The sequence below is a fragment of the Amycolatopsis melonis genome (assembly GCF_040064235.1).
GTDB classification, from domain to species: Bacteria; Actinomycetota; Actinomycetes; order Mycobacteriales; family Pseudonocardiaceae; genus Amycolatopsis; species Amycolatopsis melonis.
Genome location: NZ_JBDZYD010000006.1, coordinates 56,929 through 169,364 on the forward strand (window position 1 = coordinate 56,929; position 112,436 = coordinate 169,364).

102 protein-coding genes, 2 pseudogenes and 1 riboswitch (2 of these 105 only partly in view) are annotated in these 112,436 nt (G+C 70.3%); of the genes and pseudogenes, 60 read left to right on the top strand and 44 right to left on the bottom strand.

Annotated elements, in window-relative coordinates; all coding sequences use genetic code 11:
• Positions 1 to 350, top strand: the 3' portion of a protein-coding gene (locus ABJI51_RS17165; protein WP_348952000.1) for a carotenoid oxygenase family protein. It extends 1,090 nt beyond the left edge of the window; the window shows 350 of its 1,440 coding nt (coding positions 1,091-1,440); its start codon lies beyond the left edge, outside the window; its stop codon occupies positions 348 to 350.
• 3 nt (positions 351 to 353) lie between these two features.
• Here the strand turns inward: ABJI51_RS17165 and fdhD are convergent, their stop codons facing one another.
• A complete protein-coding gene (gene fdhD / locus ABJI51_RS17170) occupies positions 354 to 1,178 on the bottom strand; it encodes a formate dehydrogenase accessory sulfurtransferase FdhD (protein ID WP_348952002.1) in 825 nt (274 codons plus the stop codon).
• A gap of 102 nt (positions 1,179 to 1,280) precedes the next feature.
• Here fdhD and ABJI51_RS17175 point away from each other — a divergent pair, with 102 nt between their 5' ends.
• From ABJI51_RS17175 to ABJI51_RS17195, 5 genes are all read left to right on the top strand, one after another.
• Positions 1,281 to 2,636 carry an L-lactate MFS transporter gene (locus ABJI51_RS17175; RefSeq protein WP_348952004.1) on the top strand — a complete coding sequence of 452 codons (1,356 nt, stop codon included), beginning with the start codon at positions 1,281 to 1,283 and terminating at the stop codon, positions 2,634 to 2,636.
• The gene (locus ABJI51_RS17180; RefSeq protein WP_348952006.1) at positions 2,633 to 2,755 is read left to right on the top strand and encodes an MFS transporter small subunit; all 123 of its coding nucleotides are present in this window, start codon (positions 2,633 to 2,635) and stop codon (positions 2,753 to 2,755) included. Before ABJI51_RS17175 ends, ABJI51_RS17180 begins: the two co-directional genes overlap by 4 nt.
• Positions 2,756 to 2,831: 76 nt before the next feature.
• Positions 2,832 to 3,581: an SDR family NAD(P)-dependent oxidoreductase gene (locus ABJI51_RS17185; protein WP_348952008.1), complete on the top strand. Its 750-nt coding sequence runs from the start codon at positions 2,832 to 2,834 to the stop codon at positions 3,579 to 3,581.
• A gap of 48 nt (positions 3,582 to 3,629) precedes the next feature.
• Positions 3,630 to 5,036: an LCP family protein gene (locus tag ABJI51_RS17190; protein WP_348952010.1), complete on the top strand. Its 1,407-nt coding sequence runs from the start codon at positions 3,630 to 3,632 to the stop codon at positions 5,034 to 5,036.
• A gap of 204 nt (positions 5,037 to 5,240) precedes the next feature.
• Positions 5,241 to 5,852: a hypothetical protein gene (locus ABJI51_RS17195; RefSeq protein WP_348952012.1), complete on the top strand. Its 612-nt coding sequence runs from the start codon at positions 5,241 to 5,243 to the stop codon at positions 5,850 to 5,852.
• On the opposite strand, the gene ABJI51_RS17200 is transcribed toward ABJI51_RS17195, so the two are convergent.
• From ABJI51_RS17200 to ABJI51_RS17220, 5 genes are all read right to left on the bottom strand, one after another.
• Positions 5,840 to 8,149 carry an FdhF/YdeP family oxidoreductase gene (locus tag ABJI51_RS17200; protein WP_348952014.1) on the bottom strand — a complete coding sequence of 770 codons (2,310 nt, stop codon included), beginning with the start codon at positions 8,147 to 8,149 and terminating at the stop codon, positions 5,840 to 5,842. The genes ABJI51_RS17195 and ABJI51_RS17200 overlap by 13 nt on opposite strands.
• A 61-nt stretch (positions 8,150 to 8,210) precedes the next feature.
• Complete coding sequence (locus ABJI51_RS17205; RefSeq protein ID WP_348952016.1) at positions 8,211 to 9,512, bottom strand: MFS transporter; 1,302 nt, start codon at positions 9,510 to 9,512, stop codon at positions 8,211 to 8,213.
• Between the two features lie 65 nt (positions 9,513 to 9,577).
• Positions 9,578 to 10,015: a MarR family winged helix-turn-helix transcriptional regulator gene (locus tag ABJI51_RS17210; protein ID WP_348952017.1), complete on the bottom strand. Its 438-nt coding sequence runs from the start codon at positions 10,013 to 10,015 to the stop codon at positions 9,578 to 9,580.
• A gap of 48 nt (positions 10,016 to 10,063) precedes the next feature.
• Positions 10,064 to 11,080 (bottom strand): hypothetical protein, encoded by a 1,017-nt coding sequence (locus ABJI51_RS17215; RefSeq protein WP_348952019.1) that lies wholly within the window; start codon positions 11,078 to 11,080, stop codon positions 10,064 to 10,066.
• Positions 11,081 to 11,138: 58 nt separating this feature from the next.
• Positions 11,139 to 11,432 (bottom strand): hypothetical protein, encoded by a 294-nt coding sequence (locus tag ABJI51_RS17220; RefSeq protein WP_348952021.1) that lies wholly within the window; start codon positions 11,430 to 11,432, stop codon positions 11,139 to 11,141.
• Positions 11,433 to 11,489: 57 nt separating this feature from the next.
• Here ABJI51_RS17220 and ABJI51_RS17225 point away from each other — a divergent pair, with 57 nt between their 5' ends.
• Positions 11,490 to 14,111 (top strand): valine--tRNA ligase, encoded by a 2,622-nt coding sequence (locus ABJI51_RS17225; RefSeq protein WP_348952023.1) that lies wholly within the window; start codon positions 11,490 to 11,492, stop codon positions 14,109 to 14,111.
• 51 nt (positions 14,112 to 14,162) lie between these two features.
• On the opposite strand, the gene ABJI51_RS17230 is transcribed toward ABJI51_RS17225, so the two are convergent.
• Positions 14,163 to 15,056: a LysR family transcriptional regulator gene (locus ABJI51_RS17230; RefSeq protein WP_431605623.1), complete on the bottom strand. Its 894-nt coding sequence runs from the start codon at positions 15,054 to 15,056 to the stop codon at positions 14,163 to 14,165.
• A 70-nt stretch (positions 15,057 to 15,126) separates the two neighbouring features.
• On the opposite strand from ABJI51_RS17230, the gene ABJI51_RS17235 reads away from it, so the two are divergent.
• Together ABJI51_RS17235 and ABJI51_RS17240 are read left to right on the top strand one after the other, a co-directional pair.
• Positions 15,127 to 15,891, top strand: coding sequence for an alpha/beta fold hydrolase (locus ABJI51_RS17235; RefSeq protein WP_348952025.1), 765 nt, complete (start codon positions 15,127 to 15,129; stop codon positions 15,889 to 15,891).
• A gap of 11 nt (positions 15,892 to 15,902) precedes the next feature.
• Complete coding sequence (locus tag ABJI51_RS17240; RefSeq protein WP_348952027.1) at positions 15,903 to 16,700, top strand: alpha/beta fold hydrolase; 798 nt, start codon at positions 15,903 to 15,905, stop codon at positions 16,698 to 16,700.
• Positions 16,701 to 17,059: 359 nt separating this feature from the next.
• Here the strand turns inward: ABJI51_RS17240 and ABJI51_RS17245 are convergent, their stop codons facing one another.
• A complete protein-coding gene (locus ABJI51_RS17245; protein ID WP_348952028.1) occupies positions 17,060 to 17,932 on the bottom strand; it encodes an SGNH/GDSL hydrolase family protein in 873 nt (290 codons plus the stop codon).
• Between the two features lie 70 nt (positions 17,933 to 18,002).
• Positions 18,003 to 18,638: a class I SAM-dependent methyltransferase gene (locus tag ABJI51_RS17250; protein WP_348952029.1), complete on the bottom strand. Its 636-nt coding sequence runs from the start codon at positions 18,636 to 18,638 to the stop codon at positions 18,003 to 18,005.
• Positions 18,639 to 18,712: 74 nt separating this feature from the next.
• Between ABJI51_RS17250 and folC the strand changes: the two genes are divergently transcribed.
• Together folC and ABJI51_RS17260 are read left to right on the top strand one after the other, a co-directional pair.
• Entirely contained in the window at positions 18,713 to 20,368 is a 1,656-nt protein-coding gene (gene folC, locus ABJI51_RS17255) for a bifunctional tetrahydrofolate synthase/dihydrofolate synthase (protein WP_348952031.1), read from the top strand.
• A 32-nt stretch (positions 20,369 to 20,400) separates the two neighbouring features.
• A complete protein-coding gene (locus ABJI51_RS17260; RefSeq protein WP_348952425.1) occupies positions 20,401 to 20,757 on the top strand; it encodes a DUF4233 domain-containing protein in 357 nt (118 codons plus the stop codon).
• 3 nt (positions 20,758 to 20,760) lie between these two features.
• Here ABJI51_RS17260 and ABJI51_RS17265 read toward each other — a convergent pair whose 3' ends face one another.
• A complete protein-coding gene (locus ABJI51_RS17265) occupies positions 20,761 to 21,657 on the bottom strand; it encodes an SDR family oxidoreductase (RefSeq protein WP_348952032.1) in 897 nt (298 codons plus the stop codon).
• Between the two features lie 84 nt (positions 21,658 to 21,741).
• Between ABJI51_RS17265 and ABJI51_RS17270 the strand changes: the two genes are divergently transcribed.
• On the top strand, positions 21,742 to 22,308 hold the full coding sequence (locus tag ABJI51_RS17270) for a TetR family transcriptional regulator (RefSeq protein WP_348952034.1): 567 nt from the start codon (positions 21,742 to 21,744) through the stop codon (positions 22,306 to 22,308).
• Between the two features lie 346 nt (positions 22,309 to 22,654).
• Here ABJI51_RS17270 and ABJI51_RS17275 read toward each other — a convergent pair whose 3' ends face one another.
• The gene (locus ABJI51_RS17275) at positions 22,655 to 25,012 is read right to left on the bottom strand and encodes a penicillin acylase family protein (protein WP_348952036.1); all 2,358 of its coding nucleotides are present in this window, start codon (positions 25,010 to 25,012) and stop codon (positions 22,655 to 22,657) included.
• Positions 25,013 to 25,136: 124 nt separating this feature from the next.
• On the opposite strand from ABJI51_RS17275, the pseudogene ABJI51_RS17280 reads away from it, so the two are divergent.
• A pseudogene (locus ABJI51_RS17280) lies at positions 25,137 to 25,904 on the top strand (alkaline phosphatase D family protein); the annotation flags it as partial.
• A 1,588-nt stretch (positions 25,905 to 27,492) separates the two neighbouring features.
• On the top strand, positions 27,493 to 27,897 hold the full coding sequence (locus tag ABJI51_RS17285) for a hypothetical protein (RefSeq protein WP_348952038.1): 405 nt from the start codon (positions 27,493 to 27,495) through the stop codon (positions 27,895 to 27,897).
• 31 nt (positions 27,898 to 27,928) lie between these two features.
• Here ABJI51_RS17285 and ABJI51_RS17290 read toward each other — a convergent pair whose 3' ends face one another.
• Together ABJI51_RS17290 and ABJI51_RS17295 are read right to left on the bottom strand one after the other, a co-directional pair.
• Positions 27,929 to 28,801 carry a helix-turn-helix domain-containing protein gene (locus ABJI51_RS17290; protein WP_348952040.1) on the bottom strand — a complete coding sequence of 291 codons (873 nt, stop codon included), beginning with the start codon at positions 28,799 to 28,801 and terminating at the stop codon, positions 27,929 to 27,931.
• 855 nt (positions 28,802 to 29,656) lie between these two features.
• The gene (locus ABJI51_RS17295; protein ID WP_348952042.1) at positions 29,657 to 30,055 is read right to left on the bottom strand and encodes an Imm1 family immunity protein; all 399 of its coding nucleotides are present in this window, start codon (positions 30,053 to 30,055) and stop codon (positions 29,657 to 29,659) included.
• Between the two features lie 284 nt (positions 30,056 to 30,339).
• On the opposite strand from ABJI51_RS17295, the gene ABJI51_RS17300 reads away from it, so the two are divergent.
• The 8 genes from ABJI51_RS17300 to ABJI51_RS17335 all read left to right on the top strand — a co-directional run bounded on the left by ABJI51_RS17300 (position 30,340) and on the right by ABJI51_RS17335 (position 41,220).
• On the top strand, positions 30,340 to 31,836 hold the full coding sequence (locus ABJI51_RS17300) for an NsdA family TPR-like regulatory protein (RefSeq protein ID WP_348952044.1): 1,497 nt from the start codon (positions 30,340 to 30,342) through the stop codon (positions 31,834 to 31,836).
• 398 nt (positions 31,837 to 32,234) lie between these two features.
• Entirely contained in the window at positions 32,235 to 32,567 is a 333-nt protein-coding gene (locus ABJI51_RS17305; protein WP_348952046.1) for a WhiB family transcriptional regulator, read from the top strand.
• The gene (locus ABJI51_RS17310) at positions 32,564 to 32,902 is read left to right on the top strand and encodes a hypothetical protein (protein ID WP_348952047.1); all 339 of its coding nucleotides are present in this window, start codon (positions 32,564 to 32,566) and stop codon (positions 32,900 to 32,902) included. Before ABJI51_RS17305 ends, ABJI51_RS17310 begins: the two co-directional genes overlap by 4 nt.
• Positions 32,899 to 33,777 carry a hypothetical protein gene (locus ABJI51_RS17315; protein WP_348952049.1) on the top strand — a complete coding sequence of 293 codons (879 nt, stop codon included), beginning with the start codon at positions 32,899 to 32,901 and terminating at the stop codon, positions 33,775 to 33,777. The genes ABJI51_RS17310 and ABJI51_RS17315 overlap by 4 nt, the downstream gene beginning before the upstream one ends.
• Positions 33,774 to 36,155: an FtsK/SpoIIIE domain-containing protein gene (locus ABJI51_RS17320; RefSeq protein ID WP_348952051.1), complete on the top strand. Its 2,382-nt coding sequence runs from the start codon at positions 33,774 to 33,776 to the stop codon at positions 36,153 to 36,155. The genes ABJI51_RS17315 and ABJI51_RS17320 overlap by 4 nt, the downstream gene beginning before the upstream one ends.
• Before the next feature lie 572 nt (positions 36,156 to 36,727).
• Positions 36,728 to 37,852: a Swt1 family HEPN domain-containing protein gene (locus tag ABJI51_RS17325; RefSeq protein ID WP_348952053.1), complete on the top strand. Its 1,125-nt coding sequence runs from the start codon at positions 36,728 to 36,730 to the stop codon at positions 37,850 to 37,852.
• A 272-nt stretch (positions 37,853 to 38,124) separates the two neighbouring features.
• On the top strand, positions 38,125 to 39,651 hold the full coding sequence (locus tag ABJI51_RS17330; RefSeq protein WP_348952055.1) for an RNA-directed DNA polymerase: 1,527 nt from the start codon (positions 38,125 to 38,127) through the stop codon (positions 39,649 to 39,651).
• Between the two features lie 621 nt (positions 39,652 to 40,272).
• On the top strand, positions 40,273 to 41,220 hold the full coding sequence (locus ABJI51_RS17335; protein WP_348952057.1) for a hypothetical protein: 948 nt from the start codon (positions 40,273 to 40,275) through the stop codon (positions 41,218 to 41,220).
• Between the two features lie 68 nt (positions 41,221 to 41,288).
• Here ABJI51_RS17335 and ABJI51_RS17340 read toward each other — a convergent pair whose 3' ends face one another.
• Positions 41,289 to 42,872, bottom strand: a complete 1,584-nt coding sequence (locus ABJI51_RS17340; RefSeq protein WP_348952059.1) for a recombinase family protein — start codon at positions 42,870 to 42,872, stop codon at positions 41,289 to 41,291.
• A gap of 52 nt (positions 42,873 to 42,924) precedes the next feature.
• Between ABJI51_RS17340 and ABJI51_RS17345 the strand changes: the two are divergent.
• From ABJI51_RS17345 to ABJI51_RS17375, 7 genes and pseudogenes are all read left to right on the top strand, one after another.
• Positions 42,925 to 43,728 (top strand): annotated as a pseudogene (locus ABJI51_RS17345) (alkaline phosphatase D family protein); the annotation flags it as partial.
• A 115-nt stretch (positions 43,729 to 43,843) separates the two neighbouring features.
• Complete coding sequence (ndk, locus tag ABJI51_RS17350) at positions 43,844 to 44,254, top strand: nucleoside-diphosphate kinase (protein ID WP_348952061.1); 411 nt, start codon at positions 43,844 to 43,846, stop codon at positions 44,252 to 44,254.
• Positions 44,255 to 44,307: 53 nt separating this feature from the next.
• Positions 44,308 to 45,021, top strand: coding sequence for a maleylpyruvate isomerase family mycothiol-dependent enzyme (locus ABJI51_RS17355; protein WP_348952063.1), 714 nt, complete (start codon positions 44,308 to 44,310; stop codon positions 45,019 to 45,021).
• 105 nt (positions 45,022 to 45,126) lie between these two features.
• Positions 45,127 to 48,417: a phosphodiester glycosidase family protein gene (locus tag ABJI51_RS17360; protein WP_348952064.1), complete on the top strand. Its 3,291-nt coding sequence runs from the start codon at positions 45,127 to 45,129 to the stop codon at positions 48,415 to 48,417.
• Between the two features lie 30 nt (positions 48,418 to 48,447).
• Positions 48,448 to 49,404, top strand: coding sequence for an ABC transporter ATP-binding protein (locus tag ABJI51_RS17365; RefSeq protein WP_348952065.1), 957 nt, complete (start codon positions 48,448 to 48,450; stop codon positions 49,402 to 49,404).
• Positions 49,405 to 49,513: 109 nt separating this feature from the next.
• Positions 49,514 to 50,320 (top strand): ABC transporter permease, encoded by an 807-nt coding sequence (locus tag ABJI51_RS17370; RefSeq protein ID WP_348952066.1) that lies wholly within the window; start codon positions 49,514 to 49,516, stop codon positions 50,318 to 50,320.
• Positions 50,320 to 51,150, top strand: coding sequence for an ABC transporter permease (locus tag ABJI51_RS17375; RefSeq protein WP_348952067.1), 831 nt, complete (start codon positions 50,320 to 50,322; stop codon positions 51,148 to 51,150). Before ABJI51_RS17370 ends, ABJI51_RS17375 begins: the two co-directional genes overlap by 1 nt.
• A gap of 153 nt (positions 51,151 to 51,303) precedes the next feature.
• Here ABJI51_RS17375 and ABJI51_RS17380 read toward each other — a convergent pair whose 3' ends face one another.
• Complete coding sequence (locus tag ABJI51_RS17380; protein ID WP_348952068.1) at positions 51,304 to 52,734, bottom strand: S8 family peptidase; 1,431 nt, start codon at positions 52,732 to 52,734, stop codon at positions 51,304 to 51,306.
• Between the two features lie 548 nt (positions 52,735 to 53,282).
• Between ABJI51_RS17380 and ABJI51_RS17385 the strand changes: the two genes are divergently transcribed.
• From ABJI51_RS17385 to ABJI51_RS17410, 6 genes are all read left to right on the top strand, one after another.
• On the top strand, positions 53,283 to 56,213 hold the full coding sequence (locus ABJI51_RS17385; protein ID WP_348952069.1) for a translation initiation factor IF-2 N-terminal domain-containing protein: 2,931 nt from the start codon (positions 53,283 to 53,285) through the stop codon (positions 56,211 to 56,213).
• 179 nt (positions 56,214 to 56,392) lie between these two features.
• On the top strand, positions 56,393 to 56,707 hold the full coding sequence (gene rplU, locus ABJI51_RS17390) for a 50S ribosomal protein L21 (RefSeq protein WP_125315034.1): 315 nt from the start codon (positions 56,393 to 56,395) through the stop codon (positions 56,705 to 56,707).
• A 39-nt stretch (positions 56,708 to 56,746) separates the two neighbouring features.
• Complete coding sequence (rpmA, locus tag ABJI51_RS17395; protein WP_348952070.1) at positions 56,747 to 57,004, top strand: 50S ribosomal protein L27; 258 nt, start codon at positions 56,747 to 56,749, stop codon at positions 57,002 to 57,004.
• Between the two features lie 108 nt (positions 57,005 to 57,112).
• Entirely contained in the window at positions 57,113 to 58,564 is a 1,452-nt protein-coding gene (gene obgE / locus ABJI51_RS17400; protein WP_348952071.1) for a GTPase ObgE, read from the top strand.
• Entirely contained in the window at positions 58,561 to 59,670 is a 1,110-nt protein-coding gene (gene proB, locus ABJI51_RS17405; protein ID WP_348952072.1) for a glutamate 5-kinase, read from the top strand. The genes obgE and proB overlap by 4 nt, the downstream gene beginning before the upstream one ends.
• A gap of 148 nt (positions 59,671 to 59,818) precedes the next feature.
• Positions 59,819 to 60,103 (top strand): hypothetical protein, encoded by a 285-nt coding sequence (locus ABJI51_RS17410; RefSeq protein ID WP_348952073.1) that lies wholly within the window; start codon positions 59,819 to 59,821, stop codon positions 60,101 to 60,103.
• 132 nt (positions 60,104 to 60,235) lie between these two features.
• Here the strand turns inward: ABJI51_RS17410 and ABJI51_RS17415 are convergent, their stop codons facing one another.
• Entirely contained in the window at positions 60,236 to 60,949 is a 714-nt protein-coding gene (locus ABJI51_RS17415) for an SDR family oxidoreductase (RefSeq protein ID WP_348952074.1), read from the bottom strand.
• Between the two features lie 60 nt (positions 60,950 to 61,009).
• Here ABJI51_RS17415 and ABJI51_RS17420 point away from each other — a divergent pair, with 60 nt between their 5' ends.
• A complete protein-coding gene (locus ABJI51_RS17420; protein WP_348952075.1) occupies positions 61,010 to 61,585 on the top strand; it encodes a TetR/AcrR family transcriptional regulator in 576 nt (191 codons plus the stop codon).
• Here the strand turns inward: ABJI51_RS17420 and argS are convergent.
• On the bottom strand, positions 61,582 to 63,303 hold the full coding sequence (gene argS, locus ABJI51_RS17425) for an arginine--tRNA ligase (protein WP_348952076.1): 1,722 nt from the start codon (positions 63,301 to 63,303) through the stop codon (positions 61,582 to 61,584). The two genes, ABJI51_RS17420 and argS, sit on opposite strands and share 4 nt — an antisense overlap.
• A 115-nt stretch (positions 63,304 to 63,418) precedes the next feature.
• Positions 63,419 to 65,530 (bottom strand): RecQ family ATP-dependent DNA helicase, encoded by a 2,112-nt coding sequence (locus ABJI51_RS17430; RefSeq protein WP_348952077.1) that lies wholly within the window; start codon positions 65,528 to 65,530, stop codon positions 63,419 to 63,421.
• Between the two features lie 197 nt (positions 65,531 to 65,727).
• On the opposite strand from ABJI51_RS17430, the gene nadD reads away from it, so the two are divergent.
• From nadD to ABJI51_RS17465, 7 genes are all read left to right on the top strand, one after another.
• Positions 65,728 to 66,297 carry a nicotinate-nucleotide adenylyltransferase gene (gene nadD / locus ABJI51_RS17435; protein ID WP_431605632.1) on the top strand — a complete coding sequence of 190 codons (570 nt, stop codon included), beginning with the start codon at positions 65,728 to 65,730 and terminating at the stop codon, positions 66,295 to 66,297.
• Between the two features lie 59 nt (positions 66,298 to 66,356).
• The gene (gene rsfS, locus ABJI51_RS17440) at positions 66,357 to 66,752 is read left to right on the top strand and encodes a ribosome silencing factor (protein ID WP_348952079.1); all 396 of its coding nucleotides are present in this window, start codon (positions 66,357 to 66,359) and stop codon (positions 66,750 to 66,752) included.
• Entirely contained in the window at positions 66,749 to 67,363 is a 615-nt protein-coding gene (locus ABJI51_RS17445) for a histidine phosphatase family protein (protein ID WP_348952080.1), read from the top strand. The genes rsfS and ABJI51_RS17445 overlap by 4 nt, the downstream gene beginning before the upstream one ends.
• Positions 67,364 to 67,366: 3 nt before the next feature.
• Positions 67,367 to 68,095, top strand: coding sequence for a diglucosylglycerate octanoyltransferase (octT, locus tag ABJI51_RS17450; RefSeq protein ID WP_348952081.1), 729 nt, complete (start codon positions 67,367 to 67,369; stop codon positions 68,093 to 68,095).
• Positions 68,096 to 68,100: 5 nt separating this feature from the next.
• Positions 68,101 to 68,958, top strand: coding sequence for a DegV family protein (locus ABJI51_RS17455; protein WP_348952082.1), 858 nt, complete (start codon positions 68,101 to 68,103; stop codon positions 68,956 to 68,958).
• Between the two features lie 147 nt (positions 68,959 to 69,105).
• Positions 69,106 to 69,819: a ComEA family DNA-binding protein gene (locus tag ABJI51_RS17460; RefSeq protein WP_348952083.1), complete on the top strand. Its 714-nt coding sequence runs from the start codon at positions 69,106 to 69,108 to the stop codon at positions 69,817 to 69,819.
• Positions 69,816 to 72,188 (top strand): ComEC/Rec2 family competence protein, encoded by a 2,373-nt coding sequence (locus ABJI51_RS17465; protein ID WP_348952084.1) that lies wholly within the window; start codon positions 69,816 to 69,818, stop codon positions 72,186 to 72,188. Before ABJI51_RS17460 ends, ABJI51_RS17465 begins: the two co-directional genes overlap by 4 nt.
• A 29-nt stretch (positions 72,189 to 72,217) precedes the next feature.
• Here ABJI51_RS17465 and thrC read toward each other — a convergent pair whose 3' ends face one another.
• Positions 72,218 to 73,483, bottom strand: a complete 1,266-nt coding sequence (thrC, locus tag ABJI51_RS17470; RefSeq protein ID WP_348952085.1) for a threonine synthase — start codon at positions 73,481 to 73,483, stop codon at positions 72,218 to 72,220.
• Positions 73,484 to 73,496: 13 nt separating this feature from the next.
• A riboswitch (SAM riboswitch) is annotated at positions 73,497 to 73,630 on the bottom strand.
• Between the two features lie 146 nt (positions 73,631 to 73,776).
• Here thrC and holA point away from each other — a divergent pair.
• A complete protein-coding gene (gene holA, locus ABJI51_RS17475; protein ID WP_348952086.1) occupies positions 73,777 to 74,757 on the top strand; it encodes a DNA polymerase III subunit delta in 981 nt (326 codons plus the stop codon).
• Between the two features lie 57 nt (positions 74,758 to 74,814).
• On the opposite strand, the gene rpsT is transcribed toward holA, so the two are convergent.
• Positions 74,815 to 75,075 (bottom strand): 30S ribosomal protein S20, encoded by a 261-nt coding sequence (rpsT, locus tag ABJI51_RS17480; protein ID WP_013228460.1) that lies wholly within the window; start codon positions 75,073 to 75,075, stop codon positions 74,815 to 74,817.
• Positions 75,076 to 75,402: 327 nt separating this feature from the next.
• On the opposite strand from rpsT, the gene ABJI51_RS17485 reads away from it, so the two are divergent.
• Both ABJI51_RS17485 and ABJI51_RS17490 read left to right on the top strand, forming a co-directional pair.
• On the top strand, positions 75,403 to 76,266 hold the full coding sequence (locus ABJI51_RS17485; protein ID WP_348952087.1) for a DMT family transporter: 864 nt from the start codon (positions 75,403 to 75,405) through the stop codon (positions 76,264 to 76,266).
• A gap of 23 nt (positions 76,267 to 76,289) precedes the next feature.
• The gene (locus ABJI51_RS17490) at positions 76,290 to 76,664 is read left to right on the top strand and encodes a VOC family protein (protein ID WP_348952088.1); all 375 of its coding nucleotides are present in this window, start codon (positions 76,290 to 76,292) and stop codon (positions 76,662 to 76,664) included.
• Here ABJI51_RS17490 and ABJI51_RS17495 read toward each other — a convergent pair.
• Complete coding sequence (locus ABJI51_RS17495) at positions 76,661 to 77,281, bottom strand: class I SAM-dependent methyltransferase (protein WP_348952089.1); 621 nt, start codon at positions 77,279 to 77,281, stop codon at positions 76,661 to 76,663. The two genes, ABJI51_RS17490 and ABJI51_RS17495, sit on opposite strands and share 4 nt — an antisense overlap.
• A gap of 67 nt (positions 77,282 to 77,348) precedes the next feature.
• On the opposite strand from ABJI51_RS17495, the gene lepA reads away from it, so the two are divergent.
• Together lepA and ABJI51_RS17505 are read left to right on the top strand one after the other, a co-directional pair.
• The gene (lepA, locus tag ABJI51_RS17500) at positions 77,349 to 79,238 is read left to right on the top strand and encodes a translation elongation factor 4 (protein ID WP_348952090.1); all 1,890 of its coding nucleotides are present in this window, start codon (positions 77,349 to 77,351) and stop codon (positions 79,236 to 79,238) included.
• Between the two features lie 131 nt (positions 79,239 to 79,369).
• A complete protein-coding gene (locus ABJI51_RS17505; RefSeq protein WP_348952091.1) occupies positions 79,370 to 79,939 on the top strand; it encodes a Uma2 family endonuclease in 570 nt (189 codons plus the stop codon).
• Positions 79,940 to 80,172: 233 nt separating this feature from the next.
• On the opposite strand, the gene ABJI51_RS17510 is transcribed toward ABJI51_RS17505, so the two are convergent.
• The 4 genes from ABJI51_RS17510 to ABJI51_RS17525 all read right to left on the bottom strand — a co-directional run bounded on the left by ABJI51_RS17510 (position 80,173) and on the right by ABJI51_RS17525 (position 83,625).
• Complete coding sequence (locus ABJI51_RS17510) at positions 80,173 to 80,754, bottom strand: PH domain-containing protein (RefSeq protein ID WP_348952092.1); 582 nt, start codon at positions 80,752 to 80,754, stop codon at positions 80,173 to 80,175.
• 25 nt (positions 80,755 to 80,779) lie between these two features.
• On the bottom strand, positions 80,780 to 81,226 hold the full coding sequence (locus tag ABJI51_RS17515) for a pyridoxamine 5'-phosphate oxidase family protein (protein ID WP_348952093.1): 447 nt from the start codon (positions 81,224 to 81,226) through the stop codon (positions 80,780 to 80,782).
• 40 nt (positions 81,227 to 81,266) lie between these two features.
• A complete protein-coding gene (locus tag ABJI51_RS17520) occupies positions 81,267 to 81,692 on the bottom strand; it encodes an HIT family protein (protein WP_348952094.1) in 426 nt (141 codons plus the stop codon).
• A gap of 166 nt (positions 81,693 to 81,858) precedes the next feature.
• Positions 81,859 to 83,625, bottom strand: coding sequence for a beta-N-acetylhexosaminidase (locus tag ABJI51_RS17525; RefSeq protein ID WP_348952095.1), 1,767 nt, complete (start codon positions 83,623 to 83,625; stop codon positions 81,859 to 81,861).
• A gap of 119 nt (positions 83,626 to 83,744) precedes the next feature.
• Here ABJI51_RS17525 and ABJI51_RS17530 point away from each other — a divergent pair, with 119 nt between their 5' ends.
• Positions 83,745 to 84,794 carry an NAD(P)H-dependent flavin oxidoreductase gene (locus ABJI51_RS17530; protein ID WP_348952096.1) on the top strand — a complete coding sequence of 350 codons (1,050 nt, stop codon included), beginning with the start codon at positions 83,745 to 83,747 and terminating at the stop codon, positions 84,792 to 84,794.
• On the opposite strand, the gene ABJI51_RS17535 is transcribed toward ABJI51_RS17530, so the two are convergent.
• The 3 genes from ABJI51_RS17535 to ABJI51_RS17545 form a co-directional block, all read right to left on the bottom strand.
• The gene (locus ABJI51_RS17535) at positions 84,791 to 86,230 is read right to left on the bottom strand and encodes an amino acid permease (protein WP_348952097.1); all 1,440 of its coding nucleotides are present in this window, start codon (positions 86,228 to 86,230) and stop codon (positions 84,791 to 84,793) included. The genes ABJI51_RS17530 and ABJI51_RS17535 overlap by 4 nt on opposite strands.
• A 93-nt stretch (positions 86,231 to 86,323) precedes the next feature.
• A complete protein-coding gene (locus ABJI51_RS17540) occupies positions 86,324 to 87,352 on the bottom strand; it encodes an alpha/beta fold hydrolase (RefSeq protein ID WP_348952098.1) in 1,029 nt (342 codons plus the stop codon).
• Positions 87,353 to 87,500: 148 nt separating this feature from the next.
• Positions 87,501 to 88,466, bottom strand: coding sequence for a quinone oxidoreductase family protein (locus ABJI51_RS17545; protein ID WP_348952099.1), 966 nt, complete (start codon positions 88,464 to 88,466; stop codon positions 87,501 to 87,503).
• A gap of 59 nt (positions 88,467 to 88,525) precedes the next feature.
• Between ABJI51_RS17545 and ABJI51_RS17550 the strand changes: the two genes are divergently transcribed.
• From ABJI51_RS17550 to ABJI51_RS17560, 3 genes are read left to right on the top strand one after another with little or no spacing between them, the layout of a single operon-like run.
• On the top strand, positions 88,526 to 88,729 hold the full coding sequence (locus ABJI51_RS17550) for a hypothetical protein (protein ID WP_348952100.1): 204 nt from the start codon (positions 88,526 to 88,528) through the stop codon (positions 88,727 to 88,729).
• 11 nt (positions 88,730 to 88,740) lie between these two features.
• On the top strand, positions 88,741 to 89,199 hold the full coding sequence (locus ABJI51_RS17555; protein ID WP_348952101.1) for a guanyl-specific ribonuclease: 459 nt from the start codon (positions 88,741 to 88,743) through the stop codon (positions 89,197 to 89,199).
• Positions 89,196 to 89,555 (top strand): barstar family protein, encoded by a 360-nt coding sequence (locus ABJI51_RS17560; RefSeq protein WP_348952102.1) that lies wholly within the window; start codon positions 89,196 to 89,198, stop codon positions 89,553 to 89,555. Before ABJI51_RS17555 ends, ABJI51_RS17560 begins: the two co-directional genes overlap by 4 nt.
• Here ABJI51_RS17560 and ABJI51_RS17565 read toward each other — a convergent pair.
• Positions 89,530 to 90,507, bottom strand: coding sequence for an Lrp/AsnC family transcriptional regulator (locus ABJI51_RS17565; protein ID WP_348952103.1), 978 nt, complete (start codon positions 90,505 to 90,507; stop codon positions 89,530 to 89,532). The genes ABJI51_RS17560 and ABJI51_RS17565 overlap by 26 nt on opposite strands.
• A gap of 102 nt (positions 90,508 to 90,609) precedes the next feature.
• Between ABJI51_RS17565 and ABJI51_RS17570 the strand changes: the two genes are divergently transcribed.
• Positions 90,610 to 91,920, top strand: coding sequence for an MFS transporter (locus tag ABJI51_RS17570; protein ID WP_348952104.1), 1,311 nt, complete (start codon positions 90,610 to 90,612; stop codon positions 91,918 to 91,920).
• Between the two features lie 7 nt (positions 91,921 to 91,927).
• On the opposite strand, the gene ABJI51_RS17575 is transcribed toward ABJI51_RS17570, so the two are convergent.
• The gene (locus ABJI51_RS17575; RefSeq protein ID WP_348952105.1) at positions 91,928 to 92,701 is read right to left on the bottom strand and encodes an enoyl-CoA hydratase family protein; all 774 of its coding nucleotides are present in this window, start codon (positions 92,699 to 92,701) and stop codon (positions 91,928 to 91,930) included.
• A gap of 38 nt (positions 92,702 to 92,739) precedes the next feature.
• The gene (locus ABJI51_RS17580) at positions 92,740 to 93,243 is read right to left on the bottom strand and encodes a DUF3291 domain-containing protein (RefSeq protein WP_348952106.1); all 504 of its coding nucleotides are present in this window, start codon (positions 93,241 to 93,243) and stop codon (positions 92,740 to 92,742) included.
• Between the two features lie 143 nt (positions 93,244 to 93,386).
• Between ABJI51_RS17580 and ABJI51_RS17585 the strand changes: the two genes are divergently transcribed.
• Entirely contained in the window at positions 93,387 to 94,802 is a 1,416-nt protein-coding gene (locus ABJI51_RS17585; RefSeq protein ID WP_348952107.1) for an RICIN domain-containing protein, read from the top strand.
• A 125-nt stretch (positions 94,803 to 94,927) separates the two neighbouring features.
• On the opposite strand, the gene ABJI51_RS17590 is transcribed toward ABJI51_RS17585, so the two are convergent.
• The 7 genes from ABJI51_RS17590 to ABJI51_RS43580 all read right to left on the bottom strand — a co-directional run bounded on the left by ABJI51_RS17590 (position 94,928) and on the right by ABJI51_RS43580 (position 100,689).
• On the bottom strand, positions 94,928 to 95,671 hold the full coding sequence (locus ABJI51_RS17590; RefSeq protein ID WP_348952108.1) for a sirohydrochlorin chelatase: 744 nt from the start codon (positions 95,669 to 95,671) through the stop codon (positions 94,928 to 94,930).
• Positions 95,668 to 96,930 (bottom strand): sulfate adenylyltransferase subunit 1, encoded by a 1,263-nt coding sequence (locus ABJI51_RS17595; protein WP_348952109.1) that lies wholly within the window; start codon positions 96,928 to 96,930, stop codon positions 95,668 to 95,670. The genes ABJI51_RS17590 and ABJI51_RS17595 overlap by 4 nt, the downstream gene beginning before the upstream one ends.
• On the bottom strand, positions 96,930 to 97,850 hold the full coding sequence (gene cysD, locus ABJI51_RS17600) for a sulfate adenylyltransferase subunit CysD (protein WP_072477477.1): 921 nt from the start codon (positions 97,848 to 97,850) through the stop codon (positions 96,930 to 96,932). Before cysD ends, ABJI51_RS17595 begins: the two co-directional genes overlap by 1 nt.
• 11 nt (positions 97,851 to 97,861) lie before the next feature.
• Positions 97,862 to 98,557, bottom strand: coding sequence for a phosphoadenylyl-sulfate reductase (locus tag ABJI51_RS17605; RefSeq protein ID WP_348952110.1), 696 nt, complete (start codon positions 98,555 to 98,557; stop codon positions 97,862 to 97,864).
• On the bottom strand, positions 98,554 to 98,703 hold the full coding sequence (locus tag ABJI51_RS17610) for an Insertion element protein (RefSeq protein WP_348952111.1): 150 nt from the start codon (positions 98,701 to 98,703) through the stop codon (positions 98,554 to 98,556). The genes ABJI51_RS17605 and ABJI51_RS17610 overlap by 4 nt, the downstream gene beginning before the upstream one ends.
• Positions 98,700 to 100,394, bottom strand: a complete 1,695-nt coding sequence (locus tag ABJI51_RS17615; protein ID WP_348952112.1) for a nitrite/sulfite reductase — start codon at positions 100,392 to 100,394, stop codon at positions 98,700 to 98,702. Before ABJI51_RS17615 ends, ABJI51_RS17610 begins: the two co-directional genes overlap by 4 nt.
• A 106-nt stretch (positions 100,395 to 100,500) precedes the next feature.
• Entirely contained in the window at positions 100,501 to 100,689 is a 189-nt protein-coding gene (locus ABJI51_RS43580) for a putative leader peptide (protein WP_431605624.1), read from the bottom strand.
• 60 nt (positions 100,690 to 100,749) lie between these two features.
• Between ABJI51_RS43580 and ABJI51_RS17620 the strand changes: the two genes are divergently transcribed.
• The 3 genes from ABJI51_RS17620 to ABJI51_RS17630 all read left to right on the top strand — a co-directional run bounded on the left by ABJI51_RS17620 (position 100,750) and on the right by ABJI51_RS17630 (position 103,428).
• Positions 100,750 to 101,166, top strand: coding sequence for a VOC family protein (locus ABJI51_RS17620; protein ID WP_348952113.1), 417 nt, complete (start codon positions 100,750 to 100,752; stop codon positions 101,164 to 101,166).
• A 61-nt stretch (positions 101,167 to 101,227) separates the two neighbouring features.
• Positions 101,228 to 102,445, top strand: a complete 1,218-nt coding sequence (gene hemW / locus ABJI51_RS17625; RefSeq protein WP_348952114.1) for a radical SAM family heme chaperone HemW — start codon at positions 101,228 to 101,230, stop codon at positions 102,443 to 102,445.
• A 62-nt stretch (positions 102,446 to 102,507) separates the two neighbouring features.
• Positions 102,508 to 103,428 (top strand): NADP-dependent oxidoreductase, encoded by a 921-nt coding sequence (locus ABJI51_RS17630; protein WP_348952115.1) that lies wholly within the window; start codon positions 102,508 to 102,510, stop codon positions 103,426 to 103,428.
• On the opposite strand, the gene ABJI51_RS17635 is transcribed toward ABJI51_RS17630, so the two are convergent.
• On the bottom strand, positions 103,425 to 104,072 hold the full coding sequence (locus ABJI51_RS17635; protein WP_431605633.1) for a TetR/AcrR family transcriptional regulator: 648 nt from the start codon (positions 104,070 to 104,072) through the stop codon (positions 103,425 to 103,427). The two genes, ABJI51_RS17630 and ABJI51_RS17635, sit on opposite strands and share 4 nt — an antisense overlap.
• A gap of 146 nt (positions 104,073 to 104,218) precedes the next feature.
• Between ABJI51_RS17635 and ABJI51_RS17640 the strand changes: the two genes are divergently transcribed.
• From ABJI51_RS17640 to ABJI51_RS17650, 3 genes are all read left to right on the top strand, one after another.
• Entirely contained in the window at positions 104,219 to 104,629 is a 411-nt protein-coding gene (locus ABJI51_RS17640; protein WP_348952426.1) for an SgcJ/EcaC family oxidoreductase, read from the top strand.
• 118 nt (positions 104,630 to 104,747) lie between these two features.
• On the top strand, positions 104,748 to 105,560 hold the full coding sequence (locus ABJI51_RS17645) for a siderophore-interacting protein (protein ID WP_348952117.1): 813 nt from the start codon (positions 104,748 to 104,750) through the stop codon (positions 105,558 to 105,560).
• Positions 105,561 to 105,657: 97 nt separating this feature from the next.
• Positions 105,658 to 106,920, top strand: a complete 1,263-nt coding sequence (locus tag ABJI51_RS17650) for a styrene monooxygenase/indole monooxygenase family protein (protein ID WP_348952118.1) — start codon at positions 105,658 to 105,660, stop codon at positions 106,918 to 106,920.
• Here ABJI51_RS17650 and ABJI51_RS17655 read toward each other — a convergent pair.
• From ABJI51_RS17655 to ABJI51_RS17675, 5 genes are all read right to left on the bottom strand, one after another.
• Positions 106,866 to 108,296, bottom strand: coding sequence for an alpha/beta fold hydrolase (locus ABJI51_RS17655; protein WP_348952119.1), 1,431 nt, complete (start codon positions 108,294 to 108,296; stop codon positions 106,866 to 106,868). The two genes, ABJI51_RS17650 and ABJI51_RS17655, sit on opposite strands and share 55 nt — an antisense overlap.
• A 257-nt stretch (positions 108,297 to 108,553) precedes the next feature.
• The gene (locus ABJI51_RS17660; protein WP_348952120.1) at positions 108,554 to 109,552 is read right to left on the bottom strand and encodes a TIGR03842 family LLM class F420-dependent oxidoreductase; all 999 of its coding nucleotides are present in this window, start codon (positions 109,550 to 109,552) and stop codon (positions 108,554 to 108,556) included.
• Positions 109,553 to 109,559: 7 nt separating this feature from the next.
• The gene (gene hydA / locus ABJI51_RS17665; RefSeq protein ID WP_348952121.1) at positions 109,560 to 110,942 is read right to left on the bottom strand and encodes a dihydropyrimidinase; all 1,383 of its coding nucleotides are present in this window, start codon (positions 110,940 to 110,942) and stop codon (positions 109,560 to 109,562) included.
• Complete coding sequence (locus tag ABJI51_RS17670) at positions 110,942 to 111,724, bottom strand: nitrilase-related carbon-nitrogen hydrolase (RefSeq protein WP_348952427.1); 783 nt, start codon at positions 111,722 to 111,724, stop codon at positions 110,942 to 110,944. The genes hydA and ABJI51_RS17670 overlap by 1 nt, the downstream gene beginning before the upstream one ends.
• A gap of 10 nt (positions 111,725 to 111,734) precedes the next feature.
• Positions 111,735 to 112,436 carry the final stretch of an NCS1 family nucleobase:cation symporter-1 gene (locus tag ABJI51_RS17675; protein WP_348952122.1) on the bottom strand. Its footprint extends 852 nt past the window's final position, so only the last 702 of its 1,554 coding nucleotides appear in the window; its start codon lies beyond the right edge, outside the window — the gene reads right to left on this strand; its stop codon occupies positions 111,735 to 111,737.

Genomic DNA, 112,436 nt, shown 5'->3' on the forward strand with positions numbered 1-112,436 from the left:
CGCGCGTGGACGAGCGGCTCGTGGGACGCCGCCACCGCTACGGCTACGCGATGTCCGCCGACGGCGGCGCGCAGCCGGGCGGCTCGGTGTTCAAGCACGACTTCCACACCGGCACGCGTGCCGAGCGCGCGTTCGGCGACGGGCGGCAGCCGGGCGAGTTCGTGTTCGTGCCGAGCCACGACGACGCGGCCGAGGACGAAGGCGTCCTGATGGGCTTCGTGTTCGACCCGGCGACCCAGCGCAGCGACCTGACGATCCTCGACGCGGAGACGCTCGACACCGTGGCGGCGATCCACCTGCCCGACCGCGTGCCGAACGGCTTCCACGGCAACTGGGTCGCCTCGGCCTGAGGGTCAGGTCAGGATGCGGTGGTCGCCGGTGTAGAGGTTCATCGAGTCGCCGCGCAGGAAGCCGACCAGCGTCATGCCGTTCTCCTCGGCCAGCTCCACCGCCAGCGACGACGGGGCGGACACCGCCGCCAGCAGCCCGATCCCGGCCATCGCCGCCTTCTGCACCAGCTCGAACGACGCGCGCCCGGACACCAGCAGGCCGTGGCCGGGCGCGGGGATGCGGTTCTCCAGTACCGCCCAGCCGAGCACCTTGTCGACCGCGTTGTGCCGTCCGACGTCCTCGCGGACGACGTCGATCTCGCCGTCGGGCGTGAACAGCGCCGCCGCGTGCAGGCCGCCGGTGCTGGCGAACACCTTCTGGCGGGCACGCAACGCGTCCGGCAGGGCGGCCAGCGTCTCGCTCTTCACCGTGAACGCCGCCGAAGCGGGGGAGAAGCGGGTGCGCAGCTTGACCGCGTCGAGCGCGGCCTTGCCGCACACCCCGCAGGAGGAGGTGGTGTAGAAGTTGCGCTCGACGCCGGTGTCCGGCGCCGGCACGCCGTCGGCCAGCGCGAGGTCGAGCACGTTGTAGGTGTTGCGGCCCTGGTCGTCGACGCCGTCGCAGTAGCGGGCGACGGCGACGTCCTCGCGGCCGCCGATCACGCCCTCCGACAGCAGGAAGCCGTGCGCCAGCTCGACGTCGTGCCCCGGCGTGCGCATGGTGACGGCCAGCGCCCGGCCTCCGACCCGCAGCTCCAGGGGTTCTTCGGCCGCCAGCGCGTCGGGGCGGCGCCGGTCCCCGGTCGCGGAGATCCGCCGCACCGGCCTGCGCACGGTCACCCTGCCCATCCGTACACCTTTCTCGGCCCCTAAGTTTGACACCGGTATGGTGCAACGTCGGGTATTTGGTAATACATTCCCTCCATCATCCCCAGAGTACGGAGGGATCCGATGGCTCTCGGCTTCCTGGACCGTTCCCGGACCGTCGCGCCCCCCGGCTGGACGCGCTGGCTGGTGCCGCCGGCGGCCCTGTCGGTGCACCTGTCGATCGGCCAGGCCTACGCGTGGAGCGTGTTCAAGACCCCGCTCGAGAAAACGCTCCATCTGAACGGCACGCAGAGCTCGCTGCCGTTCCAGCTCGGCATCGTCATGCTCGGGCTGTCCGCGGCCTTCGGCGGGACGCTCGTCGAGCGCAACGGCCCCCGCTGGGCGATGTTCGTGTCGATGTGCTGCTTCGCCAGCGGGTTCCTCGTCTCCGCGCTCGGCGTGGCGACCGGGCAGTTCTGGCTCGTGGTGCTCGGCTACGGCGGGATCGGCGGCGTCGGGCTGGGCATCGGCTACATCTCGCCGGTCTCGACGCTCATCAAGTGGTTCCCCGACCGGCCGGGCATGGCCACCGGGATCGCGATCATGGGCTTCGGCGGCGGCGCGCTGATCGCGTCGCCGTGGTCGTCGTCGATGCTCGGCACCGCGCCGACGACGGGCACGATCGCGACGGCGTTCCTGGTGCACGGCGTGGCCTACGCGGTCTTCATGTCGCTGGGCTGGCTGCTGGTGCGCGTCCCGGCCGACGGCTGGCGGCCGGACGGCTGGGAACCGAAGACCGACCACGGCAAGGCGATGATCAGCACGGCGAACGTCTCGGCCGCCAACGCGATCAGGACACCGCAGTTCTGGTGCCTGTGGGTGGTCCTGTGCTTCAACGTCACCGCGGGCATCGGCATCCTGGAGAAGGCGTCGCCGATGATCCAGGACTTCTTCCGGAACACGCCGACCCCGGTGGGCGTGCCGGCGGCGGCGGGCTTCGTCGCGCTGCTGTCACTGTGCAATATGCTCGGCCGGTTCGTCTGGTCGTCCACATCGGACCTGGTGGGGCGCAAGAACATCTACCGCACGTACCTCGGTGCCGGCGCGCTGCTGTACCTGGTGATCGCGCTGACGCAGAACTCGTCCAAGCTGGTGTTCATCCTGTGCGCCATGGTGATCCTGTCGTTCTACGGCGGTGGTTTCGCGACGGTCCCGGCGTACCTCAAGGACCTCTTCGGCACCTACCAGGTGGGCGCGATCCACGGCAGGCTGCTGACGGCGTGGTCGGTGGCGGGCGTGCTCGGCCCGCTGATCGTCAACCGCATCGCCGACGGCGAGAAGGCGGCGGGCAAGTCCGGCCCGGACCTGTACACGATGTCCTTCGCCATCATGATCGGCCTGCTGGTGATCGGCTTCGTGGCCAACGAGCTGGTCCGCCCGGTCAAGGAGAAGTACCACGAGCCCGCCGCGACGGGCACGGCCGTGAGGAGCGAGGCGTGACGGAGCCGACGAAACCCGCGCGGGTGCCGCTGCTCGTGCTGGCCTGGGCGTGGGTGGTGCTGCCGTTCGGTTATGGCGTGTACCAGCTGTTCCTGAAGCTGGTGCAGCTCTTCGGCTGAAGCGCGGCGACGACCGCGGGACCACGCCGGCTGCCGGTCGTGCGATCATGAGGTCCACGCCGGCGGAAGGAGTGCGGTGAGCGGCGTTCTCGTCACCGGGGCGTCCCGGGGGATCGGCCGGGCCGTGGCGCTGGCCTTCGCGGCCCGTGGCCATCGGATCGCCGTCCACTATGGACACCGGGCCGCGGACGCGGAGGAGACGCTGGCCGCGCTGCCCGGCGACGGGCACGTGCTGGTCGGCGGTGATCTCGCCGATCCCGAAGCGGCGCAGCGGATCGCCGACGCGGCCGAAGCGGGCCTGGGCGGGGTCGACATTCTGGTCAACAACGCCGCCGTCGCGACGTCGGCCGAGACGGCCCACCCCGTCGCGTCGGTGTCCTATGTGGACTGGCAGCGGATCTGGCGGCGCACCCTCGACGTCAACCTCGTCGGCGCGGCGAACGTGAGCTACTGCGTGGCCCGGCACCTGATCGAGCGCGGCGCGCCGGGCCGGATCGTCAACATCGGCTCGCGCGGGGCGTTCCGGGGCGAGCCCGACCACCCCGCGTACGGGGCGAGCAAGGCCGCCCTGCACGCGCTCGGCCAGTCGCTCGCCGTCTCGCTGGCGCCCCACGGCATTGCCGTGACGTCGGTGGCGCCCGGCTTCACCGCCACCGAGCGCGTGGCGGACCGGATCGACGACGCCCTGCGCGCGCAGAGCCCGTTCGGCCGGGTCGGCACGCCCGAGGAGGTCGCCGCGGCCGTCGTCTACCTGGCCTCCGCCGAGGCGGCCTGGGCGTCCGGGACGATCCTCGACCTCAACGGCGCCTCGCACCTGCGGATGTGACCTGTCTCACCCGTGCAGCAGAACGGGGTCCGCGGACGTCGGTAGGGCGTGCATCCTCTGGGGAAGATCGTCGTCGCCGGCCTGGCCATGGTCGTCTTCTGCGGCACGGCGTACGGCTACGTGAACCTCCAATCCCTCGACGAGGTCACGCGCGACAGCGTGATCGACGACGACCCGGCGACCAAGCCGGGGGAGCAGCCCGCGGACGGCTCGCTCGACATCCTGCTGGTCGGCCGGGACTCCCGGAGTGACCAGCAGGGCAGGCCGCTGTCCCCGGACATGCTGCGCGAGCTGCGGGTCGGCGCCAACGGCGACGACCTCACCGACACCCTGATCGTGCTGCGGATCCCCAACGGCACGAAGGAGGTGAAGGCCTTCTCCATCCCGCGGGACAGCTACGTGGACATGCCCGGCGGGAAGGGCAAGATCAACGCCGCGTTCGGGCGGGCCCAGGCGGGCGAGGCTCGACGGCTGCGCTCCGCGGGCGAGACCGACAAGGCGAAGATCGAGCAGGCCGCGCTCACCGCCGGGCGGCGGGCGACGCGCCAGGCGGTCGAGAACCTCACCGGGGTGAAGATCGACCACTTCGCCGAGGTCAACCTGCTCAGCTTCTACGAGATCAGCAAGGCCGTCGGCGGCGTCGACGTCTGCCTGAAGGCCGCCACCAAGGACAAGAACTCCGGCGCGGACTTCCCGGCGGGCCCGCAGCGCATCTCGGGTGCCGACGCCCTCGCCTTCGTCCGGCAGCGCGACGGCCTCCCGGGCACCGACCTCGCCCGCGTCCGGCGGCAGCAGGTGTTCCTCGCCGGGCTGGCGCGGCAGGTGCTGTCCGCGGGCACGCTGGCCGACCCGGGGAAGCTGTCGGACCTCATCGAAGCCGTGAAGCACTCGGTGGTGCTGGACGCTTCGTGGAACCTCCTCGACTTCGTCGCCCAGATGCGCGGGGTCAGCGGCGGCGGCATCCAGTTCGCGACGATCCCGGTGGTGAACGTGGACTACCGGTACGACCGGGACAACCCGCGGGCGACGGCGGTGCAGGTCGACCCGGCCGCGGTGAAGGCCTTCGCGGCGAGCCTGATCGGGACGGCGGCCACGCCGCCCGCCGCCCCGGCGGTCACCGTCGACGTCGCCAACGCCGGTTCCCGGGAGGGGCTCGCCGGCCGGGTGGCCGACTTCCTGGCGGGGAAGGGCTTCACCGCGAAGTCGGCGGGCAACGCCGGCGCGCGGCGGACGTCGGTGGTCCGCTTCGGCGCGGACCTCGCCGACCGCGGCGCCGAGGTGGCGAAGCTGCTGGGCGGCCTGACGACGCAGGTGTCCGCGCAGGTGCCCGCCGGGCACATCGAGGTGGTGCTCGGGACGGTGTACTCCGGGCCCGGCGTGTCGGGCGGCGGCGGTGCTCCGGCGGCGGGCGGGGGCGATCCGATCACTTCCGACGGGGTCACCTGCGTGGACTGATCTTTTCCGGCTTTCCCCGCATTTCCTGAATTGCACACCGGACCACGGTGGACCAACCCGGTCACTGGTCTTGACGCTGCGGCCCTGGTGAGGCAGGGTGCGGTGACCGTCGACGGCCGCGGCCGCGCGACGGCCGGAAATGATCACCCGATCGGTGGTCGGCCGGAAAGTCGATTTCGGGAAAAGCGGAAAGTCCGGAAACCTATGCGCAGCAGCGTCGCCCACGGGTGGGTGCTTGCCGTCCTCGCTTCAGCCGTTCTCTGCGCCGGGTGCCAGTCGGCGTCCGCCGCGGTGCACTACCCCGCCGCGATCGACGCGTGCCGCCTGCCAGGGCCGAACGCCGCGGCCCAGCTCGCCCCGGGCACCGTGGAGGTCCCGGCCGCCTCGGTGAAGGCCCCCGAGGCGAAAGTGGTGCCCTCCGACCGCGGCGCCGACGACAACGAGGTCACCACGTGCAAGCGCGTCTTCGCCCGCGACCTCGGCGGCGGCAAGCCCAACCTGCAGGACTACCGGCTGGTGACGATCGCCGTCGCCCGGTTCACCGACGCCGACCCGGGCACCGCGGCGGCCAAGGCCACGCAGCTGATGACCGACGCGCTCGGCGACCACTCGGGCGTCCGCCTCGTCACCGGTGTCGGCGACGAGGCGGGCTTCTCCGAGAAGTGGGCGGCCGTGCGCACCGGCAACGTGGTGCTGGGCCTGGCGATCGACGACGGCGGCACCGAGGCCGCGATGATCCCGCCCGCGACCGTGGACAACGTGCAGGCGGTGGTCACGGACATGGCGAACACCCTGCGGGCGGACTACAAGGGCTGAGGTTCGAGCCGGACCACGATGGCCTTGGACACCGGGGTGTTCGACTTGTCGGCCACCGAGTCCAGCGGCACCAGCGCGTTCGCCTCGGGGAAGTACGCGGCGGCACAGCCGCGAGCCGTCGGATACGCGACGACCCGGAACGCCGGGGCGCGCCGGTCGCCGTCGCGCCACTCGGAAACCAGGTCGACCAGCGCGCCGTCGGCCACGCCCAGTGCGGCGAGGTCGGCCGGGTTGACCAGCACCACCCGGCGGGCGTTCTCGATGCCGCGGTAGCGGTCGGACAGGCCGTAGATCGTGGTGTTGTACTGGTCGTGGCTGCGCATCGTCTGCAGCAGCAGCCGTCCCTCCGGCACCTTCGGGTACTCCAGCTCCGACACCGTGAAGTTGCCCTTGCCGTTGGCGGTGCCGGTGAACTCGCGGGAGTCGCGGGGCGCGTGCGGCAGCACGAAGCCGTCCGGCTCGCGGACGCGGCGGTTGTAGTCCGCGCAGCCCGGGACGACGCGGGAGATGCGGTCGCGGATCAGGTCGTAGTCGGCCTCGAACGACCGCCACGGCACGGCGTGGTCCGGGCCGAGCAGCTTCTCCGCCAGCCGGCAGAGGATCGCCACCTCCGAGAGCAGGTGCTCGCTCGCCGGTTCCAGCCGCCCGCGGGAGGCGTGGACCTGCGACATCGAGTCCTCGACCGTGACGAACTGCTCGCCGCTCGCCTGGACGTCGCGCTCGGTGCGGCCGAGCGTCGGCAGGATCAGCGCGGTGCGCCCGGGCACGACGTGCGAGCGGTTGAGCTTCGTCGACACGTGCACGGTCAGCGCACACGAGGCCAGCGCCTTCTCGGTCAGCTCCGAGTCCGGCGTCGCCGACGCGAAGTTGCCGCCGACGGCGAAGAACACCTTGCCGCGGCCGTCGCGCATCGCGCGGATCGAGTCGACGGTGTCGAAGCCGTGCTCGCGCGGGACGTCGATGCCGAACTCGGCGGCGAGGGCGTCGAGGAAGGACTGCGGCATCTTCTCCCAGATGCCCATCGTCCGGTCGCCCTGGACGTTCGAGTGGCCGCGCACCGGGCACAGGCCGGCGCCGGGCCTGCCGATCATCCCGCGCATCAGGGCGAGGTTGGCGATCTCGGAGATCGTCGGCACCGCGTGCTTGTGCTGGGTGAGCCCCATCGCCCAGCAGTAGATGGTGCGCTGCGAGGAGGCGATCATCCGCGCGACGCGCTCGATCTGCTCGCGCGGCAGCCCGGTCGCGCGTTCGACCTCCGGCCAGTCGAGTTCCCGCAGGTGTTTCGCGTATTCGTCGAAGCCTTCGGTCGAGCGCTGCACGAAGGCGCGGTCGACGATGGCGCCGGGTGCCTCGTCCTCCCAGGCCAGCAGCAGGTGCCCGACGGCCTGGAACAACGCGAGGTCGCCGCCGAGGCGGATCTGCGCGAACTCGTCGGCCAGCGGCGTGCCCTTGCCGACGACCCCGCGGACGTTCTGCGGGTTCTTGAACCGCATCAGCCCGGCCTCGGGCAGCGGGTTCACCGCGATGATCTTCGCGCCGTTCTTCTTGGCTTCTTCCAGCGCCGAAAGCATCCGCGGGTGGTTCGTGCCGGGGTTCTGCCCGACGACGACGATGAGGTCGGCCTTGTGGATGTCGGCCAGGCTCACCGAGCCCTTGCCGACCCCGGTGGTCGCCGACAGCGCGGCGCCGGAGGACTCGTGGCACATGTTGGAGCAGTCCGGCAGGTTGTTGGTGCCGAAGGACCGCACGAGCAGCTGGTAGAGGAACGCGGCCTCGTTGCTGGTGCGGCCGGAGGTGTAGAAGATCGCCTCGTTGGGGTCGGTCAGCGCCTTCAGCTCGCCGGCGACCAGCTCGAAGGCGTCGTCCCAGGAGATGGGTTCGTAGTGCGTTGCGCCTTCGCGTAGCACGAATGGCTCGGTGATCCGGCCCTGCTGGCCCAGCCAGTAGTCGGTCCTGGTCTTCAGGTCCGCGATCGGGTGCGCGGCGAAGAACTCCCGGCCGACGCGCCGTTTCGTCGCTTCTTCGGCGACGGCCTTGGCGCCGTTCTCGCAGAACTCGGCGAGCTTGCGCTTCTCTCCGTCGGCCTCGCGCGGTTCGGGCCACGCGCAGCCGGGGCAGTCGAAGCCCTCGCGCTGGTTCAGCAGCCGCAGCGCCTTGACGGTCCGCCCGGTGCCCATCTGCTCGACGCTGCGCGCGAGCGACACGGCAACACCGGGTATCCCGGCCGCCCAGCCCTTCGGCTTGCCCACCTCGAGGCGGCTCTCGTCCACGTCCTGCGCCGGCGCTTCACGGGTCATGTGTTCATCGTGCGCCTCGAAGCCGCCGCGCGCTAAGCAGGGGGTGGGTTTTCCGGTGGGATCAGGCTTTCGCGGCGCCCAGCCGTCGGTCGAAGACGGTCACCACCAGCAGCAGCCCGCTGACGGCCACCAGCGCGACGGCCAGCCGGTGCAGGCCCGCCGAATCCGCGTGTGCCCCGTAGCAGAGCGCGATGAGCGTCGACGCCACGATCGCGCCGAGGTACTGGGCGGTGCGGAACAGCCCGCTGGCCGTCCCGATCTGCCCGGCCGGGGCTTCGCGGTAGAGCGTCGTCTGGTTCGCGACGCTGGTCAGGCCCTGTGCCAGGCCGAACAACGCCGCGAGCGCCAGCAGCGCACCGGTCCACGTCCCGTCGTGCACCGTCAGCAGCAACGCCGAACCGCCTGCCAGCGCCACGGCCACCGTCACCAGCCGCGCCTTGATCCCCGATGCCCGTCCGGAGAATGCCGCAGCGCAGACCGCGGTGGCCGACATCGGCAGCAGCATCAGCCCGGCGGTCTCCTCCGGCAGCTGCCGCGCGGTCTCCAGCCACTGCACGTAGCCGAACATGACCGCGTAGATCGCCATGAAGCTCAGCGACTGCCGCAGGTAGGTGCGCAGGATCGCACCGTTGGCGGCGAGCATCCGCAGATCCAGGAACGGGGCCTCGCGCCGCAGCTCGGTCAGCGTGAACGCGAGCCCGCAGGCCACGACGACGGCGAGCAGCCACAGCTGTGCTCCTGGGTGCATCAGGAAGACCAGCAGCGCGAGCAGTGTCGCGGAGAACAGCGCGATGCCGAGCACGTCGATCGGCTTCGCCGTGCGCGCGCCGCGGTCGTCCTTCGGCACCCACCGCAGCGCGAGCACCAGCGACAGGCCGGCGAGCGGGATGTTCACCGCGAAGATCGCGGGCCAGCCGAAGAGGCCGATCAGCACGCCGCCGAGCGTCGGGCCGATCACCATCACCGTCTGGGATGCCATGGACAGCACGGAAAGCACGCGCGCGGGCACGCCCTGCCCGGTCGCCTCGGCGTGCCGGCGCAGCACGGCCATCGCCGCCGGGAACCCGGCGCACGTGCCCAGCCCGAGCACCACCCGCACCCCGGTGAGCCAGCCGACCGAGACCGGGATCATGCCCGCGATCCCGGCCACGATCACCAAGGCCGCGCCGCCGAGCAGGACGCGCCGGGCGCCGTGGCGGTCGACCAGCAGGCCCACCACCGGCTGCCCGACCGCGGTGGCGAGGTACAGCGCCGAGATCAGCCAGGCGGTCTGCCCGGGCCCGGCGCCGAAGCTCTGCCCGATCGGCACGAGCGCGACGGCGATGAGCGTGGAGTTGATCGGGTTGAGCACTGCGCCGGCCACCAGCGGGGTGACCAGGCGGGCGCCGAACTTCGCGGGGGCGGTGGCGGTGGTCGTGAGGAACTCCTTCAGTGCTGGGCCACGCGCTGCAGCAGCGGCAGCGCGCGCGTGACGACGTCCAGCTCGGCGGGCGACAGCTCGTCCAGCAGCGCCTGGGCCAGCCACTCTTCGCGGTGCTGCAGGATGCCGCGCACGGTGTCGCGCCCGGCGCCGGACAGGCTGATCACCACGCGGCGCCGGTCGGCCGGATCGGGGGTGCGGGCGAGGTACCCCAGCTCGTCGAGGACGCCGAGGGTGGCGGCCATCGACTGCTGCCGCACGTGCTCGGCGGCGGCCAGCTCACCCTGCGTGGCGGGGCCGTCCCGGTAGAGCCGGTTGAGCACCGCGGACTGCGACGGCGTCAGGATCCCGGCGTTGTCGACCTGGCGCAGCCGCCGGTGCAGCTGCCCGACAACCCCGCGGAGCCAGCCGGCGGTCTCGGCCACGTGCGCAGGTACTTCGCCCATGTACACAGTTTAGCTGTTCAGTCCAAGCTGTGCTTCCTGGCAGGCAGGTCACTTCCGCGTGCAGGTGTCTTCCTCCGGCACCGGCAGGTTCGGGTCGTAGGCGCCGGGCAGCTCCTTGTCGTCGCCGGGCAGCCCCGCGGTGGACGGGTTGCTGTATCCCGGCGCGAGGAACCCCTTGTCGAGCGCGGCGCACCCGATGGACTGGTAGAAGCTGTTGCCGCCGTCGGGCCACAGGCCGCGGCTGCCCGGGGCGAAGCTCTTGCCCGCCCGGACGACGTACTGCTCGTCCGAGCGCAGGAAGCTGACGATCTCCCCGGGGCCGTCCAGCTCCTGGGGCCGCGGGTGGTCGAAGGCGTAGGCGATGACGAACTTGACGTCGATCGCCAGCTCGCCGGGCTTCTCGCCCGGGTGCGCGCGCATCGAGCCGAGCGTCCGCGGCCCCTGGTCCAGCAGGTGATAGCCCTCGGCCAGCTCGGTGACGTACGCCGACCGGCCCGGCGTCTTGCCGTCCGCGCTCGGCTCGGTGGTCAGTGCCGGGCCGACGAACGCCTGCGCGTCCTTCGCGAACAGGCCGAGGAACGCCTGGGTGTCGTGCTTCTCGAGCACCGCGGGGTCGAGCCGTCCGGCGGTGATCGCCTGCTTGACCTGGGCGTAGGCGGCCGCGACCTCGTCGGCCTTGAACGTCCCGACGGCGGCCGGGGCGGGGGAGGTGATCCCGTCGATGCCCTTCTTCCAGACGTCCGCAGGCGTCCCCGCGTAGGCGTGGTCCAGGTGGACCGGGGCGGAGCGGGAGACCGAGGTCGGGTTCACCGTGGCGGGCACGACGTCGGAGCTGCTGCCGACGTGCTCGGCGGAGCGCTGCCCGATGCCGATGACGATCGCCGTCGTCACGGCCAGGACCAGCACGAAAGCGGCGAGCCCCCACTGGCGCGCCCGGCCGTTGCGCGGCCTGCGCGCCCGTCTGCGGTCCTTCTTCGCGCCCAGCCACGCGTCGGTCTGGGCGTGCTTGCGCCACTCCGGATCCGCCAGGTCCGGATGCGAGTCGAGCAGGTTTTCCTCGTCCACGATGTCCCCCTCGGTGCCGACGCCTGATCATCGACCGCGGGGGACGGGCGTTACCGGCCTAGCCGAAGTAGGCGAACTCGTTGACGCCGACGCCCTGGAGCTGGTGCACGATGATGGCCGCCGCGACCAGGCCGATCACGACGAGCAGGGCCAGCACACCGGGCCAGCGGCTCTGCCCCGGCCGGGCGTAGCCGCCCGCGGCGCGCTCGCGTTTCCGGCGCTTCTTCAGGTCCTTCTTCGCGCCCAGCCAGGCGTCGCGCTCCGCGTACTTCTGCCAGTCCGGGTTCATCAGGTCCGGGTGCGTCTCCAGGCGCCGGTCGTCCGGATCCTGCGGCTGCTGAGGCTGTGCCATCCGAGAGTGCCTTCCCCCTGGGTGACCCGCCGTGACGGGTTCGTAGACTTGTCCATTGTGACCGAGAACGCTCCGCAGCAGACCACCGACCTTCCGGGTGCCTGGGACCCGGCCGCCGAGGAAGCACCGATGTACGACCGCTGGGTAGCGGCCGGGTACTTCACGGCCGACGCCTCGTCGGGGAAGCCGCCGTTCTCGATCGTACTGCCGCCGCCGAACGTCACCGGTTCGCTGCACATGGGCCACGCGCTCAACCACACCCTGATGGACGCGATGAGCCGCCGCCGTCGCATGCAGGGCTACGAGGTGCTGTGGCTGCCGGGCATGGACCACGCGGGCATCGCGACGCAGAACGTCGTCGAGCGCCAGCTGGCCGGCGAGGGGCTTTCGCGCCACGACCTGGGCCGGGAGAAGTTCGTCGAGCGCGTCTGGGAGTGGAAGGCCGAGTACGGCGGCAAGATCCTCGGCCAGATGAAGCGGCTCGGCGACGGCGTCGACTGGTCGCGTGAGCGCTTCACCATGGACGAGAACCTGTCCAAGGCCGTCCAGACGGTGTTCAAGAACCTCTACGACGAGGGCCTCATCTACCGCGCCGAGCGGATCATCAACTGGTGCCCGCGCTGCCAGACGGCGCTGTCGGACATCGAGGTCGACCACAACGACGACGACGGCGAGCTGGTGTCGATCCGCTACGGCGACGGCGACAACGCCATCGTGGTGGCCACCACCCGCGCGGAGACGATGCTGGGCGACACCGCGGTCGCCGTCCACCCGGACGACGAGCGGTACGCGCACCTGGTCGGCACCGAGGTCGAGCTGCCGCTGACCGGCCGCCGCATCCCGATCGTGGCCGACAAGCACGTCGACCCCGAGTTCGGCACCGGCGCGGTCAAGGTCACCCCGGCGCACGACCCGAACGACTTCGAGATCGGCCGCCGTCATGACCTGCCGATGCTGACGATCATGAACGAGCGCGCGGAGATCACCGCCGCGGGCCCGTTCGAGGGTCTCGACCGGTTCGAGGCGCGCCCGGCGATCGTCGCGGCGCTGCGCGAGCTGGGCCGGATCGTCGCGGAGAAGCGGCCGTACGTGCACGCGGTCGGGCACTGCTCGCGCTGTGACACGGTGGTCGAGCCGCGGCTGTCGCTGCAGTGGTGGGTCAAGGTCGAGCAGCTGGCCAAGCTGGCGGGAGACGCGGTCCGCGACGGCCGGACCAAGATCCACCCGCCGGACCTGGGCAAGCGGTACTTCGACTGGGTCGACAACATGCACGACTGGACGATCTCGCGCCAGCTGTGGTGGGGTCACCGCATCCCGGTCTGGTACGGCCCGGACGGCGAGGTCGTGTGCGTCGGCCCGGACGAGCAGCCGCCGTCGGGCGAGGGCTGGACGCAGGACCCGGACGTGCTGGACACGTGGTTCTCCTCGGGCCTGTGGCCGATGTCGACGCTCGGCTGGCCTTCGGCCACCGAAGACCTGGCTCGCTTCTACCCGACGAGCGTGCTGTCGACCGGCTACGACATCCTGTTCTTCTGGGTCGTCCGGATGATGATGTTCGGCGTGCACCAGATGGGCGGCAAGCAGCCGTTCGACCACGTGTACCTGCACGGCCTGATCCGCGACGCGAACGGCAAGAAGATGTCGAAGTCGCGCGGCAACGTGATCGACCCGCTGGAGTGGATGGACGCCTACGGCGCGGACGCGACGCGGTTCACCCTGGCCCGCGGCGCGAACCCGGGCGCGGACATGGCACTGGCCGACGAGTGGGCGGCAGGCTCCCGCAACTTCTGCACGAAGCTGTGGAACGCGACGAAGTTCGCGATGATGAACGGCGCTTCGGTGGCGTCGCCGTTGCCTGCCTCGGCGGAGTTGACGGAGGCGGACCGGTGGATCCTGGGCCGCCTCGGCGCGCTGGTGTCCGAAGTGGACGGCCTGTTCGAGGACTTCCAGTTCGCGAAGGTGGCGGGCGCGCTCTACCAGTTCACCTGGAACGAGCTGTGCGACTGGTACCTGGAGCTGGCGAAGGTCCAGCTGTACCAGGGCGATGACGCACGCGTCGAGGCCACCCGCTCGGTGCTCGGGCACGTGCTGGACACGGTGCTGCGCCTGCTGCACCCGTTCGTCCCGTTCATCACGGAGAAGCTCTGGACGGCGCTGACGGGCGGCGAGTCCCTGGTGATCGCCTCTTGGCCGTCGCCGGACCTGTCGTTCGCCGACCCGGTGGCGGACGCCCGCATCGCGGACGTCCAGAAGCTGGTGACGGAGATCCGCCGCTTCCGCGCCGACCAGGGCCTGAAGCCGGGCCAGAAGGTGGCGGCCCGCCTGGCGGGCTACACGGGCGGCCACGAGGAGGCGGTCCGGTCGCTGGTGCGCCTGACCGAGCCGTCCCCGGACTTCGCGGCAAGCGCGTCGCTGGAGGTGGCCCTGGCGGACGGCGTGGTGACGGTGGAGCTGGACCTGTCCGGCACGGTCGACGTCGCCGCGGAGCGCAAGCGCCTGGAGAAGGACCTGGCGGCGGCGCAGAAGGAGCTGACCCAGACGGAAGCGAAGCTGGGCAACGAGGCATTCATCGCCAAGGCCCCGGAGCACGTGGTGGCAAAGATCAAGACCCGCAAGGAAACGGCGGCCGCGGACATCGACCGCATCACGGCCCGCCTGGCGGCGCTGCCCGCTTCCTGAGGTTTAACGATGAGGGCCCGGCACTTCGGCTGAAGTGCCGGGCCTTCGCCGTCAGGAGGAACGTGCGGCCTCGATCAGGGCCACCAGCTCCGGCGTCAGCCGCCGGTCCGTGGCGGTGGCCAGGTACGTCGGCATCCGTGGTGCCGGGTCGCGCAGCGGGCGGAACACCACGCCCGGCATCGGCAGCAGGTTCGCGTGCGCCCGGTAGAACACCGTCCAGTGTGGACGGCCGAAGCCGAGGGTGCCCAGCGTGTCCTGTGCCGTCGTGAACTCCTTGCCCAGCACCGGCTCGAACCCCGCCTCGCGGCGGCACGCGACCACCAGGTCGTGCAGCGGCTGGTTCCGGGAGGACGCGGTCAGCCGCACCGGCAGCTCCGCCAGCGCAGCGAACGGGACCTCGTCCGCGGCGGCCAGCGGATGCGACGCGGGCAGCGCCACCACGACCTCGTCCGTCCACACGGGAGTGAAGTCCAGGCCGGATCCCGGCCAGGAGCCGCGGACGATCGTCGCGTCCAGTGACCCGTCGCGGACGCGTTGAAGCCGCTGCGCTGTCGGTGCGTGGACCAGCTCCAGGGACGCCGAGGGCGCCAGCCGGGCGAACGCTCCCAGCAGCGCGTCCAGGCGGTCGCCCAGGCCCTCGCTCGTGCCCAGGCGGACCAGGGTTCCCGTGGCGCGGAACTCCGTCACCGAGTCGGCCGCGCGGTCCGCCGCCGCCAGCACCGCCCGCGCGTGCGGCAGGAACCGCTGCCCGGCCTCGGTCAGGGACACGCTGCGCGTCGTCCGCCCGAACAGCGAGACGCCCAGCTCGCGCTCCAGCCGCCGCACCTGCTGGCTCACCGCGGGCTGGACGATGTGCAGCCGCTCCGCCGCGCGGCCGAAGTGCAGCTCCTCGGCGACCGTCACGAAGTACCTCAGCTGCCGCAGCTCCACCGTGTCCCCATTCATCAGTGTTCGTGATGAGTGTAGGAGCGGACTGCCCCTCGAACCGCGGGCGCTCGCGCGGTTGGCTCGGGGCATGCCCACGATGGAAGTCAACGGAATCAACCTCCACTACGAAGACGTCGGCGACGGCCCGGCCCTGCTGTTCCTGCACGGCTGGGGCGTCAGCGGCCGCGTCTGGCAGTCGTGCCTGCCCGGCCTCGTCCGCGATCACCGCGTCGTCACGCTCGACTGGCGCGGGTGCGGCCGCTCGGATCACCCGGCCGAGGGCAACACCATCGACGGCGTCGCCGCCGACGTCGCCGCCGTGATCGAGAAGCTCGGCATCCGGCCCACCGTCGTCGGGTCGAGCATCGGCGCTCTCTTCGCCACCGAGCTGGCCCTCGCGCGCCCGGACCTCGTCAGCCGGGTCGTCGCCGTCGACAGCCCCGGGTACTGGCCCAGCACCGGCATGCGCGAGACGGTGCACGACCTGCGGCGGCGGCTCGTCGACGACCGGGCGGGCACGCTGGCCGGCTGGGTGCCGGACTGGTTCGGCCCGAAGGCCGCGCGCGAGCTGGTCGACTGGACCGTCCGCCAGCTGCTCGACTCGGGCGTCTACATCGACGCGCTGTTCACCGAGGTCACCACCTACGACCCGCGGCCGCGGCTGCCGGAGCTGACCGTGCCGATCACCTACGTGCACGGCGAGCTGGACACCCAGATCCCGCTGGAGGTCCCGCGCGCGTGCGCCGCGGCCACGCCCGGCGCCCGGGTGCACGTGATCGCCGGCTGCGGGCACGTCCCGCACCAGGAAGACCCGCGCGCCTTCACCGCCGCGCTCCGGACCATCGCCGCCTGAAGGAGAATCCCATGCCCACCGTCCCCGTCACCCTCACCGGCGGCGACGCCGTCGTCCACTACGACCGGACCGGCAGCGGCCCCGCGCTGCTCCTGCTGCACGGCACCGCCACGTCCCGCGAGCAGTGGGCGCCGCTGACGGAGCAGGCGAGCGACCGGTTCACCGTGCTGGCGCCGGACTTCTCCGGCTCGGGCCGCACGACCGACCACGGCGGCCCGGTCGACGTCGCGGACCTGGCCGCGGAGGCGCTGGCGGTACTGGACCACGCCGGCGCCGCCACGGCCCACGTCGTCGGGCACTCGCTGGGCGCAGTGGTGGCGGCCCGGCTGGCCGGCACGCACCCGGCCCGGGTGCGCTCGGCGGTGCTGCACGCGGCCTGGCCGGTCACCGACGTCCGCCAGGACGCCGAGTTCCGTTTCTGGCTGGAGCTGCTCGAAACGGGACCGGCGGCGTTCGCCCGCATGCTCCCGCAGCTGGCGCTGGGCCCCCGGTACTGGGAACAGGCCACGGCGGAGAGCAACGAACAGCTGGTCAAGGCCCTCACGGAGATGATCCAGCCGGGCACGGCCCGCCAGATCGAAGCCGACCGCGCGGTGGACCTGCGCCCGGTACTCGGCGCGATCACGGCCCCGGTCCTGGTACTGGGCAGCACCCACGACCGGCTGATCACACCAGAGCAGCAACGCACCCTGGCGGCGGCGATCCCGGGGGCCCGCATCGCCGAGATCGACGCGGGCCACGGCGCCCCGGCGGAGCTGCCGGACGAGTTCGCCCGGCTGGTCCTGGACTTCGTGACCGAGCAGGGCTGATCGCGGCCGCCCGCGCGGGTGCGCTGAAAGGGACTTTCCCGGCGTCTGGCGCGACGAAAGTCCCTTTCGCTGCACCACATGAGACGAAAGCGCCTTTCAGCCCGCCCGCCCCGCAGGTGCCCGGATGGCCGGGCCGGGGTCGTGAGTGAGAAACAGGGTTAGAACACTGTTTCTCACTCACGACAAGCCGCGGCAGACCACGCGCTCAGGCGTTTCGCTCGCTGGCCCGGCCGCTGAGCGCGCGCCGGATTGTCGTACCCCCGCACTACCCTCGGATTCGGGGGCTGCTCAGCACCGACCGGCGCCGGGCAGCCCCCGAATTCCACGCTACCGCGCAGGACCGACAGTTCCGGGCCCGCTCAGCGCAGGGCCTTCAGCACCACCGCGGCCACGCCTGCCATGCCCGCCTTGAGCGGGTGGTAGGCCGCCGCCACGAAGGCGTTCTCGTCCTTGCCGTTGATCCAGGCCGCGCCGCCGCGGGCGCATGCGTCGTGGCCGCGGGAGGGGCCCCACGTGTCCACGTACTCGGTGTCCGCGTCCGCCGCCGCGTCGGCGAGGGCCTTGTTCACGTCGCGCTCGATCTGGTTCAGCCATGCGTAGTCGCCGTCGGCGAACGGCAGGATGTCCGGGCAGTAGCCGTTCTCCGGCAGGATTCGCGGGTAGCCGACGACCAGGATCCGCGCTGCCGGGGAACGCTGGTGGATTGCCGCCAGCGCGGCCGCGATGCGCGGCTGGATGCCGCGGACCGCCGTCTTCACCGTGTCGACGCCGTTGGTCGTGAAGCGGTCCTCGCACGGGTTGCCGGTCGGGTCGCTCGCGCGCAGGCCCGGGCACGTCTCGATCAGCCTGCCGAACACGTCGAAGTCGTTGCCGCCGATGCCGATCGTGACCAGGTCGGTGTCGAAGCGCAGGGCGTCCAGCTGCGGGGCGTTCGTGCCGTTGAGCGGCACCTTCTGCGGGCGGGTCAGGTGCGTCGTGTCGGCGCCGGCGCAGCTGACGTCGGTGAACTCGCCGACGTGCAGCGTGTCGGACACGACCGACGGGTAGTTCGCCGTCGACCGCCCGCAGCCCAGCGGGTCGAGCCGCTGGACCGGGATGAACGGCCCCGAGGTGTAGGAGTCGCCGAGGGCGACGTAGTGGTGGAACTTCGCCGCCGCCGACGCGGCGGGGGCGGTGCTGCCGAGCAGGATGGCTGCCGAGAAGCCGGCGACGAGCAGCCGGGTGATGCGCATGAAGACCCCGTTCTGTTCCGGAAACGCTCCGCTCACTTCTAGCGAGCGCGGGCCGTCCCGGCTCCGGACTTCACCCGCCAGTCGGGTCACCGTCGGCTTGCTCACGGTAAGTGATCAACGTGCGCCAGAACAGCAGCGGCCGGACCGTGCTGCCGGGCAGCAGCCGGGCCGCCTCGCGGCGCACCTCGGCGATCGTGGGGAACCGGAACAGCGCCGGCGCCTGCGGGCCGCCGTCGGCGCCGCCGTTGAGCTGCTCGCCCGCGTACACGACCAGCCGCGCGAGCGCGTTCAGCGGCACGGCCGCCAGCTCCCGCGCCCAGTCCACCGGGCTGCTCGGCCGGGCCGGGGTCAGCACCACCAGCACCCCGCCCGGCACCAGCGCGCGGCGCAGCTTGGTGACCGTCTCGAACGGCATGTGGTGCAGCGACGCCAGGCACGAGATGTAGTCGTAGTGCCGCTCGGGCAGCACGTCGGTGGTGACGTCGGCCTGCCGGTAGACGATCTCGCCCGGTCCCGGCGAGCCGAGGCCCGCTGCCGCCTCGACCATCGCCGCCGAGACGTCGACCGCCTCCACCGCCATGCCGGTCGCGGCCAGCCGCCGCGCGAACCGGCCGGTGCCGCACCCGACGTCCAGCGCGATCCCCGGGCCCGGCGGCAGCAGGTCCAGCAGCAGCGGGTGGTAGTGGTCGTTGTGGTTGAACGGCATGCGTCGAGAGTGCCACCAAGCACGCACGTAGACTCGGATGGCAAGTGCGAAAACCCCAGGCCGGAGGAGATTCAGTGCCGCAGGATGAGACAGGTCGCAGGCCGGACCTGTCGGATCTGGACAGTTTCGCGGGCGTCGACGAACTGGGGACGTCGGGGTACGACGAATCCGACGACCACGACCCCGAACTGGACGCCCACGACGCCGCCTTCGAGGCGGGCGGGGGCGCGCGCGGCGGCATCGGCGGCGTCGGCCAGCTGGGGGACAACCTCGCCACCGGCCCGGTGCCGGACCTGGTCGTGCCCGAGGACGCCGAGCTGCACGAGCTGGACGACCAGGGTGAGCCCGAGGAGCACGGCGACCCGGACGGCCCGGAGGCGCGGCGCGAGCTGCTGGCCGTCGAGGCCGAGCTGAACCAGCGCTGGCCGGAGACGAAGATCGAGCCGTCGCTGACCCGGATCTCCGCGCTGACGCAGCTGCTGGGCGAGCCGAACCGCGGCTACCCGGTGCTGCACGTGGCAGGCACGAACGGCAAGGGCTCCACGGCCCGGATGATCGACGCGCTGCTGACCCGGATGGGCCTGCGCGTCGGCCGCTACACCAGCCCGCACCTGCAGCTGGTCACCGAGCGGATCGCGCTCGACGGCCGCCCGATCTCCGCCGCGCGGTACGCGGAACTGTGGCACGACATCGCGCCGTACGTGTCCATGGTGGACGGTGCGGCCGCCGACGGGGTCGCGATGAGCAAGTTCGAGATCCTCACCGGCATGGCGTTCGCCGCGTTCGCCGACGCGCCGGTGGAGGCGGCGGTGCTCGAAGCGGGCCTTGGCGGCGCCTGGGACGCCACGAACGTCGCGGACGCCGACGTCGCCGTCCTCACCCCGATCGGCCTCGACCACGTCGAGTACCTGGGGCCCGACGCGGTGAGCGCGGCGCGGGAGAAGGCCGGGATCATCAAGCCCGGCTCGGTCGCGGTCATCGGCGAGCAGGACTCCGAGGTGCTGAAAGTCCTGCTGGAACGCGCCGTGGAGGTCGACGCCGCGGTCGCCCGCGCCGGCAGCGAGTTCGGCGTGCTGGAGCGCGAGGTCGCCGTCGGCGGGCAGCTGCTGAAGCTGCAGGGCCTCGGCGGGGTGTACGACGAGATCTTCCTGCCGTTGCACGGCGCCCACCAGGCCGCGAACGCGGCGCTGGCGCTGGCCGCGGTCGAGGCGTTCTTCGGTGCGGGCAAGGACAAGCAGCTGGTCGTCGAGGCCGTGCGGGAGGCGTTCGCGGAGGTCGAGACGCCCGGACGGCTCGAGCGTGTCCGCTCGGCGCCCACTGTGCTGCTCGACGCGGCGCACAACCCGCACGGCGCCCGCGCGCTCGCGACGACCGTGTCGGAGGAGTTCGCCTTCCGCCGCCTGGTCGCGGTGGTCGGCGTGATGGCCGAGAAGGACGCCCAGGGCATCCTCGACGCCCTGGAGCCGGTGGTCTCCGACATCGTCGTGACGCGCAACTCCTCGCCCCGTTCGATGCCGCTGGAGGAGCTCAACGAGCTGGCGATCTCGGTCTTCGGCGAAGACCGCGTGGTCGCCGAGACGGACCTGGAGACGGCGATCGAGACGGCGATCGCGCTGGTGGAGACCAACGACGACCCCGACGAGCCGCTCTCCGGCGGCGGCGTGCTCGTCACCGGCTCGGTGGTCACGGCGGGCGAAGCGCGCACCCTGTTCGGGAAGGAGCCGGCGTGAGCGACGAGCAGGCACCCAAGCCGAAGGACCCGATGAAGGGCTTCCGCGGCGTGATGTCCGGGACGCTGATCCTGGAGGCGATCACGGTCGCCCTGGCGCTGCCGGTGGTGAACAAGCTCGGCGGCGGGATCTCGACGGGCACCGGCTGGACGGTCATCGCGGTGGCTGTCCTGCTGGTCGTGACGTGCGGGTTCGTCAAGCGCCCGTGGGCGGTGCCGCTGACCCTCGGGCTGCAGGTGGTGCTCGTCGCGCTGGTGTTCTGGCTGCCCGCGATCGCCGTGCTGGGCGTGATTTTCCTGGCGGTCTGGCTGTGGCTGCTGTGGCTGCGCCGCGACGTCGCGCGCCGGATGGCCGCGGGGACGCTGGCCAGCCAGCAGCCCCAGCCCTGACCGTCAGAGGTAGTCGCCCTCGGCGACGTCTTCGAGCAACCCCGGCCCCGTGGGCGACCAGCCGAGCAGTTCGCGGGTGAACGCGCTGGAGACGGGCGCGTCGACCCCGTAGACGGTGGCCATGAACGGGCTCACGTAGTGCGTGGCGGCCTCCTCCGGCGTCAGCGAAACGGCGGGGATGTCCAGGCCGCGGGCGATCGTTTCGGCGATGCTCCGGAACGGGACGTTCTCCGCGGCGCCGTGCAGCACGCTGCCCGCGGGCGCCTTCTCCAGCGCGAGCCGGAACAGCACTGCCGCGTCGAGCCGATGGACGGCGGGCCACCGGTTGGCGCCGTCGCCGACGTAGGCGGACGTCCCGGTCTTGCGGGCGGTGTCGACGAGCATGCCGATGAACCCGTAGTCGCCCGGGCCGTGGACGGTCGGCGCCAGCCGGACGACGCTCGCGCGCACGCCCTGGTCGGCGAAAGCCAGGCACGCCCGCTCGCCCGCGATCCGGAACGCGGCGATCCCGTGGTCGTCGGGCGCGTCGTGCTCGGTGCTTTCCCGGCCGGCGGGCATGACCAGCGTGCCCGAGGTGATGACCAAGGGCTTGCCCGAGTGCGCCAGCGCGCCGCCGAGGGTCTCGATCTCGGTCCGGTCCCGCCGCATCAGGGCGTCCGGGTCGGCGAAGTCGCCGCCGCCGAAGGCCATGTGCAGGACGCCGTCGGCGGCTTCGGCGCCGCGGCGCAGGCTGTTGAGATCGTCCAGCGAGCCGCGGTGCGGCGTGGCACCCAGCGCCTCCAGCCGGGCGGCGGCCGCGTCCGAGCGTGCCAGTCCGGTGACGGTGTGGCCGGCGTTGATCAGTTCCGTGACGACGGCGGGGCCGGTCAGGCCCGAACCGCCGGTGACGAAGACGTGCATGGGTTCTCCCCGTAGTGACAGTGACTGACGCTACCAACTCTACCCGGTAGTGTCAGTCGCTGTCACTAAGGCTAAGCTGACGCGGTGCCACGCAGCGGGGAAGAAGCGCGCCGCCGCCTCCAGCAGGCGGCTCTGGAGCTGTACGCCGAGCGCGGCTTCGACCGGACGACGACGGCCGAGATCGCGGCCAGGGCCGGCGTCACCGAGCGCACGTTCTTCCGCCACTTCCCGGACAAGCGCGAAGTGCTGTTCGGCAGCGAAGCCACCCTGCGCGCGGACCTGACCCGGTCGGTGGCCGCCGCGCCCGAGGGGCTGTCCCCGCTCGAAGTGCTGCTCCACGCATTCCGCAAGGCAGGCCACATCCTCGAGGGCAACCGGCCGTTCGCCGAACCCCGCCTGGCGGTCATCGCGGCCACCCCGGCCCTGCGCGAGCGCGACCTGGCCAAGGCCGCGGCCATGGCCGACGCCCTGGCGGCGGCGCTGCGTGCGCGAGGGGTGGGGGACCGGCTTGCCGGGTTGGCCGCTCAGGTGGGTTGGGTGGCTTTTCATCACGCGGTCGGGGCGTGGATTGCGGATTCCGGGCGGAGCTTGGACGAGCACCTCGATGAGGCGTTTGCCGAGCTGCGGACCCTTGCGGTCGAGATGGGCTGAGTGCCCGCCTCGCCGCGGGTTTGCTGCTGCACGTTGATCCGCGCTGCTCGGGCGGTCGCCTGGCCGAAGCCTTCGCTGCGCTGGCCGCTCGGGTGGGTTGGGTGGCTTTTCATCACGCGGTGGGGGCGTGGATTGCGGATTCCGGGCGGAGCTTGGATGAGCACCTCGATGAGGCGTTTGCCGAGCTGTGGGCTCTTGCGGTCGAGATGGGCTGAGTGCCTGCCTCTGCCGCGGGGTTCGCTGCTGCACGTTGATCCGCGCTGCTCAGGCGGTCACCTGACCGAAGCCTCCCAGCTGCGGACCCTCGCGGCGGAGACGGGCTGAGTGCCCGACTCCGCCGCCGGGGTTACCGCAGCACGACGATGCGCAGCGCGGGGGAGCGGAGGATGTCGGCTTCGCAGAACCGGCCCTTCACCCACTCGCCGCGGCTGTAGAGCTTCGTCTGGTCGCTGAAGTACGGCGACGTCGGATCGGCCGACTGCGAGTACGTCAGCACCGTCGAGGTGTCCGGGCATCCGGGGCCGCCGAACCCGACCACCTGAACAAAACTGGAGCCGTGCGTGACCTCCGTGTTGCCTCGCGCCGGATCCCATTGTGGTGTCATCACGTTGAGCACGCCGAGGAATCCCTGTGCGCCGTGGATCGGGATGCGCTCGCCGCTCCTGGTGACGTACTGGCCGTCGCGTAGCCGGGCGTCCGGTGCCAGGCCCGCGGTGCGCAGCTCCGCGATCGCGTCGCCGAACGCCTTCTGGATGCCCGCGTTGCCGATGTTGAGCGTGTTCGGTGTGGTCAGCGGGGCCTTCGGGTCGAACGGCACCGTGAAGCGGGGCAGGGTGCCCAGCCGGGCCGCGAACCGCTGGAACAGCAACGCGCCGCGACTGTCCACTGTGTACTTGTGGTCCCAGGTCGCCAGTGCGTCGCAGGCCGGGCCGACCGGCACCGGGCCGGACGACGACGGTGCCTGCCCGCCCGGGAACGACGCGCACAGCTTGGCCAGGTCGGCTGCCGCCAGGTCGGCCACCAGGCTGTGGTCGGCGAAGAGCATCTTCTTCATCGAGTCCGTGGTGAACCTGCCCGCCTCGGCGGTGAGCAGCGCTTCCCGGGTCCGCGGGGACCGTTCGGTGTCCTGGTCGCTGACGATCCGCGGGAATCCGGTGAGCGGCGCGCGGGCGTTCGAGAGCCAGGCGCTGTCGTTGGCGTTCAGCTCGTAGTCCCGGCGCTGCTGCTGCGGCAGCCGTGACGGCGCGAAGATGCCCGGTTCGAGCGCACCCGGGTCGGAACCCCACTGGCACGCCGACCGTGAACCGTCCAAAATGGCCAGTCCGTCCGCGGCGAGGGTCTCCTGCCCGGTCGGTGTGCTGCACACCTTCGCCAGCTCGTCGGTGACGTGCGGGACGACCTGGATGTCGGCGTAGAGCGCGTTGCCCGCCCGGTCAGTGGCGATCGTGTTGACCCACGGCACGCCCTGCGTGCTGCTCAGCGTGCGGACGATGTCGGCCGTGCTGCGGGCTTGGCCGAGTTCGAACCACGTGTTCAACCCGCGCAGGTTGGCCGCGTTGGCGTCGCGCACCGCGTACGCCGACTTCGCCGTCCACGGCACCGGGAATCCGCCGACGTCCTTCAGCACCGGGCCGTAGCGAGTCGACCAGAACGTCCGGCTGACCGGCTTCAGGGTGCCGTCGGCCTGGCGCACCTGGACCGTGACGTCACGCGAGGTCATCTTCTCCGGCTTGCCGTCGACCAGGTACGTCGTCGGGTCGCCCGCGCGCAGCGGCACCTCGAACAGGCCGAACGTCACCGGCGTGGACACCGTGTGCGTCCAGGCCGCGTCCGCGGTGTGCCCGATCATCACGAACGGCATCCCGAGCAGGCTCGCCCCGGCCACGTTCAGCCGGCCGGGCACGGTCAGCTGGCTCTGCCAGAACCGCCGTCCGTCGTGCCACGGGTAGTGCGGATTGCCCAGCAGCACGCTGCCCCGCCCGGCCGCCGTGGCGTCGGCGCCGATCGCGATGCCGTTGCTGCCGAGCCCGCCCTTGCCCAGCCCGTCCCGCACGGCCGCCGACAGCTGCGCCGCCGTGGCCGGGGCCGGGGCGGGCGCACCGCCCGGCGGCTCGGCGAACAGGCCTTCGGTGACGAAGCCCTGGCCCCCGGTGACCGCGATGGCGTAGTAGTGGCGGTAGAAGTCCTGCTCGGTGATCGGCCGGACCCAGTCCGCGCCGCGGCAGGCCGGGTCGGTGATCCCGGACCGGCCCGTGCGCGCGAGATAGGCGTTGAAGCCCTTGACGTACCCGGAAACGATCTCGCGGACCTCGCGCCGCGGCCCCTGCGGAGCCGGTTGCGCGGCCAGCCGGTCGACGATCCCGGAGTCGTTGATCCGCTGGAAGAACAGATCGCTGTGCAGGTTGCTCTTCGCTTCGGACAGCGACGGGTAACCGCCGCCGTCCGGACCGAAGTACCGCGACCGCTGCGCGCTCACGGTGACGTAGATCTTCGCGAGTTCGCAGACGTTGTCGGTAGCCGCGGCGTACCCGTAGCCGTAGCCGAGCCCGCCGAAGTCCTTGGCGACGATGTGCGGGACGCCGTGTTCGGTGTAGCGCAGCACGGCCTTCGCGCCGGACTCCCCGGCCGACGCGACTCCTGTTGCTGTTGTGGTGATCGAGAGCGCGGCCGCGAACCCGGCCAGCACTCTGCGGATGTGTCTCATCCGTACCCCCTTTGCCGTGATCACCACGCTACCGACGGCGATGCCGGCCGGGTATGCGGAAAACCGGAATGTTCGTTCATCCGCACGCAAGCCGCCGTTGGCCGGGGCGGGATAGAAACCGCGCATGACCGAACCGACCCACCACTCCCGCCGCACGCTGCTCAAGGCCGGGCTCACCGGCGCTTCCGCGGTCGCCGCCGGCCTCGCGCTGCCGTCCACCGCCTTCGCCGCCGTCCCGCTCGTGCGCGCGGACCGGCCGGTGCTCACCCACGGCGTCCAGTCCGGCGACGTCACCCCCGGCTCCGCGATCGTCTGGTCGCGCGCGGACCGCCCGTCGCGGCTGGTCGTCGAGATCGCGCGGGACCCGTCGTTCCGGCACGCGCGCCGGGTGCCCGGCCCGCTGGTGGGCCCGGACAGCGGCGGGACCGGGCGGGTGCGCGTCGCGGCCCTGCGGCCCGGCACCGAATACCACTACCGCGTCACGGCGGAGTCCCTCGACGGGCGCTCGGCGAGCGAGCCGCTGACCGGCCGGTTCGCCACCGCGCCGGTGGGCCGCCGCGACACCCGGATCGTGTGGTCGGGCGACGTCGCAGGCCAGAACTGGGGCATCAACCCGGATCTCGGCGGGATGACGATCTTCTCCGCGATGGCCGCCCGGTGCCCGGACCTGTTCCTGCACAGCGGCGACACGGTGTACTCCGACGGCCCGCTCACCGAAACCGTGACCCTGCCGGGCGGCCGGACGTGGCGCAACGTCGTGACGCCGGAGAAGGCCAAGGTCGCCGAGACCCTCGACGAGTTCCGCGGCCAGCACGCCTACAACCGCCTCGACGAGCACTTCAAGCGCTTCGCGGCGCAGGTGCCGGCCTACGTCCAGTGGGACGACCACCAAGCGCGTCAACCGACAACATTGTAGCTCTGCCCACTAGCGGGCATGCGGTATGGCCGCCTCGTCCGCTCGACTTACAGGACCCGGACAACCCTGGTGACGTCGCCACCGCAGCACGCGAACACCTACGTCGGCCTCATCTGCGCTGGCCAACGCACAGGAGATCGCGCGGCGAAACACAAAGCTTCAAGCAGAGGGTGAAGCGGACCATACCCCCTGTGGCGACTTCGGGCGGCCGAGCCTGGCGAAGCCGGAGGTGCCGGGGTAGTGCTAGCAGTGTTGCGCACAACAAATCGCCGAAAAGTCCCAGTTTCGCGCAACGAATGCCGCACGAACGCAACGCTTCGCACTCGATATCGTGGCTCCAAAGCCTTCTACTTACTAGTACCCGGACGAGTCCACCCAGGATTCGAAGTGATCCGGCTACCTGAGGAGGCTGTGTCATGGCACAACAAGGCGGCGCCCATAGCGGGCCCGGTAGGGCCTTAGCTCGGCGCACCGCGTCGCTGGCCAAGCGAGTGATCGCTTCGGTCAAGCGGAATGCGGCAGCGATCATGGACTCAACGGGGACCATCGTCGACCTGGCATCGATGGTGGCTGCGGCGCTCAACCGCTACGACCTGTACCTACTCCTGCGACTGGTCTCGCTTCCATTGCGAGTCGGCTCGCTGTCCCTCCGGGCGTACGCCATTAAGGCTCGGGGCAACCACCAACATCATGAACTTGTCCTAGGAGCGGTGGGATTGGGCTTGAGCCTGGCATCCCTCGCGTTGATCGGTTTCATGCCCACGATCTCCGTTGTCTTGAAGATCGTGGCGTTCGTACTACACGTGGCTGTTGCATGGTGGTATTCGCGACGGTAGTCGCGACGCCGTCCCGAGCCGGCTCGTCTCAGAAAGATGGACGGGCCGGTCTTTTTGTGCCCAGGCAAAGTCAAGTACTGGCCAAATCGACACGGCGGCCTGACAGAGGCGATCCCGCCTGGCCAGAGACTGTCGATTGTTATCGTTTCCCGGAGTTGTCCTGGCTGAGGCATTCCAGCTCGTACAGACTGGCCAGTCTGACCGGGCCTTTGTCGGGCCTGAGCTGGTCGGCGGCTTTGGCGTAAAGCTCGATGACCCGCCATGCACTGGCGTCGTCCTCCGTGTAGCGCGGGGACCGGATGTCGTAGGCGCCCCGGGCCCGAGCTCCGACCGGGTGAACCGGGCTGCGATCCGCCTATTAGGTGCCAATCTGTCTGAACCGCGAGACGGGGTAAGATGGCCACTATGGACGACGACAAAGTAACTCACGACGTGATCGTAAATGACACAATTGCGATTGGCGAAGTCGTGTCGATCGTTCATCGAAGCTATCTATCAACTCAACACCTTTACGCCGCGAGGTACGCAGCTGACGAAGCGGCCGAGCAGGAACGAAATTTGATTTCCGGGACTGCGACTTACGGAATGCGACTTCGCTGCGCCGTGCTCTGTGCAATCGTTGAGTCAGTCGCTTTTTGGAGGCGGCCGCCAATGAGCTATACCAGAACGTTGCCGATGATCACTTGGTCGGACCTGCACGTGACCTTGATCCAGTGTGCAGGCAAAGCATGCAGGCCGTGTGGCGTGCAACAAAACAAGGCTATTTCGACGTGTTGGAAAAATATCAGCTAATCCTCCAGGCTGGCAAAAAGGAGACCTTCGATCGCGGTGCCAATCCGTATCAAAATGCAGCATTGCTTATTCAGCTTCGCAATTACGTAGTCCACTTCAAGCCCGAAGGTGTGGACTCAAACGATTCGCTGACGATAACGAAGCGATTAGATGGTCGGTTTCGACCAAACGCAGCACGCAAGAGCCCACGGGGATCTTGGTCGGATCACGACATCTTTGGTGCCGGATGTGCCGAATGGTGTTGGCGCAGTGCTCGATCACTGACCGACGAGTTCGCGCGCCGACTCGCCCTGACGCTGGACTACCAGAACCCGCGGCCCAAGGATCCATTACCAGTCTGACGTTCCTGCACGAGCAGCGCCGGCTGTCCTGCTAGTGGAGAACTAATTGGTTGATGGTCGCGGCGATCATCAGCATAGACTCGGAATCGCTTGCCGCTGCTGCTTGAATCGCTTTTGTGGTCGCCAGGTACCGGCCTGCGTTCTGAGGATCTGCGTCGTAAACGACGCCGTGGAGACTCTGGTGAACAATCGTAGTCGCGCCCGTTCTGGTCGATTCGTAAACCGAGAACGGCGGTACGATGTTGGTGGAGGCGTCACCGCGAACAATGCGTACCCTGATATGAGAAAGTTCGTTGACTTTCTGTAGATAGCGCAGTTGGTCGAGCATCACCTGTGGGGAACATGTCACACTTCGCAAGACGGGTTCGCCTAGGAGGAAATCAAAAATACCCGGAAGGTCGCCGTCGACAATGCTGGGGTGCGCCGCGCATGCGAGCGAGTGGCGACTCATCTCATCTTCCCCGAGGACGCTGTGTTCCAGGATTGTCTGAGTGTAATCGGCGGTTTGGAGACGATTCGGAACAAGCGCGGGCGCCCATTCAAAGATCCTAGTTGCGGTCATCTCGTAGTGCCAGAGCAACGGATTGGCGAGATCCGAGACTGGTTCGATCAGTGTCGGCCCGTCAATCTGGCGGAAAATCTTGATGATTTCTTGATACTCGGCCTTCTTGACATGGAGGCAGCCAAGCAGGCGTGCGACGTCCTCAAGCTTAGGGGCGCGGAGGCCGAGTTCCCATGCGGACAGTACAGCAGGGTGAATATCCACGCGGTAAGCGAGAACTCGCAATGAAATTCTTCTCGCCATCCGTGCGCGGCGAAGCGCAAGGCCGAGCGCGAATACGCCCGGCCAGCCGGGCTTCGTGGAGGCGGGGGCCACTTTTAGGTTCGTCAAATCTGCTCCCATTAACGCCACCGCTTAGGAAGCGGTCGTGAAGGTCGGAATCGCGGCCAAAAGGCGTTTACAACTCGCTGTGCGGCCGCTAGGTCGTCATCTGTCATCGGTTCGCCGGGTTTGCGTTCTCTCGATAGCTGTCGGAACGCATCATCGAGCGGCGACTCTTGGTCTCTCTGTTCCATATCACTCACCGTCCGAACTGGCTGGGAGTGAAGGCCGTGCATCGCTCGGCAACTCGGGCGCAGCGCTGGGAGTCCGCCGTAAGCAGGACTCGCAGGGCAAGCCCGTGGGGTGGTCGATTAATTCTAATTGGCCGGGGCTGAACGACGCCGAGCACATTGCGACCAGCCGACCGGAAGAAAGGTCCTGTTCCGCCAATTCGAATATGTGGACCACACGGCGAGTCTCGCCCACGACGCCCGGCAGTGGGCGTCCAAGGATGATTCTTGTCGTCATCGTTCGGTTCCGTGAGAATCGCGTCCGGCGGGAGCGGCTGCGGTCGAGGCGCAGGCCGTCCCCGCCGGACTTTCCGATCCGCCGCCACGTGGAGGGCGCACGGCGGCGGACGACCATCGGTGCCGCCGAAAAAGCCGTTTTCGCAGACATTTCCTAGGCGAAGTTATTTCGGGCTGCGCGTTTGCATTGCGGAAGATCGCTCGTGCGACGACATAGGCGCGACAGCGCGGGCAGGGTGGAGCTGGTGGTATGAGGCTTGATGCGATCAGCAGCTCATGTCCGCACAGAGCAACGAACCATCCTTCTTGACGCTGTACACCACGCGCAAACTCTTCATCCGTGATCGCGTGATCCTGACTGTCTACGAGGCATCGACTCCACGTCACGAACAAGCGTTGGCCGAGATCGTTAGTATGAGTCATAGGGACGCCACTCGATGCAGGTCGGTCGTTTTCGGGTGTTTAGCCACTCAATCAAGGCTGCGCGCGCATCGGGGATTGGGATGGCCGCTGCGCGGGGGAAAACTGCGCCCGTTGTGCCGTTGAATATCAGGTTCACCTCAGGCAGAGGGCGCTTGGGGTTGAAAGAGTTTGCGATCGGCATTTCTCGATCGTGGTTATCCATGTAGTTGAGTGCCGCAAAACCGGCCGACGGCCGGACGCTGATCCGAAGCTGATGATCGGGGAAGGGGCCATCTTTGCTCCGGTGAAATTCGACGTCCCCGACTATAAGTGTGGTCTCCCAGTCGACATGATCCGTTCTTAGAATCTCGTCGACAAGTCGAGTCGATTCCAGCATTCCGCTCATGACACGGGCTACGCCAGTGGTCAGCGAAGCTGTCAGGAGCATGTGTCACGTCGCCGTTCGGTCGGGGGAGTGGTTCAGGGCCGAGCACGTGCTCGGCTTGGCTCAACCGTCACGCTGTGCAACAGGCTCGTCTATATCGCTCTCGGCATGTGACATGCCGAGAGCGGCATAGCGCCAGGTCAAGGGGTGATTCCGGTCTGACGCGGCTCACTCGCTGGTGAGACCCTGTCGCCCTATGTACGCTGGTCAGAGGGAGGCAGGCACCTGCAAGGCGAGGGGATCCGATGAGTTCACCCGGTGGTCCGCAACATCGCGCGGCCGGCACTTCCGGCGGCCGTCGCTGCCAGGGGTGTGGGTCGGCACTTGCCGCAGACAACACGGCCCGCCTGTGCAGCAAGTGCCACCGGGAGCAACGCGACCAGCTTCGGACGCCTCCCGCCCAATTGAGGAACGAGTTCTTCGAGACTGACGAATTTCGTGCCGCGTTCGAAAGCCAGCACATCGGCAAGGTGTTCAAGGCGTATCGGAACCACCCGCGTCACCTTCAGCTCTTCGGTAAGGCGTTGAATCAGGAGCTGTTGGGGCGCTGGCTCGGGCTCACTCAAGCTCAGGTGAGCAAGCTGGAGAACGGCAAGCCTGAGCAGAACCTTGAGACGCTCCGGAATTACGCCAAGATTCTTCACCTGCCTCAACACCTACTCTGGTTCGACTTCCCTGGCCAAAGCCGCTTGAGGTTTCAGCACCTCTCAGTGGGTCAACGTCTAAACTCCGGTGACTCGCGGCCTAGTGGCTTGGTCACGCCCGAGGCGCGGGACGAACTTCTTGTCGTTAACACCGGCATGGACACGCTCGAACTGCTTCGGCGAGTCCGTGCGTCGGCAATCGATTCGTCCACCATCGACGCCTTGGACATCACCGTTGAGCAGCTGTGCTGCGACTACCCGCACGCGGATGCCCGTCAGCTCATGACGACGGGCAAGGAGTGGCTCGGCAAGATGACTGAGCTGCTCGAAAACCGCCTCTCGCTGGGCCAGCACCGTGAGGTGCTCACCAAGGCTGGGATGTTGGCGCTCCTGGTGGGGTGCCTTGAGTACGATGTGGGCGACGCGCGTGCCGCCGAGGCCACCCGACGTATGGCATTGGAACTCGGCAAGGAAGCTGGAGATCCCGGCATCGTCGGCTGGGCGCATGAAATGCTGGCGTGGTTCCATCTGACAGCCGGAAACTATCGCGCTGTGATTCCGGCGGCTGAGTCCGGCGCTCTGGCTGCGCCCTCGCATTCCGTTGCGGTGCAGCTCTACGGCCAGCAAGCGAAAGCCTATGCTCGCATGGGAATGGTCGAGGAAGTTCACAAGGCCCTCGACGCTGGCAGCGAGCTGCTGGGACGACTGCCGTTCCCTGACAGGCCGGATAATCACTTTGTGGTTGACCCGGACAAGTGGGACTTCTACGCGATGGACACCTACCGACTGGTAGGCGAGGACCAACTTGCCCAGCGCAACGCTGAGGAAGTCATGCGCCGGAGCGTCAACCCCGAGGGTGTTCCGATGGCACCCATGCGCATAGCGGAGGCGCAGCTCACGCTCGCCGTGATCGCCGCCAGGCGCGGTGACGTCGACGAGGCCGCCGCGTTGGGCATCGAGGCGCTTCAGAACGGCCGTCAGAGCCGTCCGACGCTGCTCATGGTGTCCAGCGAGCTGGAGCACGAGCTGGACACCTACGGTGCCAACGCAGGCGCGGACTTCCGAGAGATGTTCGCCGACGTCAAGCGCGCCCAGTAACACAATATTCCGACAGAGAATATTCTCGGCGTTCAATATTCTTTTCTGAAATGCCGCGTGGCTTGAACGTGGCCTCGACCTGTGCATATTCCTTCGTAGGATCCTTTATTCACGCGCCGACATAGTCGCTATCTCGCGTTGACGGCTTACTTGATGGCACGGCCCGCAAACCGCAGGGTCGAAGCCAATAGTAACGGTCAAACACTGATGAAAACCACAACACACGGCGCCGCTTCTTCGGCGTTTCTTTCCATCCGCCAGGCCGCATGGAGTCTCGGTGTCACCGAGTCCTGCGTGTGCTCCGCAATCCGCAGTGGCGTGCTTCGTGCGGTGCATCGGCGCTCACAGCTGGTAGTTCCGGCGACGGAGTTGCGGCGCGTGCTGAGCGGCGGTGCGCGATGACCGATTGCGACTACGAGGAGATGGCCGCCCAGCTCGATCGGTACGCCGACGTGCCGGACGACGTGCTGAACGAAGTGGTGACCAGGGACGGTCTGTGCTTCTGGGCGTTCGAACGGGCCGACATGCCCAAGCTGGCCGGCGACGGCTCGCCGGACCGGGAGTTGGCTGCCGGGATGTGCGCCGGGTGCCCGGTGATCGACGAATGTCGAGAGCTGGACTTGCGGACGGCCGGGCCAGACACGGTCGGGGTGTGGGGCGCGCTGCCGGACACCGATCGGCGTGCCCTACATCCGGTGTGGGTGCGCCGCCGGGGTGGTGAGGCGCGATGACGGTCAATCTCACACCGACACAGATCCTCGCCGGAGTCGGGGTGATGCTGGCGTTGTTCATGGTCTGGCGCTGGAGCGCCCGCAAGGCTCGCCGGGCCGCCGACGCGGCGCGGGCAAGTTCCCGGGTGGTGTCGCTGGCCGGGCGGGTGCTGTTCACGGGCACGGCGTTCACGGGCGTTCAGTGGCTCGTGATCACGCACGTGCACAACCCGACCTTGGTCCTGGTGGTCTTGGGGGTGCCGGACCTGATCGCGGCCTACGTCCTGACGCGTGTTCTGACAGTCACGTCCATGGACACCACCAGCCCGCGCCGCCGGGGTGGTGGTCGCCGATGACCACGACTAACCAGAACGAGACAACTGCCGTGGAGGGGCGGGCGCGGCGGCTGGCCGAAGACGCGGCTGAGGCAGCCGACGTCCGTCGCTGGCAGACCCACCCCGACGTGGTGGCGCTGCGGGTGGAGCGGGTCCGGGCGCAGGTCGACCGCCTGTGCTGGTCCGGGATCGTGCTCGGGTTGGCGTTCACCACGGCCAACGTGCAGTGGTTCGCCGCTGCCGGAGCCGCGTTCGGGTCGCTGCCGTGGCTGACGGCGTGGCTACTCGATCCGACCGTGTGTCTGATCTTGCTGGCGATCCTGCGTGCTGAGCAGGTGACCGCGCGGTACCAGGTGCACACGGGAGCGTGGGTACGGGCGGCGAAGTGGCTCACGCTCGCAGCCACCTACGTCATGAACACCTGGTCATCGTGGGCGGCCGGGTCGCCGGCCGGGGTGGTCCTGCACTCCGTTCCGCCGCTGGTCGTGTTCGTCGCTGCCGAAGCGGTCACCGACCTGCGGGACAAGCTCACCGACGCCGTGTCGGTGGCGTTCATGAACGCCACCGATCAGGCGGAGCCTGGTGAAGCGGTCGGGGTTCAAGGATCGGCCGTGCTGGTCCACGAACCGAACACGCCTGATCATGAACCGACCGACCTGGCAAGTGAGCCGAACGTGTCAGCTCCTGAACCGGTGACAGCGGAGCCGCGTCGGGAGCGTCCGGCCCGGCGGAAGCTGTTCGCCGACTACCTCGCCGACGCCCAGGCCACCTGGACGCCCGGTGTGGAGATCACCCCGGCGTGGGTGAGGGAGACCACGGGATGCTCCCGGGGACTGTCCTCCCGGCTCGCCGCCGTGCTCTCCGCAGAGATCGGCAAGGGGGTGGGCGGCAAATGAATGAACCGAACCGGGAGGACCACGAGCGCGCCGCGCTGGCCCGCGGCGGCGGCCGGGACGTCGAACACGTCGGCCCGGTGCTCGACGCTGAGTTGATCGACGACATGTTGCCGCAGCCGCGCCCTCGGACAGCTGGCCGACGGGGTGGTGGCCCGTGGCAGCGGTGCGTGGCGTGGGCGGCTCGAGTGTGGCGATCCGATCCAGTGTTGCGGGCGCGGTCGGTGTCCGCCTACCGGGTGCGGAAAGTTCCGGTGGACGTGCTCCGGCTGGTGTGGTTCGTGCTGCGCGGGAACTGGCGGTGGCTGGTCAAGTTCTGGAACTGGGCCACCTACGCCGATCTCCGCGCCGACGCTCGCCGGGCGCGGCTGTCCGGGGATGCCGAAGCGCGCCGCGCCGCACAGGAGCTGATCCGGTCCGATGCCACGGCGCGGTGGGCGCGGCTGGGCATTGTGCTGCGCCGGGTGGCGATCACGCTGCGGTTCGCCGGGCCGGTCGCCGGGGTGCTGTGGCTGGTGGATTCGGTGATGGACCGGTCTGACATGTGGCCGTGGCTGGTTGACGTATACACGGGAGTAGGCGCCCTGTGGTCGGCTCTCACGGTCGCCGTGCCGCTGTTGTTGATTACGGCTCCGGTGGTGTGGGCAGTGGCGGCGGCGTTCGAAGGACGCGACCGCGCCCCGGGCGCCGGGTGGCTGGTCCGACCAGACCGTGAGGATGCCGACTCCTGGATCGACGAACGGATGATCTCCAAGGCGCTGGCGCATCTGGGCATCGCGCCGCTTGACCGTTTCTATCGTGAAGGCGGGGAGCTGATCTACACCGTGGCCGCGCGAAAAGACGGTGACGGCACGTTCGCTCAGGTCCGGTTGCCGCTCGGCGTGACTGCTGACATGGTTGCCGCCCGGCGGTCGAAGCTAGCGGCGAACCTCGGTCGGGCATCGCTTGAAACGTGGCCTACCAAGGGAGACGAAGACGGGGTGCTTGACCTGTGGGTTGCCGATAAGGGCTTCTTGCGGGGCGGGGCCGGCGAATGGCCGCTGGTCCACGACGGACAAGTCGACGTGTTCGACGGCGTTCCGTTCGGACTGTCGCAGCGCGGAAGGGTGATCAACGCGCCGTTGGTCGGAGTGAACTGGCTCATCGGCGGCCGGCCCGGGCAAGGCAAGTCCGCCGCGCTGCGGACGTTGCTGCTGGGCGCGGCATTGGATCCCACGGCCGAACTGTGGGCGTTCGTCATGGGCGAGTCCCCGGACTTCGAACCGTTCCGGCCCCGGCTGTCCCGCTACGGAATGGGGATGGACGATAGCGTGGCCGAAGCGGCAACGACCGCGCTGGCGGACTTGCTGACCGAAATGGAGCGACGCGGCAAGATTCTCGGAGAGCAGCCGGGTCGTCCGCCGAAGGTCTCGCGCAAGCTCGCCGATAAGGCCGGGCTCGGCCTACACCCGTTGGTGTGCGGGATCGACGAGTGCCACGAGCTGTTCCAGCACCCGAAGTACGGCAAGAAGGCCGCCGAACTGGCAGTGCGGTTGATCAAACGGGGCCGCAAGTACGGGATTGTGCTGCTGCTGGCCACCCAGTCGCCGACGAAAGACAGCATCCCCCGGGAGGTCACCCGCAACGTCTCGTGCGGCGTCGCGTTCTCGGTGGCTGATCAGGTCGCCAATGATGGCCTGCTGGGCTCGGGCAAGTACGCGGCCGGCATCCGCGCGACCGAACTGCGGATCAACACCGACCGGGGAACCTGCGTTGCGGTCGGCATCACGGACGGGACATTTGAGTTGGTACGCACGTTCTACGTCCCGTTCGAAGACGGAAGCGACGACGTTACCCCGGTCGTTGGCCGCGCCCTGGCTCTGATCGCGGAGATGGGCCGGGCGATCCAGGCCAGCGCACGGCCACAACTCGAGACGGGCGGCTCGGTCGAAGTGGACGAGCTGGCCGACCTTGCCGACGTGATCGGCGGGGATAACCGGACGCGTACGCAAGAGGTTCTCGTGCGGCTGGTGGAGCGCAACCGGGAGCACTACGGCGGGTGGAGTTTCGCGGCGCTGGCCGCGATGCTCGCCGACCACGGCATCACCGCACGCAAGTCCCACGGCGTCATGACTGTGCACGCAGCCGACGTCATGGGTGCGCTCGCGCGTCGGGACGCCGATGAGACCGCCGGGGAAGCGACTAGGGAGGACACGGGGATGGGGGGAGCTCTCCCCGACGACTCCCCCGAGGAGCCTCCTCGTACTGACCAGGGCAAACCCGGCTCGGGGACCTCGGGAATCCGCCGCCGGCCTGACCCGGACTCGGGTCGGGAACGTAGTGATTCCGGGACGTGCCCAGGTCCCTCCCCGGCTCCCCGCCTACCGGACGAGGGGAGGTGAACAGCCCTTTGCCCGATCGCGCCACTCCTGCACAACTAACGACCGCGCAGCACCACCCGAAAGGCAGCGACCATGGCCGCAAGGACCACCGCGAAGCAGAGGACCGCCGACGTAGTGGCGATGGCGGAGCGAACGGAGACGGTACGTCAGACGGTGATCGTGCCGACAGCCCGGACGGCAGAGACCAGCCGGACACCGACCAGCCCCGCCGCGCCCGGCAGAGCACCGCCGTACGGCGGCCTGACCAGGTCGCGGACAGCTTGGCCACCGGCAAGCCGGGCGATCCCTTGGTGAGGTTCACGGCCGCGCCTGACGGCGCGTTGTGGGTTGCGGTCGACGGTGCGGACCTCCACGAGGTAGCCGCCAGGATTTCTGCGGCATGTGACGCGCTGCTTTGGGCACAGCCACCCCGGAAGTGACGGCAGAGCGCCCTTTCGCCAGACGGCGTAGGGGCGCCCTGCCGTTGGGGCGATTACGGGGAGAAGGCCCGATATCCGACGATCAGATGCCCTTGCCCCGTTGCCGCGCCGGGCGTCAGCGGCGACATGGGCCTTCCTCCCACGCTTTGGCGAGTGCGTGCTGTAGAACCTGACGGCATGGAACTAGACCAAGATGGCGAGGATGACGTTAGCCGCGGCGTGGAGTTGCCGACCGATCCCGAGTCGGCGGCCGCGCTCAACGCGTCCGCGCCGACATGGATGCCGTGGCGATCGCTAGCGCTCTATGGACGGTGGTGGCAGCTTGAAACCTGGTTGCGCGATCTCGTGTACGTGGAGCTCCGCGCTCGCCACGGCGCCAAGTGGGCAGACCTGGTAAAGACTGCCATCGGCAGACAAAGTCAAGATGCGGCCTTTAGTCATATGGCCGGGGTGGATAACGAGAACCCGCTGGCCTATCTTGACTACAGTCAAATTCTCGAGGTGGTTGACGGCAGCTGGGAACTGTTTTCGTATGCACTACTTGAGAAGCGATCGTGGGTCGGGCGACAAGAGGAGTTAAAGCGGATACGTCATCGAATCGGACATGTTCGGCGGCCTCATAATGATGACTTGAACAGGATCGAGCAAACCCTTCGCGATCTCGAATTGGGCGCCTTTCGTTCCTGTGCTTCTTACAATCGGCAATCGGTACCCGACCCGGATGATAATAATCCTGTTGTGAAGGGTTGGATTCGGGGAGATCATGTTGACGCGGATCGCCTTATAGGTCACGCGGAACAACAGTACGACACTCGGTTCAGCTTGCGTGTTAGTCAGCGTCCTTGGGGAGAGTGGAAAGGATCGCTGGATGATTCCACTGGGTTATTGTGGCATGCCACGTTCTACGTCAGAGGGCGGGGTGGAATCGATCCAAGAAAGCTATGGGCTGAGGTAGGGTCCATTCGTCATCTGATTGTCCATCTCCTGGTAGACCCATCGGAAGCGAGTTTTACCTTTAGCGGTGCCGACGACGCGGCAGAGGTTGCTGATGCTATTGGGAAAGCATTCGACTCTGTTCTGTATGCATCGCGCTACGGCTCCCGTAGTTTCCAGATTTCTGATCCATTCAATAATAAGGAGACGGAAGCGTGGACGCGGCGCGCGCAGCGTATCGATTTTCGGGTATTGAGTGGAAGCTTGTGGAATACTGTGGATGATACAACCCTCCCGATTACGATATTTAGTTCGGGAGGCGGCGTTTCGGAGACAGACTACTAGTTGGTGGAACTTCCCCTGAGAAGGCTCGCGACGGGCCGGGACGCGCCTTAGGGCACCGTGGATGCGCGGATATCGGCGGGTTGGCTGCAGAATCAGTGCGGCCTGCGAGGAGCCGAGGAGCTGATCCAGAGGTATCTCAGGATTGATCCGCGCCGGCGGGGCGACAAGCCGTAACCCGATCTTCGAGGTTGATGACCATGTTGTCGGCAATCCACGTTGATCGCTGGCAACGTGCTGTAGCGTCTGAGCTGCAGACCTGATACACATTACAGATGCAGATCGATCCGACTCTTGTCGATAAGGCGGCTATTGAGTCTGCCCTGCGCGCTGAGCTATCACTTCGACGGCGAGCGCTGCCGCCGGATTCGGTCGCGATTGCTCTCACCAGTCGTGAGGAAGAAGTCGCAGAGTGGATCTGTGATCGCCTCGTGGGCAACTTTGCGCCGACCTCAGAGGAGATCGTTGCAGTGAACAAGGGCCGCCACGGTGTGCGTCCGATAGCTGTGTGGGATCTGTCGAGTCGAGTATTGTATCGAATGCTCGCTGAAAGGGTTCAGCCTGCCCTGCCTGCGCTTCGACGTAGTCGGGATGATTGGCTTGCTTTCCAACGAGCTCCGCTGCGCAAGGATGGTCGCTACATCGTCACCTCCGATATCGCAGCCTGCTACCAATACATTGACCATGGCCTTCTTCGCGACGAATTACTCGTGCAAACCGGTGAGTTTGATACGGTGAGTACTCTCGTGGCTCTATTATGTGAAGTCAGTGGTAAAGACTACGGGCTGCCGCAGCAATCTTTCGCAAGTGACGTTATCGCGGAGCCATTCCTCGCGAGGCTTGAGCGTGCTTTGACTCGTCGAGGTCTCGAAGTTGACAGGTACAACGACGACTTCCGATTTTCGTGTTCTGGTTGGTCGGAGGTCGTTCGCGCGATTGAGGTATTGGAGGAGGAGTCGCGGCGGGTCGGCTTGACAGTTAATGATCTTAAAACTATTACGTGGAGTCGAGCAAAATATGAAGCACAGCTCGACGAGGCGGATAGCTTGAGGGATGAGATATCCGGCGAAGCCGAGCTAGATCTCGAAACGGAGTATGATTCTGAGATCGATGCCGAGGATGGCGATGATCGCGATTCAGGCGAAGAGTTTCCCGATTCTGTGAATCGGCTGGCGGCCGAAAGAGTTCTTGAGCGATGGGCCAGAATTGCCGGACGCCGTGGTGAAGTTTCATCGCGACGCCGTATTGAGCATCGTGTGACCGTAGAGCTGATACCGTCAGCTCTAGCCGCGTTGGGGGAGTTGTCTGGAACTTCAAAAGAAATTCTGAATTATTGCATACGTCTACTCAAATTCGAGCGGACTGTAACTCCTTCAGTCGGAACTTATCTCACCCGCGTGCACGATGACGGGAAGGTTCTTGAGTCATTTGACTACCTTCTCCGCTCTAAGACTTATCTCAATGGTTGGCAAACTTGGTGGTTGCAGCAACCGGTGGCCAGGTTGTCTGGGTTTGCATCGGGCGCTGGTGCGCGGGGGCGTGTCAAGTGGGCGCGCGACTCCTATGCTTCAGGCGAATATGCTTCAATCTTGCGTGCGGAAACTGCGCGAACATTGGCCCGTCATAGAATGATTGAGTTGGATGAATTGTTGAAGCTCTATGAGCGTAGTAGCAATATTGTTCGTCCAGTTCTCGCGGGGGCAATCGCGTTGCTGAAGCCGTCTGGTAACATTCGCAGGGCAATTGTAGACGATGATAAGCTCAATATGTGGGCCTATGAATGGGCTGCGCGATGGTCGTAAAAATCATCACGGCGGACGCTCAGTGGGCCCTGGATAGACTGGTTGCCCGTTACGGAGAATTCTTGGCCAGTCGCCAAACTAGGTCAGGCGGTCGTCGCAATAGTGGTCGGCATGATTCTAACGTCGAGGCGATTGAATTAGGTAATGCAATCGTCGACTTGATAGCAATCGCTGAGGCGTTTAGTGTATCGAGGTTGATTTCTATAAACTCTTCGGTAGATGAAGAGAAGGAGTTGGGCGCTTGGATGAACAGGAAGAAGGCATGGCTAAGATTTGAGCATGTTGACCTTGATTCCTTTCCGCGATGGAGTGCGCTAATGGGTTTCGTGGAGGCACGAAATGCCTTGCAGCATGGACTCGGCAAGCTTACGAACCGACAACTCGGAAAACGTAAGGAAGAAATCCTCCGAGACCTTCGCGCTGCAGCGGTGCGTCGGAATGGAGACTTATTGATCATCGAACGCTCCGACGTGAGCCGTGCAAGCCAAGTCTGTCGAGACTTCATTGAGTGGCTTGACGTCGAGGCCCCCGATCCCCGGATACGGTGATAGGACGTTGTCTTAACCGACATGCCCGCGCGGGTTCCGATGAGCGATGAGTCATCACGTATGATGACAAGTCATGAGTCTCAGTCTTCAGTGGGGCGACGTCCCAACATGGTTTTCTGCCGTGTCAACGACCGGTGCTTTCATTGCTGCAGGATTTGCAGCCAGTTGGACGGCGCGTACAGCAAAGTCGGCAGACGCGCAAGTCAAGGTCGTTCGTGAGCAAGCAGCTGCGGAGCGGGAACAGCTTGATTTAGCAAAGAATGAGGCAGAGCGGCAACGAGCTCTTGCTGAGTCGGCTGAAGAACGTGCTAGAGAAGCCGACAAGAGGGCCGTGGAAGCTGCGGAGCGCGAACGAGTATTAGCCGAAGCGGCTGAAGTTCGATTCCTGAGGACTCAAATCGATATGCGAGCGCCAACGGTCTATGTACGTGCGACGCCTGGGAGTAGCGCCTCGGACACGGGAGGACTCTATGGGGCGCCATTTCTTTCCGCTGTGCCATCGGAAAAGATGCACGAGATTTCGACCGGAAAAATTGAACTAGGTGCTTATCACGTAAGCCGGCAGATGACGTTGACTGAAGACGATGACATGCTGTTCATAGCTACAGTCACGTTAGAATTAGTCAACTGCTCTAGCTTTCCTGCTAGGATCGATTTTGTTAGCTATCCAAACTTGGAACTATTGGGGCTTCGGCAAGGACAAGAGTTGGTCATCCCTCCTGATGAGACTCGCAAGATTGTTGCGCGTCGACGACTGGCAAAATGGCAGTTGAGAACGGAAGAGGATATCAATGATAGTGAAGTAAGCTTCTTGCAAATCGAATATTGGGTGCGTGACTTGGGCATGAATCTACGCGATACATATCGCTTCAATCAGGATGTCAGGTTCTTCAAGCGCGATGGGTCGCGACTGATTGTAGAGCCTGAACCGCCATATGTTTGGCACGAGGTATTCGGCGCGCAAGTCGGAGATCGACTCTACGAGCGGCTAGACTTGCGTAATGCGTCTGGATCAGAGTGAGGCGATAAAGGTCGATCTGGCCCCGGAGTTGGATTCTTGATCCATGTCATCTGTCCTGTTTCGTTACGCTAGATTTCAATGTTCACCGTCTCGTTGGTGTCGGCGGCACGGTCGTACCACTCGGCTACTTCCGGCATCGCGTCTCGCCAGCCGTCCGGCAGACGCCATCCGGCCCGCCACGTGCCGTCTGGCCGTTTCTGCACCGCGAACGAAAAGCCTAGTTCAAGCCACCTGAGACGGCGGTCTTCCGGCGACATCCCTGCTAGCTCCTGCTGCCAGGTCCGGTCGGTGGGAACCCATTGCACGCCCCCGGGGTCGGCTGGAAGCGCCCTCAGTGTGTCGATATCGGAGAGAATCTTTTCCCCGTCTTCCATGATGCGACGGCGGTCCTCCGCTGAGCTGGCTCGCGCCACCCCGGACATCAGCTTGCCGTACTCCCGCTCCAGCTTCGCTATCTGGTTGGCGTGGTTGGTCGGCGGCAAAACGATGCGCTCGCGGACGGGAACCATTGCGAAGATCTTATAGAACGCTTGGGTGGCCAACGGCTCTACTTCTTCCGCGTTCATAGCCGGGCCGTGCTTGCGTGATGGGCATTGCCAGAACCTGTACTGGTACTCGACCGCTGGTTTTCCGTTCTTGCCGCCTCGCTTCACGACGGTCAGTCGGTGCCACAGATTTTCCGAGCACTCTGGGCATACGAGGATGCCGGAGAACTCGTATGGCCGGTTGCTGCCTCGCGTCTTCCGCTTAGACTTCTCTTCCAGTCGGGCAACTATCTCGGCTTGCTCGGCGGGTTCGAAGATCCCGAACTCCACCAGGGCTGGATCTGTGAGCAGGCGGCCCAATGTGTTGCCCTGCCATTCGTACCTTCGTAGCTCAAGCTTGGCAGGATCTTCGCCGCGTCGCTCCGCTCCCAGTTGCAATTGCCTGTCTCGCGGCGTCACGACTTGATTCTCGTTCAGCCAACGGGCCATGTCGATAAGGCGTGTCCCTGATCGCGCCATCTTTGACAGCTTGTGAAGGATCTTGACCGCAAGGGGGTCGAGCCCGAGAATCCAGCCGCCGCCGGGTAGTTCGACGGGCATGGTTCCGTAAATGTGTCCTTCGCCGCCCCAGCGACCAGCTTCCTTGAGCCGGGCCTTGGCCGAACGGAAGCGCTCCCTCATGCGCTCTCGTTCCATGCGGGCGAACGCTGCAATCAGAGTAATCATGAACTCGGACATGGAGTTGCTGGAATCGATGCCCTCGGCGATGCATATCAACCGCTTTCCGCGTGCCCGGAGCCATTCCAGCAAGGTCAGCGCGTCCATCACGTTGCGCACCAAGCGATCGAGCTTGGACACGACTAGTGTCTTCCACGGCTTCGGTGGCGCATCAGAAAGCCAGAGCCTCAACCCGTCGCGCTTCTCGGGCTCCAAGTCGCCGGAGACGTGAAGGTCCTGGACGGTTTCAGCAATCGGGATGCCGTAGGCATTCGCCCACCGGTGCGTGTCGCCTACCTGAGACTTGCTGGACGTGCTCTCGTCCGAGAAGTGCGACTGACGGACGTAGCACAACGCTGCGTCGCCCTCGGGGTCGAACGGGACGACCGCCGGCCGCTCGCTGAGTTGCTTCTTGAGCCGCCGCCGCTTCCGGGGTGCTGGTGCGCTCATAGTCGGTATCCTCGCTGGTAGACGCCTTGCCAGTGTAGTTGGTTGACGCGCTTGGTGGGACCACGAGGTGCTGAACAACTGGTACCCGGGCAAGATCCTCGACAACCCGGCCTACACCGAGAAGCGCGTCGACGTGCTCGCGCCGCGGGCGTACCAGGCGTTCCACGAGTGGCACCCGATCGACCCGCACCAGGCCGTCGACGGGCGGGTCTACCGCAGTTTCCGCTACGGCTCGCGTGCCGAGATCTTCGTGCTGGACATGCGGACCTACCGCAACGCCAACACCGCGGACCAGACCAAGCCCGGGTACATCCTCGGCGACGCGCAGGCCCGCTGGCTGGCCGACGCGCTGGGCCGCAGCACGGCGACGTGGAAGATCGTCCAGGCGGACATGCCGCTGGGCCTGGTCGTCCCGGACGGCACCGCGATCGAGGCGGTGGCGAACAACCGGCCGGGCGCGCCGGGCGGCCGCGAGACCGAACTGGCGTGGGTGCTGCGGGAGATCCAGCGGCGCCGCGTGCGCAACGTCGTCTGGCTGACCGCCGACGTCCACTACACGGCCGCGCACCACTATTCGCCCGACCGGGCGGCGTTCCAGGACTTCGACCCGTTCTGGGAGTTCGTGTCCGGGCCGCTGAACGCCGGCGCGTTCGGGCCCAACGCCCTGGACCCGACGTTCGGCCCGGAAGCGGTGTTCGTGCACGCCCCGCCGTCGCCGAACACGTCCCCGATCGACGGCTTCCAGCACTTCGGCGAGCTGAACATCGACGGCGCGAGCGGCGACCTGACCGTGGACCTGCGCGACGCCACGGGCGCCTCGCTGTGGTCGAAGACGCTGCACCCGCAGGGCCGCTGAACGGGGTCGGCTACGCTCACGCGCACCGATACGCACAGCAACATCCGGGGCTCCGCCCCGAGCCGGGGGCTTCGCCACCCGGACCCCCGAAAGCAGGAGAAGGAGAAGCACCGTCGTGACTGAACGCACGCTGGTCCTGGTCAAGCCCGATGGCGTCGCGCGCGGCCTCGTCGGCGAGGTCATCTCGCGGATCGAGCGCAAGGGCCTCAAGCTCGCCGCCCTCGAGCTGCGGACCGTTCCGCAGGCACTGGCCGAGGAGCACTACGCCGAGCACAAGGAGCGTTCGTTCTTCGGCGAGCTGCTGGAGTTCATCACGTCGGGCCCGCTGGTCGCCATCGCCGTCGAGGGGCCGCGCGCGATCGCCGCGTTCCGCCAGCTCGCCGGCGGCACCGACCCGGTCGAGAAGGCCACCCCGGGCACCCTCCGCGGCGACTTCGCGCTGGAGACCCAGTACAACCTGGTGCACGGCTCGGACTCGCCGGAGTCGGCCGAGCGCGAGCTGAAGCTCTGGTTCCCCGACCTGTGACCGGCCCCGGGGCCGCGCACCCCGCGCGGCCCCGGTTCTCCCAGGGAGCACCCATGACGACGATGCCGTTCCCGGCCCGCGACTACCTGCCCGTGCTGGCGGAGCTGACCGCCGGGTTCACCGCCGCCCTGCGCACCGGCGACCCGGCCGCGCCCGTGCCCGACTGCGGCGACTGGACCCTCGCCGACCTCGGCACGCACCTCGGGAACGTCCATCGCTGGGCCGCCACCATCGTCACCACCGGGGAAGTGCAGCCCCAGAACTTCGAAACCGCACCCGGCGCCGACCTGACGTCCTGGTACGCCGAAAGCGCGCAGATCCTGCTCGACGTGCTCGGTGCCGCGGACCCGGAAGCCCCCTGCTGGCAGTTCACCGGCGCGGCGAGCATCAAGGCGTTCTGGTTCCGCCGCCAGGTGCACGAAACCGCCGTCCACCTCGCCGACGCCGGCGGCGGTCACCTGATCGGCCCGGCCGTGGCCGCGGACGGCGTCGACGAAGTCCTCGGCAGCTTCCTGCCCCGCGTGACGCGCTGGCACCCCGTGCCGCAGCTGCCCGGGCCGGTTACCCTGCACGCCACCGACACCGGCGACACGTGGACCGTCCACCCTGGCGAGCCGCCCGCGCTGGGCCCGGCCGCCGACGGCGCCGCGAGCGTCGAAGCCCCCGCGCGCGACCTGCTGCTGCGCCTGTGGAAGCGGACCGGCCCGGAGCCGCGCGTCGAGGGCGACGCCGCGAAGGCACTCCTCGCCGCACCCCTCACGCCGTGATGGTGTTCTAGACCATTCAGGCGGCGTTCACCGGGAAGCCTTCCCCCGGCCGGGCCACTGCGCTGTGCTGGTCCGGCTCGCTCTCACTCGATACTGGGGTACCTGGTGAAGAAGTCACTCCCGTTCGTCGCGCTGCTCGCGACGGCGTTCGTCGTCGTCCCCGCCCATGCCGACCCGCTTGCCGCGCCGCTCGGCACGCCACCGGTCGAGGCCGCGCCCGCCGCGTCGTCGGCGCACGAAGGCCCGGCCTTCGCCGCGGCGGATCCCGGCGACGGGCTCGTCACCGCCAGTGCGACCACCGCGGTCGCGCCCGGGCTGAACCTCACCCAGTTCGACCGGTTCGACCCGGCGGGGTGGATCCGCGGCGACACCCTCACCGTCGACCTCGGCAGCACGGTGCTCAGGCCTGCCTACCTCAGCCCCGGCACGGTCTCCGCGCGCACGCCGCTGTCGCAGCAGCTCGCGCGGGCGGGCGCGGTCGCCGGGGTGAACGGCGACTTCTTCGACATCAGCGCCACCGGCGCGCCGATCGGCGTCGGCATCGACCGCGGGCAGCTGCAGACCGCGCCCGCGGCCGGCCACAACCTCACCGCGTCGATCACCGCGGACGGCCGGGCCCGGCTCGCTTCGATCTTCCTCGACGCCACCGTGACGCTGCCCGGCGGCACAGTCAAGGCCACGAACTTCAACAGTCCCGTCCTCGGCCCCGACGCGATCGGCGTCTACACGCCGTTGTGGGGCGCGTCGGCCCGGCGGACGTCGGTGGCCGGGGCCCAGCGCGTCGTCGAGGTGGAGCTGCGCGACGGCGTCGTCACTCAGGTCCGGCCCGCGCCCGCGGACGGCCCGATCGCGGCGGGCACGACGCTGCTGCTGGCCCGCGAAGCCGGTGCGGACGCCCTCGCCGCACTCAAGCCCGGTGACGCGGTCGGCGTCACCTACGCGCCGCGCACGGACGCCGGGAAGATCGCGGTCGCGGTGGGCGGCAACGAAGTCCTGGTCCGCGACGGCGTCGTGCAGCCGGTCGACAACGTCGCCATGCACCCGCGGACCGCGGTCGGCTTCTCCGCCGACGGCCGCCGGATGTGGCTGGCCACTGTGGACGGACGGCAGGCCGACAGCCGCGGCATGACCGAGCTGGAACTGGCACGCCACCTGAAGAGCCTCGGCGCCGACGACGCGATCAACCTCGACGGCGGCGGGTCGTCGACGCTCCTGGCCCGCAACGAGGGCGAAGCCGCGCCGAGCGTCCGGAACTCGCCGTCCGACGGCGGGGAACGCCTGGTGCCCAACGGAATCGGCTTCACGACGGTGCCTGGCAGCGGCAGGCTCACCGGCTTCGCCCCGGCGCCGGTGGTGGCCGACGGCGACGCGACGCGCGTGCTGACCGGCCTGACCCGGCACCTGGCCGCCGGTGGCCACGACGAGACGGGTGCCGCGGTGGCCGCCGAACCACGCTGGAGCACCTCCGATCCCCGCCGCGCCACGGTGACCCGCGGAGTCGTCACCGGCCACGGTGCCGGCGGCGTCGACGTCCTGGCCCGGGCCGGCCGCGCGACCGGGAAGACGACGCTGTCGGTGCTGGGCAAGCCGGTCCGGCTGGGCACGAGCACCGAGCAGGTCGCGCTGTCGGGCGCGGGCGCGACCGGCACGTTCAAGGTCTTCGGCTACGACGCCGACGGATACGGCACCTGGCTGGAGCCCGACGACGTCAAGCTGGACTACGACCACTCGGTGGTGCGCGTCGAGCCCTCTGGCGACGGGTTCGCGGTCACCGCGCTGACCGCGTCCGGCGCGACCGCGATCACCGCCTCGGCCGCGGGCCTGACCACGCATCTGGCGGCATCGGCAGGCACCGTCGCGCAGGTGGCGGCCCCGCTGGACGGCCCGGCAGGCTGGTCGGCCACGGTGTACCCGGCGGTCGTCGGGGCCGCGCTGGCGGCGGCACCGGGCCGGGACGGTGGCCAGGGCCTCGCGCTGGACTACCGGCTGACCGGCACCACCGCGACGCGCGCGGCGTACGTGACGCCGTCGTCGCCGCTGGCGGTCCCGGCGGGCACCCGGAAGATCGGGCTGTGGGTGAACGGCGACGGCAAGGGCGCGTGGCTGCGGGCGGAACTGCGCGACGCGGCCAACGTCGCGTCCATTGTGGACCTTGCGCTCAGCGTCGACTGGACGGGCTGGCGGTACGTCACCGCGGCGGTCCCGGCCGGGCTGCCGTCCGGCCAGCGCCTGTCCCGCTTCTACGCCGTCGAGAACGTGCCGGACCAGCAGTACGAGGGCAGGCTGGTGTTCGACGACCTGACGTTCGAGGTGGCGCCGGTGACGGCCGTGCCCGCCGACCCGGCCCCGCGCGACCCGGCGCTGGTCACCGGCGGCGTTCCGGCGGGCGGCCTGCGCGTCGCGGTCGTCAGCGACGCCCAGTTCACCGCGGACGACCCGGCGGGCCCGCTGGTCGCCCAGGCCCGGCGCGCGCTGCGCGAAGCCGTGGCGGCGAAACCCGATCTGGTGCTGCTCAACGGCGACTTCGTCGACCGCGGCACGGCGCCCGACTTCGTGCTGGCGCGGCAGGTGATCACCGAGGAACTCGACGGCAAGGCGCCCTGGTACTACGTCCCGGGCAACCACGAGGCCGAGGGCGGCAACGGCCTCGCGAACTTCCAGGCCGCCTTCGGGGTGACGCACCAGGTCCTGGACGTGCACGGCATCCGGCTGGTGCTGCTGGACTCCTCACGCGGCACGCTGCGCGCTGGCGGGTTCGACCAGGTCCGGATGCTGCGCTCGGCGCTCGACTCGGCGGTGGCCGACCGGTCCGTCCGCGGGGTCGTCGTCGCCATGCACCACCCCGTGCAGGACCCGAGCCCGACGGGGAACTCGCAGCTCGGCGACCGGAAGGAAGCCACGCTGCTGACCCAGTGGCTCACCGGGTTCGAGCAGGCGTCGGGCAAGCCCGCCGCCGCGATTGCCTCGCACGCCGGGGTGTTCTCGCTGTCGCGCGTCGACGGCGTGCCGTACCTGGTCAACGGCAACTCGGGCAAGGCGCCGGCGGCGGCACCGGGCGACGGCGGCTTCGTCGGCTGGACGCTGGTGCGTGCCGACCCGGCGGACCGGGCCCAGCCGGTGCGCTTCAAGACCCGGCCGAACGTCGACTCGCTGGTGCTTTCCGGACCTGCCGGCATGGTGCGCGGGACGCGCGCCGAAGTTCGCGCTTCGGTGCTTCAGGGGACACGCGAGGTGCCGGTGGCGTACCCGGTGAGCGCGGAGTGGAAGGTCGAGGGCGGCGCGATCGCGTTCGACCCCACGACCGGCGTGCTGACGGCGGTGCGGCCGGGTGCCGCGCGGCTGTCGGTGACGGTCAACGGGGTGACGCGGACGCTGGTCGTGACGGTTCGCGGCTAAAGGGTTCGGTTTTTGTCGGTGGCGGGTCCTATGGTGCGGAGTGTGGACGAATCGGAGGACCGGGAACCGGCACTGGTGCAGGCCAAGGCCCTGGTGAAGCGTTTCGGCGAGTTCGAGGCCGTGCGCGGGATCGACGTGGAGGTGCGGCGCGGGGAGGCGTTCGGCTTCCTCGGCCCGAACGGCGCCGGGAAGTCGTCGACCATGCGGATGATCGCGTGCGTGTCACCCCGCACCGACGGCGATCTGCGCGTGCTCGGCCTCGACCCGGAGGTCGCCGGGCCCCGGATCCGCGCGCGCCTCGGCGTCGTGCCGCAGCAGGACAACCTGGACGTCGAGCTGACGGTCCGGGAGAACCTGCTGATCTACGGCCGGTACTTCGGGCTGTCGCGGGCGGCGGCCCGGCGGAAGGCCGCGGAGCTGCTGGAGTTCGCCCAGCTGAGTGATCGCGCCGACGACAAGGTCGACCCGCTCTCCGGCGGCATGAAGCGGCGGCTGACGATCGCGCGTTCGCTGGTCAACGATCCCGAGCTGCTCCTGCTCGACGAGCCGACGACGGGCCTCGACCCGCAGGCCCGCCACCTGCTGTGGGACCGGCTGTTCCGGCTCAAGGCCCAGGGCACGACGCTGATCGTCACCACGCACTACATGGACGAAGCGGAGCAGCTGTGCGACAGGCTGGTGGTCATGGACCACGGCCGCATCGCGGCGGAGGGGTCCCCGGCGGAGCTGATCAGCCGCTACTCGACGCGCGAGGTGGTCGAGCTGCGGTTCGCGTCGGGGGAGCAGGTGGCGGCGGCCCAGCAGGTCGAGGGGCTCGCGTCCCGGGTGGAGGTGCTCCCGGACCGGGTCCTGCTCTACAGCGACGACGGCGAGGACACCTTGGAGCGGGCGCATTCCCGCGGGGTGCGGCCGCTGTCGAGCCTGGTGCGGCGCAGTTCCCTGGAGGACGTGTTCCTCCGGCTGACCGGCCGGACGTTGGTGGACTGATGGGAATGTTGCTCGCCTGCGCGCCCGGCTCCGCTGTCCTGAATGACTCGTTCAGGACCTCCCGGGACCTGAATGAGTCATTCAGGACACTGCGGCCCGGGAGGTGCCCGTGACCACCGTGGCTTCCACCGGCCGCGTCGTCGGCAAGTGGCACGGCGCCTGGCTGCGCGTCGAGGGGTACTGGACCTGGTACCGCCGCCACTGGCTGTCCACTTTGTACTCCACCGGCCTGCAGCCGGTGCTCTTCCTCGCCGCGATGGGCCTCGGGTTCGGCTCGCAGGTCCGGCCCGGCGCGGTCACCGGCGGCCTGTCCTACCTGCAGTACATCGCGCCCGCGCTGCTCGCGGCCGGTGCCGCGCAGCAGGCGGTCGGCGAGTCGAGCTATCCCGTCCTCTCCGGCTTCAAGTGGCAGAAGGACTACCTCGCCGTCACCGCCACGCCGGTGTCGCCGGGCCAGGTGTTCGGCGGTCACCTGATCTGGTCGGCCATCCGGCTGACCCTGGCGGGCGCGATCTACGCGTTCGTCGCGCTGTTCTTCGGCGCCTGGACCGGGCCGGGGGTGCTGCTGGTGATCGTCGCGGGCACGGTCACCGGGCTCGCCTGCACCACGCCGATGGCCGCGTTCGCCGCGCGGACGTTCGACGAGGGCCAGCGGTTCGGCCTGATCTTCCGCTTCGTGCTGATGCCGATGACGCTGTTCTCCGGCACGTTCTTCCCGATCTCCCAGCTGCCCGCCGTGATCCGCTGGCTGGCCTGGATTTCCCCGCTGTGGCACGGGACGCAGCTGGCCCGCGGCGTGAGTGTCGGCGGGGTCGGCGGCTGGGCGATGCTCGGCCACTTCGCGGTGCTGGCGGCGCTGTTCGCGGCCGGGTGGGTGCTGGCGCACCGGGCCTTCTACCGGAGGCTGGTGGTCTGATGGTGAGCGTCCAAGCCCCGCCGCGGCGCGTCGGGCTGCTGCTGCGGGTCCTGCCGCCCGGGCTGTACGCGGGCCGCGCGCGCACGCTCGTCGAGCGGGCGGTCATGGTGTACGCCGGCAACCGGCTGATCCTGCTGTCCGGCGCGGCCGAACCCCTGCTGTACCTGCTGGCGTTCCAGCTCGGGTTCGGCAGGCTGGTCACGGAGGTGGCCGGCCCCGACGGCCGCCCGATGAGCTACGTCGCGTTCGTGGCCCCGGCGCTGCTGGCGACGTCGGCGATGAACGGCGCCATCTTCGAGGCGACCTACAATCTGTTCTTCAAGCTGCGCTACGCCAAGCTGTACGACGCGATGCTGGCCACCCCGATCGGCCCGCTGGACGTGGCCATGGGCGAAATCGGCTGGGCGATGACCCGCGGCGGCCTCTACGCGGTGGCGTTCCTGGTGGTCGCGGCGGCGATGGGACTGCTGGCGTCGTGGTGGGCGCTGCTGATGATCCCGGCGGTCCTGCTGGTGGGGCTGGCGTTCTCGGCGATCGGCATGGCACTGGTGACGTTCCTGCGCTCGACGGCCCAGTTCGACTACATCCAGCTGGTGCTGACCCCGATGTTCCTCTTCGCGACGACGTTCTTCCCGCTGTCGGTGTACTCCGAGCCGCTGCAGTGGGTGGTCCGCTGCCTCCCGCTGTACCACGCGATCGAGCTGATGCGCGGCCTGGCGACCGGCATCCTGTCCGGCAGCATGCTGGTCAACCTCGCGTACCTGCTGGCCCTGGGCGCGGTGGGCCTGTGGGCCTCGACGCGCCGCATCGCGAAACTCCTCCTGACGTGATGCCCCGCCAATCACGCGTGATGCCCGCCCAGTCACGTGAGATGCCCGCCCAGTCACGTGAGTTCCGTGTCCAGTCACGTGAGTTCCGTGCCCAGTCACGTGAGTTCCGTGCTCAATCACGCGAGTTCCGGGTCCCGTCACCGGCCGGACGGCTCACCGGGCCGGATCGGGTCGCCCGTCCCGCGGGGCGACGGCGGCCAGCGCGTCGACCATCCCGTGCCCGTAGAACCCGTTGTACCCCTCGTACCCCGCGCAGTAGGCGTCCTGCAGCCCGTCGCCGGTGAGGTCGTAGTCGGCGGGACACGGCATCGGCATGGCCTGCCGGTCGAGGGTCCGGCGCAGCTGCCGCGGCCCGGCGTTCTCCGCCTGCGACGCCAGCAGCGCCAGCACGCCGGTGACGTGCGGGGCGGCCATCGACGTGCCGCACAGCGGCGCGTACCCGCCCGGAACCGTCGACAGCACGCAGTCGCCCTGCTCGCCGCCGGGGGCCGTGACGTCGATCACGCCCAGCCCGTACGAGCTGTAGCCCGCCTTGACGCGGTCGGCCCCGACGGCCGACACCGCGACGACGTCCCGCAGCGCCGCGGGCAGCGCCTCGCAGCCGGTGCCCGCGCCGGGCGAGCCGGACCGTGCCGACGGGGTCAGGTCCACGGCCTCGTTCGTCGCCGCCGCGACGTTCAGGGTGCCCGCCGACGTGCTGTACTCCACGGCACGGGCCAGCACTTCGTGCACCACGCCGCGGTCGTTGCCGCGGATGCACGACAACGTCCACGGGTTGACGAAGAAGCTGCTGTTCGTCAGCCGCATGTGCCGCGCGGCCGCCCACATCAGGCCGCACACCGCGGCTTCGGGGTCGGCGTAGCCGCGGTCGTCGATCACCTTCACCGACGCCACCCGCACCCCGGGCGCCACACCTGTCACGCCGTGCCCGTCGTCGGCGGCCGCGATGATGCCCGCGACGTGCGTGCCGTGCACCGACGTCGTCGGGGCCCACGCCGCCGCCGAGCGGTCCGGGGCGCCGGTCAGGCAGCCTGCCGAGTCGTCGCGGTCGAGTGCCGCGCTCAGGTCGGGATGGTCCGGGTCGATGCCGGAGTCGAGCACGCCGACGACGACGTCGCGGCTGCCGCCCGACAGGGCACGGGCGCGGTCCGCGTGGATCATCTGCATGTCCCACTGCCGTGCGCCGAGGTCCGCGGTGGGGACGCGGTCGGGGTCCGTCGGCGGCAGGACCGCCCGCGCGGGCTGGGGCCTGGCCGTTTCCGTGGCGCGCTGGGCGGCCAGCCGCTCGGCCTGGGCGCTGAACGCCCGGTCGAGGCCCATCAGCTCGCCGAAGCGCGGGTCGCCGGACGTGGCGACGGCCACCGCGATCTGGGGGTAGTACACCGTGGTCGCGCCGCAGGCTTCGGTGATCTGCCGCCGCGCCGCGGGCTCGGCGGTGCCGCGGTCGACTGCGACGACGTAGCGCAGGGCCCGGCCGTGGCCGCAGGCAGGCTCCTCGGCCGCCGCCGGACCGGCGGCGACGCATCCCGAAAACGCCAGGACGACGCCCACGACCGCCCGCAGCGGCCGCGCCAGCAGGGACACCGGACCTCCCACCGGAATGCAGGAACCGCGGGGGCCGGCGCGCGAGCTCCCGGCCACCCCGAGGCGCACGGTAGCCACCCGGTGCCCGGCGGACAAGCGCTACGGCCAAGTTCGCCCGGCCGGTGGCCCTCCCGGGTGGTGCGGCGCGCCCGGACAGCCTGCGCGTAGGTACCGAGTACACCGGAGCAGTCACCCGGTGTGGGATACTCGGGGTGGCCGCTGGGCCGCGGGGCGCACGTGAGAGGTGCTGCCTGTGGCGTGGGGGCCCGGTGATGTGCGTGAACTCCCGCGACGCGTCGCCGCCCGCGAACCGGGTGGCTGGACGACGTGGCGGGCGGCCCGGGGGCCGCGAGTGCCTCGCGTACGCCGCCGAGCAGACCTTTGACCGGGTTGCGCGCCGCCGGAAGCGGTGGTGCGGCGCCCGGTCGTCGGGCAAGGATTCCCGCCGCTGGTGACCACCACGGCGGAACGAACAGAAAGGGGCCCCTGCGCGGCCGCGTCCCTGCCGGTGTGCACCGGCAGACGCGCCCGGGGGCGGAAGGTGCCACATGTCGAACGCGGAAACACCCGCCGAGCACACCGGCGGGAATCCCGCCACACCCGCGAGCGGCCCGCTGGCCGACCTGCCTGCCCGGATCCGGGTGCACGCGCTGGCCAAGCTGCTCGAGTCGCACAGCCGGGACGTCCTCGCGAAGCTGGCCGAGCTGGGCGAAAGCGTCCGCAGCGCGCAGTCGAGCGTGACCAGGGACGTCGCGCTCAAGGTGGCCGGGGCCTTCGCCCCGGCCGAGGGTGAGCAGGCGGCCGAAGCCCCTCAGGAAGCCGCCGACCAGCCGGTTCCGGCCGCCGAGGAGCCGCAGCCCGATCTCCCGCCGGTGCCCGAGGTGCCGGTCGCCGAGGCCGAGAAGCCGCGCCCCCGGCAGAAGACCCGCGCGCACCTGCCGGTGTTCGCCGCGCCGTCGCCGGTCTTCCTGCCGCCGGAGCCGGTCGAGCCCGCGGTGAAGCCTGCCCGCCGTCCGGCCGACCCGTTCGCCGAACCGGAGCTCCGCCCGGAGCCCGAGGCGGCGGAGGAGGAGACCGAAGACACCACGCCGGTCGCCGAGGACGACGGCGAGGACGGCGGCAGCCGCCGTCGCCGCCGCCGGGGCCGTCGCGGCCGGGGCCGGGGCAAGGGCGCCGAGGGCGGCGACGAGACCGCCGAGACCGAGGACGAGCAGGCCGAGGAGCCGCGCCGCAAGGGCCGCAACGGGGACGAAAAGCCCGAAGCGGACACCGAAGAGGCCGAGGAAGCCGCCGCGGAGACCGAGGCCGAGAGCGACACCGACGAGAGCGAGGGCGGCAGCCGCCGTCGCCGCCGCCGTCGTCGCCGCAAGGGCTCGGACGGCGACGAGGCCGAGAGCACCGACGATCCGCCCAACACCGTCACGCACGTCCGCCAGGCCAAGACCGAGGCCGAGCGCCCGGCGCGCGACGAGGTCCGCAGCGTCCGCGGCTCGACCCGGCTGGAGGCCAAGCGCCAGCGCCGCCGCGACGGCCGCGAGGCGGGCCGCCGCCGTGCCCCGATCCTGTCCGAGGCCGAGTTCCTGGCCCGCCGCGAGTCGGTCGAGCGCACGATGGTCGTCGCCGAGCACGGCGACTCGACGCAGATCGCGGTGCTGGAGGACGGCGTCCTCGTCGAGCACTTCGTGACGCAGTCGGGCTCCGGCTCGATCGTCGGCAACGTCTACCTGGGCCGCGTCCAGAACGTGCTGCCGAGCATGGAGGCCGCGTTCATCGACATTGGCCGCGGCCGCAACGCCGTGCTCTACGCCGGCGAGGTCGACTGGGACGCCGCCGGCCTGGAGGGCAAGGCCCGCAAGATCGAGCAGGCGCTGTCCACCGGCGACTCGGTGCTGGTCCAGGTCACCAAGGACCCGGTCGGGCACAAGGGCGCCCGGCTGACCACCCAGATCTCGCTGCCCGGCCGCTTCCTGGTCTACGTGCCCGCGGGCGGCGCCACCGGCATCTCCCGCAAGCTGCCGGAGAACGAGCGCCGCCGGCTCAAGGACATCCTCAAGCGGATCGTCCCGGAGGACGCGGGCGTCATCATCCGCACCGCCTCCGAGGGCATCAGCGAGGAGGAGCTGGCCCGCGACGTCGACCGGCTGAAGGCCCAGTGGGACGTCATCAAGGAGAAGGCCGAGGCGGGCGCGAACCGCAAGGGCGGCGCGCCGACCATGCTCTACGAAGAGCCGGACCTGCTGGTCAAGGTCGTGCGTGACCTGTTCACCGAGGACTTCGCCAAGCTCGAGGTCCAGGGCGACAAGGCGTGGGAGACGATCGAGGCCTACGTCCGGCACGTCGCGCCGGACCTGACCGACCGGCTCAAGCGCTACACCGGCACCGGCAACGCGTTCGCCGACCACCGGATCGACGAGCAGATCACCAAGGCGCTCGACCGCAAGGTCTGGCTGCCCAGCGGCGGCTACCTGGTCATCGACCGCACCGAGGCGATGACGGTGATCGACGTCAACACCGGCAAGTTCACCGGATCGGGTGGCAACCTCGAGGAGACGGTGACCCGCAACAACCTGGAGTCGGCGGAGGAGATCGTCCGCCAGCTCCGGCTGCGGGACATCGGCGGCATCATCGTGATCGACTTCATCGACATGGTGCTCGAGTCCAACCGCGAGCTGGTGCTGCGCCGCCTCACCGAGTGCCTCGGCCGCGACCGCACCCGCCACCAGGTCGCCGAGGTCACCTCGCTCGGCCTGGTGCAGATGACCCGCAAGAAGATCGGCACGGGCCTGCTGGAGGCGTTCTCGACGCCGTGCGAGCACTGCAAGGGCCGGGGCGTGCTCGTCTCGACCGAGCTGCAGCGCACCGGCGGCGGCTCGCACTCCCACGGCGGGAACGGCAACGGCAACGGTGGCGGTGGCGGCGGCGGGGAGAAGAGCTCCCGCCGGTCGCGGGGCCGCGGCGGCAAGGGCGAGGAGGCCGCCAAGGAGCAGGCCGAAGCCGCCAAGGCCGAGGTGCACGCGGTGCCGCCGCCGGAGAAGCGCGAGTCGATCGCGTCGGCGGTGGCGGCGATGGCGAACGCCTCCAAGGCCGCCAAGGAGCACGACCACGGCCCGCTGAACGGCAACGGGCACGTCCCGGAGCCTGCCAAGGAGATCGCGGACGTCCCGGCGACCACGGAGGCGGACGAGACTCCGGTGACGGCCGAACCGCCCGCCGAGCCCGCCCAGGAGGTCGCCGGCACGCCGGTGACGACCGAAGCGGACGAGCTGCCGGTGCCGCAGGACGAGGAGCCGGCGGTCGAGCAGTCCCCGGCCCCGGAACCGGCTGAAGAGCCGGTCACGTCGTCGGCGGCCGGGGAACCGGTCGCCGAACCCGAGGTCAGCGTGCCCGAACCGGCCGTGCGCTCCACCCGGCGCCGTCCGCGCCGGGCGGCGTCGCGCCCGGCGGGCCCGCCGGTGCACGCCTCGGACCAGAGCAACTGAACACAGAGCTGTTGACCAACTAGGGGACCCCGGTGGTAACGCACCGGGGCACCCCACGTAACCTGTAGTACGGCCTGCCACCAGAGCAGGTCGCCTGCGCGAGTCCTGGACCGCCGTTTCCACCAGGTGGGCCGGTCGCGCGAGCCCCCACCCATTGTCGAGTAATGCAGGAGACTTCCGTGTCGGCGTACGCGATCGTCAAGACCGGCGGCAAGCAGTACAAGGTGGCCGTCGGCGACGTCGTCGAGGTCGAGAAGCTCGAGGGCGAGCCGGGCACCGAGCACACCTTCCCCGCCGTGCTGTTCGTGGACGGTGGCGAGGTCACCACGGACGCCGACGCGTTGGCGAAGGTCTCGGTCACCGGCAAGGTCGTCGAGCAGACCAAGGGTCCGAAGATCCGGATCCACAAGTTCAAGAACAAGACGGGCTACCACAAGCGCCAGGGTCACCGGCAGAAGCTGACCCGCGTCGAGGTCACCGCCATCTCCAAGTAGTTCTGCTCCGGATCTTCGCTTCAGAAAGAGGATTGAGCTATGGCTCACAAGAAGGGTGCGTCCAGCTCCCGCAACGGTCGTGACTCGAACGCGCAGCGCCTCGGCGTCAAGCGCTACGGCGGCCAGGAAGTCAACGCGGGCGAGATCCTGATCCGCCAGCGCGGCACCAAGTTCCACCCCGGCGTGAACGTCGGCCGTGGCGGCGACGACACGCTGTTCGCCCTGGCCGCCGGCGCGGTCAAGTTCGGCGAGAAGCGCGGCCGCAAGACGGTCAACATCGTGCCAGTCGAGGCCTGAGTTTCGGCTTCGAGTTAGACCTCTGACGAGGGGTGGGGCCGGAATATCCGGTGCCACCCCTCGTTTGTTTTGTTCGAAACCTTTCCGCGAGTGAAGTGAGGCAATGTCATGGCGTCCCGGTTCGTGGACCGCGCGGTCATCCACCTGACCGCCGGTGACGGGGGCAACGGCTGTGCCTCGGTGCACCGCGAGAAGTTCAAGCCCCTCGGCGGCCCGGACGGCGGCAACGGCGGCAACGGCGGCGACGTCCTGCTGGTCGTCGACCCGAACGTGCACACCCTGCTGGACTTCCACTTCCGCCCGCACGCCAAGGCCGGCAACGGCAAGATGGGCCAGGGCGGCAACCGCGCGGGCGCGGCGGGGGAGACGCTGGTGATGAAGGTGCCGTCCGGCACCGTCGTGTTCACCGAGGACGGTGAGCTGGTCGCCGACCTGATCGGGCCGGGCACCACGTTCGTCGCCGCCCAGGGCGGCCGCGGCGGCCTCGGCAACGCCGCGCTGGCGTCCAAGGCCCGCAAGGCGCCCGGGTTCGCGCTGCTGGGGGAACCGGGCGAGTCCCGCAACCTCGTCCTGGAGCTGCGCTCGGTCGCCGACGTCGGCCTCCTCGGGTTCCCGTCCGCGGGCAAGTCGTCGCTGATCTCGGTGCTGTCCGCGGCCAAGCCGAAGATCGCCGACTACCCGTTCACCACGCTGGTGCCGAACCTCGGCGTCATCACCGGCGGCGACACGGTGTTCACGATGGCCGACGTGCCCGGCCTGATCCCCGGCGCGTCCGAAGGCAAGGGCCTCGGCCTGGACTTCCTGCGGCACATCGAGCGCTGCGCGGTGCTGGTGCACGTCGTCGACTGCGCGACGCTCGAACCCGGCCGCGATCCGCTGTCCGATGTGGACGCTCTGGAAGCGGAACTGGCCAAGTACACGCCGGGCCTCGGCGGCAAGCTGGAGGAGCGGCCACGGGTCGTCGTCCTCAACAAGATCGACATCCCGGAGGCGGCCGAGCTCGCCGAGTTCGTCCGGCCGGAGTTCGAAGCACGCGGCCTGCAGGTGTTCGAGGTCTCGACGGCGTCGCGCAAGGGCCTGCGGGAGCTGACCTTCGCCCTCGCGGCGATCGTCGAGAAGTACCGCGAGGCGCAGCCGGTGCTGGAGCCGGAGAAGATCGTCCTGCGGCCCGCGGCCGTCGACGACACCGGCTTCACCGTCGAGGTCGACCCCGAAGAGGAGGGCGCGTTCATCGTCCGCGGCGCCCGCCCGGAGCGCTGGATCCGCCAGACCGACTTCGGCAACGACGAGGCGGTCGGCTACCTCGCCGACCGGCTCAACCGCCTCGGCGTCGAGGACGAGCTGGCCAAGCTCGGCGCGCAGCCCGGCAGCCCGGTCACGATCGGCGACGTCCAGTTCGAGTGGGCGCCGTCGACGCCGAGCGTCGCGATGCACCTGTCCGGGCGCGGCACCGACGTCCGGCTGGAGCGCAACGACCGCATCAGCGCGACCGAGCGCAAGGAAGCCCGCCGGATCCGGCGGTCCGGTGAGTCCGGCGACGACCTGGACGCCGACGAGTGAGCGGCACCCGGCAGGCCATCGCCGCGGCGCGGCGCCTGGTGGTCAAGGTCGGCTCGTCGGCGCTGACCACGGCGGGCAGCGGCCTCGACGTGGCCCGGCTGGACGCGCTGGTCGACGCGATCGCCGAGCGCGTCGCCCGCGACACGCAGATCGTCCTGGTGTCCTCGGGCGCGATCGGCGCGGGACTGGCGCCGCTGTCCCTCGGCAAGCGGCCGCGTGACCTGGCCACCCAGCAGGCGGCGGCGAGCGTCGGCCAGCTGGCGCTGGCGCACGCGTACGCGGAGTCGTTCGGGCGGTACTCGCTGACGGTCGGGCAGGTCCTGCTGACGTCCGACGACGTCGTCCGCCGTTCGCACTACCGGAACGCGCAGCGGACGTTCTCCCGGCTGCTGGCCCTGGGCGCGGTCCCGGTGGTCAACGAGAACGACACGGTGGCGACCGAGGAGATCCGCTTCGGCGACAACGACCGCTTGGCGGCACTGGTGGCCCACCTGATCGGCGCGGACGCGCTGGTCCTGCTGTCCGATGTGGACGGCCTGTACGACGGAGACCCGCGCCACGGCGCGACCCGCAAGCTCACCGAGGTCCTCTCGGAGTCCGATGTGGACGGAATCTCGGTCGGCATGTCCAGCTCGGGCCTGGGCACGGGCGGAATGGTCTCGAAGCTGGCGGCCGCCCGCACGGCGGCGGGCGCGGGCATCCCGGTCCTGCTGGCGGCGGCCTCGGAGGCCTCGGCGGCGCTGACGTCGGCGTCCCCGGGAACGGCGTTCGCCCCGGCGGACACGCGCCTGTCGGCCCGCCGGTTCTGGCTGGGCTACGCGGCGGACACGACGGGCAGGCTCCGCCTCGACGACGGAGCGGTGACGGCGGTGGTCCGCCGCCGCCGCTCCCTGCTGGCGGCGGGCATCACGGGCGTGGAAGGCGACTTCCAGGCAGGCGACGTGGTCGACCTGGTGGATGCGAAGGACCGCCCGGTGGCCCGCGGAGTGGTGGCGTTCGACGCCACGGAACTCCCGGACCTGATCGGCCACTCGACCCCGGAACTCCCGGAGGAGCACCGCCGAGAGGTCGTCCACGCCGACGACCTGGTCCCGCTGCGCCGCTAGCCCGGCGATCGCGGAAACGACGTTCGCAAAACCCGGAAAACGACGTGATCCGTAGCGCAAGCTGCCTTCGCCGCGCCATCGTGACGGCACATTGACAACCTCATCATTGAAGGTGGCTGTGCACACGAAAATCGGCAGGACCGTCCGGATGACCGCACTGGCGCTCGTTCTGGCTGCGGGCACCGGCGTCGCGCTCGGGACGACGCCCGCGAGCGCCGACTCCGCTCAGTTCGACGTCGAACTCAGTTCCCGGTCCCCGCAGCGGCCCGAGTGGAACGCCGCGGCAGCGGAATCGAAGCCCCGGGCTGACAAGCGGTGCTTCGAGCTGTACAAGTTCCGGGCCCGCGAGACCCAGCCCGTGCAGCTCGGGGGCTTCCCGCGCGGAGACGGCAGCTGGGCCTGGTTCATGCAGTGGCGTTGCCTCAGCAACTAGTGCTTCACCCAGGAACGCCGGCCGGTTCCTGACCGGCCGGCGTCCGGCCGGGCATCACCGTGTCGTCCTCCCCATCACCCGTGATGCCCCTTCAATCACGAGTGATGCCCGCTGGATCACGCGTGATGCCCCTCAGCCCAGCGAGACCAGCCTGGCTCCGCCGTCGGCTTCCAGGACCGTTCCCGTCAGGTTGCGGTTGGTTGCCGCCAGGGCCACGACTTCGGCCACGTCGTCCGCCGTCGCCACTCGGCGGGTCGGGATCGACGCCGCCGTCTGGGCGAAGAACCCTTCCCGCATCTCGTCCGGGAAGCCGTTCCACCACGCCGTGTCCACGACGCCCGGCGAGACCGCGTTGACCCGTCGCGGGGCCAGCTCGACCGCCAGCGGCTTGACCAGCGCTTCGATCGCCGCGTTCAGGGCGCCGATGCCGGCCGTGCCGGGCATGGCCGCCCGGGCGGTGATCGCGCTGAGCAGCGTGATCGAGCCGTCCGCGGCCAGGTGTGGCAGCACCGCCTGGATCGTCGTCAGGTGCGCCCAGAACTTCGCGTCGAACGCCCGGCGCAGCATGCCGAGGTCCAGCGACCCGATCGGCCCCATGCCTTCGGTGCCCGACAGGCTCACCACGAGCACGTCGACCGTCCCGAGCGACTCGGCCAGCGCGGCCATCGCCGCGGCGTCGCCGCCGTCGGCCTGGTGCCCGCGCAGCTGCGGGTCGCTCGCCGCGACGTCGTCGAGGCGTTCCTTGTCCCGCCCGGTGACGTGGACGTCGTAGCCCTGGCGGTGCAGCCGCCGCGCGGTCGCCAGGCCGATGCCCGAAGTGCCGCCGGCCACGAGAGCGATGCTCATGTTGTTCCTCATTTCGAACCGGTACGTCTCGTTTCGAAATCCAAGCTACCATCGGATCCCATGACCGACCAGTCCCGCCCCGGCCGCAAACGCAGCGAGCAGAGCCGGCTGGCGATCCTCGCCGCCACGCTCGACCTGGTCGCGGAGTCCGGCTACGGCGCGCTGACCGTCGAAGGCATCGCCGCCCGCTCGGGCGTCGGCAAGCAGACGATCTACCGCTGGTGGCCGTCGAAGGCCGACGTCCTGCTCGACGCGCTCGCGACGAAGGCGGACCTCAAGATCCCGATCCCCGACGAGGGTTCCTTCCGCGCCGACCTGACGCGCTTCCTGAGCGACACGTTCGAGCTGGGCGAGAAGGCCGACGTCGCGGACACGCTCCGCGCGCTGATGGCGCAGGCGCAGATCGACCCGGAGTTCGGCAAGCGGTTCCGCGAGGACTTCCTCCTGCGCCGTCGCGACGCGCTGGGCCGCATCGTCGACCGCGCCGGCGAGCGCGGCGAACTGCCCGCGGGCGTCGCGCCCGGCACGGTGATCGACGTCGTGTTCGGCACCCTCTGGTACCGGCTCCTCGCCACCCGCGAACCGGTCGGCCGCACGCTGGCCGGCGAGCTGGTGGCGCTGCTGGCCGCCCGCTAAAGCCGTTCGGGCGCTTCGATGCCCAGCAGCGAGAGCCCGAGCGCGAGCGTCCGCGCGGTCAGCGTCGTCAACCTCAGCCGCGACGCGCGCAGCTCGGGCGAAGCTGCCTTCAGCACCGGGCATTCCTCGAAGAACCGCGAGAACGTCACCGCGGTCTCGTACAGGTACGTACAGAGCTTGTGCGGCGCATAGCCGTCCGTTGCCGCCTTCAGCGCTTCGCCGAACCTCAACAGCTTCAGCGCCAAAGCGCGTTCCGCCGGAGCGTCGAGAAGGATCTGCGTACCGCCGGGCTGACCGCCCGCCTTCCGCAGGAGCGACTGCGTCCGCGCGTGCGCGTACTGCAGGTACACCGAAGTGTTGCCTTCCTTGGCCAGCATCCGGTCCCAGGCGAAGACGTAGTCGCGCTCCCGGTCGCCGGACAGGTCCGCGTACTTGACCGCGCCGATGCCCACCGCCCGCGCGACCTCCGCCTGCCCCGCGGAGTCGAGTTCACTGCGTTCGGCGACGACCGCGGCGGCCTGGTCCACGGCTTCGGTGAGCAGGTCCGCCAGCTTGACCGTCTCGCCGGCCCGGGTCCGCATGGTCTTGCCGTCGGCGCCCAGCACCGTGCCGAAGGCGATGTGCTCGGCGTGCCCGGTCAGCCAGCCCGCGGCCCGGCAGACGGCGAACAGCATCGCGAAGTGCTGGGCCTGCGGCGCGCCGACGACGTAGAGCAGGTCGGTGGCGCCGCGCTCGGCCGTCCAGTACCGGACCGTTGCCAGGTCGGTCGCGGCATACCCGTAACCGCCGTCGCGCTTGCGGACGATCAGCGGCAGCCGGTCACCATCACGGTTGCGGAAGCCTTCGGGGAAGACGCAGACGGCGCCGTCGCTGACCTCGGTCAGCCCGGCCTTTTCGAGGTCTTCGACCACCGCGGCGAGGTACGGGTTGTAGAAGCTTTCGCCGTAGATGTCCTTGTCCGTCAAGGAAACCCCGAGCAGGTCGTAGACGGCGTTGAAGTGCCGCGTCGACTCGGCCACCAGCTCCCGCCAGACGGCCAGGGTTTCTTCGTCGCCGCTCTGCAGCAGGACGACACGTTCCCGCGCCCGCGTCGCGAACGCTTCGTCGCTGTCGAACTTCTGCCGTGCTGCACGGTAGAAAGCGTCGAGGTCGGCGATGGCGCGCTGCCCGGCCGGGACGTCGGCGAGATGCTCGATGAGCATGCCGAACGGCGTGCCCCAGTCACCGAGGTGGTTGTGCGGCAGGACTTCGTGTCCCGCGAACCGCAGCAGGCGGGCGAGCGCGTCGCCGATCACCGTCGTGCGCAGGTGCCCGGCGTGCATCTCCTTGGCGACGTTCGGGCTGCTGTAGTCGAGCGCGATCCGCCGCGGCCGCGGGGTTTCTGGCACGCCGAGCCGCGGGTCGCCGAGCAGCCCGGCGATGCGTGCTTCGAGCCATTCCTTGCGCAGCACGAAGTTCAGGAATCCCGGCCCGGCGATCTCGGGTGCCCCGGCGATGTCACCGAGTTCCAGTGCGCCGGCGATCAGCGCCGCGACCTCCCGCGGCGGACGGCCGAGCCGCTTGCCCAGGCTCATCGCCAGGTTGCCCTGGTAGTCGACGCCTTCGCGCGGCGACGCCTGGATCAGCGCCTGCTCGGGCGTCAGCTCGACGTCCAGCGCCCGGCCGGCGGCGGCCACCACGCGGCGCGCCAGCTCCTCGGTAACGTCGGCGGTCTGCACGGTGTCCCTCCTTCGGCTCGGTCGCGGAAACTCGCAGCGTAGCGAGGGTGACCGGCCGGCGACGAAGGGTTTACCGCAGCTCGCCGCCCCGCGTTTCCGGCAGCGCCTCCTTCCTTCAGGCCGTACTGGCCAACGCGAACGGCAGCACCGCGGGCGCCCCGGCCCGCCGCAGCAGGCGTGCGGCGAGCGTCATCGTCCAGCCCGTGTCGATGACGTCGTCCACCAGCAGCACCGGCCCGGACGGCAGCGATGCCGCCAGGTCGGCGGGCATGCTCATCCGCCGCCACAGATCGGCCAGCCGCTGCGCGCTGTTGGCCTGCCGGGGTGGCGGGCCCTCCGCGTCGAGGGCGCCGAGGAAGTCGAGCCTGCCGATCTCGGCCAGCCGCGTCGCGAGGCTGTACACCAGCTGTGGCCGGGTCGACGACGGAACCGCCACCACCGCCACCGGCCGTTGTGCCCACTGCCACCCGGCGAGCACCTGGACGCAGGCCTTGAACACCGAGTCGGGCACCTCGGCGTCGCGGGCCTGTGGCCCGACCAGGTCCCGCAGCCGGTTGCCCCAGCCGACGTCGGTGAGCCGCCCGAGCACCTGGCCCGGCTCGGCCTGGTCGTCGGCCGAGATCCGGCCCGACACCGGAACGTCCAAAGAGGACATCCCGGTCGGCCACTGCTTCCGGGGCGCGACCTCGACGCCGGGCCGCTGCAGGCGTTCCCGTGTCGCGTCGACGACCTCGTCGGCGACCGTCGTGTCCCAGTGCTGACCGGTGCAGTTGTCGCACCGCCCGCACGGCGCCGCTTCGGGGTCGTCGAGCTGCCGCCGCAGGTATTCCATCCGGCACCCCTTGGTGGCGAGGTAGCCGAGCATCGCTTCCTGCTCGCGGTCCCGTGCCTGGGCGACGCGCTGGTACCGCCCGCGGTCGTACTCCCAGTTCTCGCCCGTGCTCGTCCAGCCGCCCTTGACCCGCCGCACTGCGCCGTCGACGTCGAGCACCTTGAGCACCATTTCCAGCCGCGACCGGGAAAGCTCGACCGACGGCTCGAGCGCGGCCGTCGAAAGGGGACGGTCGGCGTAGGCGAGGGTGTTGAGCACCTGCGTCACCCGCAGCTCGTCGGGGAAGGCCAGCGACCCGAAGTACGCCCAGATCGCCCTGTCCTCCTCGCCGGGCAGGAGCACGACCTCGGCGCGCTCCACGCCACGCCCGGCGCGGCCGACCTGCTGGTAGTACGCGATCGGCGACGACGGCGCGCCCAGGTGCACGACGAACCCGAGGTCCGGCTTGTCGAACCCCATGCCCAGCGCGGACGTCGCGACCAGCGCCTTGACGCGGTTGGCGAGCAGGTCGTCCTCGGCCGCCTGCCGGTCGGCCGGGTCGGTCTTGCCGGTGTAGGCCGCCACCGGGTAGCCGCGGTCCTTCAGCAGCGACGCGACGTCGTGCGCCGCCGCCACGGTCAGGCAGTAGATGATCCCGGATCCCGGCAGCTCGGCCAGGTGCTCGGCGAGCCAGGCCAGCCGCGCCTGCGACGTCGGCAGCCGGCACACCGACAGCCGCAGGCTTTCCCGGTCGAGGCTGCCGCGCAGCACCAGCGTGTCGCCGCCGGCGCCGAGACCCAGCTGCTCGGCGACGTCGGTGACCACGCGGTCGTTCGCCGTCGCCGTGGTCGCCAGCACCGGCACGCCCTCGGGCAGGTCGCCCAGCAGCGTCCGCAGGCGCCGGTAGTCCGGCCGGAAGTCGTGCCCCCAGTCGGAGATGCAGTGCGCCTCGTCGACCACCAGCAGGCCGGTGCTCGCGGTCAGCTTCGGCAGCACGTTGTCGCGGAAGTCCGGGTTGTTCAGCCGTTCCGGGCTGACCAGCAGGACGTCCACCTCGCCCGCCGCGACCGCCGCCTGGACCTGGTCCCACTCCTGCGGGTTGGCGGAGTTCATGGTCGCCGCGTGGATCCCGGCGCGCGCCGCCGCCGAGATCTGGTTGCGCATCAACGCGAGCAGGGGCGAGACGATGACCGTCGGGCCGCTGCCCTGTTCCCGCAGCAAGGCCGTGGCCAGGAAGTACACCGCCGACTTGCCCCAGCCGGTGCGCTGCACGACCAGCGCGCGGCGCCGCTGCGCGACGAGGGCCTCGATGGCGGTCCATTGGTCGTCGCGCAGCTTCGCCGAGTCGCCGGCCAGTGCCCGCAGGAGGGTCTCGGCGCGGTCGCGGAGTGCTGAGGTGGTGCCGGTGGTGTCCACGTCCCCACGTCTACCCCATGGCACCGACAGATCGGGAATCGGCGGCGGCGCGAACGGACCGTTCGCGACGAATACGGGCCGTTATGTGAGCTGAATCACAATTCCGGCCCGGCTGGGCGAGCTGTCCCACAGCACCCGGCCCGCGCGGCCGCGGCTGTATAGGCTCTCCGGTCATGTCACCACGGCGGATCGGGGTCATGGGCGGCACCTTCGACCCCGTGCACCACGGCCACCTCGTCGCCGCGAGCGAGGTCCAGTCCCGGTTCGGGCTCGACGAAGTGATCTTCGTCCCGACCGGGCAGCCGTGGCAGAAGACCGGCCGCCAGGTGACGAAGGCCGAGCACCGCTACCTGATGACGGTGATCGCGACCGCGTCCAACCCGGTGTTCTCGGTCAGCCGCGTCGACATCGACCGCGGCGGCCAGACCTACACCGTCGACACCCTGCGCGACCTGCACGCGGAGTACCCCGGCGACGAGCTGTTCTTCATCACCGGCGCCGACGCGCTCGAGCAGATCCTCACCTGGCACCGGGCCGACGAGCTGTTCGACCTCGCCCACTTCATCGGTGTCACCCGGCCGGGCTACCGGCTCAACTCCCACCACCTGCCCAGCGGCAAGGTGAGCCTCGTCGAGGTCACGGCGATGTCGATTTCCTCCACCGGCTGCCGCGAACGGGTCGAACGCGGGGAGCCGGTCTGGTACCTCGTGCCCGACGGCGTCGTCCGCTACATCGCCAAGAACGACCTCTACCGGAAGAGCGACTGAACCGCCGCCGGTCCCGGCGGGTACCCTTCTCGGGCGAACCCGAACCGAGAAGGAGCACCGTGGCAGCCACGTCCGAGGCACGAGAGCTGGCCGTAGCGGCCGCACACGCGGCGGCGGACAAGAAGGCCAGCGACGTCGTCGTACTGGACGTGTCCGAGCAGCTCGTCATCACCGACGCCTTCGTCATCGCCTCCGCGTCCAACGAGCGCCTGGTCGGCGCGATCGTCGACAACGTCGAAGAGAAGCTGCGGGAGCAGGGGCACAAGCCGGTCCGCCGCGAAGGCGCCCGCGAAGGCCGCTGGGTGCTGCTGGACTACGTCGACGTCGTCGTGCACGTCCAGCACGTCGAAGAGCGCACGTTCTACGGCCTCGAACGGCTGTGGAAGGACTGCCCGCGCATCGAGGTGGCCGGTCTCGAAGAGCCGCCCGCGGACGAGGACCCGGACGCCCTGTGAGCCCGCGGCGGCTGGTGCTGTGGCGCCACGGCGAAACGGACTACAACGCCGCCGGGCGGATGCAGGGTCACCTCGACTCGGCGCTGACCCCGCGCGGCTGGAACCAGGCCCGGTTCGCCGTGCCCGCGCTGGCCCGCTTTTCCCCGGACCTGGTCATCGCCTCCGACCTGCGCCGCGCCACCGACACGGCCACCGTGCTCACCGACGCGATCGGCGTCCCGCTGCGGATCGACAAGCGGCTGCGCGAGACGCACCTGGGCGAGTGGCAGGGACTCACCGGCGCCCAGGTCGACGAGGCCTACCCCGGGGAGCGCGCCCGCTGGCGCACCGACGCGACCTGGGCACCGCCGGGCGGGGAGAACCGCGTCGACGTCGCCGACCGCGCGAGCGAAGTGGTCACCGACCTGCAGCAGGCCAACTCCGAAGCGGGGGAGACCGTGCTGCTGGCCGCGCACGGCGGGCTGATCATCGCGCTCACCGCGCGGCTGCTGGACCTGCCGGTGGCGATCTGGCCGTCGCTGGGCGGGATCGCGAACTGCCACTGGGTGGAGCTGGGGATGCGTGACGGCAAGTGGCGGCTGCACGCCTACAACGCGGGGATGCACGGCTAGCCGATGGGGCCGCGCCTGCTGGTGTTCGGCGACTCGCTGAGCTTTCACGGTCCCGAGGGGCCCTGCGCGGCCGACGAGCCGCGGCTGTGGCCGAACGTGGCGGCCGCCGCCCTCGGCGGCAGTGCCGACCTGGTGGCCGGGATCGGCTGGACCGCGCGGGACGTCTGGTGGTCGCTGACCGGCGATCCGCGCGTCTGGGCCGACCTGCACCACGCCGACGCCGTCGTGCTCGCGATCGGCAGCATGGACACGCTGCCGTCGCCGTTGCCGACCTACCTGCGCACCGGGCTGCGGTACCTGCGGCCCGACCCCGTGCGGCGGGTGGTGCGCAAGGCGTATCTCGCCGCCCAGCCGCGGCTGTCGGTCGCGCTGCGGGGCCGTCCCGCGGTGTTGCCGGCCAGGCTGACCGTGCAGTACCTCGACACCGCCGTGGGCGCGCTGCGCGTCCTGCGGCCCGAGCTGCCGATCTTCGGCTGGCTGCCGTCGGTGCACCGCGCCGCGGCGTACGGCGGAGTCCACACGGCACGCCCGGCCGCGACGGCCGCGATGGCGGCGTGGGGTGCCCGGACCGGAATTCCCTTGCTGGACCTCGAAGCCGTCGTGGGGGAGCACGTGCTCAGCGGCGCCGGAAACCCGGACGGCATGCACTGGGGCTGGGCGGGGCACGCCGCGGTCGGCGAGGCGATGTCCGTGTTGCTGGCACCGGTGGCGGCCCCTGGCCCCGTAGGCTGACGGGCGTGTCGGTCGCCGTAGTCACGGATTCCACTGCCCACCTGCCGGAGGGCTTCGCCGACCGGCACGCGGTCCGGGTGGTTCCGCTGCACGTCCTGGTCGACGGCGTGGTTTCCCTCGACGGCATCGAAACCGGCCCGGCGGCGGTCGCCGAGGCGATGAGCCAGAAGAAGATCGTCACGACGTCCCGGCCGACGCCCACGGAGTTCGTCGAGGAGTACCGCGCGGCGTTCGCCGAAGGCGCGGACGCGATCGTGTCGGTGCACCTGTCGAGCGAGCTGTCGGGCACCTGGGAGGCGGCGGTGCTGGCCGCCCAGGAAGTGGGGCCGGACCGCGTCCGCGTTGTCGATTCGCGGACCACGGCGATGGGCCTCGGGTTCGCCGCGCTGCACGCCGCCGTCGCCGCGGCCGCGGGAGCCGACGCGGCCGCCGTCGAGGCCGCCGCGGTGCAGGCGGCAGGCTGCTCGTCGACGTTGTTCGTCGTGGAAACCCTGGAATACCTGCGCCGCGGCGGCCGGATCGGGCCGGCGGCGGCGCTGCTCGGGACGGCGCTGGCGGTGAAGCCGGTGCTGCACATGGCCGACGGCCGCATCCTGCCGCTGGAGAAGGTCCGCACCATGAACCGGGCCATCGCGCGGATGGTCGAGCTGGCCGCGAAGGCCGCCGACGGCGACGACGTCGAGCTGGCGGTCCACCACCTCGCCTCGCCGGAACGCGCGGTCGAGCTGGCGAACCGCCTCGAAGAGGCGATCCCGCGCTCGTCGGGCTGCGTGGTTTCCGAGCTGGGCGCGGTGATCGGGGCGCACACCGGTCCCGGCGTGCTGGGCGTGGTCGTCCAGCGCACGCTCCCGTCCCGGAGCTAGCCGAACCGGCCAGCATGCCACCCGGGTACGACAGAAACGGCCGTTCCCGGGCCGGGCGGAGCGGATCCGTCCACAACACCCCGGTTGTCCACAGGACGCGGCGGCACCCCTGTCGCCCGCCTCCCCGCGCGCCCTAACGTCGATCGTGTGTTCGAGCAGCCCGCCCGGAATCCGGGCCCTCCCGTCAACGACCGGCTCGCCTGGCTGGCCGACCAGCTCACGCCCGGCGCGAGCACGGCCGGCCCCGGCGGCCGGCTGGTCCGGCGCTGGCTGCCGGGCGGTCCGGCAGGTGCCGGCCACCGCCGGTGGGCCTTCGCCGGTGTCCTCCTGTCCGTCGTCGTGATCGTCCTCGGCGCGGTCGCGCTCGCGGGCGGCCGTCCGGCACCGGAGCCGCCACCCGCGCCGGCCAATGCGAAACCGGCGGCCGAGGCCAGGGCCGCGCCCCCGGCCGGGCTCGTCGTCAGCGTCGTCGGCCGCGTCCGGTCACCGGGGCTGGTCACCGTGCCCGCGGGCGCCCGCGTGGCCGACGTGCTGCGCGCGGCCGGCGGGGCCGAGCCCGGCGCGGACCTCGCCGCGCTGAACCTGGCACGCAAGGTGGCCGACGGCGAGCAGCTCACGGTCGGCATCCCGGCCCCCGCCGGGGCCGCGGACGCCCCGGCGGGCGGCGGGAAGGTCGACCTCAACGCGGCGACCGCCGACCAGCTGGACACGCTGCCGGGCGTCGGCGAGGTGATGGCCAAGCGGATCGTCCAGTGGCGCACCGACCACGGCGGCTTCAGCAAAGTCGAGCAGCTGCGCGAAATCGACGGCATCGGCGAAAGCAAATATCGCAAGTTGAGAGAGCAGGTGACGGTCGGATGAGTGCCCTTCCCGTGACCGACACGCGTCAGGACATGCGGCTGGTGCCGGCGGCGCTGGTGTGCTGGTCCGCCGCACTGGCGGGCTTGCTCCTCGGCTGGTGGACGGCGGTCGTGGCCGGGCTTGCCGCGGCGGTGGCCGCCGGGCTGGTGCTCTGGCGGGCGCGCGGCCGTCCCCGGGTCTTCGACGCGGCGGCCGCCCTGCTGGTACTGGGGCTCGTGGCGGCGGGACCGGTCGCCTGGCGCATCCGCGACGCCCAGCGTGACGACCTCCGCGTGGCGGCGGCGAACGGCTTGCCCGCGGCGCTGCGGGTCGTCGTCGCCGAACGGCCGAAGCCGGTCCGCACGGCGGGATACGCCGATCAGCAGGCCGGCGCCCGGTCGGTGGTGCTGACGGCCGACGTGCGCACGGCGTCGGTGGACGGGCGGCCGGTCTCGTCGTCCGGGCGCGTCCTGCTGCTGGCGCCGGTCGCGCCGTGGGCTTCGCTGCTGCCCGGGCAGGAAGTGGGCGTGAGCGGCCTGCTGATGACCCCGCGTGGCTCGGACCTGACCGTCGCGGTGCTGTCCGTGCGTGGCCCGCCGGGCGAGCCCGGCCCGGCGCCATGGTGGCAGCGGGCGGCGGCCGGGCTGCGTGCCGGTCTCCACGACCTGTGCCAGGTCCTGCCGGAGGAACCCGCGGGCCTGCTGCCGGGCCTGGTCCTGGGTGACACGGGTGCGTTGTCCCCGCGCGTCGAGCAGGAGTTCGTCACCGCCGGCCTGGCCCACCTGACCGCGGTCAGCGGCGGCAACCTCGCCGTGGCCTGCGGTGCGGTGCTGCTCCTGCTGCGGCTGTTGCGGCTCGGTCCCCGGCTGTCGGCGGTGGCGGCCGGGACGTGCCTGGCCGGGTTCCTGGTCCTGGTCGGCCCGGAGCCGAGCGTGCTGCGGGCGGGTGTCATGGCCGCGGTGACGCTGCTGGCCTTGGCGCTGGGCAGGCGTGGTTCGGCGCTGCCCGCGCTCGCCTTCGCGGTGTGCGTGCTGGTGGTCGCCGACCCGGCGATGGCCACGGACTTCGGGTTCGCGCTCTCGGTGTTCGCCACCGCCGGGCTCGTGCTGTTCGCCCCGCGCTGGGCCGGTGTCCTGGTCCGCCGCGGCGTCCCGCCGGGATTCGCCGAAGGGCTGGCGATCCCGCTGGCGGCGTTCGTGGTGACGGCACCGGTGCTCGCGGGCATGGCGGGCTCGGTCAGCCTGGTTTCGGTGCTGACCAACGTCCTCGCCGCGCCCGTGGTGGCTCCGGCGACGGTGCTCGGCGTGCTGGCGACGGTCATCGGCCCGTGGTGGCCGGGTGCCGGAAAGGTCCTGGTGCACCTGGCCGATCCGGAGGTCCGCTGGTTGATCACCGTGGCCCGGCACGGCGCACGGGCGCCCGGCGCGGTCGTAGCGTGGCCCGGCGGCTGGGCGGGCGGAGTGCTGGCGGCCGGTGTCCTGGCGGTGCTCGTACTGGCTGCCCGGCACCGGCGCGTGCGGGTGCTCATGGCGGTGCTGGTCGCCGTCGCGCTGCTGGTGTTCGTGCCCGTGCGGGTCCTGGCGCCGGCGTGGCCGCCGCGGAACTGGGCGATGGTCGAATGCGACGTCGGCCAGGGCGACGCGGTGGTGCTGGCGACCGCCGAGCCCGGGCGGGCCGTCGTCGTGGACACCGGGCCCGAGCCGGGACCGGTGGACGAGTGCCTGCACCGGCTGGCCGTCGACCGGATCCCGGTGCTGGTGCTGAGTCACCTGCACGCCGACCACATCGGCGGGCTCGCCTCGGTCTTCGACGGCCGGGCGGTCGGCGCCATCGCCGTCGGCCCGGGGCGGGCGCCGGAGTGGGCGTGGCGGCAGGTGGCCGGGGAGGCGGCCCGGCAGGGCGTGCCGCTGGTGGAGCTGAACCCGGGCGAACGCCTGGCGTGGCCGGGGTTGTCGATGGAGGTGCTCGGCCCGCGGTACGTCCCGGCCCGCACGGAGGAGCGGCCGGACGGCACGACGATCAACAACAGCTCGGTGGTGCTGCGGGCGGAAACCCCGGCCGGCCGGGTCCTGCTGACGGGCGATGTCGAACTGGCGGCCCAGGCGGACCTCCTTGCCGACCTCGACGACCTGAAAGCGGAGGTGCTGAAAGTGCCCCACCACGGCTCGCGCTACTCGCTGCCGTCGTTCCTCGCGGCGGTGGCACCCCGGGTGGCGTTGGTCAGCGTGGGCGCGGGCAACACGTACGGCCATCCCAGCAGGTCCACATTGGACAGCCTGACGGCGCTGGGTGCCCTGGTCACCCGCACCGACACGGACGGCGACACGGCCGTGGTCTCCGGCTCCGCCGTCGTCCGGCGGGGCGAGCCCCGCGGCCCGCCCCGCCGGTGAGCCCGGGGGACGGGGCGCGGAGCCGGACGTCAGTAGCCGAGCGCCTCGTTCACGGCGGCGGCCGACGGGGGCAGGATCGCCTTGGGGCCCACGTGGTTCTCGACCGCGTCGAGGGTCTTGAGGCCGTCGCCGGTGATCAGCAGCACGGTCTCCGCGTCCGGGTCCAGCTTGCCGGTCTCGACCAGCTTCTTCGCCGTGGCGACGGTGACCCCGCCTGCCGTCTCGGTGAAGATGCCTTCGGTGCGGGCCAGCAGGCGGATGCCTTCGACGACCTCTTCGTCGGAGACGTCCTCGATCGCGCCGCCGGTGCGGTTGACGATGTCGAGCACGTACGGGCCGTCGGCCGGGTTGCCGATCGCCAGCGAGCGGGCGATCGTGTCCGGCTTCACCGGCTGGACCACGTCGTGGCCCGCGCGGAACGCGGCCGACACCGGCGAGCAGCCGGTGGCCTGCGCGCCGAACACCTTGTACGGGCTGGCGTCCACGAGACCGAGCTGGCCCAGCTCGCGGAAACCCTTGTCCACCTTGGTCAGCTGCGAACCGGAGGCGATCGGCACGACGATCTGCGGCGGGATGCGCCAGCCGAGCTGCTCGGCGACCTCGAAGGCCAGCGTCTTCGAGCCTTCCGAGTAGTACGGCCGGACGTTCACGTTCACGAACGCCCACTTCGGGTGCTCCGCGGCCAGCTCGGTGGCGAGACGGTTGACGTCGTCGTAGTTGCCGTCGACGGCGATCAGGTCGCCGTCGTACACCGCGGTGGTGAGGATCTTGGCGCGCTCGAGGGTCTTGGGGATCAGCACGACCGACCGCCAGCCCGCGCGGGCCGCGGCGGCGGCCGTCGCGTTGGCCAGGTTGCCGGTCGACGGACACGCCAGCACCTCGAAGCCGAACTCGCGGGCCGCGGCCAGCGCGACGGCGACGACGCGGTCCTTGAACGAGTGAGTCGGGTTGCCGGTGTCGTCCTTGACCCACACGCGCTTGAGGCCGAGTTCCTTGGCGAGGCGGTCGGCGCGGATCAGCCGCGTCGCGCCCGGCTCGGTGTTCGGGATCTCTTCGACATTGGACGGAACCGGAAGGAGCTTCTTGTAGCGCCAGATGTTCTTCGGGCCTGCCTCGATGTCCTCGCGGCGGACGCGGCCGAAGTCGTAGGCGACCTCGAGCGGCGAGAAGTCCTCGGCGGAGACGAATTCGGGGGCGAGCGGCTGCCGGTGACCCTCTTCCTTCGACACCAGTTCGACGGCGGGACCGAGGTCCGGGGTCTTGGTGGTGGAGGTCGTGCCGAGGGTTGCGGTCATCGCGAGGTTCCTTTCCTCATCTGCCCCGCCGAAGCGGGCCGGAATTGGCACCGTGGTCGTCAGCTATCCCGCGATCGCGGGATGACAGGCTGTACGCCGGTTGCCGGGGCTTCGTCGGGCCGTTCCCTCTGCCCCTCTGGATGAGCGGTATTCGGTTGTCGGTGCACGCTCGCCGGATCGCCCGGGGCGGCTGCCTCGGCTACACCGTACGACATCGCGCTCGAGCCGTGCCACGGTCCCGCTCGACATCACCGGAGCGGGGGCACGAACAGAGCAAGTGAGAGGATTCCGGGGTGACCGCGCAAGCCACCGCCCCGGCCCCGCTGCACCTGGTGCTGGGAGAGGAAGAACTGCTGATCGAGCGGGCCGTCCGCGAGACGCTGGCCGCCGCCCGCGCGACGGACGCGACGGCGGAGCTGACCCGGGTCCGGGTGTCGGATCTCACAGCGCCGGAACTCGCCGAACTGGTCAGTCCGTCGCTGTTCAGCGAGGGGCGCGTGATCGTCCTGGAGTCGGCGCAGGACATCTCGCAGGAGCTGGCGGACGCGGTCGCGGCCTACCTGAAGGACCCGGCGGACGGGGTCGTGCTCGTCGTCGTGCACACCGGCGGCGGCCGCAGCAAGGCGGGCAAGTCGCTGCCTGCTGTGCTGAAGAAGGCGGGCGCCGAGGTGACGGAGTGCCCGAAGCTGACCAAGCCTGCCGAGCGGGAGCAGTTCGTCCGGCACGAGGTCCGCCGGGTGGGCGGCAAGATCGACCCGGCCGGGGTCGCGGCGCTGATCGACGCGGTGGGCTCCGACCTGCGGGAACTGTCTTCGGCGGCGACGCAGCTGGTCGCGGACACGGGCGGCACGGTCGACGCGGAGGCGGTCCGCCGCTACCACCGCGGCCGCGCCGACGTGACGGGCTTCGCGGTCGCGGAGAAGGCGGTCAGCGGCGACCGCGCGGCGGCGCTGGAGTCGCTGCGCTGGGCGATGCAGCTGGGCGTCCCGCACGTCCTGGTGGCCGACGCGCTGGCCGACGCGGTCCGCACGATCGCCCGGGTCTCCGGCGCGGGCCGCGGCAACCCGAACCAGCTGGCGGGTGAGCTGGGCATGCCGCCGTGGAAGATCCGCAAGGCGCAGGGCCAGTCCCGTGGCTGGAACCCCGACGGCCTTGCCATGGCGATGCGCGTGGTCGCCCGGCTGAACGCGGAGGTCAAGGGCGTCGCGGCGGACCCGGGCTACGCGCTGGAGCGAGCGGTCCTCGAGGTGGCGGCCGCCAAGGGCGACCGCTGACCCCGGGCACGAAGAAGGCCCCGGCCGGAGCCGGGGCCTTCCCAGAAACCAACTGGCTCAGAGCGCGTTGACGCGCTTGGCGAGCGCCGACTTCTTGTTGGCGGCCTGGTTGGCGTGGATGACGCCCTTCGAGACGGCCTTGTCCAGCTTCTGGGCGGCGTCGCGCTGCAGCTCGACGGCCTTGGCCTTGTCGCCGGCCTCGGCGGCTTCGCGGACCTTGCGGATCGCGGTCTTCACCGAGGACCGGATCGCCTGGTTGCGCTGACGCGCCTTCTCGTTCGTCGTGATGCGCTTGATCTGCGACTTGATGTTGGCCATAGGGCAACTCCTGTTTCACTCGGTGAGATCGCCGCCGCGCTGAAGTGGCCCCGCTCGGGGAGCGGGTTTCCTCCATGACGGAATGCCGCACGGGCAGCGAGCGACCACTCTAACAGCCGGGCCGCGGGCGCCCGGAGCCGGGAGTAGGCTCGGTGGCGGCAGTGCCTAGGGTTCCGTCGCCGGTCCGTGCCCGCACCGTACAACCAGGGCCGGCGGGGCTGGTCCGAGCGGCACCATCGGCGGGCCCGGACGGCCGGTCGTTCATCTGACGGGGCAAAAGCCTGGAGGACCCGGTTTTCGCGTGCGCGAAAACCCGTAAGGGGTCCCATGAACGCCACTGCCCTGTCCCTCGTCCTCGTCGCCGCCGTCGTGCACGCGGCCTGGAACCTGGCCGCCAAGCGGATCTCCGCCGGCGGCACGCAGTTCGTCTGGCTCTACTACACCGTTGCCGCGGTCGTGCTGCTGCCGGTCACCGTCGTGCTGCTCGTCGTCGAGGACGAACGTCCACAGTGGAGCTGGCTGCTCGCCGCGGTGGTCACGGCGGTGCTGCACATCGCCTACGGCGTCGTCCTGCAGCGCGGGTACCGCGTCGGCGACCTGTCGGTCGTCTACCCCGTCGCGCGCGGCACCGGCCCGCTGCTGTCCGTGCTGGCGGCCGTCCTGGTGCTGGGGGAACGCCCCGGCCCGCTCGGCCTGCTCGGCGCGTTTCTGGTGATCGCCGGCGTGCTGGTGATCAGCACCGGGCGCCGGGGCGGCGAGACGCACGCAGTCAAGGCCGGTGTCTTCTACGGCCTGCTGACCGGCGCCGTCATCGCCGGCTACACGCTGTGGGACGCCCACTCGGTCACCGGCATCGGCGTGCCGCCGGTCGTCTACTTCGGCCTCGGCTCGGTCCTGCAGAGCCTGCTGCTCGTGCCCGGCGCGCTGGCCGGCCGCGCCGAGGTGACGCGGGTCTGGCGCGAACACCGGCGCGAGGTGCTGCTCGTCGCGGTGCTGTCGCCGATCGCCTACATCCTCGTGCTGTTCGCCCTCACCATGGCGCCGGTCAGCCTGGTCGCGCCCGCCCGGGAGCTGAGCATCGTGCTCGGTGGCCTCGCCGCGTGGTTCGTGCTCGGCGAACGCGACGCCGGCCGCCGGCTCGCCGGTGCGGTGATCGTGTTGTCCGGCATCGCCGCGATTGCGGCCGCCTGAGCGCGTCCGGTAGGGATGGTCGGATGGAAGTCCTGAAGAGCAGGCTGCTGATCCGCCCGCGCGACGCCGCCGCGACCACCGCGTTCTACCGCGACACCCTCGGCCTGGCCGTCGAGCGCGAGTTCCCCGGCGGCACCGTCTTCTTCCTCGGGCACGGCTCCCTGGAGGTCTCCGGCCAGGGAGACGGCACTTCCTCGCCCGATCTGGTGCTCTGGCTGCAGGTCCGTGACCTGGCGGGCACCCTGGCCGAGCTGCGGGCGAAGGGCGTCGAGCCGGTGCAGGACGCCCAGCGGATGCCGTGGGGCCTCGACGAGGCCTGGATCGCCGATCCGGACGGCACGCGCATCGTGCTGGTCGAGGTGCCCGAGGGCCACCCGATCCGGACGGACACCCGCTAGGCGGGCTTCACCGCGCGCAGCTGCGCCGCCAGCGCGGCGAACCCGGGCGGGTCCCAGGTCCACGTCTGCAGGTCGGTGAAGCCCGCCGCGGCGGCTTCGTCGGCCAGCACGTGCCTGCCCACCGGGAGCCACTTCTCGTGTGCGGACAGCAGCAGCCGCCCGCCCGGGCGCAGCACCCGGAACAGCTCGGCGAAGCCCGCCGCGCGGTCGTCCCAGAGCATGACGTTGTTCACGCTCAGGACGACGTCGGCGGATCCGTCGGGCTCGCCGGTGTGCGCGGCCGACCCTTCGCGCAGCTCGGCACGGTCGCCGCAGCGCTCGCGGCACAGCCCGAGCATCTCGGGGGAGGGGTCGACGCCGATGGCGCGCCCGGCCAGGCGAGCGGCGGCGTCCAGGCCGACGCCGGGGCCGGGGCCGACGACCAGGACGGTCTCGTCCGGCTCGATCTTCGCCAGGTCGACGATGCGGTGTTCGGTGGCGGCGTTGCCCCTGGCCATCAGCCACCCGCCGAGGCGGCCGAGCACGCCCGAGGGGTGACCGAACGTCCGGTCGAGGACGCGGGCGAAGCCGTCCGGATCCGGCTGGGGAGGGGGTGCCGGCTGGTGCGAAGTGCTCATACTTCGAGGGCACCACTTCTCGCGGAAGCCCGCATCGGGGATGACCCCCACCCGCACCCGGAGGGTCATGGGAACATGGAGGTGGCCATCCCCGACTTTCCGAGGACTCATTCGAGTGACGACGTTCGCCGACACCACCTTCACGCCTCCGGAGCTGATCCGGAACTTCTGCATCATCGCGCACATCGACCACGGCAAGTCGACCCTGGCCGACCGCATGCTGCAGCTCACCGGCGTCGTCGAAGAGCGCGCCATGCGGGCCCAGTACCTCGACCGGATGGACATCGAGCGCGAGCGCGGGATCACCATCAAGGCGCAGAACGTCCGGCTGCCCTGGCAGGTCGACGGGCAGGACCACGTCCTGCACATGATCGACACGCCGGGGCACGTCGACTTCACCTACGAGGTCTCCCGCGCCCTGGAGGCGTGCGAAGGCGCGATCCTGCTGGTCGACGCCGCGCAGGGGATCGAGGCCCAGACCCTGGCCAACCTGTACCTGGCGCTGGAGAACAACCTCCAGATCATCCCGGTGCTGAACAAGATCGACCTGCCCTCGGCCGACCCGGACAAGTACGCCGGTGAGCTGGCCCACATCATCGGCTGCGAGCCCGAGGAGGTCCTGCGGGTCTCGGCCAAGACCGGCATGGGGGTCGGCGAGCTGCTCGACGCCGTCGTCAAGCAGGTCCCGGCGCCGCAGGGCGACGCCGACGCGCCCGCCCGCGCGATGATCTTCGACTCGGTCTACGACACCTACCGCGGCGTCGTCACCTACATCCGGGTCGTCGACGGCAAGATCACCCCGCGCGAGCGGATCAAGATGATGTCCACCGGCGCCACGCACGAGCTGCTGGAGGTCGGCATCATCTCGCCGGAGCCCAAGGCCAGCAAGGGCCTCGGCGTCGGCGAGGTCGGCTACCTGATCACCGGCGTGAAGGACGTCCGCCAGTCCAAGGTCGGCGACACCGTGACCGCGGAGCGCAACGGCGCGAAGGAACCGCTGGCCGGCTACCGCGAGCCGAAGCCGATGGTCTACTCCGGACTGTATCCGGTGGACGGTTCCGACTACCCCGAGCTGCGCGAGGCGCTGGACAAGCTCCAGCTGAACGACGCGGCGCTGACCTACGAGCCGGAGACGTCGGTGGCGCTGGGCTTCGGCTTCCGCTGCGGCTTCCTCGGCCTGCTGCACCTGGAGATCACCCGCGACCGGCTGGAGCGCGAGTTCGGCCTCGACCTGATCTCGACGGCGCCGAACGTGATCTACCGCGTGGTGCTGGAGGACCGCAACGAGGTGGTCGTGACCAACCCGTCGGACTGGCCGACCGGGCTGAAGATCGCCGAGGTGCACGAGCCGGTGTCGAAGGTGAGCATCCTGGCGCCGTCGGAGTTCGTCGGCACGATCATGGAGCTGTGCCAGACCAAGCGCGGCACGCTGCTCGGCATGGACTACCTGTCCGAGGACCGCGTCGAGCTGCGCTACAACATCCCGCTGGCGGAAATCATCTTCGACTTCTTCGACACGCTGAAGTCGCGGACGCGCGGTTACGCGTCGCTGGACTACGAAGAGGCCGGCGAGCAGGTCGCCGACCTGGTCAAGGTGGACATCCTGCTGCAGGGCGAAACCGTCGACGCGTTCTCGGCGATCGTGCACAAGGACGCGGCCTACGGCTACGGCAACCGGATGGCGACGCGGCTGCGCGAGCTGATCCCGCGTCAGCAGTTCGAGGTGCCGATCCAGGCGGCGGTCGGCTCGCGGATCATCGCGCGCGAGACGATCCGCGCGATCCGCAAGGACGTCCTCGCCAAGTGCTACGGCGGTGACATCTCGCGGAAGCGGAAGCTGCTGGAGAAGCAGAAGGAAGGCAAGAAGCGGATGAAGACCGTCGGCCGGGTCGAGGTCCCGCAGGAAGCCTTCGTCGCCGCACTGTCCACAGAGGACTCGGGGAAGAACAAGAAATGAGTGTCCGCGCGAGCTGACACTCCGCCCGTGTTCACGCTTCCGAGTGAACACGGGCGCCGAACCGGCGTTCGAAGCCGTTTCTGTCGGTGCTGTCTGGTGTGCTCTGGTGCGAAGAGCGAAAGGAGAGCACCATGACGGTCATGGCAGACATCGAGGTTCCCGCGTGGTCGGGCCCCATGACGGTGCACGACCTCGAGGGGATGCCGGACGATGGCCGACGCTACGAACTCATCGACGGGGTACTCGTCGTGAGCCCCGCACCCGGAAGAAGACATCAGAAGATCGCCTACCGGCTCTACGGCGTGCTGGAGGCCGCCTGCCCGGCCGATCTCGAGGTGATCGGCGCACCGTTCGCGGTGCACTCGGGCGACAAGGTGGAACTCCAGCCGGACGTGGTGGTCGGCCGGGAGGCGGACTTCACCGACAAGGACCTGCCGGAGCCACCCCTGCTGACGGTCGAGGTCCTGTCGCCGAACACCGCCATCCACGACCTCAACACCAAGAAGGCGGTCTACGAGCGGCTCGGGGTGCCGGGCTACTGGGTGATCGATCCGGAGGAACCCGCGCTCACCGTCTTCGAGCTGGACGAGGAGGGGCACTACCAGCAGGTGGCGAAGGCGGCGGGCGAGGAGGTCTTCGAGGCCGAGCGGCCGTTCCCGGTGCGGATCGCGCCACGGGAGCTGCTGGGCAGGCTCGGCTGAGCGCGGCCGCTTCCGGGCCGGGCTTCGCGGTTCCGTCGCCCTGGTCCAGGACTTAGTGGTCCTTTCGTGCGGAAGTCGGACCACTGGAGCACCTGGGCCGGGCGCGGCGGCGGTGGTTCGCGGGTGGCGCGGTGCGGTGCCGGTGGTGTCCCGGCTGCCGGGGGAGAAGCCGAGCGGCGGTGACACGCGCCGGTGCGCGATCCGGCCCGGGGTGGCAGGTCAGTGGTGGCTGGTCAGTGGTGGCGGATGCGGGGCGTGCTGCGCAGCTGGGCGTGCAGCTGCCGGTGCCGGAGTTCCTTCCGGAGCCGTTCGACCACCGCGTCGAACAGGGCCGGGTCGAGGATCGCCGTCTGCTCGAACTGCCTCCGGTTCGGCGGGGCCGGCTTGAGCCGTCCGCGTGGCGCGTAGCGCTGCACGGAGCTCTCGACGCCACCGCCGGTGACCAGGTCGAGCCAGAGGGCGTCGCGCAGGTAGCCGTCGCCGAAGCGGGCCGAGCGGCGCGTGGTGACGTCGGCGATCTGGGACCAGGGCACGAGGCGCGTGCTGAGCGTGCCCGCCGGGAGGCGGATGCCCTCGTCGCCGATGGTGAGGTCGTGGAGGCTCTCGAAGCCCCGTTTGAGCTCGCGGGCGCGGGAAACACGGTAGCCGGCCACCGCGGCGAGCACGGTCGCCGCGTAGGCACCGCCGATCAGCCATGGCGACAGGCCGCGCACCAGCCCGAGAGCGAGAGCCACGCCGAACCCGGCGTCGGCGACGGCAAGCACGCCGATCAGGACCTTGACCGGCGTGGAGACGCGGAAGGAGGACTCGGCCAACGAACGACTCCTGGAGGCGGGAGGGTCAGGGGTTGCCGATTATCCGGTCCGCCCGGACGAACACCGCGACCCGGCGCTCTTCGGCCATCACGCGGTCGTACTCGTCCCAGTCGTCGTGCGTGCCGGTGGCGGCGATGAAGACGGCGCGCAGCAGCGCCGGCAGGCCCGCGGGGTCGAAGGCGGGGTCGGGATCGTCCGGCCCGATGAGGTGGGTGGCCCCGGTGACGGAGACCCACTTCCAGCCCCGGCGGAAGGTGAGGGTGGCATGCCCGGCCTGCCGCAGCAGCGCGAGCTTGTGCGCCCGCCCGACGGCGACGTAGGCGACGCCCGGCGCACCGGTCACCGGGTCCTCGAGGACGCCGGCGTTGACGACGGAGGAGTGGACGGTGCCGTCGGCCCGCGTGGTGGCGACGGTGGCGAGGCCGTGCTCCTGCACGGCCAGCGTGCGAACCTGCTCCAGATCAACGCTCATGCCCCAACCTAACCCGCCGGGCCGAGGAGGTGTTCCAGGATCACGCGGCGAAGTACGGCGCTAACCGTCCGCACAGAGCAGCGGGATCCCCGTGCGGCGCCCCGGCCCAGTCGACGTCCAGCCACCCCAACCCGGCCGGAGTACCCCGATGCCGCACGAAGACGTGCTGGTGAAAATGCACCCGGGCGGCCGACCGCCCGGCCACGAAGGTGTGCACGGACTCGACATCGAGTTCGGCCCGCAAGGCCCGCGCGGCAACCCACACCGCCCGGGCAATGCCGAGCGCCTCGCTTTCGGCGAGATCGGCCAGCCCGCCAACATGCCGCCGAGGCTCGACGAAGAGATACCCAAGCAGATCGGGCTCCGGCCGATGCGTGACGACGACATGGTCATCGGCCCAGACGACCGGGCTGACAAGCGGCCCCTCACCCCGATGCTTCGCACAGATCGGACACGGCTCCGGCATGTCTCCGAGGCTAACGCCGCACGGCCGAGAGCGCGCCTGGCGCGAGTAAGGGCCGCGCTTCGGCGGTCCCCTCGCGCCAGGCGCGAGGCCGTGCTTCGGTGTCGGCAGAATTTCCGCTGCCACAAACCAGTCCGGGCCCACCTCCAGGCAGGCCCGGACCGTCACCTCAGCAAGCGCCGTTGTCGGTCCACACTCCCCACTGGCCCGTCGTTCCCGGCTCCTCGCCCTGTGTCCACCACTTCGCCGTCCACTTGTGGCCGTTGTGGGACACCACGTTCCCGCCCGTGTACACCTGCGAAGCGCTCCACTCCGGCGCCGAGCACGTGCCCGGAACGCCGCCCGTGTCCCACGGAACCTGCGCAGACCGGTAGAAGTTGATCGACTGCGCCGTCCAGCGGGGGGCCTGGGCGCCCAGGCGGGTGCGGAAGGCCGTCCAGTCGTGGGTCGACCACGGGGACCAGCCCAGCTCCGCGTGCGCTGCCACCCGGGGGAACGCCAGGTACTCGATGTCCGCCGGGGTGACCACCGTTTCCGTCCACAGCGGGGATTCCACGCCGCGGACCGCGGACTCCGGTACGCCCGACAGGTACGTTCCCGGGTTCCAGCCGTACGCGTCCTGGACTTCGATGTAGCCCGCCCACGACAGGCCGATCGGGGTCGAGCTGTTGTACTTCATGTCCAGGTACGCCTTGTTCGCCGGGGACAGGATCACCTTGCTGCCGCGGGATGCCGCCGCCGAGACGCCCGCGTCCGACGTCGATGTCCCCCAGAACTGCGGTGTTGCCGACGACGGCAGCGTTGCCTTGGCGATGTCGTGCCAGCCCACCGCCGACTTGCCCGTGGCCGCCACCAGGGGCAGCACCTTGCCGATGAACGTCAGGTAGTCCGCCTGGGACGTCGCCGCCGCCTCGTCGCCGCCGATGTGGAGGTACGGGCCGGGTGTCAGGGCCGCCAGCTCGCGCAGCACGTCCGCGACGAACGTGTACGTGATGTCCTTCGAAATGCACAGCGAGCTGTAGCCCACCGCCGTGTCGGTGCGCAGGGCCGGGGCCACTCCGTTGCAGTTCAGCTCCGCGTACGACGCCAGTGCCGCGTTCACGTGCCCCGGCATGTCGATCTCCGGGATCACCGTGATGTGGCGCGACGCCGCGTAGTTCACGATGTCCGTGTACTGCGCCTTCGTGTAGTAGCCGCCCGGGCCGCCGCCGACCTGGGTGCTGCCGCCGTACGTCGCCAGGCGGGGCCAGCTGTCGATCTGGATGCGCCAGCCCTGGTCGTCCGCCAGGTGCAGGTGCAGGGCGTTGATCTTGTACTGGGCCAGCTGGTCGAGGTACCGCTTGACCGTCGCCACCGGGTGGAAGTGGCGGGCGACGTCGAGCATCGCGCCGCGGTAGGCGAACCGCGGGTAGTCGAGGATCGTCGCGCCCGGGATGCTCCACGGGCCCGGCTGGGCCGCCGGGCTTTCGACGCTGCCGGGCAGCAGCTGCCGCAGCGTCTGGGCACCCGCGAACAACCCGTCGGCCGTTGCCGCCCGGATCGTCACCGACGACGCCGTCGACACCAGCTGGTACCCCTGGGCGCCCACCGAGGCGGGCGCGCCGCTCAGCAGCAGCGCGATGCTGTCGGACGGCACGGACGCCGGCGCGTCGGACACCGGCAGCGCGTAGCCGGTCGACGGGCGCAGCACGCCCGCGAGGTAGTCGCCGACCTGCCGGGCCGGTGCCGAACCGGCTTCGGTGACGATCTTCGTCGTCGAGACCAGCGGGAAGGCGACGCCGGCCGCCGGGGTCACCGACACCGGGACGGGGACGATCGACTGCAGTGCCGGGGTGGCCGCCGCGGCCGGGGTGAGCTGGGCCGCCGTCGTGCCGGCGCCCAGCAGGGCCAGCACGGCGAGCGCGCGGCCGAGGCGCCGCGCTGGGGATGTCTTCACCGGGGACCTCCTGGTGACAGGGTGCGGCTTCGCCGTCGCACCTGCCCGGATCGTCGCATTTTCTCCCGTCATGGTCTAGACCAAAGCGGGTGGCGGGCCGCGGGACTACGCTCGCGGGCATGTTCGACGAGCTGACCTTTCCCATCGTCGCCGCGCCGATGGCAGGCGGGCCGACCACCCCGGAACTGACCGCCGCCGTGAGCGAAGCCGGGGGCTTCGGATTTCTCGCCGCCGGCATGCTCACGCCCGCCGCGCTGGCCGCGCAGATCGACCGGACCCGGGAGCTGACCGGACGGCCGTTCGGGGTCAACCTCTTCGTCCCGCAGCCGGACACCGGGGCCGACGTTTCGGCCCACCGCGCGCGGTTGCAGGCCTTCGCCGACCACTACGACGTCGAGCTGGGCGAGCCGAAGTGGGACGACGACGCCTATCCGGCGAAGCTGGACGTCGTGCTGGAGAAGCGGGTGCCGGTGGTGTCGTTCACCTTCGGGCCGCCGTCGCCGTCGGAGGTGCTGCGCCTCAAGGAGTCCGGGAGCAAGGTGGTCGTCACCGTGACGACGCCGGAGGCCGCGCAGCGGGCCGCCGATCTCGGTGCCGACGCCCTCGTCGTGCAGGGCTTCGAAGCGGGCGGGCACCGGAGCCTGTTCACCGACGATCCCGCCCTGCCCGGCGGCGGCGCCGAATACGGCGTCCTGGCCCTGCTGCGGCTCGTCGCCGCCCGGGTCGACCTGCCGCTGATCGCCGCCGGCGGGCTGGTGCACGGCGGTGACGTCGCCGCCGTGCTCGCCGCCGGGGCCGTGGCCGCCCAGCTGGGCACGGTCTTCCTGCGCGCCGACGAGGCGGGCACCGCGGAGGCCCACCGCAAGGCACTGGCGCTGGCCGAGCGCGAGACGGCCTTCACCCGCGCCTTCAGCGGCCGCCCCGCGCGCGGGCTGGTCAACCGGTTCATGGCCGAGCTGTCCGACGGCGCGCCCGCGGCGTATCCGCAGCTGAACCACCTCGGCGGCCCGGTGCGCAAGGCGTCGGCGAAGGCCGGTGACCCCGAGGCGATGTCGCTGTGGGCGGGCCAGACCTACCCGCTCGGCTACGACGCCTCGGCCGCGGTCATCCTGGAACGGCTGAAGGTCGAGGCACGCGAAGCCGCCGCGCGCCTCGACCGGTTCCGCTAGCCGCCGGTGCGGTTGAGCACCGAGTGCCGCCTGCTGTAGGCGAAGTAGACGATCATGCCGAGGACGAACCAGACCGCGAACCGCAGCCAGGTCGCCGGCTGCAGGAACGTGATCAGCCAGATCGAGAACACCACGCCGATCGCCGGCACCGCCGGCATGCCCGGCGTCTTGAACGTCCGCGGCAGGTCGGGGCGCTTGTAGCGCAGCACGATCACGGCGACGCAGACGACCACGAACGCCAGCAGGATGCCGATGTTGGTCAGCTCCGCGGCCTCGGCGATGGGCAGCAGCCCGGCGATGATCGCCGACGCGCCGCCGAGGATCCAGGTCATCCGGCTCGGCACCTGGCGCTTCGGGTTCGTCTTGCCCAGCCACGGCGGCAGCAGCCCGTCGCGGCTCATCGAGTAGCCGACGCGGGTGGCGCCCATCAGGAACGTGAACAGCACGGTGAGGATGCCGACGATCGCGCCGATCGCGATCACCGTGGCCAGCCCGTCGAGGCCGACGGATTTGAACGCCGAGGAGAAGCCGCTCTTCGGGTCGATCTCGGTGTAGTTCTGCATGCCGGTCAGCACCAGGCAGGCCAGCACGTACAGCACCATCGAGATGGCCAGCGAGTAGAGGATCGCCTTGGGCATGTGCCGCTGCGCGTCCTTGGACTCCTCGGCGGCGGTCGACATCGCGTCGTAGCCGAAGACGGCGAAGAACACCGTCGCCGCGCCGGTCACCGCGCCGCCGAAGCCGGCCGGGGCGAACGGCGTGTAGTTGCCGGTCTTGACGTAGAAGAAGCCGACGAGCACCACGACCAGCACGATGAGGACCTTGAGCCCGACCATCGCCGTCTCGAAACGGGCGGCGCTGCGGATGCCGCGGTTGAGCAGGTACGCGATCAGCAGGCACAGCAGCGCGGCGAACAGGTCGACCTTGTGGCCCGGCCCGGTGCCGGGCGCGCCGAGCATCCACGCCGGCAGGTCGAGGCCGAGCTGGCCGAGCAGGAAGTTGAAGTAGCCGGAGATGCCGATCGCCACCACCGACACGATCGCGGTGTACTCCAGCAGCAGGTCCCAGCCGATGAACCAGCCGACGACCTCGCCGAGGACCGCGTAGCCGTAGGTGTAGGCCGAGCCCGCCTTCGGGATCAGGCCGGCGAACTCGGCGTAGGAGAACGCGGCCGCGGCGCTGGCGACACCGGCGATCAGGAAGGAGATGAGCACGGCCGGGCCGACGCCGGGGATGCCTGCCGCCGGGTCGCCGTGCGCGACGCTGCCGGCGAGGGCGAAGATGCCGGCGCCGATGATGCCGCCGATGCCGATGGCGGTCAGCTGCCACAGCCCGAGCGTGCGTTTCAGGCCGCTTTCGCCGGGGTCGGAGATCTGGTCGATCGGCTTGCGCCGGAAGATGCCGGAGCTCGCGCCCAGGCCCTCAGGTGCGGACATCGTCGTCTCCCCAACGGTCGGTGGAAAGGCCCGGATCGCGGGCCCACCGCGGGAACCTACCGGCAACCGGGCGTCGGCACAGCGTGAGTTTCGTCAGCCCGCCGCGGTGTCCTCGCGCACGGCCCGCGGTGCCGTCGCGGCGGCCCGCCTGGCCTGCGTGGTCCGGACCGCGCTCGCCGCGAAGAAGCCGAGCAGCTCGGCGATCTCCACCGGGTCGTCCAGCTGCGGGCAGTGCCCCCAGTCCTCACGGACCAGCAGCCTGCTGTGCGGCACCAGCGTGTGCAGCTGCCGCCCGGACGCGGCGGTGACGAGCTTGTCCTTGCCGCAGGCGACGACCAGCAGCGGCACCTTGACCGAGTCGAGGCGGTAGGCGTCGGCCAGCTCGGCGACGAGCTGGCGGGCCTGTTCCAGGCGGGTCTTGGTCGCGCGGTAGTCCGGGAAGAGCGCGGTGAACCGCTGCACCTGCGACGCGTCGGCCGCGCCCGAGTCGGCGTAGAGCAGCCGCGGGACGACCTGCTCGGCGACCTTGCGCACCAGGAAACCCGGCACCGGGACCGGCAGCGACGAGTACAGCCGCAGCGGCAGCGGGTAGCGCGCCACCGTGCGGATCAGCCACGAGTCGACGAACCCCGGCGCGGCGATGGACACCACACCCGAGATCGGCAGCCGGCTGTTCTGGGCCGCGCGCAGGCTCATCGTGCCGCCGAGGGAGTTGCCTGCCAGCACGACCGAGCCGAGCACTGCCTGTTCGCGGACGACGGCAGCGGTGAACGCGTCGAGCTGCGGCAGCATCGGCCCGGGGCGCAGCGGCTGGGCGTCCCCGAAGCCGGGCAGATCGACCGCGACCGCCGGAATCCCGGCGGTCGCGAGCTGTTCGAGGGCGGGGCGCCACGTGTCGGCGCTGTCGCAGTAGCCGTGCAGCAGCACCAGCCGCGGTGCGGTGGGCCGGGCGGGTGCGGCCCGGCGGCGCAGCGAGCGGCGGGGCAGCTCCGGATCCTGGGCGGGTTCGCCGACCTCGAGGACACGGGTGCGGACGCCGGCGTAACGCCGGAAGGAGACCCGGATCGGGTCACTGGGCCGGCCGCCCGGTACCGCCGGTGCGGGCCGCTGCGTCGCGGTCATGTCTCCAGATTAGCGGCCCGGCGTGGAGAATTGGTCGAATTCCGGTGCTAACGACCTTGTCTCGAAGTGGGTACGCAAAATGTTCACCGGATGCGGAAAACCGGTGCGCGCTGTGCGGAATCTCCGATCCGCACAGCGCAGCGGGGGTCTAGCGGGTGAAGACGATCTTGCCCGCGGTGTCGCCGTCGAGCATCGCCTGGAACCCCTTCGGCGCCTCGGCGAAAGTAAGTTCCGCGCCGATCTGCGGCCGGACGCCGGTCAGGTCGAGGTAGGCGAGCAGGTCCGCCAGCTCGTCGCGGGTGCCCATGGTCGAGCCGGCGACGCGCAGCTGGAGGAAGAACACCCGCTGCAGCTCGGCATGTGCGTCCGGGCCGCTGGTCGAGCCGGAGACCACGATGATGCCGCCCGGCTTGAGGGACTTGACCGAATGCGACCAGGTCGCCTTGCCGACGGTCTCGAACACCGCGTCGACGCGCTCGGGCAGCCGCGCGCCCGACTCGAACGTCTCGTGCGCGCCGAGGCTCGCCGCGAGCGCGCGCTTCTCCTCGGTCCGGCCGGTCACCCAGACCCGGAACCCGGCCGCGCGGCCGAGCTGCACCAGCGCCGTCGAGACGCCGCCGGAGGCACCCTGCACCAGCATCGTCTGGCCCGGCCGCAGCCCCGACTTCACGAACAGCATCCGGTAGGCGGTCAGCCAGGCCGTGCCCATGGTCGCGGCTTCGGCGAAGCTCAGCGCGGCCGGCTTCGGGACGACGTTGCGCGCGGGCACGACGACCTGGTCGGCGAAGGTGCCCTGGTACTTCTCGGTGAGCAGCGTGCGCTTCGGGTCGAGGGTGTCGTCGCCCTGCCAGCCCGGCGCGTTGATCACCGAGTGGATGACGACCTCGGAGCCGTCGTCGAGGGTGCCCGCGCCGTCGCAGCCGAGGATCATCGGGAACTGCTCCGGCTTGATCCCGACCCCGCGCAGCGTCCAGAGGTCGTGCATGTTCAGGCTGGCCGCCTTGACGTGCACGCGGACCCAGCCGTCGGGCACGTCGGGTTCGGGGCGCTCGCCCACGACGAGCGAGTCCAGCGGGCTGTCGGCGTTGGGTTCCTGCGCGTACACGGCGAACATGCCCTGCAACGTACCGCCCCTGGAGCGCGGGGGCAGCAGAGCGCGCGTAGGCTCACACCGTGTTCAACGGGCTTGCCGACTGGTGGGACGGGGTCGAGCTGTGGCTTGCCCAGGCGTGGTTCCCGGTCCAGTTCGTGCTGGTCATGGTGGTCGTCGTGCCGCTGTGCCTGGCCGCCGCGTGGGTGCTCGACAAGCTCGTCGGGCTCTTCGCCCGGCGGCTGACCCCGGGGAGTGACGACGACCGGCCCGACGGGTCGGCATAGGCTCGCGCACCATGTTCAACCGAAGGCGGATCACCGCCGCGCTGATCGGGCTCCTCGTGCTGGTGCTGGGGGGCTGGCTGGTCAAGGACGTCCTCAGCGACGGCTCGCCGTCGTCGCCCGGGCCGAGCACCTCGGCCAGTGCACCCGCCAAGGGCGGCGCCGCCGTGCCGGGCGCCGACTCCGGGCTGCCGGTGAAGGCGCTTTCCGCGCTGCCGCCGCAGGCGGCCGACACGTGGAAGCTGATCGAGAAGGGCGGGCCGTACCCCTACCCGCGCAACGACGACGTCGTGTTCGAAAACCGCGAGAAACGCCTGCCCGCCAAGAAGTCCGGCTACTACCACGAGTACACGGTCAAGACGCCCGGCAGTCCCGACCGCGGCGCGCGGCGGCTGATCACCGGGCAGGCGCACGAGCTGTACTACACCGGCGACCACTACGCGTCCTTCGTCGTCGTGGACCCGGCCCGATGAGCGCGCCGGAGCAGGCGAAGGCCGCCGCGGAAGCGGCCTTCGCGCGGGGCGCGTACCCGCACCTGGTCAACTCGCGCCCGACCGTCGACAAGGCCAGCACGCTCACCGCGTTCGCCGAAGCACTGTCCTTTCCGGACTACTTCGGGCACAACCTCGACGCGCTCTACGACTGCCTGACCGACCTGTCGTGGCTGCCGCCGGGCGAGCACGTGCTGATCTGGCCGGGCTCGGAGGAGCTGCGCAGGGCCGAGCCGAAGACGTACCTGGCGATCCGCAGCGTGCTCTCCGACGCGCAGCGCGCACTCGGCCCGGGCACCGGCTCCTGGCGGCTCACGGTCGTCCTGCCGGACGCCTGAGCGGCGTCCCCGCACGCTTGACCGTGCGGATCACCGGCGCGCTTTCGAGCGTCTGCACGCCCGGGATCCCGGCGACGCGATCGGTGAGGTAGCGGTAGAGGTCGCGCCCGTCGCGGCAGTTGACCATGGCCGTGAGGTTCGTCGTGCCGGTGGTGGCGACGGCGAACGACGTCTCGGGGTGGCTCGCCAGCGCCGCACCCGCCGAGGCCAGGTGCGCGGGCGAGACGGTCAGCCACAGCCGGGTCTCGGACCGGAAGCCGAGCCGGGCCGGGGAGAGGTCGAGGTGGTAGGTCAGCGTCCCGTGCCGCCGCAGCAGGTCCATCCGGCGCCGCACGGTCGAGTCGGACCAGCCGGTCGCTTTCGCCAGCGCGGTGTAGCTCGCCCGGCCGTCCTGGGCGAGGGCGTCGAAGAGTGCATGGTCTTCCGGCTCCGGCGCGAGCCCGGTGCCTTCGGGAGCGGGCGGGCGCAGCCGCGCGACCTGCTCGGGGGACAGGCAGTGCAGCCCGCTCCAGCCGTCCGGGAGCGCGAAGGTGTGCAGCAGCTCGTGCGCGGAGACGGCCGTGACGCGGCTCGCCCGCGGCAGCTTGTGCAGCAGCAGGTCGTCGCGGCCGGCCGTGTCGGGGGCGTGCACGGTGCAGGAGATCTCGGTGCCGCCGGAGAGCAGGTGTACCCAGGAGACGTCGGCGCGGTCGGCGAGCGCGTCCGCGACGGCGGCCCCGGCGTCCGGTGTCGTGCGCAGCCGCAGCGTCCACGTCGTGTAGCCGGCGTCGCCGCCGCTGACCGCGCCGGTGACGCGGAGGACTCCGGCGGCGCGCAGGCGCTGGTAGCGCCGGGCGACGGTGTTCTCGGAGACGCCGAGGACCTCGCCGAGAGTGCGCAGCGGGGCCCGGCCGTCGATCTGCAGGGCGTGCACGAGCCCGCGGTCGACGTCGTCCAGGCTGACGGTTTCCATGCGTCAAGCGTATTCGATGACGGTATCCGGCAGATCTGGCGATCTTCCTGGCGGTGATCGGCGCCGCGGCCGCACCCTTCGGGGCACACGAAGGGAGATTCGATGCGTAAATGGTGGCCGTTGCTCGCCGTGTGTGCGGGCTCGTTCCTGTTCCTGCTGGACACCACCGTCGTCACGGTGGCGCTGCCGCGGATCGGCGCCGAGCTGGCGGCGCCGGTCGGGCAGCTGCAGTGGGTGCCCGACATCTACACACTGCTCCTGGCGGTGCTGATGCTCGCGGCTGGGTCACTGGCCGATCGCTGGGGCCTGCGCCGGGTGTTCCTGACCGGGCTGGCCGTGTTCGGCCTGGCGTCGCTGGCCTGCGGGCTGGCCCCGGACATCGGGACGCTGATCGCCGCCCGCGGGGTGCAGGCGGCCGGAGGTGCGGCACTGGCGGTGACCGGCTTCGCGATCCTGGCCGCGGCGTACGACGGGCCGGACCGCGGGACGGCGATCAGCGTGTTCTTCGCGGTCAACGGCCTCGGTGCGGCGGCGGGTCCGCTGGTCGGCGGTGTGCTCACCGAGTACCTGGGCTGGCCGGCGATCTTCTTCCTCAACGTGCCGGTGGCGGCGGTGACCGCGGCGTTCGCCCGGGTCGCCGTGCGGCCGGACACCCCGGCACGCCGGGGCCGGTTCGACTTCGCGGGGGCGGCGTGGTTCGCGGCCGGGGCGGCGAGCCTGGTGCACGGCCTGACCCTCGGTGTCTGGACGTCCCCGATGACGTGGGCGGCACTGGCGGTGTCGGTGGTTGCGTTCACCGGCTTCGTGCGGACCGAGCGGCGTCGCCCCCAGCCGTTGCTGGACCTGGGGTTGTTCCGCGACGGCGGGTTCACGGCACTGGTGGCGTGCGCGGCGGCGTCGACCCTGACGTTCGCGGCGCTGGTCTACGTCTCGCTGTGGCTGCAGACGGGCCCGGCACTCGGCCCGGTCGCGGCCGGGCTGGCGATGGCACCGCTGGCCGTGGCGTCGTTCCTGACGTCGACGTTCCTGGGCAAGGCCCTGCACCGCTTCCCGCCGCGGGTGCTGCTGGGCAGCGGAGTGCTGCTGGGCGCGCTGGGCTGCGTGCTGCAGCTGGGCCGCCCGTCGGTGCCGGGGATCGCGCTCGGGCTGGCGGTGACGGGAATCGGCATCGGCATCGCGGGTCCGGCAACGGGCACGGCGATCGCGGCGGCGGCCCCACCGGGACGGGCCGGGATGGCCGCGGGGATTCTCACGACGACACGCCAGTTCGGGCAGACGCTGGGGGTCGCGGTGCTCGGGATCGCTTACCAGTCAGGAGGTTTGACGCCGGTGTACGTGGTCGCCGCGGCATGCGGCGGGGTGACGGGCCTGCTCGCGTTGCTGCCGCGGAAGCAGGCCCGCGTCCCGGCCTGACCCGCTTTCAGTCCTGCGGGACCCAGTTCGGCTTGCGCTTCTGGGCGAAGGCCAGGATGCCCTCCTGGCCTTCCTCACTGGCGAAGAACTTCGCCGACAGGGCCAGCATTTCCGCGAAGCCGTCCGAGGGCGTGGCCGGGCGGGGACGGCTCAGCAGGGCCTTCGTCTCGGCCAGTGCCTTCGGGCCGCCCGCCGCCAGGGACTTGACGTAGCGGGCGACCTCCGCGTCCAGTTCCGCAGCCGGGACCGCCGAGTTCAGCAGGCCGATCTCCACCGCGCGGCGTGCGTCGAACGTGTCGCCGGTCAGGAACAGCTCGTGGGCCGCTCGGGGGGTGAGGCGGGGGAGGACCGTCAGCGAGATGATGGCCGGGACCACGCCGATGCGGACCTCGGAGAAGGCGAACGTCGCTTCCGGGACCGCCACCGCGATGTCGCACGCCGCCACCATGCCGATGCCGCCCGCGCGGGCCGGGCCCGCCAGGCGGGCCACCACCGGCTTCGGGCTGGTCCACAGCTGCTCGAGGATGCGCGGGAACTCGTTGACGCCCTGGTCGCCCGCGCCGGCGCCGCGGGCCTCCTTGAGGTCCATGCCCGCGCAGAACACCGGGCCGGTGTGGGTCAGCACGATCACCCGCACGGCGTCGTCGGCGGCCGCCGAGTCCAGCGCGGACGACAGCTCGCGGCGCAGCTGCGCCGACAGCGCGTTGCGGTTGTGCGGGGAGTCCAGGGTGATCGTGGCGGTGCCGCCCACCACGTCGTAGTGCACCAGTTCGTCAGCCATGCCCGACACCCTTGCACACTCCCCGCACGCCACCGGTGTTACGCGGGGCACAGCCAGCCGGGGTCGCCCTCGCGGGCCTCCGCGACCGGCGTGAAGTGCTGCTTCAGCGTGAAGGCCGCGGGTGTCGGGCCGTGGACGCGCAGGTGCTTGATCTTCTCCTCGGCCTCCGCGACGGCCGGCCGGTGGCCCGCCGGGACCCACCACAGCGCCGTCATCGCCTCGCGCACGTGGTGGAACCACGCGCGGCGCCGCTTCAGGATCGCCAGGTGCTCACCGGAGTAGACGAAGTCCGCGAGCGCCTCCACCGACGTCCACACGGACATGTTGGTCAGGATGCCGGACGTCCCGCGCACGTCCCACTCGAACGCGCGGATCGAGGTGGCGTCGCCGTCTTCGGTCTGCAGCCGCCAGACGAACCCGGGTGCGGTGTCGGCCAGTGCGTTCACCGGATCCAGCGCTGCGACGAAGTCGCGGAACGACGCGTCGTCGAGCGGTGCCTTCATGCGGCTGATGTTGACCTGAGCGAGTTCGAAGTTCCCCATGCGGCCACCCTACGGGCGGAACCCGGCGTCGGCGATGCGCGTTTCAGAGCGTTTCCGATCGATTCGGTTCGGAAGTCTGGGCAGCTCAGGCCGCTTCTGTTACCTGTGTCACCCGGAGGACTTTCGGTCGGAAGGATACGCCGATGAGATGGCTGTCGAAGGTGTTCAGGCTGCTCGCGCTGTTCGCGCTCGCCGGCGGGCTGCTGGCGGGCGTCCCGCCGCAGGCACAGGCGTCGACCGCGGGGTTCCGGGGCGTCAACTGGGCCGACGCGCGTGACAACTTCGTCAACGGCGTGCTGTACGTGTCCGGGCTGACGTCCGCGGACACCTACTCCTCGGCCGCCGCCACGGCGAACCAGGTGGTCGGGCAGCTGTACTCGATCACCGGCGCCAACACGGTCCGGATGCCGATCAACGAGCCCACGGTGTCCGGCTACTGGAACACCTACACCGGGGCGATCGACGCCGCGCTCGGCAAGGGCAAGGTGATCCTGGCGTACTGGGCCTACACCGGCGGGAAGCCGCAGGACACGGCCCGGTTCCAGCAGATGTGGGACCGGGTGGTCGCGAAGTACGGCAGCAACCCGAACGCCTACTTCGAGGTCATCAACGAGCCGCACGGCTACGGCACCGGTGACCTCAACAACTTCTACAACGCCTGGCTGGCCCGCTACCCGAGCGTGCCGCGCGGCCGGGTCATCCTCGACGGCGCCGGTCTCGCCCAGAACGTCCCCGCGGTCGGCGGCGACCACCGGCTCGACGGCACGCTGCTGGCGGTGCACGACTACTCGTTCTTCGCGGGCTACGAAAGCGAAACGGAGTGGGCCGACCACATCGGCGGCTACATCGGCGCGTACGCCGACCGCACGATCGCGACCGAGTGGGGCGGCCCGATGTCGCCGGGCAGCAAGAACGGCGTCCACTACAACACGATCGACTACAGCATCCCGAGCGGATCGTTCTTCGCCGACTACGTCCGCGGCGTCAGCGCGAAGCTGCGGAGCCTCGGCATGGGCAGCGTGTACTGGCCGGGCCTGCGCGACGGCGACTGGTACAGCATGACGACGCGGTCGGGCACCCAGCTGACCCTGACGAACCCCACCGGCCTGACGCGGCTGCAGTACGCGTGGGGAGTGGGCAACGGCGGCGGCACGTACGTCCGGATCGTCAACGCGGCGACCGGCCTGTACATCGACGGCATGGGCCGCACGTCCGGCGCCAGCGCGGGGCAGGCGAGCGGCGACCCGGGCCGGTACGACCAGCAGTGGGTGATCGAGAACTCCGGCAACAAGGTCCGCATCAAGAACCGCGCGACGGGCCTTTACCTCGACGGCGCGGGCCGCACGGCCAACGGCTCCGCGGTCAGCCAGTCGGCCGGGAGCGGGAGTTCCAGCCAGCAGTGGTCGGTGGTGACCGACGCGGACAACGTCCGGATCCGCAACGGCGCCACGGGCGAGTACCTGGACGGCATGGGCCGCACCACGAGTGGCGCGGACGTCGGCCAGTACGACGGGAGCAGCAGCACGAACCAGCGGTGGCGGATCGTGGCCGCCGGCTGAGTCTGGTGCCGAGCGCCCCAAGGTGGCCTTCGGTGCGTTGGGCGCACCGAAGGCCGCCTTGGGTGCGTTGAGCGCACCCAAGGCCACATTTGGGGCGCTTCAGGCCGAAGCGAGCGGAGCCGCGGTCAGGCGGGCTGGCTCGCGCGCAGCAGGCCGGACACCGCGGTGGCGTATCGCGCCACGATGACGTCCGCGACGCGGGGGTCGTCCGCCAGCGGCTCCGCGATGAACGCCTCCGGGTCGGCCTCGCGGGCCAGCCGGGCGATCCGGTCGGGCAGGAGGCCCGGGGCCAGGAACCACGACGCCACCACGAGGTGACGCACTCCGCGGGCACGCAGCCGTTCGGCGGCCGCCGGGATGTCCGGCTGGGTGGCGCTGGCGAACGCCTCGCTCACCGGCAGGCCCAGCTTCGGCTCCCAGCGTGCGGCCAGCGCCGCCACCACCGCGTTGGCCTGGGCGTTCGACGAACCGACCGCGCTGAGCAGCACTCCTGTGCCGCGGCGGCGGGGCGCGGACGCCAGCCGGTCGAGGGCGACCGCCTCCAAGGCCGGGTCGGCGCCCAGCACGTCCGACGTCCGGACCACGAAGCCGGGGCAGTCCGCAACGACCTCCGAGACCAACGCCGGCAGGTCCACCCGCGCGTGGAACGCGCTGCCCAGCAACAACGGGACCACGACCGCCGTCCGGTGGCCGTCCGCGTACAGGCCGCGCAGGACGTCGGTCACCAGTGGTGCCGAGAGGTCCAAAAAGGACTCGTACACCGCCACGCCAGGGGCCTGGGCGCGCACGACGTCGACGAGTGCCCGCACGGTCGCCGCCGAGCGGGGGTCACGGCTGCCGTGCGCGACGGCCACCAGGGGAGGCGTCACGAGAAGCGCTCACCCACCAGGCCCGCCGCCAGCGTGTCGCCGTCCTTCGGGTCGATCACCAGGAACGCACCGGTGCGCGGGCTGACGCCGTAGTCGTCGACGCCCAGCTCCTCGGCCAGCCGCAGTGTCACGCGGCCGATGTCGTTCAGCTCCAGTGCCTCCGGTGCGTCCACACTGGACAGTGTCTGCTCGTCGAAGCGGGCGTGCAACTCGCCGACCAGTGCCTGTACCGTGCGCGTGCCGTGCTTGACCAGCACTCGCGCGCCCTCCTTCAGCGGCTTCGACGACAGCCAGCACAGCGTGCCGGTGATCTCGTCGGTCACCTGCGGTGGCGCGTCCGCGGCGGCGATCAGGTCGCCGCGGGAGATGTCGATGTCGTCGGTGAGCAGCAGCGTCACCGACGTCCCGGCGCCGGCCTCCGCCAGGGGCCCGTCCGCGGTGTCGATGCGCTCGACGCGGCTGCGGATGCCCTGCGGCAGCACGACGATCTCGTCACCCGGCCGCACCGTGCCCGCCGCGATCTGGCCCGCGTAGCCGCGGTAGTCCGGGTATTCCGGCGTGCGCGGGCGGATCACGTACTGCACCGGGAACCGCAGCGCCGAGTCGTGCGGGTCGGGCGCGACCGGCACCTCCTCCAGGTGCTCCAGCAGGCTGGGCCCGGAGTACCAGGGCGTCCGCTCCGAGCGCGTCGCGACGTTGTCGCCCTCCAGCGCGGACACCGGGATGGCGAGCACGGACCCCTGCTCGTAGCCCAGCGAGGCGGCGTGCGTGGCGAACTCCTTCGCGATCACCGTGAACGTCGCCTCGTCGTAGCCGACCAGGTCGATCTTGTTCACCGCCAGCACCAGCCGCGGGACGCCGAGCAGGGCCAGCACGGCCGCGTGCCGCCGGGTCTGCTCGACCACGCCCTTGCGTGCGTCGACCAGCAGCACCGCCAGCTGAGCGGTGGACGCGCCGGTCACCGTGTTGCGCGTGTACTGCACGTGCCCCGGCGTGTCGGCCAGCACGAACGACCGCTTGGGCGTGGCGAAGTAGCGGTAGGCGACGTCGATGGTGATGCCCTGCTCGCGCTCCGAGCGCAGGCCGTCGACCAGCAGCGACAGGTCCGGTGTGGACAGTCCCTTGTCGACGGACGCGCGCGTGACGGCGTCGAGCTGGTCGGCCAGCACCGACTTGGTGTCGTACAGCAGCCGACCGACCAAAGTGGACTTGCCGTCGTCGACGCTCCCGGCGGTGGCCAGGCGCAGCAGCGAACTCATCAGAAGTACCCCTCACGCTTGCGGTCTTCCATGGCCGCCTCGGACATCCGGTCGTCGGCGCGGGTGGCCCCGCGCTCGGTGAGCCGCGAAGCCGACACCTCGGCGATGACCTCTTCGACGGTGGTCGCGGTGGACTCGACCGCCCCGGTGCACGAGCCGTCGCCGACGGTCCGGTAGCGCACGCTCAGCTCGTGGATCTCCTCGTCCGGCCGCGGGCCGAACCACGGGCCTTCGGTGAGCCACATGCCGTCGCGGCGGAACACCTTCCGCTTGTGCGCGTAGTAGATCGACGGCAGCTCGACCTTCTCGCGGGCGATGTAGTTCCAGACGTCGGCCTCGGTCCAGTTGGACAGCGGGAAGACGCGGACCTGCTCGCCCGGACGGTGCCTGCCGTTGTAGAGGTTCCACAGCTCGGGCCGCTGCCGCCGCGGCTCCCACTGGCCGAAGGCGTTGCGCAGGCTGAAGATCCGCTCCTTCGCCCGGGCCCGTTCCTCGTCGCGGCGGCCGCCGCCGAAGACGGCGTCGAACTTGTGCTCGGCGATGGTGTCCAGCAGTGGCGTGGTCTGCAGCGGGTTGCGCATCCCGTCGGCGCGCTCTTCGAGACGGCCGTCGTCGATCCAGTCCTGTACCTTCGCGACGACCAGGCGCAGCCCGTGCCGTTCGACGACGCGGTCGCGGAACTCGATCACCTCGTCGAAGTTGTGCCCGGTGTCGACGTGCAGCAGCGGGAACGGCACCGGCGCCGGCCAGAACGCCTTGATCGCCAGGTGCAGCAGCAGCGTCGAGTCCTTGCCGCCGGAGAAGAGGATCACCGGCCGGTCGAACTCGCCCGCCACCTCCCGGAAGATGTGGATGGCCTCGGACTCCAGTGCCGCGAGGTTGTCCTGTGCCGCATCGGTCGCGGGCTCCAAGGTCGTCATGCGTCCCTTCCTCAGCCGTGCAGTCCGCACTCGGTCTTGCTCTGCCCTGCCCAGCGGCCGCTGCGCGGGTCGGCACCCGGCTCGACGCGGGCCGTGCAGGGCGCGCAGCCGATCGAGAGGTAGCCGATCGAGACCAGCGGGTTCTCCAGGATCCCGTGCTCGCGGATGTAGCCGTTGAACTCCTCGTCGGTCCACGCCGCGATGGGGTTGACCTTCACCAGGCCGTTGCGCTCGTCCCAGGTGACGATCGGGGTGTTCGCGCGGGTCGGCGCGTCCACCCGGCGGACGCCGGTGACCCACGCCGAGTAGTTCGCCAGGGTGTTGCGCAGCGGGACGACCTTGCGCAGGAAGCAGCACTGGTTCGGGTCACGCTCGTGCAGCTTCGGACCGTACTCGGCGTCCTGCTCGGCGACGCTCTGCGCGGCCTGGGCGTTGACGATCTTCACGTCCGGGTACACCGTCTGCACCGCGTCGCGGGTGCCGATCGTCTCCGGGAAGTGGTAGCCGGTCTCCAGGAAGAGAACGTCCACATCGGGCTTCACCTTCGTGGCGAGGTCGATGAGCACGGCGTCCTGCATGTTCGACGCGACGATGAAGTCGTCGCCGAACGTGTCGACGGTCCAGCGCAGTGCCTCTTCGGCGGTGGCGTCCGCGAGTTCCTTCGAAGCACGTTCGGCGAGGGTCTTGTAGTCGGCAGTGGCGGTCATCGGGAAACCTCCGGAAGGGACAGGCCGAGGAACTTGACCGAGAAAACCCGGCGACAGGCCGAACACAGCCAGCCGCCGTTCTCTTCCGGCCGCAGATCCTCGTCACCGCAATACGGGCAGTAGAACGGCGTTGCTCGGTCGGTCACTGGAGGGCGCTTTCCTCGGCGCGCGCGGCCCACTGCGGGAACCGTTCGCCCGGCTCGCGCCCGGCGACGTAGTTGCGCACGACCCGCTCGACGTAGCCGGTCAGCTCGCCCGAAGTCACCTTGTGCCCGCGCAGTTTCCGGCCGAACCCGGCGTCGAGGCCGAGGCCGCCGCCGAGGTGCACCTGGAAGCCTTCGACCTGGTTGCCGTCGGCGTCGGTGACGATCTGGCCCTTGAGGCCGATGTCCGCGGTCTGGATCCGCGCGCAGGAGTTGGGGCAGCCGTTGAGGTGCACGGTCACCGGCGTGTCGAGGTCGCCCTGGATGTCGGCCAGCGACTTCTCCAGGTCGGCGACGAGCTGCTGGGCGCGGGCCTTCGTCTCGACGATGGCGAGCTTGCAGAACTCCAGCCCGGTGCAGGCCATCACGCCGCGCCGCCACGGCGACGGCTTCGTCTCCAGCCCCAGCTCGGCCAGCTCGGCTTCGAGCGTGGCGACCTGCGCCTGCGGGACGTCGAGCACGACGATCTTCTGCTGCGGGGTCAGCCGCACCCGCGTGGACCCGGCCCGCTCGGCGGCCTTGGCGACGGCGACGAGCGTGCCGCCGGAGGACCGGCCGGCCACCGGGGCCGCGCCGACGTAGAAGTTGCCGTCGACCTGCGGGTGCACGCCGACGTGGTCGATCGGGACGGCCGGATCGATCGGCGGCGGGCCGTCGAGCAGCTCGCGCTTGAGGTACTCGTCCTGCAGCACCTGCCGGAACTTCTCCGCGCCCCAGTCCTTGACCAGGAACTTGATACGGGCGCGCGAGCGCAGCCGCCGGTAGCCGTAGTCGCGGAAGATCGAGATGACGCCTTCCCACACGTCGGGGACCTCGGCCAGCGGCACCCAGGCGCCGAGGCGCTGGCCGAGCATCGGGTTGGTGGACAGGCCGCCGCCGACCCAGACGTCGAAGCCGGGCCCGTGCTCGGGGTGGTCCACGCCGACGAACGCGACGTCGTGGATCTCGTGCGCGACGTCCGGCTGGCCGGAGATGGCGGTCTTGAACTTGCGCGGCAGGTTCGCGAACTCCGGCTTGCCGATGTAGCGGCGCTTGATCTCCTCGATCGCCGGGGTGCCGTCGAGCACCTCGGCCGCGGCGATGCCCGCGACCGGCGAGCCGAGGATGACGCGCGGGCTGTCGCCGCAGGCCTCCATCGTGGTCATGCCGGCGTTCTCGAGCTTGGCCCAGATCGTCGGCACGTCCTCGATCCGGATCCAGTGGTACTGGATGTTCTGCCGGTCGGTGATGTCGGCGGTGTCGCGCGCGTACTGCTGCGAGATCTCGCCGAGCACGGTGAGCTGGGCGGTGGTCAGCGCGCCGCCGTCGAGCCGGACCCGCAGCATGAAGTAGCGGTCGTCCAGCTCTTCGGGCTCCAGCGTCGCGGTGCGGCCGCCGTCGATGCCCGGCTTGCGCTGGGTGTAGAGGCCGAACCAGCGGAAGCGGCCGCGCAGGTCGCCGGGGTCGATCGCGTCGAATCCGCGGTGGGCGTAGATGTTCTCGATCCGCGCGCGCACGTTGAGCGGGTGGTCGTCCTTCTTGGACCGCTCGTTCGGGTTCAGCGGCTCCCGGTAACCGAGCGCCCACTGCCCTTCGCCGCGCTTCTGCTTGGCGCGCGCGGGGCGGGCGGGGGTCTGGCGCGTGGGCGTGGCCATGGGGGCGTCCTCCGAGAGGCTTTCGTGGCAGCGGAGGAGCACCGGCTCGCGGGGCCCTCCGGCGCCGGCTGTCCGAATTCGTGGCAGGTGGTGGCGGGTCGGGGAGTCAGCGAACGGGTGCGCAGAGGGCGCTGGCGACCCGCAGGAGGTCGACGTGGCGGCGGGCCACGAGCAGAACACCGGCATGAGTCACGACGTCAGCGTGCCACGCGTCCAGTATGTGGTCCAGGCCTGCCCGGATGGTGGGAGAAGGGTCACTTACCAGCGGAAACCGTGTCAACCCGCACTCTTGCACTTATCAAACCACTGTGGTTATAGTGCTACAAGTAAAGTGGTTCGAGAGAGGAACTTGGGGATGCAGGTCAAGGGGTTCGGGGCGGGGTACCTGGTCGACGACGTCGCCGCGACCACCCGCTTCTATGCGGACGTCATCGGGCTGCCGGTGACTGTCGAACTGGACTGGTTCGCCAGTGTCAACGCCGGGGCGCCCGGCTACGAGATCAGCTTCGTGCAGCGAGGGCACGAATCGGTGCCGGAGGGCTACCGCGCGCAGGACACCGCCGGAGTCCTGCTGGGCCTGGTCGTCGAGGACGCCAAGGCCGAGGCGCAACGGCTGGAAGAGGCGGGCGCCGAGCTGGTGACGCCGGTCGTCGACGAGGTCTACGGGCAGCGGCACTTCTACGTCGCCGCTCCCGAGGGTGTGCTGCTCGACATCATCGAGCTGATCCCGCCGGACCCGGCGTGGCTGGCCGCCAACGTCCCCGCGGAGTAACAGGTGTTCACCCGATCGGCCTCGCGGCACGACCGAGCGTGTCGGGGTGGACAATCGGAGGGTGCCCGAGCTGCGTCCCGAACCCGCCACCCCGATCGATCCGGTGCTGCCGGAAAGCGCGCTGAAGGGCCTCGGGAGCAGAGCGTTCGGCGTGTACGTGCACGTCCCGTTCTGCGCGACACGCTGCGGTTACTGCGACTTCAACACCTACACCGCCGGTGAGCTCGACTCCGGCTCGTCCCCGCAGTCCTGGCTCGACGGGCTGCGGCGCGAGCTGGAGCTCGCCGCGCGCGTGCTGGTCGTGCCGCCGGCCGCGGACACCGTGTTCGTCGGCGGCGGCACGCCGTCGCTGCTCGGCGCGGACGGCCTCCGCTCGGTGCTCGACGCCGTCCGCGACGTCTTCGGGCTCGCGCCGGGCGCCGAGGTGACGACCGAGTCGAACCCCGAGTCGACGTCGCCGGAGTTCTTCGCCGGGATCCGGGAAGCCGGCTACACCCGGGTCTCGCTCGGGATGCAGTCGGCCGCGTCGCACGTGCTCAAGATCCTCGACCGCGTGCACACGCCCGGCCGTCCGGGGAAGGCCGTCGCCGAGGCGCGTGCGGCGGGGTTCGAGCACGTGAACCTCGACGTGATCTACGGCACCCCGGGCGAGCGGCCCGAAGACCTGCGCGCGACGCTCGACGCCGTGCTCGCCGCGGGCGTCGACCACGTCTCGGCGTACGCGCTGATCGTCGAGGAGGGCACCGCGCTGGCCCGCCGCGTGCGCCGCGGCGAGCTGCCCGCGCCGGACGACGACGTGCTGGCCGCGGACTACGAGATGATCGACGCGATGCTCTCGGCGGCCGGGCTGCGCTGGTACGAGGTGTCGAACTGGGCGGCCTCCGACGCGGCCCGCTGCCGGCACAACCTCGGCTACTGGCGGGGCGACGACTGGTGGGGCGCCGGGCCGGGCGCGCACAGCCACGTCGGCGGGGTGCGCTGGTGGAACGTCAAGCACCCGGCGCGCTACGCCGCGCTCCTGGCCGAAGGCGGCTCACCGGCGGCCGGGGTCGAGGTGCTGACCGACGACGACCAGCACCTCGAACGGATCATGCTCGAACTGCGCGTCGCCGAAGGGCTGCCGCTGGACGTGCTGGACGGGCCCGGGCTCGCCGAAGCCCGTGCGGCGGCGGCCGAAGGACTGCTCGACGCGTCCGCTTTGGACTCCCGCGGCCGCGCGGTGCTGACCGACCGCGGACGGCTGCTGGCCGACGGCATCGTCCGCAGGCTCGCCGGGTAAGGGAATTAAATCGCCGGCTCGTGTCGTTACTTGCATCAAGCAACGACGTTCGAGGAGGCCCCATGGCGCGCGCGATCAGGTTCGACGAGTACGGCGGCGTGGACGTCCTCCGGGTGGCCGACGTCCCGCGCCCGGCGCCGGGACCGGGCCAGGTGCTCGTCGAGGTGCGCGCGGCCGCGATCAACCCGGGCGAGGTGTCGATCCGCCAGGGCGTGTTCCACGACCGCTGGCCCGCGACGTTCCCCTCGGGGCAGGGCAGTGACTTCGCCGGGGTCGTCGCCGCGCTCGGCGAAGGCGTCGAGGAGATCGCCGTGGGCGACGAGGTGATCGGCTTCGTCAACACCCGTTCCAGCCACGCCGAGTACGTGGTGGCGGAAGCGGCGGACCTGACGCCGAAGCCGGACGGCGTGCCCTGGGAGGTCGCCGGGTCCCTGTTCGTCGCGGGCACCACGGCCTACGCGGCGGTGCGCGCGGTGTGCCCGCGCGAGGGGGAGACGGTCGTCGTCTCCGGTGCCGCGGGCGGCGTCGGCTCGCTGGCCGTCCAGCTCGCGCGGCTGGCGGGGGCCACGGTGATCGGCATCGCGGGCGAGGCCAACCACGCGTGGCTGCGCGAATCCGGTGTCGTCCCGGTGTCCTACGGCGACGGCCTGCTCGACCGGATCACGGCCGCCGCCCCGGACGGCGTGCACGCGTTCGTCGACACCTTCGGGTCCGGCTACGTGGACCTGGCGCTGCAGCTGGGCATCCACCCGGGCCGCATCGACACGATCATCGACTTCGCCGCGGCGGAGAAGTACAACGTCAAGGCCGAGGGCAACGCGGACGCGGCGTCGGCCGACGTGCTGCGGGAGCTGGCGCTGCTGGTGGACAAGGGCCTGCTGGAGGTGCCGATCGCGCGCACCTACCCGCTGGCCGAGGTGCGGGAGGCCTACCGCGAGCTGGAGAAGCGGCACACGCGCGGCAAGATCGTGCTGCTGCCCTAGTTCTTCGCCGCCACGGCTTTCAGCCCGGCCAGGTAGGCGTCCAGGGCGAAGTCGAGGCGCTCGGCCGCGGTCCCGGCGTTGAAGAACTCGCCCAGCCGCAGCATGTTCGGGAACGCGTCGGCGGGCAGTGAGCGCATGTAGGCGACCATCTGCTCGCCGCGTTCGGACACCTCGGCGGCGTCGATCTCGCCCCACGTCCAGCCGCTCGCTTCGTACGCGTACGCCTTCGCGTACAACGACAGCGCGTCGCCCGCGAAGGCGGCCTGCTTGAGGTCGAGGCCACCGGCGCGCAGCAGGGCCAGCATGACTTCGCCCTGGCGCAGCGAGCTGGGCGTGATCGGCACGGCGATGTCCCACGCCACGCGCGCGATCCCGGGGTGGGCGACCATCGCGCGGATCTGCGCGCGGACGAGGTCCTTCACCTGCTCGTCCCAGCGGTCCGGGTCGGGCTCGGGCAGCGGCACGTCGGCGAGGACGGCGTCGAGCATCAGCTCCGCCAGTTCGTCCTTGCCGGACACGTGCGCGTAGAGCGACGCCGGACCGGTCTCCAGTTCCTGGGCGACCCGCCGCATGGTGACCGCGTCGAAGCCCTCCTTCGCGAGGATCTCCAGCGCCGTCTGCACGACGAGTTCCTGGGACAGCACGGGCTTCGCGGCGCGGCGGCGCGGGGCGCGGCGCCACGGCGGCGGGGGAACGGTCACGCGAACACTGTACTTGACGCGAACAGCGTTCGTCTGTAGAACGGTGTTCGTTAGACGAACAACGTTCGTGCAAAGGGGATCTCATGACTGTGACCACTGCCGAAGCCGACGTGCGTGCCGTGCTCGACCGGCTCACCGAGGCCTGGAACGCCGGGGACGCGGCCGCGTACGGGCGGCTCTTCACCGAGGACGCCGACTACGTGACCTTCTTCGGGATGAACTTCCCGGGCCGGGAAGCGATCGAAAGCTCACATCGCGCGCTGTTCGACGGCCCGCTGAAGGGCTCGACGCTGACCGGCAGGCTCGGCGCCGGGGCCAAGGTGCGATTTGTCCGCCCGGACGTCGCGGTCGTCCTCGTCGGCGGCGGCTCCTCGCTGGCGGGTGCGGACGTTCCGGACGAAGGCCGCGAATCCACCGTCACCTTCGTGCTGGTCCAGGAGGATGGCGACTGGCTGATCACGGCGTTCCAGAACACGCGCGTCTCGGATCCGCGCGGGTGAAAACGCTTGCGGAAGCCTCGTTCGTATTACTGCTTCCCGGACTGGGCACCCCGGAGTAGCCGTGCGTGCTCTCCGGCGCGTAGGGTGAGTTAGGTAAGCCTTAGCATTGGAGTGGCCGATGGCTGAAGCACCCCGGCGGTCCGGGCGTCCCGCGGTGCGGCTGCGGGTGCTGCGCACGGAACGGCTGACCCCGCACATGATCCGCATCGTCGCCGGCGGTGAGGGGATCGCGGCCTTCGAGCCGAACGAGTTCACCGACGCCTACGTGAAGGTGCTGTTCAAGGTGCCCGGCGTCGAGTACCCGGAGCCGTTCGACGTCCAGGAGTGCCGCGCCACGCTGCCGCGCGAGCACTGGCCGCGGATGCGGTCCTACACCGTCCGGGCGTTCGACCCGCAGGCCGGCGAGCTGGTCCTCGACTTCGTCCACCACGGCGACGAGGGCATCGCCGGCCCGTGGGCGGCCACGGCGAAGCCGGGTGACGAGCTGCTGCTGTCCGGCCCCGGCGGCGCGTACGCGCCGGGCACGGAGGCCGACTGGCACCTGCTGGCCGGCGACGAAAGCGCGTTGCCCGCGATCGCGGCGTCCCTCGAAGCGCTGCCCGCGGGCGTCCCGGCGCACGCGGTCATCCTCGTGGAGAACGCGGACGAGGAGCAGCCGCTGGTGACCAAGGCGGACGCGCAGATCCACTGGCTGCACCGGGCCGCCGGCGGCGACGTGGCGGCCGCGGTCCGCGAGCTGCCGTGGCGCGACGGCGTCGTGCAGGCCTTCGTGCACGGCGAGGCCGGATTCGTCCGGGAGCTGCGCCAGTACCTGCTCGAGGAACGCGGTGTCCGGCGCGACCTGCTGTCGATCTCGGGCTACTGGCGCTACGGCAAGAACGACGAAGCCTGGCGCGAGGAGAAGGCCGCCGAACGGGCGCGCGAGAAGTAGGTTCCCCGGCCCGTACCGCAGGCCGCCCGATCGGGCGGGGAAATCCGCGATGTGCCCATTACGTTGGGGGCACAGGGTTTCCGGGGGAGGGACGGCCATGCGGCGGATCGGGATCGTCGGAGCGGGACAGGCGGGTCTGGTCCTCGCCATCGGGTTGCGGCAGCTGGGCTACGCCGTCACGGTGTTCGCCGAGCGGCCCGCGGCCGAGGTGCGGGCCGGGCGGCTCGTGTCCAACCAGTGCCTGTTCGCCCCGGCCCTGCGCCGGGAACGCGAACTCGGCATCGGCTTCTGGGACGGCGAAGCGCCGCCGGTCGGCGAAATCTCCTTCGCCGCCGCCGGGGACGGCAGCGAGCCGTCGATGGCGTGGCGGGTCGCGCTCGACCGGCCCGCCCAGTCGGTCGACCAGCGCGTGAAGGTTTCGCGCTGGCTGGCCGAGTTCGAACGTCTCGGGGGCGAGCTGCGGATCCGCCGGGTCACCCCGGCCGATCTCGACGAGTGCGCCCGCGAGTTCGAGCTGCTCGTGGTCGCGGCCGGGCGCGGGCCGCAGTTCGACGCGCTCTTCCCGCGCGACGGCGAGCGTTCGCCCTACCGCGAGCCGCAGCGCGCGATCGGGGTCGCCTATGTCGCCGGGACGCTGGACGCCGTACCCGGCCTGACCTTCGGCATGGCGCCGGTGGGCGAGTTCTTCCTGCTGCCGGTGCTGTCCGTGCACGGGCCGGTGCACGGCATCGGCTTCTTCGGCGTACCCGGCGGCCCGATGGACGTCTGGGACGGCGTCACCGGCGTCGAGCAGCACCACGAGACGGCCCGCAAGCTGCTGCGCACGCACTACCCGTGGCAGGCCACGCTGCTCGACGAGGCATACCCGGTGGCGCCCACCGAAACGCTGCACGGCCGGATCACCCCCGTCGTGCGGCACCCGGTGGGCACGCTGCCGTCCGGGGCGAAGGTCCTGGCAATGGGCGACACCGCGGTGACCAACGACCCCGTCGGCGGCCAGGGCGCCAACATGGCCGCCCGTGCCGCCCGCGCATACCAGGACGCCATCGTCGACCGCGGCGACCGGCCGTTCGACGAGGAGTTCATGCACGACGCCTTCGCCCGCTACTGGCGGCACGCCCGCCACGCGACGCGCTTCACCAACGACCTCCTGGCCCCACCGCCGGCGCACGTCCTGGCCACTTTGGACACGGCGCAGCGCGTGCCGCGGGTGGCGCACCGGTTCGCGCACCTCTTCGAGAACCCGGCCGATTACGAAGGCTGGCTGGGTGATCCCGACGCGGCAATGCAGTACCTGCGCGATGTTCAGTCGGGTGTGCAGAGCGTGCCGGAAGCGGGGACGGCCCCGGTGACGAAGTAGCGGTCGAGCCAGGTGTCGATGCAGGTGCTCTTGCCGCGGGAGCCGTGGCCGTAGGTGTCGAGGCTCAGCAGGCGGGCGTTGGCCAGCAGCCGTTCCGTGCGCTGTGCTCCGCCGTACGGTGTCTCCAGGTCGCCCTGGCGGTTGGCCAGCAGCAGGATCGGGGCCGTCGGCCGGTTCCACGGTCCGCTGTAGCGTCCGGTGTCCGCGACGTTCCAGGTGGCGCACGGCAGTGTCTTGTACACGTCGTACGGCCCGAATCCTCGGCCGATCCGGTCGGCCTTGCGGGCGAAGTCCCACCAGACGGCTGGATCACGCGGGTTCTCCGCGTCCGAGCACAGGGTTGCTCCGCCGCCCAGCATCGAGTCGACGTCCGGGGGTGTGCCGGTTTCGGCCGGGGCCGGGTTCACCGGATCGGCCAGTGCCCGGAGGAACGCGGCCAGCTGCGGTGCGGACCGGGTGTCGAGCAGGAAGCCGTGGATCCGGCTGATCGCGCCCTGGTAGGTGACGGTGACCTGGCGCCCGGCCGGGTCGGTCACGGTGATCGGGCCGCGTTCGAGCCGGTCGAGGAGTGCGTCGTAGTCGAACGGGCACTGCGCCCCGCAGCCGTCCAAAAAGGACCTCATTGCCCGTGCGCCGTCTTCGTAGCCGCGCAGCCGGTAGCTCATCGGGGCCGAGCCGGACGACCAGCGCACCGGGTCGTCGACCGCGTCCAGGGCGAGTGCGCCCACCCGGTGCGGGAACAGGTTGGCGTACGTCTCGCCGAGATAGCTGCCGTAGGACTTGCCGTAGAAGCGCAGCTTCGGCTCGCCGAACGCGGCACGCAGCCGGTCGAGGTCGCGGGCGATCGTGCCGGTGGACAGGTGGTTCGCCAGCGGGCCCCCGTTCCGCGCGCAGAGATCCGTGATCGTGCGGGTGTCCGCGATCTGCCGTTGCTCGGCCTCGCGGGTGAGCGGGAACGTCCCGACGGCCCGCTGGAGCACTTCCAGCTGGGCCGGATCGGTGAAGCAGTGGATCTTCGAGCTGGCGCCGACACCACGCGGGTCGAACCCGACGATGTCGAACCGGCGGTGCAGCTCGGAGGTCAGTGCCGGGGCGAACCGGCCGGGCGAACCGGGGCCGCCCGGGTTGAAGAAGATGGTGCCCAGCTTGCGGGCCTGGTCGGTGGCGGGCAGCCGCGCGATCGCCAGGCGCACGGTACCCGCGGCGGAGTCCTGATAGGACAGCGGGACGTCGAGGTGGCCGCACTGGTAACCGGCCTGGCAGGCGTCGTCCCAGACGATTCCGGCCGGGCTCGCCGCGGCCGCGGGGGCGAGGGCACCCACCGCGAGCGCGGCGGCCCCCAGCGCCAGCGCGGCACGAAGTTTCCGAGAGGTCATGGAAACGATCGTCCCGCGCCGGCCCGGAGAGCACAGTGGGGTAAACCGCAAGATCGAGGTGGGGTAAACCGCACCTCCGGCGAGCCCAACCGCCCCAAGGCGGCCTTCGGTGCGTTCAAGGGGGATCCGCCGCTCGGCATGCGCTGAAGGGCACCTTCCGTGCATGTGACGCAAGGAAGGTGCCCTTCACTGCGCCGGACGCAAGCAAGGTGCCCTTCAGCCACTCGCCCAGCCCACCCAAGCCGGCGCTCTGGGGCCTAAGCCGTCAGCTTCGGGATGATCTGCGTTCCGTAAGCCGAAAGCGTCGCCTCGCGGTCGTCGTGCATCAGGTACAGCGAGAACTGGTCCACGCCCAGCTCCGCCAGTTCCTGCAGCCGCGAAATGTGCGCAGAAGCCGGGCCCAGCAGGCAGAACCGGTCGACGATCTCGTCCGGGACGAACTCCGTCGACGGGTTGCCCGCCTTGCCGTGGTGGCGGTAGTCGTACCCCTCCCGGTCGCGGATGTAGTCGGTCAGCTCGCGGGGCACCGCCCCCGACGAGCCGTAGCGGGCCACCAGGTCCGCGACGTGGTTGCCGACCATCCCGCCGAACCAGCGCAGCTGTTCACGCTGGTGCGCCACGTCGTCGCCGACGTAGGCCGGGGCCGCCACGCAGATCGTGATGCCCGCCGGGTCCCGGCCGGCCGCGCGGGCCGCGTCGCGGACCGCGCCGATCGTCCAGCGGGCGATCGCCGGGTCCGCGCACTGCAGGATGAAGCCGTCGGCGTGCTCGCCGACCGTCTGCAGCGCCTTTGGCCCGTACCCGGCCATCCACATCTCGAGCTGCCCGTTGGTGATCCACGGGATCTGCACGGTCCTGTCGTTCATCGTCACCGCGCGGCCCTCGGCGAGGTCCTTCACCACGCGCATGCAGTCCCGCACGGTGGCCAAAGTGGACGGTGGCTTGCCGACCACCCGGTGTGCCGAGTCGCCGCGGCCGATGCCGCAGATCGTCCGGTTGCCGTACATGTCGTTGAGCGTGGCGAACGTCGACGCCATGACCGACCAGTCGCGGGTGCCGGGGCTGGTCACCATCGGCCCGACGACCAGCGACGACGTCGCCGCGAGGATGGCCGAGTAGATGACGAACGGTTCCTGCCACAGCACGCAGGAGTCGAACGTCCAGCCGTAGCGGAACCCGCAGTCCTCGGCGTCCTTCATCAGCCGCACGACGTCCCGCGCGGGCGGGTCGGTCTGCAGCACGATCCCGAAGTCCATCGCTACCTCAATTCAGATATTGATTCAGCGAGCGGGACAGGAACTTCCCGTGCGACGTCGACCCGCTGAACCCGTCGGGCGACACGACGACACGCCCACGCGACAGCACGGTGTGCACGCGGCCGGTGATCTCCAACCCTTCGTACGCCGAGTAGTCCACGTTCATGTGGTGCGTCGAGGCCGACAGCGTCTGCGTCGCCGCCGGGTCGTAGAGCACGATGTCGGCGTCCGAACCCGCCGCGATCACGCCCTTCTTCGGGTACAGCCCGAACATCCGCGCCGGCGTCGCCGAGCACGTCTCGACCCAGCGCCCGAGCGTCAGCTCGCCCGCGACGACGCCCTGGTGCAGCAGGTCCATCCGGTGTTCGACGCCGGGAATCCCGTTCGGGATGGCCCGGAAGTCGCCGCGGCCCAGTTCCTTCTGGTCCTTGAAGCAGAACGGGCAGTGGTCGGTGGACACCACGGACAGGTCGTTCGTCCGCAAGCCCCGCCACAGGTCGGCCTGGTGCGACTTCTCCCGCAGCGGCGGCGACGCGACGTACTTCGCGCCCTCGAAATCGGGCTTCGCCAAGTCCTCTATGGACAGATAGAGGTACTGCGGGCACGTCTCGGCGAAGACGTTCTGGCCGTCGTTGCGGGCTTCCGCCACCGCCGCCAGCGCCTGCGACGCCGACAGGTGCACGATGTACAGCGGCGCGCCGGTGACCTTCGCCAGCTGGATCGCCCGCGACGTCGCCTCGCCCTCCAGCTCCGGCGGGCGCGTGAGGCCGTGCTGGACCGGATCGATCTTCCCGGCCTCGAACGCCTGCGCGGCCAGCTGGTCGATCGCGATGCCGTTCTCCGCGTGCATCATGATCGTGGCGCCGGTCTCGCGTGCCTTCTGCATGGCCAGCAGGATTTCGCCGTCGGTGGAGTAGAAGACGCCCGGGTAGGCCATGAACATCTTGAAGCTGCCGACCCCGCCCTCGATGCAGGCCTCCATCTCCTTCAGCGACTGGTCGTTGACGTCGCTGATGATCATGTGGAAGCCGTAGTCGATCGCGCAGTTGCCGTCGGCCTTGCCGTGCCACTTGTCCAGTGTGGACAGCAGCGACGTGCCCTTGGCCTGCACGGCGAAGTCGATGATCGTCGTCGTGCCGCCCCACGCCGCGGCGGTCGTGCCGGTGGCGAACGTGTCGACCGAGTGTGTGCCGCCGAACGGCATCTCCATGTGGGTGTGCGCGTCGATGCCGCCCGGCAGCACGTACTTGCCGGTGGCGTCGATCGTCTCCTCGCCGGACAGCGTCCCCGGCGCCCCGACGGCGGCGATGATCTCGCCGTCGACGAGGACGTCCGCCAGGAGCGCGCCGGACGGGGAAACGACCTGGCCACCGCTGATCAGGATGGTCATCAGGCCTCCGTGAGCGGGCCGTAGGTGTCCGGGCGGCGGTCGCGGTAGAACGCCCACGTGTTGCGGACCTCGTCGAGCAGGGACAGGTCGAGGTCGCGCACGACGACCTCGTCGTCGGTGTCGGACGCGGCGTCCCCGACCAGCTGCCCGCGCGGGTCGACGAAGTACGTCTGGCCGTAGAAGTCGTTGTCGCCCAGTGGTTCCACGCCCACCCGGTTGATCGCGCCGACGAAGTACTCGTTCGCCACCGCGGCCGCGGGCTGCTCCAGCTTCCACAGGTACTGCGACAGGCTGCGGCTGGTCGCCGACGGGTTGAACACGATCTTCGCGCCGGCCAGGCCGAGCGCGCGCCAGCCCTCCGGGAAGTGCCGCTCGTAGCAGATGTAGACGCCGATGCGGCCCACGGCGGTGTCGAACACCGGGTAGCCGAGGTTGCCGGGCCGGAAGTAGAACTTCTCCCAGAACCCCTTGACCTGCGGGATGTGGTTCTTGCGGTACTTGCCGAGGTACGTACCGTCGGCGTCGATCACCGCGGCGGTGTTGTAGTAGACGCCGGGCTGCTCGACCTCGTACATCGGCACGATCAGCACGACGCCGTGGCGCTCGGCCACCTCCTGCATGAGCTTCGTCGTGGGCCCGTCGGGAATGGCCTCGGTGTAGGAGTAGTAGTCGGCGTCCTGCACCTGGCAGAAGTACGGCCCGTAGAACAGCTCCTGCAGGCAGACGACCTGGGCGCCCTGCGAAGCGGCGGTGGCGATGTGGTCGACCGCCGCCTTGATCATGGACTCCTTGTCACCCGTCCACCGCTGCTGGATCAGGCCGGCTCGAACCACGCTCACTGATTTCCTCCTTCGTTGCCGGACGGGACAGGACGGCGAAGACGACGAACGCGCCGACCAGGCCGACCACCCAGTTGTAGTCGTAGAGGGGCTTGAGGACCGGGATGATCCCGCCGTCGGGGAACGGGCCGCCGTAGGCACCGCCGACCGCGAGGACGGCTCCCACCAGCGTGGCGACCAGCGCCCGCCAGTTCCAGCCGCCGCTGAACCAATACACCCCATCGGGTGTGTACAGGTCCTTCAGCCGCAGCTTCGTGCGGTTGACGACCCAGTACCCGGCGACGAGCACGCCCGCGACGGCGCCGAGCAGGCCGCCGTAGAAGCCGAGCCACGCGAAGATGTAGATGTTCGGGTCGGAGTACAGCCGCCACGGCTGGATCAGGATGCCGATGACGCCGGTGATCCCGCCGCCGACGGCGAAGGTGATCCGCTTGGGGAAGGCGTTGGAGAAGTCGTAGGACGGGCTGACGACGTTGGCCGCCAGGTTCGCCGAGATCGTCGCCAGCACCAGCGCGACCAGCGCGACGACCACCACGACCGGGCTGGAGAACCGGTCCGCCAGCTGCGCCGGGTCCCAGATGTCCTTGCCGTAGAGCACCTGCCCGCCCGAGGTGGTCAGGATGGCCACGATCGCGATGAACGTCATGGTCGTCGG

What these genes read in the sequence shown, in the direction of transcription:
- ABJI51_RS17265 (WP_348952032.1), bottom strand. Translation starts at nt 21,657, where the DNA reads ATGCACGTCTTCGTCACCGGCGGTTCGGGCCTGACCGGCCCCGCCGTC.
- ABJI51_RS17465 (WP_348952084.1), top strand. Translation starts at nt 69,816, where the DNA reads ATGAGTGCCCTTCCCGTGACCGACACGCGTCAGGACATGCGGCTGGTG.
- ABJI51_RS17415 (WP_348952074.1), bottom strand. Translation starts at nt 60,949, where the DNA reads ATGAGCATCGCTCTCGTGGCCGGCGGCACTTCGGGCATCGGCCTGGCG.
- ABJI51_RS17310 (WP_348952047.1), top strand. Translation starts at nt 32,564, where the DNA reads ATGACGGTCAATCTCACACCGACACAGATCCTCGCCGGAGTCGGGGTG.
- ABJI51_RS17305 (WP_348952046.1), top strand. Translation starts at nt 32,235, where the DNA reads ATGACCGATTGCGACTACGAGGAGATGGCCGCCCAGCTCGATCGGTAC.
- ABJI51_RS17260 (WP_348952425.1), top strand. Translation starts at nt 20,401, where the DNA reads ATGAAGGGCTTCCGCGGCGTGATGTCCGGGACGCTGATCCTGGAGGCG.
- octT (WP_348952081.1), top strand. Translation starts at nt 67,367, where the DNA reads ATGGGGCCGCGCCTGCTGGTGTTCGGCGACTCGCTGAGCTTTCACGGT.
- ABJI51_RS17535 (WP_348952097.1), bottom strand. Translation starts at nt 86,230, where the DNA reads ATGTCCGCACCTGAGGGCCTGGGCGCGAGCTCCGGCATCTTCCGGCGC.
- ABJI51_RS17615 (WP_348952112.1), bottom strand. Translation starts at nt 100,394, where the DNA reads ATGGCCACGCCCACGCGCCAGACCCCCGCCCGCCCCGCGCGCGCCAAG.
- obgE (WP_348952071.1), top strand. Translation starts at nt 57,113, where the DNA reads ATGGCGTCCCGGTTCGTGGACCGCGCGGTCATCCACCTGACCGCCGGT.
- ABJI51_RS17580 (WP_348952106.1), bottom strand. Translation starts at nt 93,243, where the DNA reads ATGGGGAACTTCGAACTCGCTCAGGTCAACATCAGCCGCATGAAGGCA.
- ABJI51_RS17570 (WP_348952104.1), top strand. Translation starts at nt 90,610, where the DNA reads ATGCGTAAATGGTGGCCGTTGCTCGCCGTGTGTGCGGGCTCGTTCCTG.
- ABJI51_RS17420 (WP_348952075.1), top strand. Translation starts at nt 61,010, where the DNA reads ATGACCGACCAGTCCCGCCCCGGCCGCAAACGCAGCGAGCAGAGCCGG.
- ABJI51_RS17340 (WP_348952059.1), bottom strand. Translation starts at nt 42,872, where the DNA reads ATGAGCGCACCAGCACCCCGGAAGCGGCGGCGGCTCAAGAAGCAACTC.
- ABJI51_RS17595 (WP_348952109.1), bottom strand. Translation starts at nt 96,930, where the DNA reads ATGAGTTCGCTGCTGCGCCTGGCCACCGCCGGGAGCGTCGACGACGGC.
- ABJI51_RS17555 (WP_348952101.1), top strand. Translation starts at nt 88,741, where the DNA reads ATGTTCAACCGAAGGCGGATCACCGCCGCGCTGATCGGGCTCCTCGTG.
- ABJI51_RS17575 (WP_348952105.1), bottom strand. Translation starts at nt 92,701, where the DNA reads ATGGCTGACGAACTGGTGCACTACGACGTGGTGGGCGGCACCGCCACG.
- ABJI51_RS17660 (WP_348952120.1), bottom strand. Translation starts at nt 109,552, where the DNA reads ATGGACTTCGGGATCGTGCTGCAGACCGACCCGCCCGCGCGGGACGTC.
- ABJI51_RS17530 (WP_348952096.1), top strand. Translation starts at nt 83,745, where the DNA reads ATGTTCGACGAGCTGACCTTTCCCATCGTCGCCGCGCCGATGGCAGGC.
- ABJI51_RS17515 (WP_348952093.1), bottom strand. Translation starts at nt 81,226, where the DNA reads ATGAGCGTTGATCTGGAGCAGGTTCGCACGCTGGCCGTGCAGGAGCAC.
- rpsT (WP_013228460.1), bottom strand. Translation starts at nt 75,075, where the DNA reads ATGGCCAACATCAAGTCGCAGATCAAGCGCATCACGACGAACGAGAAG.
- ABJI51_RS17630 (WP_348952115.1), top strand. Translation starts at nt 102,508, where the DNA reads ATGGCGCGCGCGATCAGGTTCGACGAGTACGGCGGCGTGGACGTCCTC.
- ABJI51_RS17375 (WP_348952067.1), top strand. Translation starts at nt 50,320, where the DNA reads ATGGTGAGCGTCCAAGCCCCGCCGCGGCGCGTCGGGCTGCTGCTGCGG.
- ABJI51_RS17410 (WP_348952073.1), top strand. Translation starts at nt 59,819, where the DNA reads ATGACCGCACTGGCGCTCGTTCTGGCTGCGGGCACCGGCGTCGCGCTC.
- ABJI51_RS17285 (WP_348952038.1), top strand. Translation starts at nt 27,493, where the DNA reads ATGCAGGCCGTGTGGCGTGCAACAAAACAAGGCTATTTCGACGTGTTG.
- hydA (WP_348952121.1), bottom strand. Translation starts at nt 110,942, where the DNA reads ATGACCATCCTGATCAGCGGTGGCCAGGTCGTTTCCCCGTCCGGCGCG.
- ABJI51_RS17220 (WP_348952021.1), bottom strand. Translation starts at nt 11,432, where the DNA reads ATGGCACAGCCTCAGCAGCCGCAGGATCCGGACGACCGGCGCCTGGAG.
- ABJI51_RS17560 (WP_348952102.1), top strand. Translation starts at nt 89,196, where the DNA reads ATGAGCGCGCCGGAGCAGGCGAAGGCCGCCGCGGAAGCGGCCTTCGCG.
- ABJI51_RS17175 (WP_348952004.1), top strand. Translation starts at nt 1,281, where the DNA reads ATGGCTCTCGGCTTCCTGGACCGTTCCCGGACCGTCGCGCCCCCCGGC.
- ABJI51_RS17200 (WP_348952014.1), bottom strand. Translation starts at nt 8,149, where the DNA reads ATGACCCGTGAAGCGCCGGCGCAGGACGTGGACGAGAGCCGCCTCGAG.
- ABJI51_RS17670 (WP_348952427.1), bottom strand. Translation starts at nt 111,724, where the DNA reads ATGATCAAGGCGGCGGTCGACCACATCGCCACCGCCGCTTCGCAGGGC.
- ABJI51_RS17235 (WP_348952025.1), top strand. Translation starts at nt 15,127, where the DNA reads ATGCCCACGATGGAAGTCAACGGAATCAACCTCCACTACGAAGACGTC.
- ABJI51_RS17645 (WP_348952117.1), top strand. Translation starts at nt 104,748, where the DNA reads ATGGCTGAAGCACCCCGGCGGTCCGGGCGTCCCGCGGTGCGGCTGCGG.
- ABJI51_RS17520 (WP_348952094.1), bottom strand. Translation starts at nt 81,692, where the DNA reads ATGCCGGAGCCGTGTCCGATCTGTGCGAAGCATCGGGGTGAGGGGCCG.
- ABJI51_RS17290 (WP_348952040.1), bottom strand. Translation starts at nt 28,801, where the DNA reads ATGGGAGCAGATTTGACGAACCTAAAAGTGGCCCCCGCCTCCACGAAG.
- ABJI51_RS17210 (WP_348952017.1), bottom strand. Translation starts at nt 10,015, where the DNA reads ATGGGCGAAGTACCTGCGCACGTGGCCGAGACCGCCGGCTGGCTCCGC.
- ABJI51_RS17300 (WP_348952044.1), top strand. Translation starts at nt 30,340, where the DNA reads ATGAGTTCACCCGGTGGTCCGCAACATCGCGCGGCCGGCACTTCCGGC.
- ABJI51_RS17275 (WP_348952036.1), bottom strand. Translation starts at nt 25,012, where the DNA reads ATGAGACACATCCGCAGAGTGCTGGCCGGGTTCGCGGCCGCGCTCTCG.
- thrC (WP_348952085.1), bottom strand. Translation starts at nt 73,483, where the DNA reads ATGACCGCAACCCTCGGCACGACCTCCACCACCAAGACCCCGGACCTC.
- ABJI51_RS17545 (WP_348952099.1), bottom strand. Translation starts at nt 88,466, where the DNA reads ATGTTCGCCGTGTACGCGCAGGAACCCAACGCCGACAGCCCGCTGGAC.
- ABJI51_RS17355 (WP_348952063.1), top strand. Translation starts at nt 44,308, where the DNA reads ATGACGACGATGCCGTTCCCGGCCCGCGACTACCTGCCCGTGCTGGCG.
- ABJI51_RS17195 (WP_348952012.1), top strand. Translation starts at nt 5,241, where the DNA reads ATGCGCAGCAGCGTCGCCCACGGGTGGGTGCTTGCCGTCCTCGCTTCA.
- ABJI51_RS17620 (WP_348952113.1), top strand. Translation starts at nt 100,750, where the DNA reads ATGCAGGTCAAGGGGTTCGGGGCGGGGTACCTGGTCGACGACGTCGCC.
- ABJI51_RS17655 (WP_348952119.1), bottom strand. Translation starts at nt 108,296, where the DNA reads ATGACCTCTCGGAAACTTCGTGCCGCGCTGGCGCTGGGGGCCGCCGCG.
- nadD (WP_431605632.1), top strand. Translation starts at nt 65,728, where the DNA reads ATGGGCGGCACCTTCGACCCCGTGCACCACGGCCACCTCGTCGCCGCG.
- ABJI51_RS17295 (WP_348952042.1), bottom strand. Translation starts at nt 30,055, where the DNA reads ATGAGCGGAATGCTGGAATCGACTCGACTTGTCGACGAGATTCTAAGA.
- ABJI51_RS17245 (WP_348952028.1), bottom strand. Translation starts at nt 17,932, where the DNA reads ATGCGCATCACCCGGCTGCTCGTCGCCGGCTTCTCGGCAGCCATCCTG.
- ABJI51_RS17330 (WP_348952055.1), top strand. Translation starts at nt 38,125, where the DNA reads ATGCAGATCGATCCGACTCTTGTCGATAAGGCGGCTATTGAGTCTGCC.
- ABJI51_RS17335 (WP_348952057.1), top strand. Translation starts at nt 40,273, where the DNA reads ATGAGTCTCAGTCTTCAGTGGGGCGACGTCCCAACATGGTTTTCTGCC.
- ABJI51_RS17495 (WP_348952089.1), bottom strand. Translation starts at nt 77,281, where the DNA reads ATGAGCACTTCGCACCAGCCGGCACCCCCTCCCCAGCCGGATCCGGAC.
- cysD (WP_072477477.1), bottom strand. Translation starts at nt 97,850, where the DNA reads ATGACGACCTTGGAGCCCGCGACCGATGCGGCACAGGACAACCTCGCG.
- ABJI51_RS17565 (WP_348952103.1), bottom strand. Translation starts at nt 90,507, where the DNA reads ATGGAAACCGTCAGCCTGGACGACGTCGACCGCGGGCTCGTGCACGCC.
- ABJI51_RS17315 (WP_348952049.1), top strand. Translation starts at nt 32,899, where the DNA reads ATGACCACGACTAACCAGAACGAGACAACTGCCGTGGAGGGGCGGGCG.
- ABJI51_RS17485 (WP_348952087.1), top strand. Translation starts at nt 75,403, where the DNA reads ATGAACGCCACTGCCCTGTCCCTCGTCCTCGTCGCCGCCGTCGTGCAC.
- ABJI51_RS17540 (WP_348952098.1), bottom strand. Translation starts at nt 87,352, where the DNA reads ATGACCGCGACGCAGCGGCCCGCACCGGCGGTACCGGGCGGCCGGCCC.
- ABJI51_RS17585 (WP_348952107.1), top strand. Translation starts at nt 93,387, where the DNA reads ATGAGATGGCTGTCGAAGGTGTTCAGGCTGCTCGCGCTGTTCGCGCTC.
- ABJI51_RS17505 (WP_348952091.1), top strand. Translation starts at nt 79,370, where the DNA reads ATGACGGTCATGGCAGACATCGAGGTTCCCGCGTGGTCGGGCCCCATG.
- ABJI51_RS17320 (WP_348952051.1), top strand. Translation starts at nt 33,774, where the DNA reads ATGAATGAACCGAACCGGGAGGACCACGAGCGCGCCGCGCTGGCCCGC.
- ABJI51_RS17250 (WP_348952029.1), bottom strand. Translation starts at nt 18,638, where the DNA reads ATGCCGTTCAACCACAACGACCACTACCACCCGCTGCTGCTGGACCTG.
- lepA (WP_348952090.1), top strand. Translation starts at nt 77,349, where the DNA reads ATGGGAACATGGAGGTGGCCATCCCCGACTTTCCGAGGACTCATTCGA.
- ABJI51_RS17240 (WP_348952027.1), top strand. Translation starts at nt 15,903, where the DNA reads ATGCCCACCGTCCCCGTCACCCTCACCGGCGGCGACGCCGTCGTCCAC.
- ABJI51_RS17490 (WP_348952088.1), top strand. Translation starts at nt 76,290, where the DNA reads ATGGAAGTCCTGAAGAGCAGGCTGCTGATCCGCCCGCGCGACGCCGCC.
- fdhD (WP_348952002.1), bottom strand. Translation starts at nt 1,178, where the DNA reads ATGGGCAGGGTGACCGTGCGCAGGCCGGTGCGGCGGATCTCCGCGACC.
- ABJI51_RS17230 (WP_431605623.1), bottom strand. Translation starts at nt 15,056, where the DNA reads ATGAATGGGGACACGGTGGAGCTGCGGCAGCTGAGGTACTTCGTGACG.
- ABJI51_RS17650 (WP_348952118.1), top strand. Translation starts at nt 105,658, where the DNA reads ATGCGGCGGATCGGGATCGTCGGAGCGGGACAGGCGGGTCTGGTCCTC.
- ABJI51_RS17365 (WP_348952065.1), top strand. Translation starts at nt 48,448, where the DNA reads ATGGTGCGGAGTGTGGACGAATCGGAGGACCGGGAACCGGCACTGGTG.
- ABJI51_RS17605 (WP_348952110.1), bottom strand. Translation starts at nt 98,557, where the DNA reads ATGACCGCCACTGCCGACTACAAGACCCTCGCCGAACGTGCTTCGAAG.
- rpmA (WP_348952070.1), top strand. Translation starts at nt 56,747, where the DNA reads ATGGCTCACAAGAAGGGTGCGTCCAGCTCCCGCAACGGTCGTGACTCG.
- ABJI51_RS17385 (WP_348952069.1), top strand. Translation starts at nt 53,283, where the DNA reads ATGTCGAACGCGGAAACACCCGCCGAGCACACCGGCGGGAATCCCGCC.